This window comes from Kastovskya adunca, from assembly GCF_059505785.1.
This window is the reverse complement of record NZ_JCACLG010000015.1, coordinates 1-82,925: the sequence shown is the minus strand read 5'-3', so window position 1 is coordinate 82,925 and position 82,925 is coordinate 1. Positions and strand designations below refer to the sequence as shown.

Annotated in this window: 80 protein-coding genes, 1 tRNA gene and 2 pseudogenes; 38 read left to right on the top strand and 45 right to left on the bottom strand. The window is 48.0% G+C overall.

Annotation, left to right across the window (positions count from 1 at the left end; translation table 11 throughout):
* Positions 1-180 precede the first annotated feature (180 nt).
* Positions 181-513, bottom strand: coding sequence for an ArsR/SmtB family transcription factor (locus tag AC5JR3_RS04935; RefSeq protein ID WP_495843600.1), 333 nt, complete (start codon positions 511-513; stop codon positions 181-183).
* A gap of 261 nt (positions 514-774) precedes the next feature.
* Between AC5JR3_RS04935 and trxA the strand changes: the two genes are divergently transcribed.
* The 6 genes from trxA to AC5JR3_RS04905 all read left to right on the top strand — a co-directional run bounded on the left by trxA (position 775) and on the right by AC5JR3_RS04905 (position 4,257).
* Positions 775-1,140, top strand: coding sequence for a thioredoxin (gene trxA / locus AC5JR3_RS04930; protein WP_495843598.1), 366 nt, complete (start codon positions 775-777; stop codon positions 1,138-1,140).
* A 137-nt stretch (positions 1,141-1,277) separates the two neighbouring features.
* Entirely contained in the window at positions 1,278-2,387 is a 1,110-nt protein-coding gene (locus tag AC5JR3_RS04925; protein WP_495843597.1) for an alkene reductase, read from the top strand.
* A gap of 128 nt (positions 2,388-2,515) precedes the next feature.
* The gene (locus AC5JR3_RS04920; protein WP_495843595.1) at positions 2,516-2,779 is read left to right on the top strand and encodes a hypothetical protein; all 264 of its coding nucleotides are present in this window, start codon (positions 2,516-2,518) and stop codon (positions 2,777-2,779) included.
* A gap of 76 nt (positions 2,780-2,855) precedes the next feature.
* The gene (locus AC5JR3_RS04915) at positions 2,856-3,161 is read left to right on the top strand and encodes an isochorismate lyase (RefSeq protein ID WP_495843593.1); all 306 of its coding nucleotides are present in this window, start codon (positions 2,856-2,858) and stop codon (positions 3,159-3,161) included.
* Positions 3,162-3,167: 6 nt separating this feature from the next.
* Positions 3,168-3,335 carry a hypothetical protein gene (locus tag AC5JR3_RS04910; protein ID WP_495843591.1) on the top strand — a complete coding sequence of 56 codons (168 nt, stop codon included), beginning with the start codon at positions 3,168-3,170 and terminating at the stop codon, positions 3,333-3,335.
* Positions 3,313-4,257, top strand: coding sequence for an NAD(P)-dependent alcohol dehydrogenase (locus tag AC5JR3_RS04905; RefSeq protein ID WP_495843590.1), 945 nt, complete (start codon positions 3,313-3,315; stop codon positions 4,255-4,257). Before AC5JR3_RS04910 ends, AC5JR3_RS04905 begins: the two co-directional genes overlap by 23 nt.
* Before the next feature lie 31 nt (positions 4,258-4,288).
* On the opposite strand, the gene AC5JR3_RS04900 is transcribed toward AC5JR3_RS04905, so the two are convergent.
* Both AC5JR3_RS04900 and AC5JR3_RS04895 read right to left on the bottom strand, forming a co-directional pair.
* Positions 4,289-5,035, bottom strand: a complete 747-nt coding sequence (locus AC5JR3_RS04900; RefSeq protein ID WP_495843588.1) for a Mut7-C RNAse domain-containing protein — start codon at positions 5,033-5,035, stop codon at positions 4,289-4,291.
* 22 nt (positions 5,036-5,057) lie between these two features.
* Entirely contained in the window at positions 5,058-5,642 is a 585-nt protein-coding gene (locus AC5JR3_RS04895) for a CDP-alcohol phosphatidyltransferase family protein (protein ID WP_495843586.1), read from the bottom strand.
* Positions 5,643-5,976: 334 nt separating this feature from the next.
* Between AC5JR3_RS04895 and AC5JR3_RS04890 the strand changes: the two genes are divergently transcribed.
* Positions 5,977-7,425 carry a DUF3370 domain-containing protein gene (locus tag AC5JR3_RS04890; protein ID WP_495843584.1) on the top strand — a complete coding sequence of 483 codons (1,449 nt, stop codon included), beginning with the start codon at positions 5,977-5,979 and terminating at the stop codon, positions 7,423-7,425.
* 454 nt (positions 7,426-7,879) lie between these two features.
* A pseudogene (locus AC5JR3_RS04885) lies at positions 7,880-9,305 on the top strand (IS4 family transposase).
* A gap of 35 nt (positions 9,306-9,340) precedes the next feature.
* Here the strand turns inward: AC5JR3_RS04885 and AC5JR3_RS04880 are convergent.
* The 4 genes from AC5JR3_RS04880 to AC5JR3_RS04865 form a co-directional block, all read right to left on the bottom strand.
* Positions 9,341-9,961, bottom strand: a complete 621-nt coding sequence (locus tag AC5JR3_RS04880) for a hypothetical protein (RefSeq protein WP_495843582.1) — start codon at positions 9,959-9,961, stop codon at positions 9,341-9,343.
* Between the two features lie 42 nt (positions 9,962-10,003).
* Entirely contained in the window at positions 10,004-11,080 is a 1,077-nt protein-coding gene (locus tag AC5JR3_RS04875) for a DUF3616 domain-containing protein (protein ID WP_495843581.1), read from the bottom strand.
* A 295-nt stretch (positions 11,081-11,375) separates the two neighbouring features.
* On the bottom strand, positions 11,376-11,522 hold the full coding sequence (locus AC5JR3_RS04870; protein WP_495843579.1) for a hypothetical protein: 147 nt from the start codon (positions 11,520-11,522) through the stop codon (positions 11,376-11,378).
* A 5-nt stretch (positions 11,523-11,527) separates the two neighbouring features.
* Entirely contained in the window at positions 11,528-12,031 is a 504-nt protein-coding gene (locus tag AC5JR3_RS04865) for a 2TM domain-containing protein (protein ID WP_495843577.1), read from the bottom strand.
* Between the two features lie 265 nt (positions 12,032-12,296).
* Here AC5JR3_RS04865 and AC5JR3_RS04860 point away from each other — a divergent pair, with 265 nt between their 5' ends.
* Both AC5JR3_RS04860 and AC5JR3_RS04855 read left to right on the top strand, forming a co-directional pair.
* A complete protein-coding gene (locus AC5JR3_RS04860; RefSeq protein ID WP_495843575.1) occupies positions 12,297-13,421 on the top strand; it encodes a site-2 protease family protein in 1,125 nt (374 codons plus the stop codon).
* 252 nt (positions 13,422-13,673) lie between these two features.
* A complete protein-coding gene (locus AC5JR3_RS04855) occupies positions 13,674-14,141 on the top strand; it encodes a hypothetical protein (protein ID WP_495843573.1) in 468 nt (155 codons plus the stop codon).
* Between the two features lie 105 nt (positions 14,142-14,246).
* Here AC5JR3_RS04855 and AC5JR3_RS04850 read toward each other — a convergent pair whose 3' ends face one another.
* From AC5JR3_RS04850 to AC5JR3_RS04840, 3 genes are all read right to left on the bottom strand, one after another.
* Complete coding sequence (locus AC5JR3_RS04850; protein ID WP_495843571.1) at positions 14,247-14,960, bottom strand: hypothetical protein; 714 nt, start codon at positions 14,958-14,960, stop codon at positions 14,247-14,249.
* Complete coding sequence (locus AC5JR3_RS04845) at positions 14,960-15,592, bottom strand: ParA family protein (RefSeq protein ID WP_495843569.1); 633 nt, start codon at positions 15,590-15,592, stop codon at positions 14,960-14,962. Before AC5JR3_RS04845 ends, AC5JR3_RS04850 begins: the two co-directional genes overlap by 1 nt.
* Positions 15,593-15,882: 290 nt before the next feature.
* Complete coding sequence (locus AC5JR3_RS04840; RefSeq protein ID WP_495843567.1) at positions 15,883-16,266, bottom strand: winged helix-turn-helix transcriptional regulator; 384 nt, start codon at positions 16,264-16,266, stop codon at positions 15,883-15,885.
* 256 nt (positions 16,267-16,522) lie between these two features.
* Here AC5JR3_RS04840 and AC5JR3_RS04835 point away from each other — a divergent pair, with 256 nt between their 5' ends.
* Positions 16,523-17,221 carry a pirin family protein gene (locus tag AC5JR3_RS04835; protein WP_495843565.1) on the top strand — a complete coding sequence of 233 codons (699 nt, stop codon included), beginning with the start codon at positions 16,523-16,525 and terminating at the stop codon, positions 17,219-17,221.
* Positions 17,222-17,444: 223 nt separating this feature from the next.
* On the opposite strand, the gene AC5JR3_RS04830 is transcribed toward AC5JR3_RS04835, so the two are convergent.
* Positions 17,445-18,704 (bottom strand): MFS transporter, encoded by a 1,260-nt coding sequence (locus tag AC5JR3_RS04830; protein ID WP_495843563.1) that lies wholly within the window; start codon positions 18,702-18,704, stop codon positions 17,445-17,447.
* A gap of 205 nt (positions 18,705-18,909) precedes the next feature.
* Between AC5JR3_RS04830 and AC5JR3_RS04825 the strand changes: the two genes are divergently transcribed.
* Together AC5JR3_RS04825 and ruvA are read left to right on the top strand one after the other, a co-directional pair.
* Complete coding sequence (locus AC5JR3_RS04825) at positions 18,910-19,662, top strand: sucrose-phosphate phosphatase (protein ID WP_495843561.1); 753 nt, start codon at positions 18,910-18,912, stop codon at positions 19,660-19,662.
* 50 nt (positions 19,663-19,712) lie between these two features.
* Complete coding sequence (gene ruvA, locus AC5JR3_RS04820; protein WP_495843612.1) at positions 19,713-20,345, top strand: Holliday junction branch migration protein RuvA; 633 nt, start codon at positions 19,713-19,715, stop codon at positions 20,343-20,345.
* Here ruvA and AC5JR3_RS04815 read toward each other — a convergent pair.
* Positions 20,339-20,536: a hypothetical protein gene (locus tag AC5JR3_RS04815; protein WP_495843559.1), complete on the bottom strand. Its 198-nt coding sequence runs from the start codon at positions 20,534-20,536 to the stop codon at positions 20,339-20,341. The genes ruvA and AC5JR3_RS04815 overlap by 7 nt on opposite strands.
* Before the next feature lie 320 nt (positions 20,537-20,856).
* Between AC5JR3_RS04815 and AC5JR3_RS04810 the strand changes: the two genes are divergently transcribed.
* Positions 20,857-22,506, top strand: a complete 1,650-nt coding sequence (locus AC5JR3_RS04810; RefSeq protein ID WP_495843557.1) for an alpha-amylase family glycosyl hydrolase — start codon at positions 20,857-20,859, stop codon at positions 22,504-22,506.
* A 250-nt stretch (positions 22,507-22,756) separates the two neighbouring features.
* Here AC5JR3_RS04810 and AC5JR3_RS04805 read toward each other — a convergent pair.
* Positions 22,757-22,861: pseudogene (locus tag AC5JR3_RS04805) on the bottom strand (DM13 domain-containing protein); the annotation flags it as partial.
* 33 nt (positions 22,862-22,894) lie between these two features.
* Between AC5JR3_RS04805 and AC5JR3_RS04800 the strand changes: the two are divergent.
* Together AC5JR3_RS04800 and AC5JR3_RS04795 are read left to right on the top strand one after the other, a co-directional pair.
* Complete coding sequence (locus AC5JR3_RS04800) at positions 22,895-23,545, top strand: ABC transporter permease (RefSeq protein WP_495843555.1); 651 nt, start codon at positions 22,895-22,897, stop codon at positions 23,543-23,545.
* Between the two features lie 43 nt (positions 23,546-23,588).
* The gene (locus tag AC5JR3_RS04795; RefSeq protein WP_495843553.1) at positions 23,589-24,590 is read left to right on the top strand and encodes a Gfo/Idh/MocA family protein; all 1,002 of its coding nucleotides are present in this window, start codon (positions 23,589-23,591) and stop codon (positions 24,588-24,590) included.
* Positions 24,591-24,625: 35 nt separating this feature from the next.
* Here the strand turns inward: AC5JR3_RS04795 and AC5JR3_RS04790 are convergent, their stop codons facing one another.
* The 12 genes from AC5JR3_RS04790 to AC5JR3_RS04735 form a co-directional block, all read right to left on the bottom strand.
* The gene (locus AC5JR3_RS04790; protein WP_495843551.1) at positions 24,626-27,823 is read right to left on the bottom strand and encodes a type I restriction endonuclease subunit R; all 3,198 of its coding nucleotides are present in this window, start codon (positions 27,821-27,823) and stop codon (positions 24,626-24,628) included.
* 32 nt (positions 27,824-27,855) lie between these two features.
* Positions 27,856-28,467 carry a hypothetical protein gene (locus AC5JR3_RS04785; RefSeq protein ID WP_495843549.1) on the bottom strand — a complete coding sequence of 204 codons (612 nt, stop codon included), beginning with the start codon at positions 28,465-28,467 and terminating at the stop codon, positions 27,856-27,858.
* Between the two features lie 71 nt (positions 28,468-28,538).
* Positions 28,539-28,793 carry a UPF0175 family protein gene (locus tag AC5JR3_RS04780; RefSeq protein WP_495843547.1) on the bottom strand — a complete coding sequence of 85 codons (255 nt, stop codon included), beginning with the start codon at positions 28,791-28,793 and terminating at the stop codon, positions 28,539-28,541.
* Between the two features lie 25 nt (positions 28,794-28,818).
* Complete coding sequence (locus tag AC5JR3_RS04775) at positions 28,819-29,457, bottom strand: type I restriction endonuclease subunit R (RefSeq protein WP_495843545.1); 639 nt, start codon at positions 29,455-29,457, stop codon at positions 28,819-28,821.
* Positions 29,458-29,517: 60 nt separating this feature from the next.
* Positions 29,518-30,861: a restriction endonuclease subunit S gene (locus tag AC5JR3_RS04770; protein WP_495843543.1), complete on the bottom strand. Its 1,344-nt coding sequence runs from the start codon at positions 30,859-30,861 to the stop codon at positions 29,518-29,520.
* A gap of 66 nt (positions 30,862-30,927) precedes the next feature.
* Positions 30,928-31,245, bottom strand: a complete 318-nt coding sequence (locus tag AC5JR3_RS04765) for a nucleotidyltransferase family protein (protein WP_495843541.1) — start codon at positions 31,243-31,245, stop codon at positions 30,928-30,930.
* A 9-nt stretch (positions 31,246-31,254) separates the two neighbouring features.
* Positions 31,255-31,560, bottom strand: coding sequence for a type II toxin-antitoxin system RelE/ParE family toxin (locus tag AC5JR3_RS04760; protein WP_495843539.1), 306 nt, complete (start codon positions 31,558-31,560; stop codon positions 31,255-31,257).
* A complete protein-coding gene (locus AC5JR3_RS04755) occupies positions 31,557-31,823 on the bottom strand; it encodes a ribbon-helix-helix domain-containing protein (RefSeq protein ID WP_495843537.1) in 267 nt (88 codons plus the stop codon). Before AC5JR3_RS04755 ends, AC5JR3_RS04760 begins: the two co-directional genes overlap by 4 nt.
* Before the next feature lie 45 nt (positions 31,824-31,868).
* A complete protein-coding gene (locus AC5JR3_RS04750; RefSeq protein WP_495843536.1) occupies positions 31,869-32,003 on the bottom strand; it encodes a hypothetical protein in 135 nt (44 codons plus the stop codon).
* 22 nt (positions 32,004-32,025) lie between these two features.
* Positions 32,026-32,247, bottom strand: a complete 222-nt coding sequence (locus AC5JR3_RS04745; protein ID WP_495843610.1) for a DUF4926 domain-containing protein — start codon at positions 32,245-32,247, stop codon at positions 32,026-32,028.
* A gap of 21 nt (positions 32,248-32,268) precedes the next feature.
* Positions 32,269-32,610: a DUF6883 domain-containing protein gene (locus AC5JR3_RS04740; protein WP_495843534.1), complete on the bottom strand. Its 342-nt coding sequence runs from the start codon at positions 32,608-32,610 to the stop codon at positions 32,269-32,271.
* A 19-nt stretch (positions 32,611-32,629) separates the two neighbouring features.
* The gene (locus tag AC5JR3_RS04735) at positions 32,630-34,243 is read right to left on the bottom strand and encodes a type I restriction-modification system subunit M (protein WP_495843533.1); all 1,614 of its coding nucleotides are present in this window, start codon (positions 34,241-34,243) and stop codon (positions 32,630-32,632) included.
* A 208-nt stretch (positions 34,244-34,451) separates the two neighbouring features.
* Between AC5JR3_RS04735 and AC5JR3_RS04730 the strand changes: the two genes are divergently transcribed.
* Positions 34,452-35,084, top strand: a complete 633-nt coding sequence (locus AC5JR3_RS04730) for a Uma2 family endonuclease (RefSeq protein WP_495843530.1) — start codon at positions 34,452-34,454, stop codon at positions 35,082-35,084.
* 3 nt (positions 35,085-35,087) lie between these two features.
* Here AC5JR3_RS04730 and AC5JR3_RS04725 read toward each other — a convergent pair whose 3' ends face one another.
* Together AC5JR3_RS04725 and purE are read right to left on the bottom strand one after the other, a co-directional pair.
* Positions 35,088-36,044 (bottom strand): glycosyltransferase family 2 protein, encoded by a 957-nt coding sequence (locus AC5JR3_RS04725; protein ID WP_495843528.1) that lies wholly within the window; start codon positions 36,042-36,044, stop codon positions 35,088-35,090.
* 121 nt (positions 36,045-36,165) lie between these two features.
* Positions 36,166-36,696 carry a 5-(carboxyamino)imidazole ribonucleotide mutase gene (gene purE / locus AC5JR3_RS04720; protein WP_495843526.1) on the bottom strand — a complete coding sequence of 177 codons (531 nt, stop codon included), beginning with the start codon at positions 36,694-36,696 and terminating at the stop codon, positions 36,166-36,168.
* Between the two features lie 54 nt (positions 36,697-36,750).
* On the opposite strand from purE, the gene nagA reads away from it, so the two are divergent.
* Positions 36,751-37,995 carry an N-acetylglucosamine-6-phosphate deacetylase gene (gene nagA, locus AC5JR3_RS04715; RefSeq protein WP_495843525.1) on the top strand — a complete coding sequence of 415 codons (1,245 nt, stop codon included), beginning with the start codon at positions 36,751-36,753 and terminating at the stop codon, positions 37,993-37,995.
* Here the strand turns inward: nagA and AC5JR3_RS04710 are convergent.
* Positions 37,992-38,195 (bottom strand): RNA-binding S4 domain-containing protein, encoded by a 204-nt coding sequence (locus tag AC5JR3_RS04710; RefSeq protein WP_495843523.1) that lies wholly within the window; start codon positions 38,193-38,195, stop codon positions 37,992-37,994. The genes nagA and AC5JR3_RS04710 overlap by 4 nt on opposite strands.
* A gap of 162 nt (positions 38,196-38,357) precedes the next feature.
* On the opposite strand from AC5JR3_RS04710, the gene bchM reads away from it, so the two are divergent.
* The 3 genes from bchM to AC5JR3_RS04695 all read left to right on the top strand — a co-directional run bounded on the left by bchM (position 38,358) and on the right by AC5JR3_RS04695 (position 39,987).
* Positions 38,358-39,044: a magnesium protoporphyrin IX methyltransferase gene (bchM, locus tag AC5JR3_RS04705; RefSeq protein ID WP_495843521.1), complete on the top strand. Its 687-nt coding sequence runs from the start codon at positions 38,358-38,360 to the stop codon at positions 39,042-39,044.
* Positions 39,045-39,192: 148 nt separating this feature from the next.
* Positions 39,193-39,594 carry a hypothetical protein gene (locus AC5JR3_RS04700; RefSeq protein WP_495843519.1) on the top strand — a complete coding sequence of 134 codons (402 nt, stop codon included), beginning with the start codon at positions 39,193-39,195 and terminating at the stop codon, positions 39,592-39,594.
* Between the two features lie 15 nt (positions 39,595-39,609).
* A complete protein-coding gene (locus tag AC5JR3_RS04695; RefSeq protein WP_495843518.1) occupies positions 39,610-39,987 on the top strand; it encodes a DUF423 domain-containing protein in 378 nt (125 codons plus the stop codon).
* A 64-nt stretch (positions 39,988-40,051) separates the two neighbouring features.
* On the opposite strand, the gene AC5JR3_RS04690 is transcribed toward AC5JR3_RS04695, so the two are convergent.
* Positions 40,052-41,125 (bottom strand): hypothetical protein, encoded by a 1,074-nt coding sequence (locus tag AC5JR3_RS04690; protein ID WP_495843516.1) that lies wholly within the window; start codon positions 41,123-41,125, stop codon positions 40,052-40,054.
* A 299-nt stretch (positions 41,126-41,424) separates the two neighbouring features.
* Here AC5JR3_RS04690 and egtC point away from each other — a divergent pair, with 299 nt between their 5' ends.
* The 3 genes from egtC to egtD all read left to right on the top strand — a co-directional run bounded on the left by egtC (position 41,425) and on the right by egtD (position 44,615).
* Positions 41,425-42,216 carry an ergothioneine biosynthesis protein EgtC gene (gene egtC / locus AC5JR3_RS04685; protein WP_495843514.1) on the top strand — a complete coding sequence of 264 codons (792 nt, stop codon included), beginning with the start codon at positions 41,425-41,427 and terminating at the stop codon, positions 42,214-42,216.
* A complete protein-coding gene (gene egtB, locus AC5JR3_RS04680; protein ID WP_495843512.1) occupies positions 42,188-43,459 on the top strand; it encodes an ergothioneine biosynthesis protein EgtB in 1,272 nt (423 codons plus the stop codon). The genes egtC and egtB overlap by 29 nt, the downstream gene beginning before the upstream one ends.
* A 112-nt stretch (positions 43,460-43,571) precedes the next feature.
* On the top strand, positions 43,572-44,615 hold the full coding sequence (egtD, locus tag AC5JR3_RS04675) for an L-histidine N(alpha)-methyltransferase (protein ID WP_495843511.1): 1,044 nt from the start codon (positions 43,572-43,574) through the stop codon (positions 44,613-44,615).
* 188 nt (positions 44,616-44,803) lie between these two features.
* Here the strand turns inward: egtD and AC5JR3_RS04670 are convergent, their stop codons facing one another.
* The 4 genes from AC5JR3_RS04670 to glpX form a co-directional block, all read right to left on the bottom strand.
* The gene (locus AC5JR3_RS04670) at positions 44,804-50,719 is read right to left on the bottom strand and encodes a translocation/assembly module TamB domain-containing protein (RefSeq protein ID WP_495843509.1); all 5,916 of its coding nucleotides are present in this window, start codon (positions 50,717-50,719) and stop codon (positions 44,804-44,806) included.
* Between the two features lie 783 nt (positions 50,720-51,502).
* On the bottom strand, positions 51,503-54,661 hold the full coding sequence (locus AC5JR3_RS04665) for a UPF0182 family protein (protein ID WP_495843507.1): 3,159 nt from the start codon (positions 54,659-54,661) through the stop codon (positions 51,503-51,505).
* Between the two features lie 118 nt (positions 54,662-54,779).
* Entirely contained in the window at positions 54,780-56,066 is a 1,287-nt protein-coding gene (locus AC5JR3_RS04660; RefSeq protein WP_495843505.1) for a glutamyl-tRNA reductase, read from the bottom strand.
* 631 nt (positions 56,067-56,697) lie between these two features.
* Complete coding sequence (gene glpX, locus AC5JR3_RS04655; RefSeq protein WP_495843503.1) at positions 56,698-57,735, bottom strand: class II fructose-bisphosphatase; 1,038 nt, start codon at positions 57,733-57,735, stop codon at positions 56,698-56,700.
* A gap of 566 nt (positions 57,736-58,301) precedes the next feature.
* Here glpX and grxC point away from each other — a divergent pair.
* From grxC to AC5JR3_RS04635, 4 genes are all read left to right on the top strand, one after another.
* The gene (gene grxC / locus AC5JR3_RS04650; RefSeq protein WP_495843501.1) at positions 58,302-58,616 is read left to right on the top strand and encodes a glutaredoxin 3; all 315 of its coding nucleotides are present in this window, start codon (positions 58,302-58,304) and stop codon (positions 58,614-58,616) included.
* A gap of 173 nt (positions 58,617-58,789) precedes the next feature.
* Positions 58,790-59,296, top strand: coding sequence for a tRNA adenosine(34) deaminase TadA (gene tadA, locus AC5JR3_RS04645; RefSeq protein WP_495843499.1), 507 nt, complete (start codon positions 58,790-58,792; stop codon positions 59,294-59,296).
* Positions 59,297-59,410: 114 nt separating this feature from the next.
* The gene (locus AC5JR3_RS04640) at positions 59,411-60,211 is read left to right on the top strand and encodes a lysophospholipid acyltransferase family protein (protein ID WP_495843608.1); all 801 of its coding nucleotides are present in this window, start codon (positions 59,411-59,413) and stop codon (positions 60,209-60,211) included.
* 252 nt (positions 60,212-60,463) lie between these two features.
* Positions 60,464-60,934, top strand: a complete 471-nt coding sequence (locus AC5JR3_RS04635) for a GNAT family N-acetyltransferase (RefSeq protein ID WP_495843497.1) — start codon at positions 60,464-60,466, stop codon at positions 60,932-60,934.
* Here AC5JR3_RS04635 and AC5JR3_RS04630 read toward each other — a convergent pair.
* From AC5JR3_RS04630 to AC5JR3_RS04600, 7 genes are all read right to left on the bottom strand, one after another.
* Positions 60,882-61,832 (bottom strand): sensor histidine kinase, encoded by a 951-nt coding sequence (locus AC5JR3_RS04630; RefSeq protein ID WP_495843495.1) that lies wholly within the window; start codon positions 61,830-61,832, stop codon positions 60,882-60,884. The genes AC5JR3_RS04635 and AC5JR3_RS04630 overlap by 53 nt on opposite strands.
* Positions 61,833-61,948: 116 nt before the next feature.
* Positions 61,949-62,548: an L-threonylcarbamoyladenylate synthase gene (locus tag AC5JR3_RS04625; protein ID WP_495843493.1), complete on the bottom strand. Its 600-nt coding sequence runs from the start codon at positions 62,546-62,548 to the stop codon at positions 61,949-61,951.
* 38 nt (positions 62,549-62,586) lie between these two features.
* On the bottom strand, positions 62,587-63,738 hold the full coding sequence (locus tag AC5JR3_RS04620; RefSeq protein ID WP_495843491.1) for an RRXRR domain-containing protein: 1,152 nt from the start codon (positions 63,736-63,738) through the stop codon (positions 62,587-62,589).
* Between the two features lie 400 nt (positions 63,739-64,138).
* The gene (gene prmC / locus AC5JR3_RS04615; RefSeq protein WP_495843606.1) at positions 64,139-65,080 is read right to left on the bottom strand and encodes a peptide chain release factor N(5)-glutamine methyltransferase; all 942 of its coding nucleotides are present in this window, start codon (positions 65,078-65,080) and stop codon (positions 64,139-64,141) included.
* A 37-nt stretch (positions 65,081-65,117) separates the two neighbouring features.
* Positions 65,118-65,888, bottom strand: a complete 771-nt coding sequence (locus AC5JR3_RS04610) for a Tic22 family protein (protein WP_495843489.1) — start codon at positions 65,886-65,888, stop codon at positions 65,118-65,120.
* Positions 65,889-66,366: 478 nt separating this feature from the next.
* A tRNA-Pro gene (locus tag AC5JR3_RS04605) sits at positions 66,367-66,440 on the bottom strand.
* Positions 66,441-66,559: 119 nt separating this feature from the next.
* Positions 66,560-67,084, bottom strand: a complete 525-nt coding sequence (locus tag AC5JR3_RS04600; RefSeq protein ID WP_495843487.1) for a GNAT family N-acetyltransferase — start codon at positions 67,082-67,084, stop codon at positions 66,560-66,562.
* A 464-nt stretch (positions 67,085-67,548) separates the two neighbouring features.
* Here AC5JR3_RS04600 and AC5JR3_RS04595 point away from each other — a divergent pair, with 464 nt between their 5' ends.
* Both AC5JR3_RS04595 and AC5JR3_RS04590 read left to right on the top strand, forming a co-directional pair.
* Positions 67,549-68,274: a hypothetical protein gene (locus tag AC5JR3_RS04595; protein ID WP_495843485.1), complete on the top strand. Its 726-nt coding sequence runs from the start codon at positions 67,549-67,551 to the stop codon at positions 68,272-68,274.
* A 157-nt stretch (positions 68,275-68,431) separates the two neighbouring features.
* The gene (locus AC5JR3_RS04590) at positions 68,432-69,352 is read left to right on the top strand and encodes an alpha/beta fold hydrolase (RefSeq protein WP_495843483.1); all 921 of its coding nucleotides are present in this window, start codon (positions 68,432-68,434) and stop codon (positions 69,350-69,352) included.
* Positions 69,353-69,559: 207 nt separating this feature from the next.
* On the opposite strand, the gene cysH is transcribed toward AC5JR3_RS04590, so the two are convergent.
* Complete coding sequence (cysH, locus tag AC5JR3_RS04585; protein WP_495843481.1) at positions 69,560-70,291, bottom strand: phosphoadenosine phosphosulfate reductase; 732 nt, start codon at positions 70,289-70,291, stop codon at positions 69,560-69,562.
* A 92-nt stretch (positions 70,292-70,383) separates the two neighbouring features.
* On the opposite strand from cysH, the gene AC5JR3_RS04580 reads away from it, so the two are divergent.
* The 3 genes from AC5JR3_RS04580 (at position 70,384) to AC5JR3_RS04570 (ending at position 73,045) form a co-directional block, all read left to right on the top strand.
* Entirely contained in the window at positions 70,384-70,650 is a 267-nt protein-coding gene (locus AC5JR3_RS04580) for a glutaredoxin family protein (protein WP_495843479.1), read from the top strand.
* Positions 70,651-70,790: 140 nt separating this feature from the next.
* Positions 70,791-72,278, top strand: coding sequence for a UDP-N-acetylmuramoyl-L-alanyl-D-glutamate--2,6-diaminopimelate ligase (locus AC5JR3_RS04575; protein ID WP_495843477.1), 1,488 nt, complete (start codon positions 70,791-70,793; stop codon positions 72,276-72,278).
* Between the two features lie 119 nt (positions 72,279-72,397).
* Complete coding sequence (locus AC5JR3_RS04570) at positions 72,398-73,045, top strand: HAD-IB family phosphatase (protein WP_495843604.1); 648 nt, start codon at positions 72,398-72,400, stop codon at positions 73,043-73,045.
* A gap of 192 nt (positions 73,046-73,237) precedes the next feature.
* On the opposite strand, the gene AC5JR3_RS04565 is transcribed toward AC5JR3_RS04570, so the two are convergent.
* Positions 73,238-73,903: a class I SAM-dependent methyltransferase gene (locus tag AC5JR3_RS04565; RefSeq protein ID WP_495843475.1), complete on the bottom strand. Its 666-nt coding sequence runs from the start codon at positions 73,901-73,903 to the stop codon at positions 73,238-73,240.
* Positions 73,904-74,158: 255 nt separating this feature from the next.
* On the opposite strand from AC5JR3_RS04565, the gene AC5JR3_RS04560 reads away from it, so the two are divergent.
* Both AC5JR3_RS04560 and AC5JR3_RS04555 read left to right on the top strand, forming a co-directional pair.
* A complete protein-coding gene (locus tag AC5JR3_RS04560; RefSeq protein ID WP_495843473.1) occupies positions 74,159-74,590 on the top strand; it encodes a hypothetical protein in 432 nt (143 codons plus the stop codon).
* 209 nt (positions 74,591-74,799) lie between these two features.
* On the top strand, positions 74,800-75,570 hold the full coding sequence (locus tag AC5JR3_RS04555; protein WP_495843472.1) for a hypothetical protein: 771 nt from the start codon (positions 74,800-74,802) through the stop codon (positions 75,568-75,570).
* A gap of 167 nt (positions 75,571-75,737) precedes the next feature.
* Here the strand turns inward: AC5JR3_RS04555 and tftA are convergent, their stop codons facing one another.
* Entirely contained in the window at positions 75,738-77,090 is a 1,353-nt protein-coding gene (tftA, locus tag AC5JR3_RS04550; protein ID WP_495843470.1) for a hormogonium tapered terminus morphoprotein TftA, read from the bottom strand.
* Positions 77,091-77,515: 425 nt separating this feature from the next.
* Here tftA and dnaG point away from each other — a divergent pair, with 425 nt between their 5' ends.
* Complete coding sequence (gene dnaG / locus AC5JR3_RS04545) at positions 77,516-79,471, top strand: DNA primase (RefSeq protein ID WP_495843468.1); 1,956 nt, start codon at positions 77,516-77,518, stop codon at positions 79,469-79,471.
* Here dnaG and AC5JR3_RS04540 read toward each other — a convergent pair.
* A complete protein-coding gene (locus AC5JR3_RS04540) occupies positions 79,468-79,977 on the bottom strand; it encodes a pentapeptide repeat-containing protein (RefSeq protein ID WP_495843466.1) in 510 nt (169 codons plus the stop codon). The genes dnaG and AC5JR3_RS04540 overlap by 4 nt on opposite strands.
* A 156-nt stretch (positions 79,978-80,133) precedes the next feature.
* On the opposite strand from AC5JR3_RS04540, the gene AC5JR3_RS04535 reads away from it, so the two are divergent.
* Positions 80,134-80,673 carry a YraN family protein gene (locus tag AC5JR3_RS04535; protein WP_495843464.1) on the top strand — a complete coding sequence of 180 codons (540 nt, stop codon included), beginning with the start codon at positions 80,134-80,136 and terminating at the stop codon, positions 80,671-80,673.
* A gap of 240 nt (positions 80,674-80,913) precedes the next feature.
* On the opposite strand, the gene AC5JR3_RS04530 is transcribed toward AC5JR3_RS04535, so the two are convergent.
* The gene (locus tag AC5JR3_RS04530) at positions 80,914-81,303 is read right to left on the bottom strand and encodes a hypothetical protein (RefSeq protein ID WP_495843462.1); all 390 of its coding nucleotides are present in this window, start codon (positions 81,301-81,303) and stop codon (positions 80,914-80,916) included.
* 427 nt (positions 81,304-81,730) lie between these two features.
* On the opposite strand from AC5JR3_RS04530, the gene queA reads away from it, so the two are divergent.
* The gene (queA, locus tag AC5JR3_RS04525) at positions 81,731-82,819 is read left to right on the top strand and encodes a tRNA preQ1(34) S-adenosylmethionine ribosyltransferase-isomerase QueA (protein WP_495843602.1); all 1,089 of its coding nucleotides are present in this window, start codon (positions 81,731-81,733) and stop codon (positions 82,817-82,819) included.
* Positions 82,820-82,925 lie beyond the last annotated feature (106 nt).

Below are 82,925 nucleotides of genomic sequence, written 5' to 3'. Positions count from 1 at the left end.
TGAAGGGTGAAGTATGAAGGGTGAAGTATGAAGGGTGAAGTATGAAGTATGAAAGAGGTTTCTGGTTCTCCTTATCACCCCATCCCATCATCATCCCCTACTCCCCCACTCCCCTGCTCCCCTGCTCCCCTGCTCCCCTGCTCCCCTGCTCCCCCGCTCCCCTGCACCCCATCTCCCTCGCTAAGTGCGATCGCGTAAGTGAGTAAAACTGCTAAAACAAGCACTGATTAACTCCCAGTTCAGGGAATTGTACTTAGTTTGCCCTTCTTTGCGAGTTTGGATCAGTCCGGCTTCGGCTAGGGTTTTTGAGTGGTGACAAAATAGCGCCAGACTAATGTCGATTTGATGAGCAATCTCAGAACCGCTCAGTTCGTCTGTTGCTGCCAACAACTCTACAATCCGCAGGCGTGTCGGATCGGAAAGTGCTGCAAAGATTTTTGCCCGTCGTTCGCTGTCATTTTGTTCGATGGCAGGCAGGGCAAGGGGTTGAGTGTGAGTGTTTTTCTCAATCATGGTCAGATATAGAGCCGATTTTTGAGTCGTCAGTCGGGCGAGAGGGAGGCGCGATCGCCTCTGTGCTTAGTGCCTGCGCCCAAGGGTTTTTACTAAAGTAGTTAAATAATTACTTGACTTTTCTAGAGTCCCTAATTTATATTATTACTTAAGTGGTTGTTTAACTACTTTATAGCAACAAGAAACGGTAACAGGACGCAACAGACAAGTACTTGACTTAGCTTAGTCCACCCTTTGACTCAAGGAAAAAGGAGAATGGCAATGACAGGATCAGAGTATACAAAATCAATTGTGCTGAATGAGGAAAACTTTACGCGCGAAGTCCTCGAAACGACAACGCCAGTAATGGTGGATTTCTGGGCAGCTTGGTGTGGCCCCTGTCGGATGCTTGCGCCTATTGTAGAGGCGATCGCGGCGGATTTTGCCGAACGTGCCAAAGTCGGCAAGGTGAACATTGATGATGCCCCTAGTCTTGCCAGCAAGTATGGCATTCACGCTGTACCGACGCTGTTGTTTTTTCAAAATGGTGTTGTCGTCGATCAAATTGTTGGAGTACTTCCCCAGGAAGAAATCGCTGACAAGTTGAATGTCCTGCTTGAGCCTTCCGCCTCACAAACAGCAGCTTAAGCCTTCAGATTGAGCGATCGCGTTCTTCTCGTTTGACTGAAACAGAGACTCTTTTTGTGGGAGTCTGTCTTCGCCCCCAAGAAATTGGGGGCTTCCTAAAAAGCCCAATTAATAATTAATCAGGAGGTTTAACCTCAATGAGTAACAGTACTGTAAATCTACTCTCACCCTACAAGCTTGGCCCCTATGAACTCCCCAATCGGGTCGTAATGGCTCCTTTAACTCGTAACCGGGCGGGCGAGGGTAATGTCCCCCATCAACTAAATGTTACCTATTACGTCCAGCGAGCCTCTGCCGGACTGATTATCTCCGAAGCCACCCAAGTCTCGCCGCAAGGAATGGGCTATCCCTCAACACCAGGGATTCACTCGCCGGAACAAGTGGAAGGCTGGAAGCTAATCACTAAAGCCGTGCATGAGAAGGGCGGGCGGATTTTTCTGCAACTCTGGCATGTGGGGCGGATTTCCCATCCTTCCCTGCAACCCGATGGAGCGCTTCCTGTTGCTCCTAGCGCGATCGCTCCTGAGGGAGAAGCCGATACTTACGAAGGCTCGAAGCCCTTTGTCACGCCTCGGGCTTTGGAAACAGAAGAGATTCCTGGCATTGTCGAACAGTACCGCCAAGGAGCAGAAAATGCCCTAGCAGCCGGATTTGATGGTGTAGAGATTCATGCGGCTAACGGATACCTCCTCGATCAGTTTCTGCAAGATGGCACGAATAAGCGCACCGATGAGTATGGCGGCTCGATTGAAAACCGCGCTCGGCTAATTTTAGAAGTCACAGAAGCAGTAACCAGCATCTGGGGAAGCGATCGCGTCGGGATACGCCTGTCTCCTAGCGGTACGTTCAACGACATGCACGACTCCGACCGTGGTGCCACCTTTAGCTACGTTGTCAAAGCCCTCAATCCCTTTGATTTAGCCTATCTCCACCTGGTTGAACCAAGAGCGGATGACAACTTTACCCCCGGCGAATCCTCTAACGGTTTCCCCTCCAGCTTCTTCCGCCCCATCTATAACGGCACCATCATCTCCGCCGGGGGTTATGACCGAGAGCAGGGGAATCAGGTATTAGCAGCGGGAGAAGCTGATTTAGTTGCCTACGGTCGCCTCTTTATTGCCAACCCTGACCTCCCCCAACGCTTTGCGCTCAATGCTGAGTTAAATAAACCCGACCGCTCAACCTTCTATGGTGGCGATGAGAAGGGCTATACAGACTATCCTTTTCTGGATCAGCAAGCAAGTTGAAGAGGTGAGGGCGATCGCGTTTAGAGAGTCGAGGCTAATTGCTAATTTATCGCTAATTATTTTTAGCAATTAGCCAAAAAAGCTGGAATTCTGTTTCAACTCGATCGACACATTTAAAAACTGACAATATGCTGCCAACCTATATCGTTTTATTAGCTATTGGTCTAGGAATAATCTGGACAGGAATCAAAGTTTGCGATCAAGTTTATGCGATCGCGGTCGTCGTTAGTGGGGTAATCCTACTAATTTGGGGCTTGGCGATCGCTCCTTTGCCCATGCAACTGCTCATTGAGCTGTTGGCGATCGTCCTCTTGCGGTTCTTGCCGAAATTCCCTCTTAAATCCAGATTAATTGGCAATGAAGCCCGTACTCAATGTCTGAATGATTTGTAAGATGCCAGTGCCTCAGATCCCCGACTTCTTAGAGAAATTGGGGATCTCGCCTTCTTTTTTATCTTGAACTGAAAAAATGAAACTCCCAGAAGAATGCGCCAATATGCAAGACATTCGCGCAGAAATAGATCAACTCGATCGCCAAATTATTGCGGCACTTGGCAAACGATTTGCTTACGTCAAAGCGGCAGCAAAATTTAAGATCAGTCAAACAAGCGTCAAAGCTCCCGAACGAGTGAAAGCTATGTTGCAGCAGCGACGGCTCTGGGCAGAAGCTGAAGGATTAAATCCCGATGTGATTGAGCAAATGTATCAAAATTTAGTCAATTACTTCCTAGAAGAAGAATTGCAGCGTTGGCGATCGCCAAGTAATTCTGATTAAGCAAAGATGGCTCGAAAGTTTTTAAAATCTATACATAAAGGCAGTTTTTACCTGAAAAGTAAAACGGTTACCTCCCTCGACAGAAGGCGGGAATCAACAGGAATGCTGAATCTGGGAGTAGAGGGAATTAGTACGGATCAAGAAGTCAAACATGAAAGCGATCGCAATCAATAAATACGGTGGCACCGAAGTTCTACAATACACAGACATTCCTGAGCCTCAAATCAAACCTGACCAGCTACTTGTCAAAATTCACGCCAGCAGCGTTAACCCCGTAGACTGGAAAATCCGTTACGGACACCTGCAACTGCTCACTGGCTACAACTTCCCCTTAGTATTAGGCTTCGACGCGGCGGGAATCGTCACAGCCGTGGGAGACGCCGTCACCCGATTTCAAGTAGGAGATAGTGTCTACGCTTATCTCAAGTCCTTACCCGGAGGCGCTGACGCTGAGTATGCAGCCGTGTCAGAGAGCGCCGCTTGCGTCAAACCCGACAACATGAGCTACGAAGAAGCAGCTGGGGTACCGCTAGCTGCTATAACAGCCTTGCAAGGTTTGCGGGATCAGGGGCAGATTCTACCGGGACACAAAGTACTCGTTAATGGTGCTTCTGGGGGAGTCGGAACCTTCGCGGTACAAATTGCCAAAGCGATTGGTGCAGAGGTAACGGGGGTTTGCAGTCGCAAAAATACTGAATTAGTAGAGTCTTTGGGGACTGATCGTGTAATTGATTACACTACCCAAGACTTTACTAAAAATGCGGTGCAGTACGACATCATTTTTGATGCTGTGGGTAAGCAATCCTTCTCTCAGTGCAAAAAGGTTTTGCAACCGAATGGAGTGTACGTAACGACATTACCGTCTACCGAAAGCTTAGTGCAAAGTGCGATTACATTTGTTCTACCCGGTCAAAAGGCAAAGTTGATCGTTGCTCAATCTAATAGTCAGGATTTGGCTTATCTCAAGGATTTAATCACCGCCGACAAGGTTCGTACAGTCATAGACAGAACGTTTCCCCTATCAGAACTAGCCGAGGCTCACGCCTACAGTGAAGCCGGACACGCCGTTGGCAAAATTATCATCACCATGACTTAAGCTACCGAACGCGGCTACACACTACTCAGATTTAGGATTGCGCCCTTTCACCTCTGGAGTTCAGCACTTCCTGAACGAAATGCTGCATACCTGCGTAGTGAGAGCCTTTCCAGTAAATCTGTCTACATTCACAGCAGCGATGAAATTCATTAATCGCTTGCCGAGTTTTGGGAAGCAATTGGTCAGCGATCGCTTCTTTGGATACGGGTTCTAACAAGCCATTGCAACGGATGCAGCGATGAAAGGGCGAAACTTGATCGAATAAGTTGAAGCGTTGCAACACCTCTTTAACTTGCCCTTCCGGATTAGTTTCTCTGACGTAGTAGCCACGAGTTACGATGCTTCGCATCAAAAGACCTTTATCGCGAGTCAGGAGAATTCGGTTTTGAGCGGCGGAAATTTTGGCTAACTCTTCATCGTCGTAGTCGTTGCGGTACAGGGTATCAAAGCCCAACATTCTCAAGGCATTGGCAAGTTTGCCTAAGTGGACATCTAAAATAAAGCGATCGCCTAATTCTTTATTACTTGACTGACCCTGAATAGCCGCAGAAACGGGATAAACCTCAATTTCATCGCCATCGGTCACGATATAAGAAAAATCCACAGGTTCAGAATTGACCAAAATTAAGTCAACTTCTGGATGAGGAATCCCTAAGGCTTCAATCGTGTCCTTAATCGCAGCTCGTTCTTCAAAATAATGGGAAAACCGTTTGTTTTTTCTCTGGAGAGGCAAAAAGAAGTTGAGTTCTCCAGCGAAGTAAAAATCCGCTTTAGCCATAGCGAAAAACTAATGTAATTACTCAAACCACTGTATTCTGCATCTGCTGACCTATTCGCCGCGCATGTACAATGCTCAGTACATCGTGAGTCCATTGGGGCAGCAGCAGCGTCATCCCAATCTCTTCAATGGTGTGAACGCCGCCGACAATAATCGCACTCCACAGAGCAATTCCGGCGCGATCGCTACCAAACAGAGCAACTGTAGCGATAAATAATGTAATTCCCCAAAGTTTTGCCGTATAGGTGTGATAACTGGCAGGTTGTCCGTACTTCAGCAGATTAACTACCCACCAAATGAGTTGCAGAAACACGACCGTCAACAACGGCATCTTAAACGCCATTAAAACCTCAGGATGTACTAACCAGGTACTCACGGCAATGCAGAGATAAAGGCAACGATCCGCCCAACTGTCTGCTTGACGCAATCCTGCTGTACTCACTCCCAGGCGACGAGCAATGACTCCATCGAAAATATCACAGAGAAAGGCAGCCACAAAACCCAAAATAAACCAGGCGTCTGTTTTGCCATCAAGAGCATTCAACAGAAGCAAAAGACCCAGGAGAAAACGCAAGACAATTAAGGCAGAAGGAATAAATTGCAACATCTTTAGAAGATTGGCAGTTGATGTCCTTAATTTGCGTCCAACTTTTATGAATAGGGAAGAGTCGCCAACCACTTCTATAAAGTGTCTAATGTAGTAGAGCGATCGCTCTGGTCATTTTCTGGCTATAACTCCCCAAAAATTTGCTTTTTTCCTCAGTTTCTCTACACCTGTTGTGATTTTTTTCCAACACCAGACAAACCGTTACGGCTCCTCTTTTCAGGATTGGGACAGTTAAAAAACTGGCTATCTTTCATACATAGAGGAACGTCAGCAACAGAGATTGTATCTAATTAACCAGGGCGTAATTCTTCCTTCACCCACGCCCAAGTCTTCTATGCTTCCCCAACATAAAACGCCTATCGTTGTGCTGTCACTCCTGACAATTGGGTTAATCAGTAGCGGTTGCTGGGGGTTCAGCAAGCAGGCTAAAACACGTCTCCAGTCATCACAATCAACCTCCCTTGCACAAGCTTCTCCCGCACCAACGCCAATCCAAGAAGTAGTGCAACCCCAGGAAGTGCGGGCATTACCAGGACAGCTAGACAAGGTGCCGATGTTCAACAGCAATAGTCCGGAGTGGGTGAAGACAGAAGGAATTTTGCTGTCTACATTTTCTCCCACAGGGAAAGCGGTGGCAGAGGCTCATCTCAACTTCCCCTTCACCGGACGATTTGACTTATTTGTTCACCACCAAACTCACACACCTAAGGATTTGCAGACGTTTTATTTAGGGGTGATGCTGCACAATCCTGGAAGCAAACCTGTCACGGTAGAGGTGTTGCAAGCAGCAACGTATCTAGTAACAGAGTCTCCCTACATCACTTTGCCTAATTATTTAGAGAATCCTGATAATACCGTCTATGCAGGGCCAGGCGATCGCGTTGTTACTGATGTTCTCCAAGGTAAAGTCCAAGCAAACTTTCCCCAAAAGCTAGTTATTCCACCGGGACAGAGTCGGATGTTACTCAATCATCCGATGCCAGTACGGAATCTTCAAAAGCCAATTAACGGACGTTCTGGCTTGATGCACTTAAACAGTAATGGTGCGGTTCATGCAGCGAGTTTAATGATGTTTGCCAAGAAAAATGCTGATGGAAGCGATAAAGCTCCAACCCTTGCAGAATGGCAAGCTTTACTCAATACAGGAAATTTAGCCGGGCCGCGAGATAAAGCCCCTACGCCGCCGGAACAAGCCACAGGTCAACTTATATATGGTCGCGTGGCGGGTGTGGCAGAAGGTTCGCGCTGGCAAGCACGGCTAGTAGATCCGGCTGGGGGTAAAGACTTGACGATTCCTCAATCTGGAAGTGCGTTTTCCTATGGAATTAATACCCTCCGGGGTGGAACGTTGGGCACATCTCAGATTCAAACCGCACCGATGCTGGCGCGTTATCCCGATACCGCTTACGCTGCCCATGGGAACTACGCGGTGGAATATAATCTCAAGTTGCCGTTGTACAATCCCACATCAGAAACCCAGGCGGTGACATTCACCCTCGAAACGCCACTGAAAGAAGACAAGCTGAGTCAAGGCGGTTTGCGTTTTCGGATTCCTTCCTTGGATTACCGCTTCTTCCGAGGGACAGTGCGCTTACGCTACAGCAATGAGCAAGGACAACCCCTGACGCGCTACGTGCATGTGTGGCAACGCACCGGGCAAGTATTAGAGCCACTAGAGACATTGATAATGCCGCCAGGAAGTCGAAAAATGGTTGACGTTGATTTGATTTATCCACCAGATTCAACGCCGCCGCAGGTGTTGACAATACGGACAAAAAAGTAGTTCATACGTGAATGGCACTGAATGTAAGAAAATTCATCACAACCGCTCAATCCTTGTGGGGTTTGGGGGAAAGCCCCCAAGCGGTGTTTTTCTCAAGAACAACTCTTTTCTCTCAAGTCAGTGATATTCGTTCATACATTAGACCTCTTGCAAAAATGTACCAGACCCCTCCCCAACCCTCCCCTTACTAAGGGGAGGGGGCAAGATTTCAAGTCTCCCCCCTTAGTAAGCTATGCATTACTCACATCTTTCTTAACAATCCACAACGCTTATAGGCGCAAAGTTTCAGGGAATCAGTTAATGTTTTGTAACAGGTTGCTGGACAGTGACACACAGGTGTCTCAAGCAAGGGACACTTAAGCGGATGCCTGTGCAATTAACTGGCTGTAGAGGTAAAGTCTTTTGTAAACTCCGGTGGCAAGAGCGATCATTGGTGACAAAGGAGACACACAGGATGAACAATTGGGCAGTACAAGAACTGCAATATGCTGATTTGGGGGACGTGCGCCGCAACAAACGGCTGATACGTCTTGTCAGTGACTTAGCTGCCCAACCGAATGCCAGTGTGACGCAAGCGTCAGGGGACTGGGCGGCGACTCAAGCGGCTTATGACTTTTGGAGTTCTCCTCACGTCAAACCCGAAGCTATCCGCCTCGCCCACCAAAAAAGTACGATAGAACGAATCAAGCAACACAGCGTAGTTATTGCCATTCAAGACACTACAGAAGCGAACTTCACCCACCATGCCAGTAAGAAGGGTATGGGGTATCTGGACAATGCCAGTTCACGGGGTTTAAAAATCCACTCAGTATTGTGTAGCAGTACCAATGGTATACCCTTGGGGATATTGCATCAGCAGCTTTGGGCTAGAGACCCTGCCGAACTCGGCAAGAAACATCAACGACACAAAAAACCCATCCAAGATAAAGAGAGCCAGCGTTGGTTAACTGCCTTGGATGCCACCCAGAGTCTAATCCCAGAGGAAATTATGGTGGTCACAGTGGCTGACCGGGAAGCAGACATCTATGAGTTGTTTGTCCTGCCACGTCGCCCGAACTGTGAGTTTCTGATTCGCGCCAACCACAACCGATGTAGTCAAATCCACGACTCAAGACCAACAACGGCAACGCCTACAGCAAGCTATTGGGCAAATTCCTGCTTGGGGTCAACTCACTTTAGAACTTAGACGGCATCCAGAACGTGAGCCACGAGTCGCTACCCTGACGCTACGTGCTACTACCCTTGAGTTGCAACCACCAGCCACTCATCCACAGCGTCAACAGCTCCAACCTGTTACTGTACAGGTGATTTTGGCACAAGAAGAAAATCCCCCGCCCGGTATGGAGGCAGTCAGTTGGTTACTCCTGACTACCCTAGCTATTACTTGCTTTGAGGATGTCGTGCAATGTTTGCGCTGGTACTCTTATCGTTGGCTGATTGAGCGCTATCATTACGTCCTTAAGAGCGGTTGTCGCCTCGAACAACTGCAATTAGAAGCGGCTGACCGCATCCACCGTGCTTTAGCCACCTATACGATTGTGGCTTGGCGTTTGTTGTGGATTACTTATCTGGCGCGTTACCACCCGGATACTCCGGCTGATACGGTTCTGCAAACCCATGAATGGCAAGCACTTTACTGCACTATTCATCAAACTCCTTTGCCACCTGATGTGCCCCCCAATTTAAGGGCTTGTGTCCGGTGGATTGCCCAATTGGGCGGGTTTTTGGCACGTAAGCAGGATGGAGAACCAGGTGTGAAAACAATTTGGCAAGGTCTGCGACGACTACATGACATTACACAAACTTGGTTGCTACTTTCCCGCCTTACCACTACTTCTGTCAAGCCAGATTTTATTAAGAAAGATGTGAGTAATGCATAGCTTAGTAAGGGGGGATTAAGGGGGGTCTATTCGACTTATGCAAGAGGTCTATTACTCTTTAACCGCGCTTCAATGCTGAAGTTATAAAGAGAGTTGTAATCATCTTCAATATATCCGCCATTAAAAGGACGAGTTGCAATTAACGAAATGTTGTAACAGGCAGTCGCTTCCAACATATGGTCTGATAACGGCAGTGTTTCAGGAAAACTGTAATCTATATTAAGAAATTCAAAATCATACTTATGATGTTCAACTACTTGAGAAACATCCTGCCAAGACTGAACATCTAACTTGTTATCAAAGATCTCTGAACTTAAATAACACTCGCAACACTGCATAAGTTGAGCTGTAATGGCTTCAACTCGCTCTTTATCTTGCTCTAAAAGCTGCAAGTCTTCTTTTAATAGCACCCGATTGGGTATAAGTTGCCAAACTTCAAGAAAATTATCTAAGCCAATGGAAATTTTCGTCTTTTTGATGCCAGGTATATCTTTAAAGATTTGAATCGCACTGATTTCTGCTAAAGCATCTAAATACTCTGATTTGGTAACATTCTCCTCAATTATTGGTAACTCCTTATCAAGATTCTCAGCTAAATGATAATTAGGAGCCTGACGAATTTTCTCACTGATCAATAACTGGTTTGAAGTAGGCATCGGTTTTCTCTCACTGAACAAGGGTTAACTGCGCGGTGGGGGTTACTGAAGCCGGAAGACATCGGCGTAAATCGCATTCGACTCCACTTTTCTGCTCTCATCAGGGGAATCATAAACAACTAATAGAGAATCTGACTGTCCTAAACAGGCAAACAGTGCTAATCCTTCAGCGTGGTCTGTTCCTGGTATGAAAGGCAGATCAAACATCACTTCTAGCTCTCCCGATTCCTGACTAGATATAGTATCTTCAGAGCGATCTAAGGCATTTTTGAGACGGAAGACTTGCATTGAACCTTCCACATCCATTGTGGGGCCTGCCAGAATAATCAAATCGTCTTCCTTTAGGCATAGTTCCCGCACGCCTAAGCCATTTAGTTGAACAAAATGCTTTTTATAACACCTTCCTTCTTTACCAATTTCTTTGAGCGTTAGGATTCCTGGCTCTTTTTCTTCTACTTCTATTTCTAAAATAATTGCCCAGCCGCGAAAAACTGGGCCTCGGAATCCCAAAAATACTCTATCTCCTCGAACGGCTAATCCTTCAATGTCAAAGCCGTTTTCTTTACTCGGTAGGGGGAAGGTTAAAAATGGGCCTAAATGCTCGTCTTCTGCTAACGCATCGATGAGGATGTTACCTTGATCCGTTTTTTGTAAGCAGGCTGCTGTCAGTTGCTCATCTGGATTATCGGGATGAGAGCAGGTTTTAAATAATTCTTTTCCAAAAACAGGAATACGGGTTAGTAAATAACGATTAGGTTCAGTTTTAATTGTTGATAATCTGGCAATATCCTTTGCTGCTGTTTTGCCTTTTGCCTTTTTGCGCTTTGTACTATGGGAGCCTGTTAGCCAGAGATAATGATCGGCATAATCCATGCCCTCAATATCAATTTCATCATCTTGATTGAAGAGTTCGACAAAATCGCCAATTGCAAAGGGTTCGTGTTCTCCGTAAATGCATGGCTCAATCAGGGATAATCGCTCAACAGAGAGAAATTCATCAGAACCTAACCACAAACTCCCATCTGGTGTTAAAGCCACTGCCGAGAGTTCTCCTAGTAAGTCCTCTGCTTCACTGTTAAAGCGAAGAAGCACACGCGACAGCAAAAAAGGCTTAGACATAATTTTTATATTCCTAAAATATATTTAGCAGCATTATTTAAGCTACTGCCAGCTTATCTCACAGCCGTATTTTGCCCTCTATCGAAAAGAATAAATCTCAAAAACTATCTGAATTGAACGCTTATCGATGAGATTTTGGAGAGAAATAACGGGATGAATACAAATTTAGAACGCCGCCTTTGATTGTTGCAATGCTACATTTGAGGCGCAATTTTTCTGATTTGAGGTAAATTGTATGGCTGAGTTTGAAGTGGCTGACGAAAATAATCCGTTAAAAGATTTTTAACGGATAGAGCTAGATTAGTGGCGGATGTGGTGGGTAGCCATCCAACAACTCGATCGCCATGGATAGACGAAAGCCCAAGAGTGCGAATACTGTGCCGCACCAGACAGCAGGGCGATCGCCCTTCACCAATTCTGAGTTGGGAGAGATCGCAAACATTTAATTTAGAAGGAAGTCTTTAGCCAGTTATCTACGCGGTTAAAAAGTGAGCGAGCAACCTGGGAGAGCTGGTGCTGGCGATACCAGCGTTGGAAGTCCCGTTCGTAGGCTTCACTGTCTGGCTGATAGGTGTTCCAAGCATTAAGCCCCAGTCCTGTTCCCCAGAACAATAGGATATATAAAGACCAAGAAAGCTGACCCCCGGTGAGTAGATCCACACCGACTAAACAGCCATTGATGATTAAAAACTTACCCGCACGTTTCTTGAAGCGGCTACGTCGGTAGAGATTGAAATCGCCGCGCTTTTGATGCTCTGTTTGCTGTAGCAGCCAATCGCGCTCTGCCTCTAGGAGAGTTTGGTGGGAAATGCCGAGTTCATCAGCAATCTCCACTAGTTGAGTGCGGGAAAATTCACCACTGTTTGCCTGACGAGCGATCGCCAAGTTGAGAATTTGCTGAATATCTTCTTGGTGATAAGAGCGAGTTACTTTGCTTTCTGGAACTGACATGAGCGCTAGGGGGTATCAATAGGCAATCTGAGGCGCACCCACCATGCCTAAGCGCAAGCTTGCAAACGCAAACTGGGTGCTGATTCTATTATGCCGAAGGCTGAGGGAGATCAGATTAACGCCTTATTCCCATAACCGAACTACAACAGACGGATCTTACGACAGCCGATAGATGAGAAACTTATTTACATTTCGTTACGATAAAAGCATTGATACAGACGTAGTCGATAAAACGTCTTCATAATAAAGGTTTGAGGTCATCCCCATGGGCGGCAATATACGTGTCGGTAATTTATTCGGAATTCCCTTTTATATAAATCCCTCTTGGTTTTTTGTCTTAGGTTTAGTGACATTGAGCTACGGCGGTGCGCTAGGCGCTCAATTTCCCTCCCTGGGTGCAATTACTCCCTGGCTTTTGGGCTTAGTCGCTGCGTTGCTGTTGTTTGCTTCAGTATTAGCTCACGAACTAGGACATAGCTTCGTCGCTATCAAGCAAGGCATTGGAGTAAAATCTATTACTCTGTTTCTGTTTGGGGGTTTAGCGGCTTTAGAGAAAGAATCTGAAAGCCCTGGTGAAGCCTTTTGGGTAGCGATCGCCGGCCCCGCCGTCAGCGTCCTCCTATTTGGTCTATTCACCGCCGTTAACTTCGCCTTGCCGCTCTCAGGCCCTTTAGGGGCAGTACTAGGGCTGCTTGCCTCGGTTAACTTAATCCTGGCACTGTTTAACCTGATTCCTGGCTTACCCTTAGACGGTGGCAACATCCTCAAGGCGGCGGTTTGGAAAATCACTGGTAACCCCTACAAAGGTGTTGTTTTTGCCAGCCGAGCTGGTCAGTTCCTAGGCTGGTTAGCGATTATCTCTGGGCTGATTCCGCTATTCCTGTATGGCAGCTTCGGTAATTTCTGGAATATCCTGATTGGTTGGTTCTTGCTACAAAATGCTGGTCGTTCTGCCCAATCTGCAAACATTCAACAACTCCTGTCTGGTCTAAAAGCTGAAGATGCCGTCCTACCAGATAGCCCGGTTGTCTCTGCTGACATCTCCCTGAGAGAATTTGCCAACAACTACATCATCGGCAAAACCAAATGGGCAAGATTCTTGGTGACTGATGAAGAAGGGCAACTGATTGGTGCAATTCCCGTAGATGAATTGCGGAATATTCCCACCTCTCACTGGACAGAAGTTTCTGTAAAGGAACTCATGCAGCCAACGGAATTATCCACCACCGTTAAGTCTGATCAGTCACTGCTGGAAGTTGTGACACTCCTAGAACAGAAAAAACTCAACCAACTGCCTGTCATCCGTGACAATGGTGTCTTGGTTGGGTTGTTAGAAAAAACATCTGTGATGCAGCTTCTCCAAAAAAGAGCGCAAGCTAACCCTGCTTAATTAGTAATATTGCGGTTAGTACCTAACAAGAACTCCCTCAGACATTTAATTTATCTGTCTGAGGGAGTTTTTTATCAGGGTTTTTACTTAAGTAGAACGTAGTAAATAATTACAATTCCAAGTGTTAGGTATTGAAAGGGGTATTTTCTGGAACTGGCTTCAAACTCAGTGGAGTATAACTGAGCAGGAGACGCTTTTGTCTCTTCACCAGTTCAAAGAACATCTTGGTCGTTTTTAGAAAGCTCTGGAATTATGAATATTTTACCGATTGGTCTTCGTAGAGTTGCACTTTTAGGAACTTCTTTGTTGTTAACGGCGGCGGTTGGGGTAGAAGCGGCAACAAAGAGTCCTGCTGCGGTAGAGACAGGTAAGCGCGATACAGGAGAAGTTATCAGTCAGTCGTCACAACCGTTACTTGTTGCTCAGACTCGGAACTATTGCAGAAAAGGTGAGAGTTTATTTGTTTCTGCCGAAACGAGAGGCTTTTGGGTAAATATTTGTGGCGGGGATTATCCTGGTACCTATGTAGGCGTTAACAAGCGCAATGGTAATTCTATCCGCCTTCCTCTGGTTGACTACGATCAACAGGGTAACTACTTTGCGGCAGTCAACGGTAATGTCAACTACCTGCTGATTCGGGGAACGGCTAAAGGAGATTTCTTAACGGTGACTCAGGGGAGGCGAGAACTCTTCCGGCAACCGATCCTGAAGTGGGAGTAGTCAGGGTGAATCGATAGCGATCGCCTTTTAGAAATAAACACGAAAAAGCCCTGCTTAGGCAATACTTAGGCAGGGCTTGTTATTAACAATTTTTAGTCAAGAAAATTATAGCAACCAAGTATTTTTGGCAAAATCGTCCGGCTTCTCTCCCTCTTTTTCAATCGGTCGGAGGTGTCCTTGATACTTCGGCATGGTTGACTGCGGTACGAGAGCGCTATTGACCTGATTTTTGAATATATTTGTGCCTTTTCTCAAGCTATTAACTTCCTGAGGTGGACTTTCAGAAGCGCTATTCACCCGCGGTGCGAGGGCAGTTGTCTCTTTTCTGACGCTATTAACTTGCGGTGCGAGGGCAGTTGTCTCTTTTTTGACGCTATTAACTTGCTGAATCAGCTTTTCATTCACGTCTGCCAAGTTAACAGCCGCATTTTTCGCTTCCTTCAGTTCGGACTGGAGCGCGTTTAATTTTTGTAGGTCTTTTTTGAGATCCTGCACTAACTTTTGCTGTTGTTCTAATTCGGATTGCAATTGAGCAACTTGCTTTTGTAAAGTGGTTTCTCTTTCTTTAGCTGCTTGCAAAGCATCTTTTAATTCAGTGGAAGAGTCTTCTGGGTTTGGTGCTTCTCTAAGGGCGGCTCTTAGCTCCTTGATGGTTGCTTCTAAATCGGCTTTGGTGGGATTAGAGCGTTGAGAACGATTTGCTGGTGTATTCATTTGCGACTTATTTACGGCGTTAATTTCTCGAACTTTTTCACCTGTTTGCTCGGTAGGCTTTTCTACCTCTTCGCGCAGTAGGTCTGTGAGTTTTTTTCTTGCCATTAGCTTCCCCATTCGTGCTGTAATTCTTCTGCGACGCGGCGATAATCTGCCTGAGCTTCATGGGCGTTAGCGCCTCGCCATTGGTTGATCGGTATACCCTCAAGGGCGGCTCGTTCATGCGCTTTGTACGCGCGAACAAAGGCATCAAAGGCGGGCACTCCTAGTTCTTTGAGGGTGTTTTTTGCCTCTAAGGCTTCTCGGAGACTGCGAGAGTCTACCCGTGTTAGCAGGACGCGATGCGCTGTTCCGACGGGGATGATCGCGTCTCGCACGGTTTCAATGAGAACAGTCAAGTCCATTGGGGCCGGGGGTGTGGGCAAGACGAGATAGTCGGCGATCGCAATCACGGCTGCCAAGGCTTCAGAGCGCAGCGCTGGCGGCGTATCCACTACGGCGATATCGTAGCCTTCAACTTTCCGCAGATTGCTCAATAGGGTAGGGTCTGTCTCTTGAGATAGATCGAATCCCATGTCGCGATCGCCACGCTCAAACCACCACGTTGCAGAGCCTTGCGGATCGCTATCAACTAGGAGGACGCGCTTTTTTACCGCTAAGGCGGCGGCTAAATTGACTGATGTCGTTGTTTTACCAACGCCTCCTTTGCCGTTGATAACCGCGATTATACTTGGCACTATTAATCCCTCAAATTAAGGGAAGAAAACCTGACTAAAGAAGTCTCAAGGATAAAGGATAAGGGATGAAGGAGCGGGTTTTGGTAGCGCCTCTGCCCTTTCGGGCTTTTTCTTCCCCAAAGTATCGACATATTTTTGCGATTTAATGCGGAAAAGCGTTGAGATAAAACGAAACTGTTTAGCACTTTAGGTTCAGTTAATTTCCATGACTGGCTAGACACAGCCGTTGCCAGTAAGCGATCGCGCTTTGGTCAGAATGCCTGTCTTATGCCAGCAAAATTAAGTAATTGTTATCGATGCAGACTGCACCTAATTTTACTATTGTCTGTAAGGCTTTGAGTTAATGGTTCTTGATTTTGCTCGTTGAGATGGTTAATGCCCCATTTGTGCATCTCCTCAACGAGCGGTTTGAGACTTTCTCCTAAGGTGGTGAGGGAATACTCTACTTTCGGCGGTACCTGCAAGTACACCTCCCGATGGACTATGCCATCTGCTTCCATTTCCCGCAGTTGTTGGGTAAGCATTTTTTGGGTGATGCCGTTCAATGCTCGGTGTAACTCCCCAAACCGCTTCACCCCCTGAAATAGTTCTCTGAGAATCAAAACTTTCCAGCGCCCGCCAATAACTTTTAATGTACTTTCTACGGGGCAGGTTAATTTGCTTTTATTAATCATACCCTCTCTCCTTAGTGTCTTTTTAGTAAGTACCTTACTTTAAAGTGCATACTTTCCCAAAAGAGTTTACTAATCGTAAAATTAAATAGTAAAAATTAACCGATACCATTTCACTCAATACCGACTTAGAGAGAAGGTGCTATCTGTGCTAATGGCGAAGAGTGTTACTCGCTACTGGCATTGGTTGACATCTGGCTTTTTGAAAGTGAAAGGGTTTTAAAGTATTGCCCCAAAAAAGTAAGGAGTAGCAAGAATAATGATTACTCTACGCAAAGCAACAGACCGAGGTCATTTCAATCATGGTTGGCTCGACACAAACCACACCTTTTCATTCGGACAATACTATGACCGTGACCATATGGGATTTCGGGCGTTGCGGGTGATTAATGAAGACCACGTTGCTCCGGGTGCTGGGTTTGGTACCCACGGACATCGCGACATGGAAATCATTACCTATGTACTAGAAGGAGCGCTAGAACATAAAGACAGCCTGGGTACGGGTTCAGTCATGCAAGTCGGTGATGTCCAGCGCATGAGTGCCGGAACTGGTATTCTCCACAGTGAATTTAATCACTCCCAAACGGAACCCGTTCACTTATTGCAGATTTGGCTGTTGCCAGATCTGCAAGGAAATTCACCCAGCTACGAACAGCAAAACTTTGGGTTAAGCAAAGAGCCGGGGAATTTGCACTTAGTCGCCGCTAAAGATGGCAAAGATGGGGCGCTTACTGTCCATCAGGATGTGGAGTTGTATGCGGCAGTTTTGGGGAAAGGCGATCGCGTCTCCCATACCCTTCATCCCAATCGCCACGCCTGGATACAGGTTGCCCGTGGGGAAGTCGTCCTCAATGGTGTGACATTACAACAGGGTGATGGTGCGGCAATCAGCGAAGAAACGGATGTGGCGATTGAGGCGACATCTGATGCTGAAATGCTGCTGTTTGACTTGGCGTAGCCATCCTAGTTGAATTTAGGGTGGTGCTGTAGGGGGGGGGATAGCTTAGCTATAGGCGAATGGCAGTGACTTGAGTGGAATAATCGTTCTTGAGAAAAACCCAGCTTGGGGGGGCTTCCCCCCAAACCCCCCACTGGGGGATGAGTGCCTCCCCCAGACCCCCTGCACAAGGGTTGATCGGTGGGTTGTGAGGAGTTTTATTGCTTGAGTCAGTGCTATTGGGCTATACGTCCCTTTTAGTGCGGATGCGCTCCAGGTATTGCAAAATGCCTAGACCAATCGTCACACTTAGCGCCAAGGCTAGCCATAAACTATTGGCGATGCTACGAGATTGATCTAATGCCCAACCACCGAGGGTGGGGCCGATGAAGTAGCCGATCGCCCAACATTGAGAGTTAATGGAAAGATAGACTCCGCGTAAGGATGAGGGGGCTAAGTCTACGACCAGGGCAGAGGCAGATGGGGTGTAAGAGACGGTGGCGATCGCTAATACTCCTAATGCCACGATTGCCCAAACTAAGGGATTTGTTGCCGTCACCCCCGTTACCCAAATCAAAACAAAGCCACATCCCCACAACACCATGGAAAGCATCAAAGCATGGGGACGACTAAAGCGATTTAGCCACCGGGCAATAGGCAACTGCAATAAGGCGGCAAAGACAATATGCCAGGTAAACAATCCACTAATAATTCGGGGTGAAAATCCGCCTTGGGCAGTGCCGCCGGAGACAAAGTTGTTGAAATATAAGGGCATTGTGCTGTTCACTTGGGCAAGATAGGTGGTGAACAAGATATTGACTAGAACGTAGACCATCAAGTAGCGATCGCGCAGTGCTACTGCCCATCCCCTAGCGATGCGTTTGTGAGGCTGCTGATCAAAAGCATAGGTTTCACCAATCGCCGCATAAATAATCCCAAAGAACACCAAAAAAGAAATGCCATCAATGACAAACAGCAGGCGATAGTTTCCTGTTGTCGAAACGATTAGCCCTCCTAAGACAACCCCAAACCCTAAGCCGATATTATCTGCTAGACGTGTAATAGCAAATGCCTCATTGCGCTGTTCAATCGTCGTTAAATCGGCAACGGCGGCTTCGGTGGCGGGCCAATATAGACCAATTCCCAACCCCATCAGCAAGTTACCAACGATCAATGTGGGGAGGTTATAAGTCTGTGCCAACACCACATCCGCCACCGCCGACACCGCCGCCGAAAGTAACAACGTTCGCCTGCGTCCCCAAAACTTCGAGTCGGTAAACGACCCCCCCAAAAAGCGACCGACAACACCGGAGACAGAACCACTCCCTAGCCCAATTCCCACAGCCGTTGCCGACAAACCGACTTGATTGACAAAAAAGATTGGGGCATAAAACAACGTGAAGCCATTACCCACTTGGGAGAGTAGCCGACCCCCAGCAAGAATCCAAACTTGATAACTGAGTTGGGGAAGCCAGGAAAACAGCTTGGTCAACAGTGATTTCATCAAATTAGTCACAGAATGGCGTGATCAAAAAGTCAAAACGTCCTCTCAGGTTAAAGCCAAAAATGGCGTTAACCCATCAATCGCTGTGGAGAAAAGCGACAGGTTATACAGAGGTTGCAGGTAACCTTTCTACAGATTGCTGGCGGTAGGCACTCCTATAGGACAATAAAGCAGTAATTAGACTGCAAGCACTAAAGAGGTTACTGTGACAGCATTTTTATTCGTAACTGACTTAGACCACACCTTTGTAGGTGATGACAATGCCCTGGGTGAACTTCAGCAACGCCTGAGCCAGCAGCGCCAAGAACAGGGGGCAAAGATTGTGTATGCCACGGGGCGATCGCTGACTCTCTACCACGAACTCAAAGCCGAAAAGCACCTGATCGATCCTGATGCTCTAATTACCGCTGTGGGCACAGAAATTTATGAAGATGATAGTAAAGATGTCCCAGATTCAACTTGGTCAGAAAAACTTTCCCAAGGTTGGAATCGAGAACTTGCTGTCGCCACCGCTGCCCATTATTCCGATCTGGTTCCTCAAGAAGAGTCGGAACAGCGTCCTTTTAAAGCCAGCTACTATCTGAGCGAAGAAGCGGCGGTGGAAGTAGTACCTCGCCTAGAAGCCCAACTGCAAGAGCGCGGTCTTGACGTAAGGTTAATCTATAGCGGCGGGAAAGACCTAGACATTTTGCCCCGTTTGGGTAATAAAGGGCTTGCTGTAGAGTTCTTGCGGCAACAATGGGGCTTTGATGGGACGCGCACCGTTGTCTGTGGGGACTCTGGTAACGATATCGGTCTATTTAGCGTTGGGGAATCGCGAGGGATCATTGTCGGTAATGCCCGCCCGGAACTGCGCCAGTGGTACGACGCCAATGCCAGCGATCGCCACTACTTAGCACAAGCGCACTGTGCAGGTGGTATCCTGGAAGGCTTGCAACATTTCGGATTTCTTCAGTAGGGATTAGTCCTTGGTGATTACCAAAGACTAATAACCAAGGACTAACAGTGATGATTAGCTATCTCAAGGGAACTGTCGCCACGATTCAAAAAACTGCCGCCAATCGCGTCACGCTGGTTTTGGACGTGAAGCAGGTTGGCTATGAAGTGCAAATTCCCTGGCGTTTGGCGCAACATCTCCAGGCGGCGGGGGATGAGCCAGTGCAAGTGTTTACCCATCTGCAAATCCGGGAAGACCAACAGATTTTGTACGGCTTTGCTTCGGCGGCGGAACGGGATTTGTTTCGCCAGTTGGTGAGTGTGAGTGGGATTGGTGCCCAGTTAGCGATCGCTCTCATCGATACTTTGGGGCTTGCAGATTTGGTACAAGCCATTGTCACAGGTAATATCCGCGTCTTATCCAAAACCCCTGGAGTAGGGAAAAAAACCGCCGAACGCTTGGCTTTGGAGCTAAAAACTAAACTGGCAGAATGGCGCAACACCTCTGGGACAGCGACATCCACCGTTTCTACTGGGCCCGCACCAGAAATTCTAGAAGATGTGGAGCTGACTTTGTTCGCGATTGGCTATAGCAGTGAGGAAGTTTCTCAGGCGCTGGCGGTAGTCAGTCAGGACAACTTAGTGGCGAAAAGTACCAACCCAGAAGATTGGATTAAAAACGCGATCGCTTGGTTGAGTCAGTAATATCGCGCCTCTCGGTCATTGTGCCAGAAGGCAAGGGTTTTGCTGTCTGGTGACCAAACCAAGTGGTTATCGCCTACTTTGACGGGAGTTCTCACTATTGGGCGACGTTCTTGAGTTTCTATTGGGAATTCATCCTTTAGATTCTTACGTTGGGAGGATTTCCAAGTTTGGCTTGGAGTTTGATTTTCCAAAACTGATACAAGAACGTTATCTGTGTTTTATGCTTCTGAAAATTCCTGGATAACTACGAAATTTGAGGTTTTTGATTAATGGCGATCGCGATTAATCAATCCCTAGCCAAGAGCAAATTACTTTGAATATCAGCGCTATAACTAGCAAAACCTAGCATTGAGCCATAAAAGACTTCTCTTCCTCGTTCAGCCCTATTCCTCAAGCACCAGCCAGCTAAATACAACTTTATCTCTTCCGAACGATCTCATAACTCGGTTGAGGCGTGGACAATATTACTATCCACTTCCAGTTTCTAAATCCTTTTTAAAGCTTGGGTTTTATGACAAGTCCGATTGAATTTAATCTATTTGCTCCCTATAACGAAGGCGCTGCACTAATTGGATCTTTTTCAGATTGGGAAGAAATCCCGATGGAGAAGGGAGAAGATGGCTATTTTCGCACCTCTGTTGAACTGGAGGATGGAGTTCATCAGTACAAATTTCGCGTGCAGTCCAAATCCTGGTTTTTTGAGCCGGATCAGTGGGTAGATGTCAACGACCCCTACGCCACAGACATCGAAAACGCGACTCAAAACGGCATAGTCCGAATTAAAGACGGCAAACGCATTGTCGATACCTACGTTTGGCAACATGACGACAAGCCACTACCTGGCGATTGTGAGTTAGTCATTTACGAATTGCATGTTGGCGACTTCTCTGGTGGCGAAGATGACCCCAACCCACGCGGCAACTATAAACACGTTGTGGAGAAGTTAGACTATCTCTGCGACTTGGGTATCAATGCCATTGAACTGATGCCTGTGAAGGAGTATCCTGGCGACCACAGTTGGGGCTACAATCCGCGCTACTTCTTTGCAACTGAATCCAGTTATGGTTCAACCGCAGAGTTGAAGCATTTGATTGACGAATGCCATGGTAGAGGGATTCGTGTGATTATGGATGGGATTTACAACCACTCAGAATCTGAAAGTCCTCTAACCCAAATTGACCACGACTACTGGTATCACCACGAACCCCGCGACCCAGATAATAATTGGGGCCCAGAGTTTAACTACGAGCATTACGACGAAAATTTAGACATTAAGCCCGCGTGGAAGTTCATCGGTGATACCGTGAGGTTTTGGGTTGAGGAATATCACCTCGACGGCATTCGCTACGATGCAGCGCGGCAAATTGCCAACTACGACTTCATGCACTGGATTGTTGATGAAGCCAAGAAATCAGCCGGGTCAAAGCCGTTTTACTGCATCGCCGAACATATCCCAGAAACCACCAGCATCACTAATTTTGATGGCCCGATGGATGCTTGCTGGCATGATAGTTTTTATCACTGTCTAGTGGAACACCTCAGCGGCGATACCTTTGATTTGGAACGCCTCAAGGATGTCATTGACTGTAAGCGGCAAGGCTTTATGGGGGCGACCAATGTGATCAATTACCTCACCAATCACGACCACGATCGCTTAATGGTAGAGCTGGGCAATCGCGGGATCTTGGATGAAGAAGCCTTCAAGCGGTTCAAACTGGGAGTAGCTATCCTGATGACGGCTGTGGGTGTTCCCCTGGTTTGGATGGGGGAAGAGTTCGGCGAGTACAAGCCCAAAACGATCGAATCCGCCAAAATCGATTGGACATTACTGCAAAGTGACAATAATCGCGGCTTATTCGACTACTACAAAGGCTTGATTAATCTACGCGAAGACAACCCAGCTCTCTACACTGAGAACATTGAGTTTTTCCACGAAGACAACGAAGCCAACGTTTTCGCCTACACGCGCTGGACTGACGAAGGCTCCCGCGTTGTTGTTGTCGCTAACTTCTCCGACCAATTCCTGGGTGACTATACGATTGGCAACTTCCCTGCTGCTGGTTCTTGGCACGAGTGGACGGGCAACTACAACGTCGAAGTCGAAAACGAGATTAAGACTGACATCGGCGGCTACGAAGCAAAGGTCTTTGTTTGGGGATAGCTTTTATACACATAAGATTCATTAACTCACCTTGACCGAGCTAGGTAGCGATCGCGCTATTGAGTAGACCTCTTGCATAAGTCGAATAGACCCCCCTTAATCCCCCCTTAGTAAGGGGGGAGACTTGAAATCTTGCCCCCTCCCCTTAGTAAGGGGAGGGTTGGGGAGGGGTCTGGTACATTTTTGCAAGAGGTCTAGTGATCAGTTGAAAAGACCTGTAGAGACGGATCGCGCTCTGTCTCTACAACCCTCAAGTGCCAAGGGGTGCGTAGCCAAAGGTAGCATTGAACTGGCGGCACCAAACCACAACTGAGCGAAAGTCTTCGGGATTAACGTTCGCCGGGATAGCGTAGCGTTACAAGGCTTCTATGATTGAACGTCCCTTAGTATGAATATCTTTGCTCAAGCTCTAGACTACGCCGCTAGTAATCCCGATCGCCTGATGACCGCCTTGGGGCAGCATTTACGGCTGGTGGTGGTGCCCCTAACGATTGGTTTGGGGTTGGGGCTACCCTTAGGGTTACTCAGTTCGCGATCGCGTACCGCTTCTACGGTATTGATTAATACCTTCAACGGCTTACGAGTCATTCCCAGTTTGGCGATTTTGTTTGTTGCCATTCCCTACTTTGGGCTAACCTTCCAATCGGCGGCGATCGCCCTGACTCTACTCGTCATACCGCCAATTCTGATCAGTACCGACGTTGCTTTTCGCAGCATTAATCCAGCCATTCGCGAAGCCGCCAAAGGCATGGGAATGGCACCTCTACAGGTACTCCAACAAGTTGAAATTCCTTTAGCACTTCCTGTAATTGTCGCTGGGATTAAAACCGCAACCACTGAAGCGATCGCCAGCGCTACCCTGGCTGCGTTTATTGGTGCTGGTGGGCTAGGTAGCTTTATTGTTCTGGGCTTTTCCCTTTACGACAACGCCATTCTCCTAGTTGGGGCAATTCCCGTCGCTGTGTTAGCACTGATTGCGGAAGTAGGGTTGAGTACCTTAGAGCGGTCGTTGCAACCACCCATTTTTAGGAAGGGGTGAAATTGTAGTAAAAGAGTGTTGTAATTCTTTGATGCCGTCAGCGATGCCGATTAATAATTTGTCTGATTTATCTGTTGAGTTACCGCTGCGGCTAGGGATAGTGGGGACAGGGTTTGCAGCAAGGCTGAGGGCAGAAGCATTGCAAGCCGATGAGCGATCGCACTTACTTGCTGTCAATGGACACACCCCGGAAAAGACCAACGAATTTGCTCAAACCTACAACGCCTCCCCGATTGATCACTGGCAAAAACTTGTCCAGCATCCCGACTTAGATGCGGTCGTCATTTGTACAATTAACCGCGATCATAGTGCGATCGCCCGTGCTGCCCTCGAAGCTAATAAGCACGTTATCATCGAATATCCTCTCGCCCTCGATCCCCAAGAAGCCAAGTCCCTAATTGCCCTAGCACAAGCCAAAAGCAAACTCCTCCACGTTGAACATATTGAACTTTTAGGCGGACTCCATCAAGCCCTGCGGCAGTCTTTACCAGAGATTGGTAACGCCTTCTACGCCCGCTACGTCACCATTGCTCCCAAGCGTCCCGCCCCTCGCCGTTGGACGTATCACCGAGAACTATTTGGCTTTCCCTTTAGTGGGGCGCTCTCCCGCATCCATCGCCTCACCGACTTATTTGGCAGCGTCGCCACCGTTAGCTGTCAGTCGCGGTACTGGGGAACGGGAGACTACTTCACCGCCTGTCTTTGCACCGCCCAACTGCGCTTTCATAATGGGTTAATTGCGGAAGTGACTTATGGCAAAGGGGAAGTATTCTGGCAAAGTTTACGCAACTTTGAGGTGCATGGAGATAAAGGAACGCTGCTGTTTGAAGGCGATGAAGGAACACTGATTCGGGATGAAGAAACGACACCGATTGAGGTTGGCGGGCGTCGTGGGTTATTTGGGAAAGATACGGGGATGGTCTTGGATTATTTCAGTGAAGGTACGCCCCTCTACGTATCGCCGGAGGCAAGTTATTACGCCCTAAAAATTGCGGATGCGGCGCGTCAATCAGCCGCAACAGGCGAGACGATAAAATGCGATTAGGGGGAGTAAGATGGCTCATTCCCCTCAAGTTGCCTTCAAGCAGCAGGAGTGTAAATACTGCGTCCTGCCCCTGAGTAAGACTCATAGACGTGCTGATACACCTCTTCACACTTGCGCTGGTACACATCGGTTGAGTAACCTTCGGGTAGCTGGTCTAATATCTCCTCAATCGCAACCTTAACTGCTGCCTTCGATTGTTGCCGCCTACGCCAATCAAGTACTAATTTTTCTTGCTTGAGGGTTGACAAAAGTTCCTTTGCCACATTCTTAACTGCCAGCTTCTCCTTCTCGGTTAAGCTGATATCTGGTTTCGTCAGTAGGTCAACGATCGCCAGTTCTTCTTCTTCCAGATTCTCCGCGATCGCACGTTTATCCTCAACTTTCAGTTCCTGGGCAAACTCCACCAACTCGGTAAAGAAGGTTTCCACGTTGCGCGAACCAGCATTGTATTCATCAATCATCTGCTGAAACTTGTCCAGGTAATTCATCCGGCTTTTGTTGAGGCGTACCATCTGGGTTAGCTGGCTGGCGATCGCCCCTTTTAGCTTCTCAGCTTCCGTGTGCTTGTACCCTTTGTCAAACTGGGCTTTGAGGGCGTCAAAGTCAATCTGGCTGAGGTCAACGTAGAGACGTTCCGGTGGAACGTCTTTGGATTCGGGGATGACATACTTCAACGTACCGATGGACTCATCCAGAATTTCCTCAACGGCGGCTTTGACTTCGGAAATGTCCACCGGGGAAGCCAGGTTTCTGATTCGCTTGGTGATTTCACCCAAGGCATATAACGTGGGATTGAACTCACCCGCTGCTGGGTCTGGGAGAATCGCTTTGTAGAGTTTGGTGACGTTCTGAGTTAGTGCCAGATACCGCTGCTTGGAATCGTCGTTCACCAGGATGGCTTCGACGGCATCATTCCATAGCTTGGTACGGGCAAAGGCTTGGGTGGTGGTTTGGATTTGGTCGAAGTTGATGCCGCGATCGCTACAAAATTGTAGAGTATCTGCGATCGCCTTTCTCAATTCCTCCACCAAGGCTTCTTTGGATTGCACCGGGGTATCGCCTGCTTCCACGCCGCCACCGGAGGCGGAACCGTAAATCGCCAGTGCTTTTTGCAAGTCGCGGAACACGCCGATATAGTCTACAATCAGCCCGTTTACCTTTTCCCCAAATACCCGATTTGCCCTGGCGATGGTTTGCATCAAGGTATGGTTCCGCATCGGTTTGTCGAGGTAGATGGTGGAACAACTGGGGGCGTCAAAGCCTGTCATCCACATCGCGCAGACAAAGACAATACGCAGCGGGTTGCTGGCGTCTTTGAATTTTACGTCCAGTCCCGGTTTTCCTTTGACGAGGCGCTGGCGGTGGGGTTTAATCGTTAAGCCTTTTTTGTTAAACGCTTCTTCCTCATTCTGGGAGGAGGAAATGACTACCGCCATGTCGGTTTCTTCCAGGTACTGAATTTTCGCGGTTAGCTGTTCGCGTTCACTCTCGCTGGCGGTGGTGAGTTGGTTCTGTAACTGGGTTAACTGCTGCTGCCAATAGTGCTGCACCTTGTTGTACATTGTGACAGCGGTGAAGCGATCGATGGAGACAACCATTGCTTTGCCCTGGTATCCCCGTCCTAAAAAGTGAGTGACAATATCTTGAGCGATTTCGTCTAAGCGTTCCTCTCGCGTTATCAGGTGATATTCCCGCGAAAATTCCCGTTCCAGTTTATTCTCTTGTGCCTCATCTAAGTCGGCTGATTCGATGGCATCGGTAATCTCTTCGTTGAGTTCGCTGTTGGTGAGTTCCAGTTGGGGGATGCGGTTTTCGTAAAACAGGGGAACAGTGGCGTTGTCTTCTACCGATTGGCGGAAGTTGTAGATGCTGATATAGTCGCCAAATTCGCGCCGCGTGGCTTCTTCTCCCACAAGTAGGGGTGTGCCAGTGAAGCCAATAAACCCGGCTTTGGGTAATGCGGTTCGCATATTTCCAGCGAAGCTGTCGTATTGGGAACGGTGGGCTTCGTCGGCAATCACAATTACATCATCTCTATCGGAGAGTTTGGGGTAGCGATCGCCTTTTTTGGTGCGGAATTTCTGAATTAAGGTGAACACATAACGATGGTCTTCTGTCAATAGTTGTTTGAGGTGTTCGCCACTCTTTGCCCTGACTTCTTTTTCCGGTTCGGTGACGGCACCTGTTTTAGCAAAGTTTTTGTAGATTTGGTCGTCTAAATCTTCTCTGTCGGTGATAATTACGAACGTCCAGTTTCCCTCAACTGTGCGGTGAACTTTCTGGGAAAAGAACTGCATGGAGAAGCTTTTACCGCTGCCTTGGGTGTGCCAAAATACTCCGAGTTTGCCTTGATTTTCTCGGATGTTTTGCACGGCTTCTAGGCAACTATTGACGCCGAGATACTGGTGATTTTTGGCAACGAGTTTGATTAAGCCGCCTTGTTCTTCGCTAAATAGGGTGAAGTTTTCGACGATATCTAAGAGTTTGGTTTTTTCGCAGGTGCCGCGAATCATCGTGTCGAGGGAGATGATTCCTTCTTCACCCTCACTGTTGATTTTCTTCCAGTCTGAGAAGTATTCCCAGGTGGCGGTGAGACTACCGATTTTGCTAATGCTGCCGTTGGAAAGGATGACGATGCCGTTGTACCAAAACAGTTGGGGGATTTCTTCTCGGTAGTCGCAGAAGTTGTTTTGGTAGGCGAATTCGACTCGTTCTCTAGAGGCTTTGAGTTCGATGAAGATGAGGGGAATGCCGTTAACGAAACCGAGTAAGTCGGGGCGGCGGGTGTACATTTCCCCAACAATCGAGAGTTGGGAGGCGAGGAAGAAGTCGTTGTTGGTGGGGGTTTGCCAATCGATGACGGTGACGTTTTCGGTAATGTCTTCGCCATCGTCGTTGCGGTAGGTGACTTTTACTCTATCTTTGAGGCGATCGCAAATTTCCCGGTTGGCGCTGGCGAGGGTGAGGGCGCTTCTGTCGCGGGTGAGTTCCTCGATAGCGAGGGCGATCGCTTGTTCGGGAAGGTGAGGGTTGAGTTTTTCTAGGGCTGGGCGCAGTTTGGAGATTAGGACTACATCGCTTCTGGTTTCTCGCCCTAAGTAAAGACGTTCCACCGGAACGTCTCTACCATCGCCGTAGATTTCGTTGTAGCAGTTGGCGGTGGTGTAGCCCAGTTGTTCAAATAGGGCGATGGTGTAGAGTTCTAGGGCTTCTTCTGAATCGGGGTGGGGCATGGAGATAAAAGAGTTTGGGATAGAGGGGAGTGTCAATCTGTCATTGATTCGTTAATACCGTAGGCTAAGATTCCCAAAATTTTATTGACGTTGTTGAGAAAATACTCTCCTAAATCTATTTCAATAATTTGCTCTTCTAATTTTAAAAATTTCCACCTATCCCCAGTCGTGACAGTCCCATAAATTTTGTGAATTGGGTTGCCTTCTCGTTCGTTAAATAATCTTGCGGCTAACATTTCCGCTACGCATTGACCTAAGCCAGCATTTATATCTTCTTTTTTTGCCTCTACAATCGTGATAACGGGTGCGTTGATAAATAGCTGTTCTGGAGAACGGCTGATGAGAAAGTCACAGGTTCCGTTTAATCCTTGGCTTGCATCAACGGTAAAATCTACGCCGGAGAATAAACTAATAGGATGCGTCAACCGCTTTTTTAACTCAATTAACACAGGGGCGATAATCATTTCTGAGCGTGATTTTTCTGTGTTAATGGCAAGGGCTAAAGGTAAATTGTATTGCAGGGTTTCTTTTAAATAATCGCTGCTGTTGAATTCTGGAACTTCTGCAAAAATATTTACTTTTTCAGAAATCGTCAAACCAAAGGTTTTTATTACTTTTGCTAAAGTAAAGTCACTGTATGCCATATCATCTAACTTTTTTGGCTTGTTTGTTAAGGGCGATTAGGGGTGCAGTCTTGATGACAATTCTCTCGGTTTCAGGCATTTTCTAAATCGGATAATAACTCTTCTTCGGTTAGGTCAATCATGGCTACGCCGTAACGATGTAAGTTAAGGAGGAATGAGACTCTATCTGTACCGATTAATGCGGCTGCCATGCCTGAAGATAAGCGCTTCATTTCAAAAAGTTTGACTGCCATTGCCCATTTTGCCTCTTGTTCAAATTGTTCTCTGGTTTGTTGCAGGGCATCGGGAAAAGTTTCTGGGTAGTTGATTGTGAGTTGGTGTGACATAGTGTTTACTTTGAGATTAATCAGCTCAGTTTTGCAGCATGATTTGTCTGATTTGTTTAAGAACACGCATGATGTCATAAAGTTGATTGCGGTGGGGGAGAAGCAGGGAGAAAATATTGGATAAGTCGTATTCAGGGTTATCTTGAATCAAGAGTTTAATAAATTGGAATTCATCGCCATTGGTGATTAATCCATAGACGGGGCGTTGGCGGTTGGGGTTTCCCATCATGTAGGTGAAGGCTTGGGGTAAGGCGATGGAGAAGGCGATGGTTGATTTGGATTCGACGACTAATACCCAGAGTTGTTGTTGAATAATTAAGGTGTCGATGCGTCCTCTGAGTAATTCGTCTCTGTCTTCTAGGAGGAGTTCGACTTCGGGTTCTGTGGTGACGAAGAAGGGTTCGTCGTATAAACCAGCTAGGGTTAATAAGGGGGATATGACTAAGTGATTGATGGTTCCTTCTGCTAATGAACCACATTCTCTATGGCGCAAAAATCGGTTTTTAATTTGGTCTAATGTGGCTATTTCAGAGTCGGTGATTTCGGGTAAGTCTTGCGTAAACTCTGAGGAGAATTGCTCATTGTTTGTTGGAGTCAGATTAAATCTTTCTCGGAGGTCAAGTAAGCTGGTGATGGGTTTTGAGATAGGTTTTGTTTGTACCATAATTGCTCTATTTTGTAAGTTTCTGTTGTAATTTTCAGCTTGATTAGCAAACGGTGAAGTTTAAGCTGCTATTTCTCCGGTGTTGATGTCGATGTTTTCTACGTCGATTTCACCTGAGATGAGTTGCGGGAGGAGTAAGTCGCGGGTTTGGCGAAGGTTGACGTTCTTTGAGTAGAGTGATTGTTTCAAGTTCAAAACATCATTAATTATTTTGCCGAATTTATTAATCCAATCAGGACTAGGATAAAGAATTTTGATATTTCTTTGATTGGTGATACTTATAAATTTTCGTGTTGATTGCTCAGATTGCCCAGACAAAATATCTTGAAACCTGTCGGACGTGAAGGTGCAGTACAAGAAAGCTTGATTTAGTGAAGAAGAATTTTTAATCCTAAAATACGTTACTTGAGGTGTCAAAACTATAAAATTTTCCACTTGTGGGACTATAGCGACCCGCCCCATAGTGGCTTTATGCGTTAATAATACATCCCCTTTCTTAGCGAAACCAACTCGTAACGATTGAGCTTGTTCATTGGAAATCAATTGGCAATTTGCCAAGTTAAGAATATTATTAGCTAGGTCTTTTGCCATAATAAATGGAATACCAACAGGAACATAATTCGTTGATTTAGGATGTTTTTCTCCATGATTACCATCCTGGTTTTTTTCCAAAATTCCTCTCTTTATTAGTTCATCTATTGGCAATACCTCCCAGCCCTCTGGAATTAACCCAAATTCAGAAGTTGAATCAATCATCTTCACCTGTTCATGTCCAGGGAAGCGGAAGTTGACGAACCACTCACGATAGAGCGATCGCGCCATCTCTTCCAGTATCTCAATCCGCCTCGTGTTGTTCTCGATTAGGTCATCATAGGCTGAGATAATCGCAGCAAGTTTGCGCTGGGTGGGGAGGGGAGGAAGTTTAATCTCGACGCTTTCAACTTGACTTGGGCTAACATTTGCCTGACTTGCAGCCCCTAAAGCCATAAGAGCTATTTTTCTTCGTTTTTCCTCTGCATATATTGAATAAAACAAAAATAATTTGTTACAAATTTCAGGTTTTGTGACAATTATTTTTCCAGCCCGTTGATTTAAAAGGCAGTGACCTAATGATGATGAATGAAGTGCTACTCTCCCAACGACAGAGTTAGGCTGTGTGAGGTGTGAGCCTGTCAATGATATGAGAATATCTCCACCCTTAACATGATACTTGGTATCTAAAGAGAGAAAACTCGAATCAACATGGTCAACCTCTGAAAGGTCAACTGCCCCTACTCGAATATTTTTGATTTTTATAATAGGTATCCCTTCGGGCTGGAAATCTTTACTTTTAAAAGCAAAACCAGAGATAACTTTAGCTACATCACCTAAGCGGATATCCTTCCATTGAGTATACGATGCCATTAAATCGTCCCCTCCAACAGCCTCACCACATTCTCAGCAATCCGTTCTTCCAACTCCCGCGCCTCATCAATTGCTGTCATACGCCACCACCGCCTCAGCCATCACTCTGTCTCGAAAATAAATACTTAACTCCTCAGGAGTTCTTAAATCTATCTTTCTCCCCTCTAGCAGTTCTGAAAGTTCCATTTCCATTCTGACTATCTTAAATAAACCCGGAGTTTTTCCTGGCTCAAACTCCACTAAAAAATCAATATCGCTCTCCGGTGTAAAATCATCCCTTAACACCGAACCAAATAAAGACAGCTTGCGGATATGGTGACGCTGGCAAAATTGCTCTATTTCTTTCTTGGGAATTGCGACAGGTAATTGTTTAATTTCACTCATTCCTTTGCCTCATTCCTCATCCGACTCAGAAAACAACGATTCCAAATCCCGATATCCACTCACCACCCGCACAATTTCCACCCCATCCTCAATCACCCGATAAAGAATGATGTAACCCTCAAGAGGAACCCCCCGTAACGACGGCTCAACTTCAGCATAAGAACGCCCCATATTGGGAAACTTCACCAAGTTCTTGCATTTCTGCTCAAACCAATTCACAAACCGTTCGCCAGCCTCTAGACTCCGGCTCAAAAAATAATCAGAAATCTCATCTAAATCCTGACTCGCTGCTGGTGAAATAATGTAACGATTCATCCTTGATTTTCACCAGCTTTTTTCAGCTTCTCCCGCAGTCTGGCAATCACAACCTCCCCATCAATCCCTTCCCCTTTATCAAGCTGTGCCATACCCACCGCTACTTTTTCCCTGGTTTCTTCCACCCATTTTTCATACTGCTTATCTCGCTCTTCAAGTAGCCGCAACGCCTCAACAATTACCTCATAAGCCGTTGCATACTTTCCACTTTTGAGCTTTTCTTGAATCAACTGCTCCTCTTCTGGTTTGAACGTGATATTCATCCTCTTAAAAACTCCTAATTTGATTAACTTAATTGTACTAACGCATCAAAGATTCAAGATTTGTGCCACATTCTCAGCAATCCTCTCCTCTAATTCTCGCGCCTCAACATTAAGACTTTCTAACTCCTCATTCAACTCTTCCAGCCGTTTGGCAAAATCAAAATTTTCCGCCTTTGGCATTTGCTTTAAAAGCGCGATCGCCTCAAGCTTGAACTAACATTTCTTCTGTCAATTTGTAATAATGTAAAACAATCAGTTGATTAGCATTTAAAGTCTCTATTGCATAAGTACAACCATTCAAATCGCTAAACTCAATTTCAAAAACTCCCGGTTCGTACACTTCAACAATCGTTCCAACCTGACCTCGATATAATTCAAGCTCTGGTAAATCTTCTAGGAGTGCCACCACATCCAATAACTTAATTTGTGGGTTCATATTCCCTCCCTATTTCTTCTTACAGAACAAAAAAGTAACCAATCGCGGAAACTTTTCCTCATCACGAACAAGCCAAACACTGCGAACCCTTGCCTGTTTGTCCTCTCTAACCATCAAAAAATCTACTCTATATTTCTGCCCATATGGATTGCATTTATCGAGAACAGCATCAGTAATTTGGATAGCTTGTATCAATGCAGTTCTTAACTCATCAGCATCATCAATCCCAATCCCTAAAGCCGATTGAAAAACCCGCGCTTTGTGTTGACCATCTGAATGTCTCGGATTGAGACAGTAACCTGATAGTTTTTCCTCATCAATAATAGCTTGCTCAGGATTGGGGAGCCTCATATAGTAATAGGCTCATTCATCAAAGATTCAAAATTTGTGCCACATTCTCAGCAATCCTCTCCTCTAATTCTCGCGCTTCAACATTAAGAATTTCCAACTCCTCATTCAACTCTTCCAACCGTTCCGCAAAATCAAAATCCTCCGCTTCCTTCCGTTGGGCCACCCCCACATAACGCCCAGGATTGAGACTCCATCCCTGCGCCTCAATCTCAGCCAACGTCGCCACCTTGCACAATCCCGCCACATCCCGATAAGCCCCCTCCGGGAACGTCTCAGCCAGCATTTCGGAGTCAGCACCCGTCACTACCGCTTCCCCTCGGTACAGCCGCACAATATTCGAGATAAACTCAACCTGTTCTTCGCTAAAATCCCGATGGGCGCGGTCAATCTGACGATAAATATGCCGCGCATCAATAAATAACACCTTTTCCTTGCGAGGGAGACGTTCCACCGGAACGTCTCTACGACATTTCCCCCTGTCCAAAAACCACAGCGTACAGGGCAGCGTCACCGTGTAGAAGAAATTAGACCCGATCGCAATCATCACATCCACCGCCCCCTTTTCAATCAACTGGCGGCGAATCTCCAACTCAGAACCCCGCGCATCCGACGCCGAGTTTGCCATGACAAACCCCGCCCGTCCGTTCTGATTTAAAGCACTATAAAATAACTGAATCCAGAGGTAATTGGCATTGTCCACGGTCGGAACACCAAAGGGATAGTGAGCGCGATCGCTCTTTATCTTCTCCCTATCCACCCCATTGACATTAAATGGCGGATTCGCCATCACAAAGTCAAACGCCCCGATGCTGTCTTGAGCATCTTTGTCATAAGTGGCGCTGTTGTGAATATCTTGGTAATAAGTATTGCCCTCGCGAATGTTGCGTAACCCAGAAACCCCATGAACAGCCAAGTTCATCTGACAGAGTTTCACCGTTCCGTCTACCTTCTCCTGCCCGTAGACACTAATCACCTTATTCGGGTCTTGATTTAATTTATTGCGAATCCGCACCGCACTCTGCACGAACATCCCGCCAGCACCACAGGCAGGGTCTAAAATTCGCCCGTAATCAGGCTCTATCACCTCTACAATCAGCTTTACCAATGAAATTGGGGTAAAAAACTCCCCGCCTTTCTGCCCTTCCTTCTGAGCAAAATTTCCCAGGAAATACTGATAAATCTCCCCAAACGCATCCTCAGTAATCCCTTCTCTGGGTATCCGGTTGAGGATTTTCAGCAACTCCCGCAGAATCGGCTTTTCCAAACGGTTGTAATCTCTGGGCAAAGCACCGCCGAGTTCCTCATTCTCATCTGCGATCACTTTCATTGCCGCATTAATCGCCCCGCCAATATCCGCCGCTTCCGGCAGATTGAGCAAATAATCGAAACGGGCTTCATCCGGTAGAAACAACGCCCCCTTTGCCTGGTAATTCTCTTTACCGACTGTGCGTCGCCTGCTACTCCTGCCTGCCAACTCCTGCTCGACTAAAGCAAACTTATAATCAGCGTAGAGAAGAAAAATCAGCCCCAACACTGGCACCGAGTATTCAGAGGGTTTGAGCTTCGAGTTCGCTCTGAGTTCATCCGCTGCTTCCCAAAGGCGCTTTTCAATCTCGGTGTAATTGGCTGGCATCGTTAAATTACTCTATCGTTTCCCAAGGTTTCGCCGCCCTGTGGCTGGCTGAACTATTTTAATTTAGGCGATGACGCATTTTTCGCAACTCAAGAGTACGCTGACTCCAGCCTCCAGCCAAAGATAGGGCTTTCCTCTTCGGAGTAATTATTTGCTGTTGTTTGGTTACAAATATAAGAGTTACGCAGTACAGAGGAAGATCAGTTCCATGTTCGCAGTAGTCACCCCAGAAAAAATCCACTTACCTCCAGGCGCAGTCATGCGGCTACCTGGTAGTTGGCAAGACTATAAAGCACTAAGTCAACAGTTGGGCGATCGCTCAATTCCTCGGATCAAATATCGACCGGGAGAGATTTTGTTGATGTCACCCTTACCCGAACACGGACGTAAAGCAAATATACTTGCCGATGTTGTCAAAGTTTTGCTTGATTCTTTGGCGCAGGAATACGAAGCCTTCACGCCAGTGACGATGGAACTGCCAGAAGAAAGCGGCATCGAACCGGACTACTGCTTTTATATCGATAACTGGGAAGCCGTTGCAGGCAAAGATCGCATCAACTGGAGCGTTGAACCGCCACCCGATTTAGTTATTGAGATAGACGTAACCAGCTACACGGATGCGAATGACTACTTACCCTATCGAGTGCCGGAAGTTTGGTTATTTAAAAAGAACCAGCTTGCAATTCATGGCTTGCAGGATAATAGCTACGTTCGCACTAACAACAGCCGCTATTTCCCTAATATGAATGTCTCAGAGATTGTCCGAGAGTGTTTGCAAATTGCCTACGAGCGTAACACTAGCGCGGCAATTCGGGAGTTGCGTCGGAAGTTGGCGACGTGAGGATTAATCTCTATCAACTGAAGGCGACTGAGCAAATCCTCCAACTTCGGAAAGGAGGTACAAAGGTCTACCTTTAACTTCCTCGTAGATGCGCCCGATGTACTCTCCTAGAATGCCAATGCTGACTAGCTGAACAGCACCGAGAAAGAAAATTGCAATCAGAATGCTGGCAAAACCCGTGATGGGAGACGTAGGGGCAACAATCCGCCAGTACAGCACCAAAATTGCCATCAAAATCGCTACGGCGGCGGCGAGTAAGCCGATGAAGGTTGCCATGCGTAAGGGAACGATGGAGAAGGAAACTAGGGCATTAATCGCCAACGCCATCGACTTACTGAAGGTGTATTTCACCTCCCCAGCAAAGCGGGGGTCGCGTTCAAAGCGAATCGAAGTCTGTCGCCAGCCCACCCAGGAACGCAATCCGCGAATGTAGCGGTTCCGTTCTGGCATAGTGTTGAGGGCATCGACAACTTTGCGATCCATTAAGCAAAAATCCCCCGTATCTGTGGGAATTTCAATATCTGCCAGTCGTCGCAGGAGGCGATAAAACAAGTAAGCGGGGAGGCGTTTTAGCCAGCCTTCTTGGCGGCGGCGGGTGCGTTGGGCGTAGACGACTTGATAGCCTTCTTGCCACTTTTCAATCAGACTAGGGATTAACTCTGGGGGGTCTTGCAAATCGGCATCGAGAACAACGATCGCTTGACCCCGGACAAAGTTTAAACCCGCTGTAACTGCAATTTGATGACCAAAGTTACGGGCGAGGCTGATATAGCAAACGCGGGGGTCTTTTTCATTCAACTCGCGCAGCATCTGCAAAGAGCGATCGCGACTCCCATCATTCACCAAAATCAACTCTACCTCACCCAACTGCGCCATCACTGCACTGAGGCGGCGGTACAGTTCGGGAAGGCTATTTTCCTCGTTATAAATCGGAACAACTAGAGAATAGGTTGGGAACATGGTGAAGTAAAGGATGAAGTATGAAGTATGAAGTAAGAGGTTCTCCCCTAGCACCCCTGCACCCCTGCACCCCTGCACCCCTGCACCCCTGCACCCCCCTGCACCCCCGCTCCCCTGCACCTCATCCCCCCATCCCCTGCAAATATTGCTGATAGCCTATTTCATCTAGTTTCTCTTGCTTGTGCATTACGGAATTGGCTAGGTCTTGTCGATATTGCTGGACTTGCTTGAGGAGTTCTGGGTTGTGAGATGCCAGGATTTGTACGGCTAGTAACCCGGCATTCTTTGCATTGCCGATCGCTACGGTTGCCACAGGGATACCTCCAGGCATTTGCACGATGGAGTAGAGGGAGTCAACGCCCTGTAAGTGACGGCTGGCTACTGGGACGCCAATTACAGGTAAGGGGGTGAGGGCTGCTACCATACCGGGGAGATGGGCAGCACCTCCAGCACCGGCGATAATTACCTTAATCCCGCGTTCGTGGGCCGTTTGGGCGTATTTCACCATGCGCTCTGGGGTGCGGTGGGCAGAAACGATCGCCACTTCACAAGGGACGCCGAAGTCTTCGCAAACAGCGATCGCATCTTGCATTGTAGGCAAGTCAGAATCGCTGCCCATGATCACGCCAATCAAGGGGTTGTCATTGGTCATTAGTCGTCGATCGTTGAGTATTCTTAACAAAGGATAAAGCGATCGTAGCGACAAATGACTCCGAATCTGGATATTATCAAGGCGCGGCTACCAGGATACCGAGATTTGCAACATCTCCGGATTCGTGAGGGTGCGATCGCGGCAATAACCCCAATGAGTGAGTGGGTGCAACTGAACGATCCCCCCCAGCCTCCCTTCAAAGAGGGGGAGGAAGAATTTACTGGGGTAACCACAGAAAGTTTCTCCCCATCCCCCCAACTCCTAGACTTAGCGGGGGATTGGCTGTCACTGGGGGGAGTTGACCTGCAAATCAATGGCGGCTTAGGGTTAGCGTTTACTGACCTTGATGCAACCCATAGGGACAAATTGCCGGAAATTGGTCAATTTCTGTGGAATCAGGGGGTTGATGGCTATTTACCAACCTTGGTGACAACATCAGTAGAGAAGATTGGGCGATCGCTTCGTGTCTTTGCCGAATTCCTGAATCACAGAGGGAAGGAGGTAGAGCCAAAAGCAGTTGCTCAAATCCTTGGCGTCCACCTAGAAGGGCCATTTTTAAACCCCGACAAGCGAGGCGCACATCCGGCAGAGTTTTTGTTACCCCTGACGATTGAGAATGTCAAGCGGGTGTTAGGTGATTACGCCCACGTTGTCAAGGTGATGACTCTCGCGCCAGAGTTAGACACTACCGGGGAAGTGATTCCCTATTTGCGTTCCCTCGGCATTACCATCAGTCTCGGTCACTCCCTAGCCAGCGCTACCCAAGCGGAAGCCTCCTTTAGACTCGGTGCATCCATGGTGACTCATGCCTTCAATGCCATGCCAGGACTGCATCACCGAGAACCAGGATTGCTAGGTGCTGCCTTAGTTTATCCCGGCGTACAGTGTGGCTTAATTGCCGATGGGCAGCATGTCTCTCCGGCTATGATGCAATTGCTATTGCGGGCTAGTGGGTACGAAGAGGGAATTTTCCTCGTCAGCGATGCTTTAGCCCCCATCGGACTCCCAGATGGCGTTTATCCTTGGGACTCGCGCCAAATTGAGGTAAAACACGGCACTGCCCGCTTACCGGATGGTACGCTTTCGGGGACAACGCTGCCGCTATTGGTGGGGGTGCAGAATTTGGTGCGGTGGGGGATTTGTGAGGCGGAGAAGGCGATTTCCCTGGCTACCGATGCTCCACGACGAGCAATTGGGCTATCAGGGCTGAGTGTAGGACAACCCGCCCAACTGTTGCGCTGGCACTCAGAAGCATCGACAACAGAACTCACCTGGCAGCGATTATCCTCAAAAAGTTAGTTTAATTCAACCCTGTAGGTTCTGCCTTCGATGGTGACGCGATCGCCTGACACCAACTTGCGTCCCCGCCGCGTCTCAAGCGCATCATTTACCATCACCTCCTCTCCTTGAATCATCAGCTTAGCTTCGCCACCCGTCTGGGCAATCCCCATAAATTTTAGAAATTGGTCGAGTTTAATTGTCGGTGCGTCTGTCGTCATAAAACGTCCTCAATTCCCTCTCGATTTATGAAGAACAACAAATCTTGAAGTACTGATAATAACGTGCCGATAGTCATGACGAATCCTCATTGAGCGCTCAAAGCGATCGCCGGGCATTTGGTAAAGTATTAGACCATCCCCATCCACAATCAAAAACTCAATATGAACACCGTTGATGACAAAACTGTTGTCAGAGAGTATTTCAACTCCACCGGATTTGACCGCTGGCGCAGGATTTATGGCGACGGCGAAGTCAGCAAAGTACAGCTTGATATCCGCACTGGACATCAACAGACGGTTGATAACGTGCTGGCTTGGCTGCAAGATGACGGCAACATAGAACAATTAACCATTTGTGATGCGGGTTGTGGCGTTGGTAGCCTCAGCATTCCCTTAGCACAATCCGGGGCGAAAGTTTTTGCCAGCGATATCTCTGAGCAAATGGTAGGTGAAGCCAAGGAACGTGCTCAGGCAGTCTTGGGTGAGGCAAACAGCCCTATCTTCACTGTGCAGGATTTGGAAGCCCTCAGCGGCAAGTACCACACCGTTATTTGCCTAGATGTCTTGATTCACTATCCCCAAGACAAAGCCGCACAGATGATTGCTCACTTAGCCTCTTTGGCAGAGTCGCGCCTGATTCTCAGCTTTGCGCCGAAAACCTTGGGCTTGAGTCTACTCAAAAAAATCGGCAGTTTCTTCCCTGGTTCCAGTAAAGCAACTCGTGCCTACCTACACCGGGAAGCCGATGTCATCAACATCCTGGAAAGCCAAGGTTTCAAGATTCAGCGCAGTGGCATGACGAGTACTCGCTTTTACTTCTCTCGCCTTCTAGAAGCTACCCGTAACTGAGGTTAAAATCGCGGCAACACCAGGAATTTTCGCCCTCTTTGCCCAGGGAAAAAATCTCTAAAAGTTGCCGCCATCTTCTTCCTCAACCCTACTAACTCAATCCCTCTGACTCAGGACTCAGGACTCAGGACTCAGCACTCTTGCACCAATGAAGCGGCTCAAAAAACTATCTGCGGGTTTACTCCTCACTCTCGGACTCATGTTCCTGATGGTGCCTGTTTACGTGCTGACGAAGGAAGATGCAACCGAACAGGATCAGGCAGATGCAATGGGAGGGCTTGTTTTAGGTGTGCCTGTTGTTGCTTGGGGAGGATGGCTGATGCGGCAGTTGTCTCGGCAAGGAGAGAGAGAATCACGCGATCGCCTCCACTCTACTTTTTACCATTTGCTCAAAGAAGGCAAGGGAAACGTTACTGTCATCCGCTTGGCAATGGAAGCAGAAGTTTCCGCCGCCACTGCGGAGCAATACTTAAATGAAAAAGCCAGAGAATTTGACGCTGACTTTTTAGTCAGTGATGAAGGTAGCATTTGCTATCATTTTCTTCTTTAGGATTATTGGACGATCGTGACTCGATTTTTCCTTGCCTTAGCTTCTCTGTTTGCCGGATTATCCGTCGCCGCTGGTGCCTTCGCCTCCCATGCCTTGAAAGCAAAACTGAGCGTGCGATCGCTAGAAGTATTTGAAACCGGGGCAAAATATCAGATGTACCATGCCCTGGCTCTTCTATTTGTGGTGTTGCTATTAAGTCGGGCAGAAGCCGCTCAAGGTCTGTTGACAGCAGCAGGATTTGCTTTTGTAGTCGGAATTTTGATTTTTTCTGGTAGTTTGTATGCCCTAGCGTTGACAGGAAATAGGCAGTTAGGGGCAATTACACCGCTAGGAGGAGTTGCCTTTCTTGTTGGTTGGGGGTGTTTATTTCTAGCGGCTTTTAGTTATAAGTAGTGTCTAGCTTAACCACAACCATTTATTGAATTGGAGTAATTTTATGAGGCGTTCTACCGATGCCTCACCTCACTAGCTCCAATTCTTTCGTTTGATTGATTTCTTTATTTAGGGAAATAGGAGAAACAAAATCACAGAGTGCTAACGGGAGTAAAGGCACAGTCCAAACAAAATATTGTCGAAACAATACTGAGTTGAAATCAACAAACACAGACAGAGTCAACAAAGCACTCATGTAAATACCAATTTTGCCTCGAAGGGCGCTGAGATACACCAATCCCATGAGAAATAACATGGGTAACTTGGCTTTCAACCCTACAAACTCAGGAAATGCCTCTCCAATAAAATCATCTAATGAGGAAACATTAAAATGTCCGCCGGGATTTCGGGTGGCAGAAAAAAGAATTGATTTAAAGAATCCTTCGGCATTCCACAAGAGAAAGGGAATGGAGGTGATCAACGGAATACTGAGGATGATCAGTAAGGCGATCGCTACATTTTTGACCTTCTCCCTCTCAGTTGCTTGCCAAACCCAAATTAAGTAAAGAGGAATCAGAAATACTGCAATTTGTTTGAAGGCTAAGGACAAGCTAAACAATAACAAGGAGGTGTATCTGTACCGCTTAAACGTCATTAGAGAACTCAGGAGAAAAAAGACTGGAACAAAGTCTATGTGAGCAATCTGAGTGACGTGCAGTGTCCAGCGATTCAGCAGCCAAAACAACGCGGCAAATAATCCGACTGTGAATAAATTGTTTTTATTTAATCGACTAAATATTAAGCCTGCAATTCCAATGTTAAACATTAAAAACACCGGACGCCAAAAAGCAAGCCAGGTAGAATAGTCTCTAAATCCTAATAATTGAGTTAAAGCGGAAAGCCAGTAAAACAAAGGGAAGTAGGTTGCATATTTGTCATTTTCCCTCATATTCCCCAGCAAAATTCTTGCATAAGGATTTTCTCCAGCGAGCAGGCGTTTTCCTTCTAGCCAAACATAGTAAATATCTTCCTCAGCGGTATCGAATACCCAAAGTTGTGTGTGAACAACTATTCCGACTATAGTAATTAGAAATAGGCAAATCAGTGCCACAGCTTTCTTATTTTTCAACAGAAGCCATCCTTGATTGACTGTCTGCATATTATTACTCCCTTTTAAAACTGTTGTTTACTCGCCAGGAAACACACCCTATTGCCCATCAAATTGGACTACATTAGTCTTTACCATTGCTATCAGATTCGGACAACTACAGCAGGTAAGATGTCGATTTTTAAATCTTGATGTATTTTAGACTATCCAAACTGCTGTGACGAGCAAAGAAGTATTCGGTTGCAGGTAAGGAACCACCAAATACTTGCTGAAACTAAAGGCGATTCCAGAGCATAGTTTATCCTGGCAGATAGGGCATTTTTTGAGACTTCTAGGAGTAGTAACTTTTTATGTGCCGTTTACTAGGTTATTTGGGAGCGCCGATTCAGCTTGAGCATTTGTTGTACAAACCGGAACACTCGCTGATCGTACAAAGTTATCAGCCTAAAGAAATGACCTCTGGTGTTGTTAATGCCGACGGCTTAGGAGTCGGCTGGTATCACCCTGAGCGCGAGGTTAGCCCCTTCACCTACAAAAACACGGTGCCGATTTGGAATGATACAAACTTGCCGCAATTGAGCCGCTATGTTGAGTCGGGGTGCGTGCTGGGGTATGTTCGCAGTGCTACACCGGGTCAAGGGTTGGATTTGAGCAACTGTCAGCCCTTTACCGACGAGCGCCTGTTATTTATTCACAACGGTTTGATCGAAAACTTTCGGAAAACCTTATATCGACCGATACGCGATCGCCTCAAGGATACAATCTACCAGTCCGTCACTGGCACCACCGACTCGGAACATATTTTTGCCTTGCTGCTCAACCACTTACAAGCTTCTGGGGAGAGTGACCTCAAAGCCGCCTTGCACTACGCCCTAACGACAATAAGCGAGTTAGCACAAGCCGCAGACCTCTCCTTTTCTGCCAACTGCATTGTGAGTAACGGGCACAATCTTGTTGTCAGTCGCCATGCCGTTGGGACAAGTGCTCCTTCTTTATACTGGTTGAGGGATGACCCCATGTTCCCTAATGCTGTAATTATTGCTTCTGAGCCGCTATTTGCCAGTAACTGGCATAGTTGCCCGAATCATTCCATTCTCAGTGTGGGAGAAGACCTTGACATTCACATCGACCAAATTACCTAGAGGCACGATCTATCATGCCTTGCATCAATGTCGCATCGGCACTCTAGCTTTATTTGAAGGCATTAACGATACCGCTTACCGCCGCCAATCCCATCCAGAATTTAGTCCCGCAGGTTGGCACCTCGGTCACATTGCATTTATCGAAGCCTACTGGATTCTAGAGCGCTGTGCTGGCAAACCACCGATGTTTCCGGAGTACCATCAGTTGTTTGCTGCCGATGGCTTACCGAAAGCCGAGCGCGAAAATCTGCCGCCCTTGGCAAAGGTATGTCACTACCTCGATACCGTCAGAACTGAGGTCTTAACCTACCTAGAAACCGCCCCTCTAGATCAGCAAGAACGTCTGTGGCGCTGGCTGGTTCAGCACGAAAGCCAACACAGTGAAACCATCACCTTTGTACTGCAATTGCAGCGTTGGGATGCCTTGGGAATTGGCAGGAGATTTGGGACAGGGAAAACTCCCCCCTCCCTAGTTCCGACGCTGCAACCCGCAGCCGGGGTAATTGAAATTCCGGCGGGGGAATTTATTCGGGGAAATGATTCCCTAGATGCTTCGGACAACGAACGTTGTCGGCATCCCTTGCACCTAGACACCTACTACATCGACCGCTACCCCGTCACCTGTGGGCAGTATCGAGAATTTATTGCCGCCGATGGCTACCGCAACGCTTGCTGGTGGTCTCTAGAGGGGTGGCAATGGCTTCAGGAAAATCCCGTTGCCCAGCCCTTGTATTGGTCAGCGGACTCCGCCTGGGATAACCATCCCGTTTGTGGGGTAAGTTGGTACGAAGCTGACGCCTACGCTCGTTTTGCTGGCAAGCGCCTACCCACAGAAGCGGAGTGGGAAAAAGCGGCGACTTGGGACGTGGCGACCGAACAGCAACGCCTTTACCCGTGGGGAGAAGAGTTTCCCAGCACCAGCCGTTGCAATCACGACAACGCGGTCGGACAGACAACGGCGGTTGATGCTTACCCTACCGGACAAAGTGCCTACGGCTGTTATGACATGCTGGGTAATGTCTGGGAATGGACTGATAGCTGGTTTGATGGCTATTTAGGTTTTAAGAGTTATCCTTACCGGGGATATTCTCAAGCTTATTTTGATGGGAAGCATCGAGTGCTTAAGGGGAGCAGTTGGGCAACTCGCCCTTGGGCGATGCGAGGGAGTTTTCGCAACTGGTATCATCCGGGGGTTCGGCAGATTCTATCGGGTTTTCGATGTGCGAGCGATCGCCTGTTGTAAGTTATTCTTCTTGAATCGGTTGATGGAATTTGATACCGCAAATAGACGCAAATGTCAAGTGGCATAGTCCCGCTTGGCAGGAATTTTTTGGACAATCGTAGGAAAAAACAGGATGAAAGCTGATTTATCTCAGAGTGTACAAGGCAATCTCCAAACAAGCGATCGCTTACGGATCGAGCATTTACTGATTCAATCTACCCTTTCTCAGTCAGATAAAGGGCGCGATGCGATCGCCGGATTGACGTCAGCGACCAAGTCTCTACCGCCCAGATATTTCTACGATGACCGAGGTTCTGAGCTATTCGAGCAGATATGTGAATTGTCAGAATACTACCCCACCCGCACAGAAGCTGGGATTTTGCACCAGTACGCCGGGGAACTCGCTCAGATGACAGGGCCCTGCGAACTGGTAGAACTAGGAAGCGGTAGTTCCACCAAAACCCGGCTATTGCTTGATGCTTACAACGAACTAGGATATCCTCTGCGCTATCTTCCCATTGATGTCAGTGCAGGCATTTTAGAAAGCAGTGCGCGGCAGTTATTGGCAGATTACCCCTCCCTACAAGTTCACGGCTTGGTGAGTACCTACGAGCAAGCCTTGGCAAAGTTACAGCCTACCCAATTACCCAGTCGGATGATTTTCTTCCTAGGAAGCACCCTAGGGAACCTTAATCCACAAGCCTGCGATGTTTTCTTCTCACAAATTACGGCGGCGTTAGAGGAAGGGGAGTATTTCCTGCTAGGAATTGACCTCCAAAAGCCCAAGCACTTATTAAATGCTGCCTACAATGACAGTCAGGGAGTCACGGCTGAATTTAACCTCAACATGCTGAATCATCTTAATTGGCGATTTGAGGGCAACTTTGACCCCAGCTTGTTTGAACATTGGGCGTTTTATAACGAGCAATTGCATCAGATTGAGATGCATCTAAAAAGTCAGAAAAAGCATTCTGTTTATCTACGTAGCTTAGACCTAACTGTTAACTTTGAAGCCGACGAAACTATCCTCACAGAAATTTCTCGCAAATTTGACCTAGATACAATGCAGCAGTACCTCCAGACCCAAGGCTTAAAGCCGCTGAAAATTTGGACTGATCCTAATCAATGGTTTGGCTTAGTCCTCTCTCAGCGACAACCCCTAATATCAATTTCCTGAATGTCTACTACAGATACTATGTGATTCCCCCCTTAATAAGGGGGGTTAGGGGGGTCGATTTGTAGCGCTATTTTATGAAATTGGTATAACTGACTAAAAAAAGTTTCCTTGATCGATATTAAGACCCCGATTTTTTTGAGAAGTCGGGGAGCGTCTCTCCTAGGGATAGGTTAATCGCGATGCAATCCCTAAAACCGATTTTCGTACTCCACTAACGCTCGACTATCTCCTGACAAATCAGTGGAACCGCGCAAGAGAATTTCATCATTGATGCGGTAGCGCAAACCGTATTGGATGGGCTGCTGGTTTGTCAAGACTTTCAGCGCAGAGACAGAGAGGTTCTGACTGAGATCCACACTGGCTTCAGCACCTAATCCCAACGTGGAGCTGCGTCCTTTCTCATTCGTCGTTAAAGTCGGGAAGAGGCGAAATTCACTCAATCCCAAAGTATCACCGATGATGTTTTGCACGCCTCCCAGTAGGGCTGAACCTGCCAAGTTCGCTAAACCCAGAGTGGTGTCTCCTCGCCCTAAGGTATCGATAAAGCCTCCACCTAACAAGGCAACAATTTCTGTTTCACTGCGAGATGGGTCACTAGTGAGTTCGATATTGTCAGCGATGCGGCTGGCTTGACCTTCGACTCTGGCTTCAACGCGAACAGTTTGGACGCGACCCAAGGAGCTTGCCGGAACGTCAGCAATTTCACTCGTCAAGGGATCGGTAGGCATTCTTCGTTGCGTCGCCTCAGCAACTGATGCCACAAGTCTGACATCTAAAGTGGGGTCAAGTCCTTGGGCGGGGCTAAATTCAGCCCTGTTTTCATAGCCTCTTGCTAGACGGAATTGCGTGGTAAAGAGGTTGACCTGTCCGCGTTTGACGCTAATAATTCCGTCTGGACGAATATTATTCAACGTGCCATTGATGAGCAGACTGCCATCGACAAGGAAGTTTAAGATCGGTGCGCGGGTGATCTGAACATCTTCCCCAAGGGTTAGCATCAGGTCATCAAAGGCAATCGGGCTATCGTTTTGTGGAGCTTGCCCAACGGCGGTTCCAACTGGGATAGTATCCCCGCCACTAGTCGGCGCACCTCCTCCCTCTGCCAACTGTATCCGCCCATCAAACAACTCCACTTCACCGCCGACTACAGGCTCTAAGACAGAACCCGTAATCACGGCATCGCCGCGAACACCGCCACTATAAAGACCTTTGAGATTGAAGGCAAGTTCACCGATATTAACCCGCAAGGGGTTTTCTCGCGGTGCAGCCGCATTAGAAATGGGTAGCGTGCCGGATGCGGTGATTTCACCACCGCTAAATGATGATCGCAAGTTTTCCACCCGGATATTATCAAGGTCGAAAAGTATTGTTCCCGTGACATCGGTAAGGGGTTCAGCCAGTGCCTGTGCCTGGATAGTGGCATTTTCTACGGTGGCAATTCCCTCCGCCAAAAGTTCCGTTGGTCTTCCCGCTTCCTCGTCGTAGGTGCCGGAAATGGCAAGCTGAACATTACCCATTCCCTCTACCCAATCGACTTGACCCCGAGAAATGAGGTTGAGCAGCGCTAGTCCCTCGTCTTGGACATCAATGTTGAGGGCAAGTTGGTTGCTATCAGGTGAAACCGTGGCAAAAGGCAGGCGGTAAGGGATGCTGCCGTTGATTCTTAAGGGGTCAGCGTCAGCAACTAAAATTTCGCTGTTGAAGTTGAGGCGGGCGTCGTTGTAACTAAAGCTGCCTTCAGCATCCTGGACTTGAGTACCATCAAGCGTTGCCTGTTCTAAGGAAAGGACGCCTCTAGCACTGGGATTGTTAATGCTGCCGGAGACGGTGGCTGTGGCATTGAGTAGACCTGTAAAATCAATGTCGGCAGGGAAGTTGGTCACGTCCTGAACAAAGGCTTGTAGCTGTTCAATCGGGACGTTACGTACCTGTAGCTGACCGGACTGTTCTTCGCCGCCAATGGTGCCGGAGAAAGCAACGAAACGGAAACGGTCTTCGGGATCTTGGGGATTAGGAATGGTGGATTGGAAGCGTAGGGGGAGGAAGGTGAGGACGCCATCAGAGAAATTACCTTCAGCAATCACTTGCTCTGCTGTGTAAGGGCCCCACTTCCAGTCTTGTCCAGCGATATCAAAATTGGCAGTAATGCCTGTATCCAAAGACCCTCTAACGGCGACAGTGCCTGTAAACGTGCCTGTTGCTTCTTGGAGATCCGGTAAGGGAGAGGAGTCGTCTCGTACTTGACGCTGTTGTGCCAAAAGCGCCTCAATTTCTGAGAGTCGCCGCAACTGCGTTTGCAGGGGCCTTTCTGGCACACCCACGGAGGCAACTTGGAGATCCTCCGCCCTGCCGTAGGTGGGAGGAGTTCCTCCTCGCTGTAGGTCGTCGAGTTCAAAATATTGCAGGGCAGTCAGGACATCCTGGAGTTGTCCTTCTTCAACCCTCAGTTGAGCTACAAATTGCGGCCCTCTAGGAGTTTGAATAAGTTCACCACTGAGTAAGTATTGACCTTCGCCTTGGCGGAAGATGCCATCTTCTAGGGCGACAACACCATCTGAGTAGCGGAAACGACCGGAGAAGGAATCGCCTTGCAGTCCACCAAAGATTGGATCGGCGATCGCTACATTACCCGATGCCTCCCTAGTTCTAAGGTTAATCGCTAAATCCCCAGTCAGTTCCCCAGACAGAGGTTGGGCGGCGATGGGACTTGTGGGTGCCAAGGTTTTGAGGGTGGCAATGGGGAAGTTTTGGACATCTACGAGCAACTGTTCCCCAGAACGGGTGCCTTGGGCGATCGCGTCTTCGCGTTGAATGAAAAAGGCCGTTGGCTGGTAATCTGCTCCGAGTGCCAAATTAATTTGGTCTTGGTCACCACGAAGTTGCAAATTCACCCCGGTTCCAGGTACAGCACTCACCGTCCCTACAAGCGGCGATTCAAACTCTAGACCCCCAGCGGTAAAGTTTCGCAATGCCAAAGACCCATCAATATTTGGTGCGGCAACAGTTCCTTCAAGGCGACCGTCAAAATCGGCTCGTCCTGCCAACTGCACCGCATCCGGTACCGCCGCAGGCAATTGTTGCAGATCCAAGTCCTCGGCTCGCACGTTGAGATCAAACCCTTGAATTGCTTCTAACCCTGACCTTGCCGGATTTACATTCACAACACCGCTAGCATCAAACCCCTCGGCGGTTGCCTGAGCAATCTGCAACTGTTGACCTGTCCAGGTAATGTCGGCAGTGAGGGGACGGTCGATTAAGGCGAGTCCTTCACTAAAGCTCAACTGACCCCTGGCATTAATACTTGTGGGGGACAGGTTATCTAGGGAACCAGAAATATTCAGCCTACCCCCTAAGCGTCCCTCTAGCTCTGGGGAAAACTCGGCTAACTGCACTCCTGTAGGTTCTGCTATCGCGCTAAAGCGACCTTGGGCGAGTTGAATATTTTCTAGGGCAACTGTACCGCCAGCCACTTGTGCCGTTCCCGAACCTGTTCCTTGCAGCGTATTTAGGCTAAAGTCTTCGAGATTACCCGCGATCGCCAAATTTCCGGAAACGGGACCTTGAAGTTGTGGTGGGACGGGGGCAAGTTGACCGAGTTGGACGCTACTCGCATTAACTTGAGCGCGGAAGCGACCATCATCAAGTTGGATATTGTTAGCAACGACCGTGCCTCCGGCGACATTCAAGACTCCTGAACCGCTACCTTCTAGAGTGCTAGGGCTAAAGTCGTCGAGACTGCCAGCAATATTAAAGTTTCCGGTGAGGGGACTACTGCGTAACTGAGCGGGCGCATCTGGCGCGAGACGACCGACGGGGACGCTACTCGTACGAACTTGGGCGGTGAAGCGACCGTTGGCAAATTGGATATTGGGCGCATTAACGGTGCCGTTTCCAATCCCTAGACTGGCGGAACCACTACCAGCAAGGGTGTCAGTGCTGAAGTCTTCTAAATTACCCGCGATCTCAAAGTTGCCGGAGACGGGCCCACGTAATTGGGGCGGCACTTCCGCAAGTTGACCGAGTTGGACGCTACTGGCACGAACTTGGGCACGGAAGCGACCGTCGGCAAGTTGGACGCTTGGTATAGTGACAGTGCCGCCAGCGACATTGAGAGTGGCGGCTCCCCTGCCAGCAAGGGTTTCAGTGCTGAAGTTTTCTAAATTACCGGCGATCTCAAAGTTGCCAGAGACGGGCCCGCGTAATTGGGGCGGCACTTCCGCCAGTTGACCGAGTTGGACGCTACTGGCACGAACTTGGGCACGGAAGCGACCGTCGGCAAGTTGGAGGCTTGGTATAGTGACAGTGCCGCCAGCGATCGCCAAACGGGCTTCTCCACTACCGCTTAGGGTTTGACTCAAGTTTTCCAGATTCCCGGCGAGGATGAAGTCACCCGATACGGCTCCTTGGAAGCGGGGAGGAACTTGTTCTATACGGCTCAGTTGGACGCTACTGGCACGAACTTGGGCACGGAAGCGCTCTCCCACTACCTGTATGTTATCCGCCACGACCGTCCCTCCTGCCGCTTCGATAACGGCGGCACCGACGGCACGCAGGTTTTTGGCATCAGCCAAGGGAGCATTAATCTGGGCAGTACCGGAGACGGTACCAATGGGAACGGGTAGGTCAACGTTGTAGTTGCGCGCGATCGCCCCTCCCGGAACATTCACTGCCCGAACATCAAAGCGGGCGCTCCCTTTATCTCCCAGTTGGATTTGACCTTGCCCGGTAAGCTGACCCCCGACAACAGGCTGGGCTTGAAAGTTATTGAGAGTCAGTAGTGAGTCAACTAAGCGGAAGTTGGTGCTAATGGCGCGAAAGTTCACTCGATCGACTCGTGCCACCTTCGTTGTTGCCACCGAGCCGGAAACAATCGGTTTTTCGATCGGCCCGGTTACCAAGACCTTTGCCTGCACTTCTCCTGCCGCTTCTACAGGCATTTCTTTGATATTAAAGGTCTGTAAAACCTTCGGTAGGGCAACAGAAGTAGTAAGTGCCGAGAGGTTGTACCCTTCCTCGGTATCGACGACTCCATTGGCTACCAGAGGAACTTGACCCAGTCGAGTCTTGACGTTTTCTAAGCCAATTTCAGTGCCTTTAAAGCGCAGTTGTCCGTAGGTATTGAAGAATGGTTGCGGTAACTGTTCAATTCTTGCCGTGACGTTTTCCAGGGTAGCGTTACCAAGAAACAACGTGGGTTCGTCTTCACGCAGTCGCACTTCCAACTCCCCGTCCACTGTTCCGGCTTGGACACTGAGGGGCAAGGGCAACAGGCGGTCTAGAGCCGGGCCATTGAGGTTCTGTCCAGAAACCTGCAAATTGGTTCTGCCGTTCTCCGGGAGGTAAGTTCCGGCAAGTTTGAACTCACCACTGCTAGCGAGTTGACCGGCTAGATCGAACTCAAAGCGTTGGCTATCGTCAGCCTCCACAAAGCGGCGAGCCTTAGCCGTCGGTAGGAATGCCACGACGGGGGAATTCAGTTTTCCGTTAGGCTGACGCGAAACGAGCGCTAGCTCTGCATCTTTAGCTCGTATACTCTGCAATTCAGTGGAGATGAATCCTTCTTCATCTGAGGATTGAATGGCGGTGGAAATCCAACGTCCCTCTGGATCTTGCTCAATGTAGGCATTGGGTTCAACGAGGGTAATATCCAGTTCCAGCGTGCGATTGAACAGTAAGCGCAACGGATCGAATTTGACCTGAACTGCTTCCATCGTGACGCGATCGGGATCGGTGGGAGTCGCCGGAATTTTGGAAGCCCCAAAGTACAAGCTATTAAAGGAAAAGCTTTCTACCTTGCCAAGTTGTACCGGACGATTGAGGGTTTCAGACAGATTCTTTTCTACTAACGGTGCTAGGTCTCGCACGACAAACAGCCACGCCCACGCTAAACCTCCCCCAATTCCCACTAGGGAAAGCACACCCATTGCCAGTCCTACACGCCGCAATCGCCGTCGGCGTGATGAAGAACGAGGGGAGACCTTTTCGCGATCGCCTTCTAAATTCGTTTCCGGTTCATTACCCGGATTAGGAGGAGGGGAGACCTTTTCGCGATCGCCTTTTAAATTCGTTTCCGGTTCGTTACCAGGATTAGGAGGATTAGTCATTTTTATTTCTCCTGACACCATCAATAACAGGCATCAAGTGTTATGCGTGAGTAACTGATTGCCTCGACGACTCCTTACCGTACCATTTCCGATCGCCTGCGATCGCATTCCCTCACACCCGATCGCCTCCGTTTCACTGCCATGATTGCTGAGTGGCTACTATTGACATAGTCAAAACCATCTCATTTCCATGAGTCCTGAGCCGTCAGCGCGATTTGAGATAATGTAATTTAGCAAGTTCTTGTTGTCACTAGGTCACGGACAAAAAATTGTTGGCAGAACTACGTATGGCAACAACTGGAGAATGATAGTCAAAGAATACGTCAAGTCTCGAAACTTTAATGGCTAAAGAAGTTGCACAAATAGCCTTATTTGCAGGTATTCACAGTCAGAACCTGGATTTTTCCGTCTCTCAGCAAGTTTCCGATCAATTTATAAATATTGTAGAGAGCTGACACATCGCAGTTGTTAGCAAGTTTTACCAATTTCACAAGTTGAAACTCCCCAACTCCTAAGAAAACCAAGAATTGAGGAGTGTAGCGGAATGCGATCGCTTTCTTACAGACAGATTTGAAATCGGCAAGGGATAAACACATAGATGCATAAATGGCAAGTAAAAAATTATGCTCAAGAACTGCCTGAACAAAATTGATCTATTTAAACTGACGTCGGGAACTGTCAGTTGGTTGCCAATTAGCTCCCAATTCCCCTCATCTCTATGCATCTACCAAGGCAGCACTTCTCCATTGGCGTCCCAAAAAGTACCGAAGTTTGTGCAAAGAATTAAGGAGGAGTTAGATCGCCCTCCACTGGCCCAGCTGGGATTGCTTCTAATGGTCTGATAATAGCTGGGGGCGTTGCGTCTTCGGGTTGGAAAATCCCATTTAGTGCTGCTTCTAAGGTTTCTGCCATAATAATTCGGTTTTCATAAATGACAATAACCCGTATTAAAGTCGGCAGACTATTTTGTTCAGCCTCTAAGTATACGGGTTCGACATAGAGTAGGGATTGCTCAATCGGAATTACCAAAAGATTACCTTGAACTGCCCGCGAGCCTTGACGATTCCACAGAGAAATTTGCTGAGAGATGACGGGGTCTTGGTTAATCAACGCTTCAATTTGCTCAGGGCCGTAAATTAGCTCCTGCTTCGGAAACTGATACAGCAGCAAGTTACCATATTGAGCGCCATCGGAACGCGCCGCTAGCCAGCCAATCAAATTATTACGAGCAACGGGAGTATAGGGTTGGAGCAGAATGAACTCTTCTGATGCTTCTGTGGGCAGTCTCATGATCAGGTAATAGGGTTCTACTGCTTGGGATTCAACGCCGTATAGTTCCTGGGGAATCCGCCAGAGGTCTTCCTGGTTGTAGAACACTTGGGGATCGGTCATGTGATACGCCAACAAGCGTTCTGATTGGACGCTGTAAAAATCCCGTGGGTAACGGATATGACGCAGTAGCGGGTCTGGCATCGCGTCCAGGGGCTGAAATAAACCTGGGAAAATTTTGCTCCAGGTTTGAATAATCGGGTCAGTGAGATCGGCAACGTAGAATGTCACGTCCCCGTGATAGGCATCAATAACCGCTTTTACGGAGTTGCGGATATAGTTGAACTCGTGTTGACCAGGGTCGGAGTAGGGGTAGCGATCGCTAGTCGTGTAGGCGTCAACAATCCAGTAAAGATGGCTCTCCATCGCCCCAGGCTCGGTCTCATCCGGATCGACGCTGACAATGTAGGGGTCTTGGTCGTAATGCAAGAACGGCGCGATTGTGCGGATGCGCTGATTAATATTGCGCCGGAACAGTACCTTTGTCTGAGGCGTAAAATCCCGCGTAAAGAGCATCTGCCAATCTTTGAGATACTCGGCAAATAAAAGCCTCCGCCAAGGTGAACCAATACCTATACCACCAGCGCCGTAATAGACGGTATAGGCATTTTCATCGCCACTAGGGAAGTCCAATTCCCCAACTCGCGTTGATGTCATCACGTAGGTATTGGTGAGTTCTCCGTAGTAAATCCGGGGATTATAAATGGGAATAGCCTCCCGAATGAATTCACTGGATGTGAATAAATTCCCTTCAGCCGCATCCAACGCGGTGCCAATATCCTTAACGAAATAGGCTGGTAGTCCCGCATTGGCAACTATGTTCACGGGGCTGACGGTAAAGCCATAGCCGTGGGTGTAGATCAGGTGTTTATTTACCCAAGTTTGTGCCTGTTCAGGAACAGACTGATAATCTAGCTCCCTAGCGGCAATATGTACTTGTTGTTTTTCAATCGCTAACGGTTCTGAAGGCACAGTAAAGCTTTCGTCGGGAGTAACGGTTATCTGATCCGCTTCTGGTTCTGCTTGCCTTGCTTCTTGCCCTCCAGTGATGGGACTTACCCCGGTTGCGTCTGCTCTTAGGAGGTAGCGATCGATATCAGCATCAGGAAATCTATAATAGGGTCGGATTTGTTGGAGCTGACGATTGGTTTGCAGGATGGGGCGCGTATCCCACAGGCGGATATTGCGAATCGTTAGCTCGTTGTCTTCTAGGACGGAGGTAGTGAGTGCGCCTTGGGGATTAAAGGTTTCAACCTCAATATCATCTAGGTCAAAGGCTGCCCTGGTCAGGGAAATACTGCGTTCGATGTACAGTCGTTCTCGTGCTAGTTCGTTGGGTTGGACGCCGAAGCGTTGCACAACGGCGGGGGCGATGTTAGTGGCAACCACGCTGACTATCAGGTACAGTCCCAATGCCATCAGCTTGGCTCGACCACTGAGCCTCAGACGATGGAACCAGAAAACAGTTTGAAAGAGCAGGAAGAGGGCGATCGCGGCGGCTAAAATGCTCAGAGCTGTGTTGATGGGTAATTGCGCTCTAACATCGGTGTAACTGGCTCCGTAGGTGACGCCACGGGTGGAATAGAGCAGTTCGTAACGCGAAAGCCAATAACGGACAGCGACCATCGCCGCCATACCAGCCCCTAGCCCGTACAAGTGACGCATTTGCCCTTGAGAAAAGCCGGGAAATTTCCCTTGAGAAAAACTATCTCCTGCTAATAAATAAATCAGGAGTACCGCCACTAAGCTGAAGAGAAATAGCCCTCCTAGCCAAAAGTCCAACAACTGCCACACCGGAATGCTAAAGACATAGAAGCTGATATCGTGACCGAAGAGTGGCTCACTGGCATTGAAGGGAGTGGGGTAGAAATACTGCAAAATCCGACCCCACTGAACAGACAAAACCAGCGCAAAGAATAAGGAAAATACAGCAGCAATCGCCGTTAACCAGAACTGGGGATTAACAATCAGGGCGATCGTAATTACAACCAGCACTCCTAAGGGCCAAATCTGATTGATCCATGACGAGAGAATCAGCGTTTGCAGGGATGTCCAACCGAAGGGAGTGGGTAGTGGCGGCGTAACATTGACGAGGCTCATGTCACGATGCCAAAGGGAAATGGCAATCTGGCTGTAGTGCAGCACCATGAACCCTACCAGCAAGCTGAGTAAGAACACTACAGGAAGCAGCGATCGCAATCTCAAGGGGCCAGAAGCTTCAACATGGTCTTCCTGGAGAGATTTCCGCGTCCCGACTCGAATCGGGCGGGGAATTGTCTGAGGTTCTGCCCGGAGTCCGGAATTTGTCCTGTCAAGGTGCTGGCGGTGGACGGGTTGGGCTTCGGGAAAGGCTCTAGATAATAAACTGGTGTCGGAATACTTCAGCCGATTGGCAAGAAACAAGTTACCGAGCAAAAAGCCAGCAGAGATGATGCTCGCCACAGCCCACAGACCAAACTGGGTTCGCAAGCGGACTAAGAACGCAAATAAGTAACCCAGCTCGTTGAACCATAAGACTTCTGCTATCAGGTGAGACAGCAAATCCCAGCCCAGTAACACCCCTAGTAATAGGGCGATCGCGCGAAAAAGGGAGTTCCTGAAGTATCTGGTCATTTTCGTTTTTCGTCGTTAATTCTTAGTCACTAACTAGTCGTTGTAATTTAGTAGAACGGCTAGTTAGTGGCTAACAACGGACGAGTTGAGGATGTTATTTGGGATCAGGCGATCGCCATTAACTAAATTGCTCTTCAGTATCTAAATTAAAGAGTACTTGTAACGATTGCATGGCGTTGCGTCGAGTTTCGATGTCTTGTTGTGCCCTCAGTTGCACCATTGGATCGTGAAGAATTTTATTAACAATGCCTCGTGTGAGGGCTTCAATGATCTCTTGATGCTTTTCAGCAAATTCTGTGCCGAGGCGGGATAAAGCTTTTTCTAGCTCTTGGGCGCGGATCGCTTCGACTTTATCGCGGAGACAGCTAATGGTTGAAACCGTTTCTAGCGATCGCCACCACATATCAAAGGTGTCTACTTCTTCTTCTAGCAGCACTTCGGCTTCCATTGCCATCTGACGACGGCTTTCCTGGTTTTGGGCAACTACGGCTTTCAAGTCATCAACGTTGAAGGCTTGGACGTTCTCTAACTGATTGACATCAGCATCGATGTTGCGAGGGACGGAGATGTCAAACAGCATTAAAGAGCGATGCGGTTCTAGAATCAATTCTAGTTTTGAAGCGTTGAGCAGCACTTCTGTAGAGGCAGTGCTAGTAAAGACGATATCTGATGTGGCGATCGCATTCATCATCTCTGAGAGGTCGTGCAGTTGCAATTCTGCATCAGGAAACTGACTGGCTAACTCCATAGCCCCTTTTAAGGAGCGGTTTAATATCGTGATGGTTGTTGCGCCTTTCGCCAGCAGATGCTGCACCAACAGCCGTGACATTTTCCCCGCACCAACAATCGCAATTCGGCAGGCGGCTAAGTTCTGCACTTTCATCTGCGCCAATTCCACCGCCGCAGAACTAATGGAAACCGCTCCCGTACCGATGCTGGTTTCTGTACGGACGCGCTTGCCAGCACTCAGAGCTTGTTTAAATAAACGATTGAGGACGCTACCGACCCCTTTATGTTGCTGACAAAGTTTGTGGCAGTGCTTTACCTGCGCCAAAATTTGTCCTTCTCCCAACACCAAACTATCTAAACCCGATGCGACCCGCATCAGGTGCATTACCGCATCTTGGTGTAACAAAATGAACAAATGTTTCCGCAACTGGTCGAGGGGCAGTTGACCAAAATCTGCAAGAAACTGAGTAACTTCCCGCACGCCTTGTTCTGTTTCTTCGGCAACGATGTAAATTTCTAGGCGATTACATGTGCTCAGAACGGCGATTTCTTCGATGTGAGGATAGTTACACAGTTGAGCGATCGCTCCTTCTAATTTGGCTTCTTGAATACTTAATTTTTCTCGAACTTCAACGGGGGCTGTCTTATGGCTCAGACCTACGACTGCGATATTCATGTTCTCTCCCAAGGTTTGTCCTAATCTTTGCGGCTAAGATGTCAAGATATTTGGAATGTAAAAATTTGGGGCAGTTTATCCAGCGTAAATTTTAAAGAATTGAACTTAACAAACTACCCAATAAATATTTGAAAACAAGTTCAATTCTCTCTTTTTGTAGGGGTGTAGGAAATAAATCCTGATAACCAGGCTTGATGTTAGTACTTGCGATTTGGCGATCGCGTTTTCTGCTTTTGAGCGGCAAGTCGGGCGATCGCTGGCTCCTCCCTCATCATCTACACCGTTGAGCGGCAAAGCAGAGTAATTTTTGACTCAATCTTTAGCCTAACAACTTACCTAGCCTTCGGGAGTCCTAAATTTTGTTTTTTTTGTTACACCCATGTTGCTGGAATGCCCACACAACGAACGATCTTGAGTCCTGAGTTCTGAGTTAAGCTCCGGTCTTACCAGAGAAAATCCTGACTCAGAGTGGGAAGGTACGTTATCGTCGCCCGATCAACTTCCTGGGGAAGTACTCGCTTTGCCCCTCAGAACTCTAAATCTATAGAGCTTCAAACTCCCTTTTTGAACGGGGAGTAGAAGCTGACCCCATAATTATTGCCAGTCAGCAATTTTCCTTTTCGGGATGGCTCTACCTCAGTTGGATGTACTGCGGCTGGTCAAACATGTGAATCGTATCGACAAACCGAGCTGTCTTAGACTGGCTAGAAATGACCAAACTCTGAGTCCGCGCGCCCTTGTGGAAGAAGCGCACGCCTTCCATCAAGACTCCAGGGGTAATACCACAAGCGGCAAACAGTACGGTTTCTCCAGAGGCTAGCTCGTCAACATCGTAGACTTTGTCCGGGTCGTTGATATTCATCGATTTCAGCCGCTCGAGGTTGCTTTCTCGGCTTTCACCGATTAGACCTGTCTTCACAACGGCGGGGTCGTAGATTAGCTGTCCTTGGAAGTGTCCACCCAAGCAGCGCATCGCCGCAGCGGAAATCACTCCTTCAGGTGCCGCTCCGATGCCCATCAAAGCATGGATGTTAGTTCCAGCAAAGGCGCAAGAAATAGCCGCAGAAACGTCCCCATCGCTAATTAGGCGAACTCTGGCTCCTGCTTCGCGGATTTCTTTGATCAGGTCATCGTGGCGCTCGCGTTTCATCACTACAACCACCAGTTCTTCGATCGAGCGGTCTAAGCACTCGGCGAGAATCTTTAAGTTTTCGGTTGCTGATTTGTTGATATCAACTTTCCCCTTAGCAGCAGGGGGTGCTGCTAGCTTTTTCATGTAAAAGTCAGGGGCGGCGAACAACCCTCCTTTTTCAGCGATCGCTAGTACCGCCATTGAGCCATTTTGTCCGTAGGCAACTAAGTTAGTGCCTTCGCAGGGGTCAACAGCGATGTCAATCTCAATCAGCTCGTCTGGGTTGCAGTAGCTTTTGGCATCTTCTTGAGTACAGATCCCGACTTCTTCCCCGATGTAGAGCATGGGGGCGTCGTCCCGCTCCCCTTCCCCAATCACGATGCGACCGCGCATGTAGATCTTGTTCATCCGCTCCCGCATGGCTTCTACAGCCACCTGGTCAGCGGTATTTTTTTCGCCTTTGCCCATCCATTTCGCACTGGCGATCGCGGCTTGCTCCACGACCTCAATAATCTCTAAACCCAGTGTATTTTCCACAGAACATTTCCTCTCAACTGCTTTATTTGGCGTGGTTTTGTCTGCCGACCCCAGTGTAAAAGTCTATCAGACCTAGGGTTGCACCCGAAATCTAGTCAAGCACAGGATTGTGTAAAGTTTTGATGCAATTAGTCACGTCAGTCCTCGAAAATCGTAGATACAATCACACTAACTGCCCTGATTTAAACTGCAAAAGTTAGCGGATTTGGAATTTTTCTAGCAATAGAATTAATGAGAAATGTATTAAGATAATTAATTACATGAAGCGATTTTATTAACGGTAATGCCAAAAAAGTTAACGGATTAATTTTAAATTTTAATATTTTTTATTATTTCCAGAACTGTTCATTTACTTGATTTAAGTGGGTAAGCGTAGCAATTTCAACAAATCTCTTCCCTAAAATTCCGCCCTTCCCCAGTTAAGGAAAAGCGAAAAATCTTTCTCCTCTGCTCCTCAAGGGACAAGGGCGATCAGTAATTAGCCAAGAAACAATATCGAAGAAGCGATCGCCAATAACTCAATCTCGATCTAGGCTAGAGATATAGGCAGAATTTATTAATATTCCATGCTGGACTTTCTCAATCCTGTTTTAGGTCGCCATCCAGAACGAAATAAAGCTAACGTCGAAATTTACACCTGGCAGACTTGCCCGTTCTGCATCCGGGCAAAGTTGTTGTTGTGGTGGAAAGGAGTGAACTACACCGAGTACAAAATTGACGGCAATGAAGAAGCCAGAGCAAAGATGGCTGAACGTGCCAACGGACGCCGGAGTGTGCCGCAAATTTTTGTTAATGACACACATCTTGGTGGCTGTGATGACCTCTATCGGTTAGACGGAGGAGGTCAGTTAGACCCAATGCTGGCTCAACCTGCGGGATAAATAGGGTGATGGGAGGATGAGGATCACCCAGAGCAGGGGAGATGAGGTGATGTTAGCGATTCGGGGCGTAGCTCGGTGATGAGGGCACAAAATGATGGGGAATTAAGTGAAACCATAACCTCCAACCTCTTACCTTTCATCCTTCATACTTCACCCTTCACACTTCACCCTTCATGCCACCTCCTCCCCCAGCAATTAATCACCCTCCCTACCTCATCCATCGGCAATGGATGAGCAAGGCTCTTACCCTTGCCCAGGCAGCAGGAGAGGCGGGAGAAGTGCCTGTGGGGGCGGTAGTGGTTGATGGTACAGGTAACCTGGTAGCAGCGGCGGAAAATCGTAAAGAGCGCGACCTAGACCCCACAGCCCACGCAGAAATTCTCGCTCTCCGGGCAGCAGGACAAGCCTTGCAAACCTGGCATCTCAACGACTGCACCCTCTATGTAACTTTAGAACCTTGTCCCATGTGTTCTGGGGCAATAATTCAAGCCCGGCTCGGTTTATTGGTTTATGGAGTGGACGATCCCAAAACTGGCACAATTCGGACAGTTGCTAATATTCCTGATAGTGCGGCTTCAAATCATCGCCTAAAAGTCATCAGTGGGATTTGTGAAGCTGCCTGTCGCCAGCAGTTACAAGCCTGGTTTAGCCAGCGTCGCCAGCACCGTCCCTCCGGCTAAAACATCCCTCTCATGACACCAGCAAAAGTGTCCCCACGGTGGGAGACACTAACCCCTGACAAACTTAAGGTAAGAGTGGAATTAAGGAATAGTTAAAGCACTTTTACCCCAATGATGCAGCTTGACTCCCGCGAAGACACCGCAGCTATGACAAAATCGGCAGAAACGACTCCAGAGTCATCAAAAGAGACAAAAACAGTCCCCGTGACCTCTAGTGTGGCTCACTGGTTGACTCCTATTCTTTATCCTTTCGGTCGTCATATCGTTCTACCGCTTTACTTCCGTCAGCTACGCGTGACCGGGCAAGAGCATATTCCCGCGACGGGTTCGGTGATTTTGGCTCCTACCCATCGCTCTCGCTGGGATGGGCTAATGATTCCCTATGCCGCAGGTAAACCCATAACTGGAAGGGATTTACGGTTTATGGTTAGTGCGGATGAAGTCAAGGGGATACAAGGTTGGTTCGTCCGCAAGATGGGAGGATTTCCGGTTAATACTAAACACCCAGGAATTGGCAGCATCCGTCACGCTGTGGAACTCCTACGGAACGGCGAAGCCCTAGTAATATTTCCTGAAGGCAATATTTTCCACGACAATCAGGTTCATCCCCTCAAGCCAGGAATGGCTCGCATCGCCCTCCAAGCTCAGGCAGGTAACCCTGATCCATCGCTGAAGATTGTGCCGATTAGCATTCGTTATAGTGACCCCTTCCCTCACTGGGGCTGTGATGTCAGCGTTTGCATTGGAGAGCCATTAAACGTCGGGGATTACTCCACCAAGTCAAGTAAACAAAGTGCCAAACAGTTAACCGAAGACCTGGAAGCGGCAATCAAAGATTTGGATGAAGAAAACGCTATGCTGATGCCCTGCCAGCAGCAAAGATCAGAAGGGCATAGTGCTGATGTAATTCGTTAATCGTTCAATTGCTGATGGCGCTCTGGCTCGTCCCTGTTAAGTTCATGCTTCACCCTTGTCTCCTAATGTTAGGAAACACTTACAAAAAAACGAGTTTTGAGTCTCTACCTTTGTTGAATATCGTTACAATTGGCAATTGTAAAGAATCATTGTAGTCATCCAAACTTGGGCAAGCCAAACCCTAAAACTTTTCCTATAAGAAGCTTTTTCTTGGCTTGCATAACATAGAAGCAACAAGGAAATTTGGGAAGCATGGATTGTCGTCATATTCAATTTAGTGACTATAAATCTCAGATTGATCTCAATCAACTCCAAGTGCTATTTCAACTTGGAGCCTTTTGGGCGAAAGATAGAACAGTAGAAGATTTGGGAATAGCGATCGCTAATAGCGAACCCGTGATCAGCGTCTGGAATAAAGAACAGCTGATCGGTTTTGCCAGAGCGACTTCCGATGGAATTTACCGCGCCACGATTTGGGATGTTGTTATCCATCCAGATTTTCGAGGTGCGGGTTTGGGGCAAAAACTAGTGGAAATTGTCTTGAGCCATCCCCGCATGAACCGAGTTGAGCGGGTTTACTTGACGACAACCCACCAACAAAGCTTTTACGAACGCATTGGTTTTGAGAGCAATACCAGCACGACGATGGTGCTATACAACAAACCTGTAGTTAGCCATCTGCCAACCCCTGCTCTACAGTCTCATCACGACTTAGGGGGATAGTGCATTGTATCCGGGTTAAATTTTCGCTCTTGTTTGCCTCAGCAGTGTCTTCCGAGGCGGGTACGATTTCCAAGCGTCCCTGCATCACTTCCACAAGAGCACGAGCGATTAAGAGCGTAAAACCCGGTGAGGATTCTGGGAAACTCCCAGGTGGATATAACTGCAGCTCAGAAGCAGAGGCGAGTAAATCTACAGGATCGCTCCAAACATGGCTAGGGCAGGACGAGTCAACCCATATTTGCACAGACTCAGAAGTTGGGGAAGCTGCCGCCGAAACGTGAATACTACCACTCTCCATTTGAGAAATCGCGGTATCTACTAGAGCGACTAATACCTGTCTGAGACGTCGCGCATCACTCAGGACATACAAATCTGGGTCAGGCGCAATGACGTGTAGCTGAAAGTTGCGATTCGCCGCTTGCATGTAGGTAAGTTGATGCACCTCCTCAAACACTTCTGCCAGTTGTAGAGGGCGAGTTTCTAGCTGGGCTGTGCCATGTTCAGTTTTTGCCACACCAATGATTTCGTCTAAAAGCTTGACCATTTTCAGCGCTGAGGCGTTGGCTTGGGCAACAAATTCCCGCTCTTCCTCAGGGTTGTCACAAAGATCGGACAAAATCAGTTGATGCATCCCAATCAAACTGCTCAGAGGCGATCGCAATTCATGGGACGTTCGGGCAAGAAATCCCGATTTGAACTGGCTCATTTCCCTTGCCATTTGGTAAGCCAGTTGAGTTTGCTTTAATTCTTCTTGCAAGGACAAATCATCTTGTGGATGCGTCTGTTGCGGTGCAGACACAGATGAAGCTGGGGGTTTTTCTGGGGAACGGACAACCCGGCTTCCTACCACCCCGATCCCTATTCCCAATAGTAGATATACCCAATCAATTCCATCCATGTGTTCGCACCATTGTGGATTTTGGATTTTAAAAACTCAGCTAGTCGTATAGTTCTAGCGATTAAAGGCTAGCAAGTCTCAACCCAAACAGTATTACATCCGAACTGATCCTGAATCTATCCCACTCCAATAAAATTGATACTTCCCTCGCGCAAAATTTCCCAACCACTACCCATCCACTTGACAACTGTCGAAGGGACGCCCATTGATGCTGGCTGCTCCGCTTCTACACCTTCTGGTTGCAGCGCTAAGACCTCAGGAAAGGTGGCTGAGATTTCTCTCAGGCTTTGCAAGGGTGGCTCTCCAGAACGGTTAGCACTAGTCGTTGCCATTGCTCCTGTCTGAGACAAAATCATCTGGGCAAGGCGATGATTTGGCACCCGCAGTCCAATCGTTGTCGGCTCGGTGGGATTCATGGCGGGGGGAACTTTATCGGAAGCTGGTAAAACCAATGTTAAGGCTCCTGGCCAATAGCGTTCAGCTACTTGTTGCCAAATCTCCAATTCCTGGGGGCTAGCACTAGCAAACGACCACAACTCCCTAGGAGAGGCTCCCATCAAGATTAAGGGCTTATCCAGGCTCCGCTGTTTCGCCGCAAAAATTAACGATGCTTGCTCCGGTTGTACTGCCAAAGCGGGTACAGTATCCGTGGGAAAGCTCACTACACGACCAGCGATCGCCCCTGCCACTAGGGCATCCATTGACACTAATGTCATCTTTCTTCTGGCAGGAGACTCCCGTTACAATCTTTGATTTAGCGGGAGAGGAATGCCAGTCCTCTGTGTAGGTTTACAATTAAGTGACTTGAGTAACGAATCAATCGGGTGTTTTTGTCAGTTACGCCCTGCTTGAGTCGCTTTTTAACAGGGAAGAATTGATACAAGTCGTTGGCGCTGATATACCCTTTAAGGGTGGTCACTGATTTGTACTGAGCCTTGTCGAAGTAGCCAAGCCGAAGTGTTGAGCGCTTGGTTTTGTACTCCACATAATCTCCATTCTTAAAAGAGTGCGTCCCATCAAACCCGCCGTAGGTGTCACGAACTCCACCTTTTTGAACGGTTAAGTCGTGCATTTTACGAGGTCTTGAAGGAAGGCGTTCTACGATACCAAAGGGGAAAGGTGTCACTTGGATTAACCCCTTCCACTCTCTACCTGTTTGCATCCCTGTTGTACTAACTGCATACCGGATGAAGTGTCTAGCTGCTTGCGCTATGGCATCCGATACGTGTGCGGCAGGTGTTTGCTCTGCCTTATTTTTGGACTTAGGCAGCTTGAGCCACTCCCTTGTCGCTTCAGTTTCCCACCCTTTAACTAAGATCACTAGGAAGTGATTCTCTAGTTCTTTGATGAGAAATGTTTGACCTTGGGCGGCAATAGTAAAGCCAGGTCTATTTGACTTGTTGAGCCGCTCCACGTAGGCGTGAGTGATTGGGTATAGTCGTCGCAGTTCATCTACAACCCTTAGTTCTAGCTGTTTGTTGGCTCGAATACTAGGAGGTAGCTTAGATTGCCGACGATTATTAAATCGCTTCTGTCTGTGGTTGCGACGTTTGAAGGGAAGACTTCGTTTGATTCGTCGCCCCCGTCGTGTTCTCCGAAGTACAGCTCGTTCTGTTAGTCGTTTTTGGACTTGCTTTTTGGGCAGATTAAGATTCAACCCAATTAAGGTTTCTTGTTTAGACTGAATAGCCACCCCGGTAAAGCACGAGCCTGGGTCGATACCCAAACTAATGTCTTGAGTGTTTCTTCCTGATGGTTCTTCAACAAGTTGAACACAAAATATCCGCAAGTCGTTCTGTACTATTTTGGCTTTGCCGTCTCTAATCCAGCGCCTTGCTCTTGATGATGAGGTGGGCATCGCCGGAGTCCCATCAGGATTAAGAACTGGTACACGTTTGTTGAACATTGGAGATAATCCAGATAACTCTGTGTTTGTTGGTGGTCGTTGACTTGCGTTGTCCTGAGCTTTGCCGAAGGCTTCCGCCGTGAGCGTCAGCGTTCGACTGAGCGCTCACGCCGAAGTCCGAACGGGTCGAAGTAGCCTAGTCGAAACGTTGTCCAGCTACACCTCGCCCATTCTTTGTCGCGATTCCTAACAACTGGTTAGGTCAAACAGGTAATCCTTGCTGGTGTGGCACAAGGAGGTGTGTAACGCCAAAGAACTCGAACACTGAGCGTTTAAGCCGAAGTGCGGTGGGCTATTCAGCGTTTCGGCAAGCTCAACGACCGCTTGCTTTACGCTTGGAGTCCAGTGTTTCTCCTCAAGCTCCCGTTAGAATCTTTGATTTAACGGGAGAAGCTGACCCTTACACTCGATACGCTAGGGCGAAGCGCTCAATTCCTGCTAAGTCAGAAAAGCTTTGAATCTGGCGGTAGCTGCCTTGCTGATGTAGTAACTGAGCAACTGTCTCTGCTTGCCCCTCCATCATCTCAATCAGCCAAATGCCGCCAGAACGAAGATAGTCCGGTGCTGTGGCAATTAACTGCCGAATGCAGTCTAAACCATCCGCACCGCCATTGAGGGCAAGGAATGGCTCATGCTCTTGCACTTCCGGTTGGAGTTGGGGAATTAGAGAAGCGGGGATATAGGGCGGGTTGGACACCATGCCACTGAACTGACCTTTCAAGGCGGCTAGAGGCTCCCACCAAGAGCCTTGGTAAAAGCGAATACGGTCAGCTAAACCATTCTCCTGGGCATTCTGTTGGGCGATCGCGACCGCCTCAGCACTACAGTCCACCCCATGAACGGTAGCCGCCCCAAAGGCATCTGCTAGTCCTAGGGCGATCGCGCCACTTCCCGTCCCTAAATCTGCCCAATGTCCAGCCGCCAAGGAAATAGCGGGGCGTTCTTTGGCAGCAGCGACTGCCAAATCGATTAGGTACTCAGTTTCTGGACGGGGAATCAGGACAGCGGGAGAAACCTTTAGGGAAAAATGACGCCAAGGCGTTGTCCCTGTCAGGTACTGTACGGGTAAGCGCTCCTTGAGGCGGCGCTGCCACAGTTGAGTCAGCACAGTTAACGGAAATCGCAGGTTGATATGCGATCGCCCTTTAAATGACTCCAAACGCAGTGCCAGCGCCTCAAGGTCAGATACTTCTTGCAGCAGCCAGTCCACTTCCGCTGTAGGAATCCCCGCAGCACTAGCAGACTGTTTGGCATCCTGACGCCATTGCCAGAGTTCCCAGCCAGATACCGCCAGTGTCTGCGAAGCTGTGTGGGCGAAATATGTCTTGTCTGCTTCCGAAATATCCAAGCTACTTATCCCCAATCAGCTTTTTTATCCCTTATCGCCGCTGATTTTGAGGCGCATTTGCAGGGGCAGCTTGCATCGTCCGCAAAAATTCCTGAGACTCCCGCGATGGCACCAACACGATCCGGCTCAGTTGCTGGTCATTGCGTTCTTGCAGCGTGGCGATCACGCCTTCTAAAGGCACAGCCTGAATCTCGACAGTAGAGGCAAGATTTGGCTGTTGCTGCTTAAAGCGCTCCACCATTGTCTGGAGTTGCTCTTTATCAAAAAAGAAGGGAATGACTGGCTCGTTGCCCTGTTGGAGCGTTAGATAACCCTTGTCCTGCCCTCCTCTGGCAACAAATAGAGGCACCCCTTGAAATTGCTGCTGACCTCCAGCCGTGAGTGATTGGGCAGCTTGCACCTGCTGCTGTACAGGGATAAATGCAAAGTCCAAACCATCAGGCTTGTTATTGTTTTCTCGATCTAGTTGGTAAATCTCTCCCAGAGATACAGGTACAACTTGTACCGTTCTTCCCAATTCTGGATTGTCCCGCTTTAGTCGCTCTACAAACGATTGAGCATCCCGTTGGCTGATGAAGACACCAGCAACATTCGCTGTCTGATTGTTTTGCCCATTGGGAACCGAGGCAACTAGAGGTGCCCCTTGGGGATCGGTGACAGTGAACACGGGAACAGATTGTAGCTTTTCTTTGACTTGTGCGTCGGGTAACGCGATCGCCGGCAAGTTACCTGCAAACAAGGAGCCGATGAGAGTACTCCCTACTAATCCTAGCGTTGCGCTCCAGCGAACCAATGATTTCATCGACATTACCACCTTAATAGTTTTATCTTGGACAACCTGTCGCAACTAAAATCATGCTCCGACAAGGCAAGGGCATATTGAGTTAACGGCTAATCGAAGCAAAGATTTATCCACAAAGACTGATTGCTGCTGTTCAATGTCTACATTCTTTGATAACAGGACTTTGCTCTGACGACTAGCAGTGTTTTTCCCAGACTTTGTTCGATTTTGAATAGTTCCACTAGTTCCAGAGCATTGTTCAGCATCACTGCTCAAAAATCAAGGTACTGACCCTGACACATTACATTTATGAAAATCTCGCAACTGATCCAACCTTCATCAGTGTCTACACCCTAGCCCTAAACTGATTAGCACCGTCCTTTGTTGTTATAGAACTGTCCTGCGGATTTTTGCAAGGTTTAGTTACTAGAAAACAACAAACCACTAATCTTAACGATTAATGCTAATACCTTTGAGCGGTAATGAAGAAATTTTTCAATCGGGATGACAGGATTTGAACCTGCGACATCCTGCTCCCAAAGCAGGCGCGCTACCAAGCTGCGCTACATCCCGGAATTTGACTTTAGCTAACAGACTTTTAGATGGGTCGTACCAAAACTAAAATTCCGTTGGCTATGTCATTATAGCTGATCTTGGCACTTCTAACGACAAGATCAGTAAACTTTCAAGAGCTAGTCTGGGTACCAGAACATACCCTTAATACCTTCTGGATCTGGCATAAAACCCATACTCCGGTAGAAATTCACCACCTGAGGATCGGCAAAAAGCGTTATGTTGCTGATGTCCTCGCTACGGAGTTTTTTAATCGTATACTTCATCAGTGCCTTCCCCAGCCCTTTGCCTTGGAATTCTGGGTGAACAACCACATCCCAAATGGTCGCATTGAAAGCGTGGTCGGAGGTGGCTCGCGCAAAACCAATCAGTCGCTTGGTATTTCCCCGTTGTTGCCACATCGAAGTCACCAAGAAGCTATGCTCAATTGCTTTTTTGACCTTGCGTAGCGGACGCCGTGCCCAACCCACTGCATCACATAGTTCCTCTAGTTCATAGAGGTCAATGTCTCGGTCTGTACTAAAGAAAATACGCGGCTCATTGCCGGAGCGATCGCCTGTACCATTAACGGAACCGTCTAGTGGTGTTACAGGGGACGCTGCTGCTGCGTCAGAACTGCTAAACAAGCTTTTCCAAAAACCCATGCAGGTGTGATAATGGTATTTCTAGACTAGGTCTCTCCAAAAGTCAGCGTATACCTGGCTTGAGGAGCTGAGAGTGGCTACTAAAAGTTTATACTGAACCCTAGAGGTGCAAACGCCCCTACCCTCTAAAAACCTCATCAGGAAAAAGATAATTAACCTTTCAGGGGGCTTCTAGGTAGATATATACTCTCATTATATTCAGAGTGGCAGAAAGACAGGATGCGGAGACTACTCCTAAAGCCTTAAATTCAGCCAAAACCTTGCGAAATAGATAATAACACAACCTACGTCGTTCTATTGCCCAACCGCCGCACTAGCAAAGGGCTAAAGAAGTGACCGTATTTAGCTAGACTGGGGCTATTGAAACTATTCACCAGCATCGAAGGTTCTTCCATTGAAGGACAATTAAGCTCCCTTTCAACTGAAAGGGCTTTTAACCTGGCAAGCGAGTCTTTTCCTTACTTATGGCTGCAGGTTTAAAATCATCAACACTAGAACTCCTCAAACGCTTCAACCGAGCGTTTCCTCAGTTCTATGAGCAGTTTGTCAGTAGCGAGATCCAACTGCAAAATCTCCGCCTCGCCTACCGACTTTACAAAAGCAAGCGGGCAGTCATCGAGATTAAACCAGAAGGCAGTAAAAGCGCCTTACATTTTGCCTATCGCAATCAATCTTTCCTTTTAAGTGACATATTTGGCGTACTGGCAGCTTATGGACTGACAATTCATAGCCTCAGTCTCTACGGTCAGATTAGCCCCCCCATGCTGGTCTTTATCAAGCTGGTGGTGTCTCGCGGAAGCAAAGCCCTCACCGATAAAACGGCAGAAAATGTCTGTCGTGCCGTGCGAGAAGCCCTAGCAGGGCGCTTTGAAGTCGAAGAAATGCTGGCAGTAGAATTTAATCTTGATGCGGGTTTAGAGCAGGTAGAAACAGAATTTTATGTAGACCCAGTTTTTCATCTTCCCGCATTGTTAATTGAGGCAGACAACCAGCCAGGGCTGTTTTATAAGGTGATGTACGCCATTTGGCAGGAAGATTTACTAGTCGTCAACGCCAACTTGCTAGTGTGGCGGGGGCGAACGCGCTTAATCCTCTACCTGCTAGGCCCCAATGAAAGCTTGATCCCGGAGTATTTGGGTCAAAAGATCGCTGAGAGTGTGCGGCAGCGTTTACTAGGACGGCGGTTTTAGCAATTGGGGACTGGAAAATAAAATAGGGAGGGTTTAGCCAAATTATTGCTGATAAATAGGAACCCGTGACTATTTTCAACAGACAACTAACTAAATATGGACAATTGACAATGAGCACAAAGCACTAACAGCCCAAAGCTCAGGATAGGATGAAACTATGGCTACCATCAATATCCTGGGGGCGAGTCATGTCTATGAATTGACGCCTCCGATTGCATCATCTACCCCTGTCCTAGTTTTTATTCACGGCTGGCTTCTCAGTCGTAGTTATTGGCAACCCTTGGTAGAGAGATTAGCACCAGACTATCAGTGCTTAATCTATGACCTCCGGGGCTTTGGGGATTCTCAGCCCCAGTTGGACAATGATCGGGAACCCCCATCTCTTGACCTAGAGGTGCAAGAGACGAGTGCTGTTGACTCAGGAATTGGCAACTATACCCCAGCCGCTTATGCGCGGGATTTGGGAATTTTGTTGCAACAACTTAATATCACCAATGCCTGGTTAGTCGGTCATTCACTGGGAGGGACAATCGCCTTGTTTGGGGCATCCCAGTTACCTGAGTATGTGCAGGGAGTAATTTGTCTCAATGCTGGAGGGGGGATTTATCTCAAAGAAGAGTTTGAGCGCTTTCGGACGGCAGGTCAAGAAATTGTCAAGCGACGCCCGCGTTGGCTGCTTTATCTTCCGTTGATTGATTTAATATTTACACGGACGCAGGTAGCCCGCCCAATTGCCCGTCGTTGGGGTAGGAAACGGGTGATAGATTTTGTAGCCGCCTGTTCAGATGCGGCTTTAGGAACGTTACTAGATTCCACAACGGAAGCTGAGGTGCATCGACTGCCTCAGATTGTGTCAAAACTGGAGCAGCCCGTTTATTTTATTGCTGGCGTGAAAGATCAGGTGATGGAACCCAAGTATGTACACCACCTTGCCAGCTTCCATAAACTCTTTGGGGCTTGTGGCGACAATGTGGTGGAAATCCCTGACTGCGGGCATTTGGCAATGTTGGAACAGCCAGATGTCGTTGAGGCAGAAATACGCAGGATTCTCAAGCAAGAAGGAGCTAATTTAAGTTAGGGTGGGCATTGCTGACGATAACGCTTGAAATTTAGATAAAAAGCTGTTTCTGAACAATTCTCACCTTACAAGCAAGTTAGGTTTATTGAGGCGCACCTAAGTTATACCATTTCGCTTTTGAGAAGCTACAGTTAGATCCCCCCTAACCCCCCTTAAAAAGGGGGGAGCAAGAAAAGTATCTGTAGCAAGCATTTAGAGAATCAGGATTTAGATGTGGATACCGCACTCGGTTTTGCCGCTCCCACGCCAGCGTCCAGCACGTTCGTCTTCGCCTTCAGCAACGGCAGTTGTGATCGGTTCGTCGCCGATGCTGGCGTAGCCTTGGTCGTGTAGAGGGTTGTAGATGACGCCGTGTTGATTGACATATTCCCAACTTGCTTGGCGAGTCCAGTTAGCAAGAGGATTGATTTTGAGGCGTCCTTGCTTGTCTTGCTCAAAGACGGGCATATTGGCACGGGTGACGGCTTGATCGCGACGACGCCCGGTAATCCAAGCAACAGTATTTAATTCATCTAAGCCCCGTTGTAGAGGTTCGATTTTGGTGAGGTGGTGGAATTTTTCAATATCTTCGTCCCAAAGAGCGTCGCCGTATTCGGCAGCGAAGGCTTCGCGGGTATCAATGTTGGGGATTTTATAGGTTTTGAGGTCTAAGTTGTAGGTTTCTTTGGTTTTAGCTACTAGTTCTAGAGTTTGTGGGAAGTGGTACAGTGTGTCGAGAAACATCACTGGTACGGGAGTTGCTGGCTTCAGGTCGCGGTAGAAAATATCGGTGATGATTTGGTCATCGACATTGAACGCGCTTGTTTGTACTAGTCCGGTGGGGATATTTTCGACACACCACGCGAGGATTTCTCTAGGTTGGGCGTTTTCAAATTGTTGATTGAGTGCCTCCAAGTCAAACTGGGCTGTTTGAACTGAGGCTTGTGTGCGATCGCTCATAAACGTTTTTCAGTGAATAATTACTAAGTGTTTCTGAATTTAGATTCTATCGGTAAACGCACATAACCCGACCAGAAAAGGGGATTTTAATCATGCAATTAATTCTATACAGCAAGCCTGGTTGTCATCTCTGTGAAGGTTTGCAGGAAAAGCTTGAGCAAATTCAAAGCCTGGATTTAGAGGTGCGCGATATCACTACTCGTGAGGACTGGTTCGCTGCCTATCAGTATGAGGTGCCTGTACTGTGTAAAGAGATGGCTGGAACGGAAAAACTGATTCCTCGTCCTTCACCTCGTGCCACCGTGCCCCAATTGGAGCAATTGTTACAGAAGTATTTGCCCGCAGATGAGCCAAAATAGGCGCAAGGGAGGTGGGGGATGAGGTGATGAGGGGATGGGGTAATAAGGGGAAGAGGAGAACCAATAACTGTCATGCTTCATCCTTACACCCCGACTCACCGATAGAAACACTAATGACTAACTTGTGAGGAGTGTTGGAGATGAAGCTGCGTGAGTTATTAGCACAGGTTCCAGAACTTTCACCAATGCCTAACCATCCGGCTGGGGATGCAGAAGTGAAGGGACTGAGTACCAATTCCCATGCTTGTCAACCGGGAGATGTGTTTATTGGGATGCCGGGAACGCGAGTGGATGGGGGAGAATTTTGGAAGAGTGCGATCGCTAGTGGTGCGATCGCGGCACTGATTTCTCCTCAGGCAATTGAAAAAGCTGGAAGCGATGAGCGAGTTATTTCAGTAAAAGATATTGCGAGTGCCTGCGCCCAGGTAGCGGCGGCGTTCTACGGTCATCCGGGGCAACAAATGCAACTGATTGGGGTGACAGGGACAAATGGGAAGACCACGACAACTCATTTGATCGAATTTTTGCTGACCCAATCTCAGTTACCAACCGCCTTACTCGGCACGCTGTACGTGCGCTGGGGCGGTTTTACACAAACGGCAGTTCACACCACCCCGTTTGCGGTGGAGTTGCAGCAGCAGTTGTCGCAAGCACTGGCGGCGGGTTCTCAGTATGCCGTGATGGAAACTAGTTCCCACGCATTGGCACAGGGTCGCGTCCGGGAATGTCCCTTTGAGGTGGCGGTGTTTACCAACCTGACTCAAGACCACTTGGACTACCACCGGGACATGGAAGATTACTTTCAGGCTAAAGCGCTCTTGTTTAGTGAAGAGTATTTACAAGGGCGGGCGGTTGTTAATGTGGATGACTCCTACGGACGCACCTTGATTGGGCAACTAGATCCCGATCGCGTCTGGAAGTATAGCGTGCAAAACCAATCGGCTGACTTGTGGACTAGCGGTCTTACTTATGAGCCGAGTGGCGTTAGCGGACGGGTGCATACACCGAAAGGAGAGGCAGATTTTCGCTTACCCTTGGTCGGTCAGTACAATTTAGAAAATTTCTTGGCAGCCGTAGGAGCCGTACTCCATCTAGGTGTGGATTTAGAGAAGATTGTGCAGGTGTTGCCTCAGTTTGACGGCGTTCCTGGACGGATGGAACGGGTGCAAATTAGCCCAGAACAGGATGTGAGCGTAATTGTTGATTATGCCCACACGCCGGATAGTTTGGAGAATTTACTAAAAGCGGCGCGACCGTTTATTCAGGGCAAGATGATTTGCGTGTTTGGGTGCGGGGGCGATCGCGATCGCACAAAGCGTCCGAAGATGGGTAAGATTGCTGCTGACTTAGCGGATGTTGCTGTCGTGACTTCAGATAATCCCCGGACAGAGGAGCCAGAGCAGATTTTGCAGGATATCTTGGTGGGAATACCCGCAACAGTGGAACCGATGGTAATTGGCGATCGCGCTACAGCCATTCGCACCGCTATTCTGCAAGCTGAGCCTGGAGATGGTATTTTAATCGCCGGGAAAGGTCACGAAGATTACCAAATTTTAGGGACGGAGAAAATCCACTTTGATGACCGGGAACAAGCTAGAGATGCCCTACAAGCGCGGTTAGGGTCTTAGATCCCTTCTCTTTGTCTTACAAGGGTGGTGTGGGGGCGTGTAGCTATACGTCCCTACTGATTTAGGATTGCTAGATCAGACTTTATTCAGACTTAGATGTATCGATGGCGGAGCAAATTATGAAGCGGGTTGTCTTCTGCGACTTTGACGGCACTATAACAGCAGAAGAAACATTTGTGGGGATGCTAAAAACCTTTGCCCCAGAGTTATCTGCTCAACTAATGCCAGAAATGTACGCCATGCGGCTAACGCTGCGAGCAGGAGTTAGGCAGCTATTAGAGTCTATTTCGTCAACGAATTATCCCGAAATCCTGGAGTATGCCCGACCAAAGCCAATCCGCCCTGGATTTGCCGAATTATTAGATTTTCTTGACCACGAAAATGTCCCCCTTGTGGTTGTTTCCGGTGGCTTGCGGGGGATGGTGGAGACGGTGTTGGGTTCCTTCGTTGAGCGGGTGGCGGCGATCTATGCGGTGGATGTGGATAGCAGTGGCGATTTGCTGCGGGTGCATTCTGAATTTGAGGAAGACACAGAACTGGTTGCCAAAGTGCGGGTAATGGCACAATACCCCGCCGATGAGCAAATCGCCGTTGGTGACTCGGTGACAGATTTAAATATGGCTCTAGCTGCCCCAGTTGTCTTTGCTCGCGATCGCCTTGCCCAATACCTTGAGGAACGCCACAAGCCATACATTCCCTGGAATGACTTTTTTGATGTACGCGATCGCCTCTCCCAACATTGGGCTTTGAAAGACACCGAGAGTTAGGGCGAGGGAGATGGGGTGCAGGGGTGCAGGGGTGCAGGGGTGCGGAGGAGCAGGGGAGCGGAGGAGCAGAGGAGAGAAAAATTGACGACGATTAGCCATTACTCCAATCGCCTATTTCATACTTCATACTTCACCCTTCATACTTCATCCTTTCTCCCCTACTCAGGACTCAGGACTCACCGACTCAGGACTCTATTTACCTTTCAGAGCGAGGGTGAGTCCATCGGCAATTGGAACCATGCTTAGAGTAATGCGCTCGTCTTCGTGTAGCTTCTCGTTTAAAGCTCGAAGGGCTTTGGTGCTGCCGTTTTGGATATTGGGATCGGCGACTCGTCCACTCCAGAGAACATTGTCAATGGCAATCAGTCCACCGGGGCGAATTAGTTGCAGCGATCGCTCATAATACCCGTCATAATTTCCCTTATCAGCATCAATAAAGGCAAAGTCAAAGCTTTCTGCTTGCCCGTTGGCTAAAAGTTGGTCTAAGGTTTCTAGGGCAGGAGCGATGCGTAAATCAATTTTGTCAGCCACACCTGCGGCTTCCCAGTAGCGGCGGGCAAGAGTGGTGTACTCCTGGCTGATATCACAGGCAACAATCTGACCATTGGGAGGCAGGGCGAGGGCAACACAAAGGGAACTGTATCCGGTAAAGACACCAATTTCCAACGTCTTGGTTGCTCCCATGAGCTGTACTAACAGTGCCATAAACTGCCCTTGTTCAGGAGCAATCTGCATTACCGCCATTTCATGCTCAGCCGTTTCTTCTCGCAATTGCCGCAAAATTTCTGGCTCTCTCAAGGATGTAGAGAGAAAGTAATCATAAAGTCGGTCGTCAAGGTTGAGAGTTTTATTTGACATTGGCAATTTAAAAGTTGGGCTTACCTAATGTTTATAGTATCGAGGTGTTGATTCAAGAAGTCAGGCTCTGTGCTTTCTTTGTGCGATCGCCTTTCTTTAAGTGATGGTGGGGATGAAGGAAATTGTCTTTCCTAGGGAATATCAAACTGCCTTACTGTGGTTGGGTGAGATGAGCTGGAGAGACTGGGGGAGGTTTTCCAGGAGCCAGAATCGGTACTCTAGGAAATGGGTTTTTGTGAAAAAGTAGGGTTATAAATGAACGCTCAATGGTGCCAGCGAGTTTTGATCGTGATTTTGATTGGGCTGCTGACAGCCTGTGGTACAAGCACGCCACCTCTGGGACTAGCACCGAGTAAGCAACTGGTACAAAAAGCGATCGCTCTCCAGCTTAGTCAAACCCAACAACGCCTAACCCAGCAACTACAAGCTTCTCCCCCGAAATTTGAAGTCCCACAAGTCAAGCTCAAGCAACTAGAAGCGATCTTTGTTGAAGACTTACCCACTTATCACGTTCGCGGTACTTATAACCTCAAATTCAATCTGCCTGCTCAGCAAGTGACTCAGGAAAACAATACTTTTGATATCTACTTGCAACGCCAGAAAGAAGGCAAAACTTGGCGTTTGTTGCGCCCGGAAGTGACGGGTAAAAATACGGCGCAAGTCTGGCGAAGCTACTTAATCCGCTAAATCATTAGTAGTAATTATTTAGAGAATTGCTATGACAGTAGAAAGATTGTCATAGCGTAGTGAAACTCCTACTCTCCTATCTTTCCCGGTGCTAGACAAAAGGGAAAAGGGGCTTTTGTGAAATTGACGAAACTAGCACAAGGCTTTGAGTTAAAGCAGTGACTCTTATGCAGGATCGAAACTATCTTTCGACGTGCGAGACAGGGTAAATGTTTCTTAACTACATTGGTTTAAGTGCTGGATTCGGAATTTTAACATTGCTAGTTTTTGGGTTGCTGCAATGGTTAAATGTCTCAGCGGGACAGTTTATTGATTGGGCGATCGCGGCGGCTAGTTTTTCCTGGTTACTGGTAATTGTGACGATACCGTGGAATATTCACTTTGAAGCGAGGGAAGTCTTAGCTGAGGCGTCGGTATCTGATGAAAAGGGAATTGCCCTTGATACCCAGCAACTAGACTACGTTAAAACGGTGTCGCGTCGCTCGTTGTTAATTGCGATCGCGCTGCACTTACTTTCAGCGATCGCGCTTTACAGCCTCGCCGCCACCGGAATTAGTGTTGTGGGTTACGTCAGTTCAGGCGCAGCCTTACTCCTAACCGTCCTGCGCCCCATAGTCCGCGCCTATCAATACCTCGCCGCCCGACTGGCGATGATTCGGCAAGAATTTAACTATCCCCGCGAAGACGTGGTAGAACTCCGTTACCGCTTCAGCGCACTAGAAGAAAAAATTAAGCATATCGAAGAACAAATGAACCCAGAAGAACCCTACTCCTGGGTTGCTACTTACAACCGCCAGAGCAAAGAAACGCAAACGGAACTACGACGCCTTGTAGCTTCATTAGAAACATTACAGGCTAAAAACGAAGCCGATCATCAACGCCTCGCCCGCGAAGCTCAAAGCGCGATCGCCCAACTCACTGTAGATAGCCAATTCCTCGACCACGTCCGCGAAATCATCCGCTTCGTGAAAACGGCTTAACCAGCCCTCTAAACAAAGTGTGACCAAATTAGGGCTTGCAGCAAGCTTAGTATCTTGAATCGGGCAAATGTCTCCGTCGAGGTGTCTTTAGAAAATTTGTAAGTTGGAGAATTTGAGAATGACATCATTCTTGGAGTAGTGAGGATAAATACAATTAATTGCCTCGACTACAACAAATTCGCAGACTCATACAAACGCCTGACTGTTGCCATAATCTTCGCACCATACTGTAAATCTGCTGACCAACGTCCACTGAGCTGCGGAACTAAAGGTGCAATCCCACGGGCGACAAATCGAAAGCGAGGATCGACGATCTCCAGCACTAACGGCTCCACACTCGCGTAGGCTTTCAAATGCTGAACCTGCGCTCGGACGCCGATACGGGCACTTGGGAAGGAAGCCGTTTCAGCTCCGCCACCGACTGTTCCTAAACCCGCAAAGTTGTTTTGACTCGGTTTGAGCACGCCACCAAAACGCAAAAAGCTAGTTTCTACGCACATTTGACAAAAGGCAATGTCGTAGTTAACTCCCTCAATTGCTGCCTCTTCTCGGTAGAGTCTAGCGATGTCTGGAAACTGGGAGAGGGCATCTTCATTATTGGACTTAAGGAACATCATCAATTGCACTTCTGAGGTATTCCCTTGCCCCATAATCCGGTCTATCTGACCGGGACAGATTTGCAGAATTGAGCGCAAAATAACGGTACGTGTGGCATTATCCCAGCCGACAGAGACGTTGTAATCCCGCAAGTCAACCGCTTTGACATAGACTACACCCCGGTAGAGCACGCGACGAATATCAGGGACAGTGGTCAAATCGATTCCCAGGCGATCTACTAAGTCAATGGGGACGTAGGCATTGCTGTTGATCAGAACGCCTTGTTCTTGGTAGGTTCGATTGTTAATGTTGATATTAATGCCAGGATAAGTTGGCTCCGGGACTGTAGGACTTGTGCCGGAGACAGCCCGACTCCAAGCTGCTAGCCCGTCAGCAATACCTAGAGCCATGTCGCGCCTTCTATTAATAATCAAAGCCCGGTCATCGGGGTTAGTGAGAAAGCCTACTTCCATCAACAGTGAGGCAACGGAAACCTGACGGAGAAAGGCTAAACTCCCAACGGCTGTGTTCGTGTCTGGTTTCGCTCCCCGGCTAGGTAGTTGAGGGAGGCGGCGTAAAAGTGCTAGAAGCAACAGTTCTGCATGGTTCTTGCGCTCGGTGTTGTTGGTGATGTAAAAGACACTGGCTCCTCGGACGCTGGGGTTAGAGAAGGCGTCGGCGTGAATTTCTAGTGCCACATCACCCGGACGAGCACGGGCATTAATCCATTGGATACTCGCTCTTAAGCTCAAATCATCCGGAACCGAGAAAACTTCAAAACCACGCGATCGCAACTCTGCCACAATCTGATCGCGCAGCAAAATCATCTGAGTTGCTTCTGTTGTCCCTCCCGATATCGCTCCAGGATCGCGAATACTTCCCTCAAAACCACCATGACCCGCAGAAATAAAGATTCGTCCCATCTGGCGCTATGTCCCAACACGGCTTCAGCACTCAATCATATATAACATTGGTTGTCTCCCGGCAAGAGGGCACAAAGCCTTGATAAAACTAAATTTTTTATATATAAGCCTAATTTTGTCCTAAATTGAAGCGATATTTGTTCAGTTATGAAACTTGATGTTTTTCTGAATTCCAATATGAGATGTAGTCTTTTTTAAGGTTTATTTTAAATAAATTACTTAAGTTAATACCAGTAATAAACAGCTTTTTTGTAGTTTCATGGTTACATAAATTATAGAAAATGGTTTTGACAAATCCTGTAGAGATATCCTATACAACGTCTCTACAGAATCTAAAGTTTCAACATTAAGGCTCTAACATTAATAATTGTGAGTATCAAGGTAATTTAAAATAAGTTATATCCTGAGTTTCCCTATCGACTGAAGTGCAAATTCCCCGCCTACATCCAGAAACGATTGACGAAGTTAAGCAGCGTGCTGACATTGTGGATGTGATTTCAGAACGCGTTGTTTTACGCAAGCGAGGGAAAGACTATACAGGCTTGTGTCCCTTCCATGAAGAAAAGACACCCAGCTTCAGCGTTAGCCCCAGCAAGCAGATGTACTACTGCTTTGGCTGCCAAGCCGGAGGAAATAGCATCACGTTCCTGATGGAATTGGGCAAGCGCTCGTTCAGTGATGTGGTGCTGGACTTGGCGGGACGCTATCAGGTGCCCGTGAAAACCCTAGAACCGGAACAACGGCAGGAACTCCAACGCCAGCTATCGCTGCGAGAACAGCTTTATGAGATTTTGGCACTCACGGCTGAGTTTTATAAGCACGCGCTGCGGCAACCGCAAGCTGGGCAAGCAAGAGAGTATCTCAAAGACAAGCGGCAGTTGAGGGAAGAAACAATTCAACAGTTTCACCTGGGTTATGCCCCCGCAGGTTGGGAAACCCTCTATCGTTACCTAGTGGAACAAAAAGGCAAACCCTTACAACAGGTAGAGCAAGCGGGCTTAATTGTGCCGAGGAAAAAAGGTGATGGGTATTACGACAGGTTTCGCGATCGCCTAATTATTCCCATCCACGACACCCAAGGGAGAACGATTGGGTTTGGGGGGAGAAGTTTGGGGGACGAGCAACCCAAGTACCTCAACTCTCCAGAAACTCCACTGTTTGATAAAGGCAAAACCTTGTTTGCCCTAGATAAAGCCCGCGACGCGATTGGCAAGCAAGACCAAGCCGTCGTCGTGGAAGGATACTTTGATGCGATCGCCCTCCATGCGGCAGGAATAACCAACGTTGTTGCCTCCCTAGGAACCGCCCTCTCCGACCACCACGTCCGACAACTGCTACGCTACACCGACTCCAAGCAGATTGTCCTCAACTTTGACGCGGACGCCGCTGGAACCAACGCCGCCGAACGGGCGATCGCAGAAATTACCCCCTTAGTCTATAGCGGGCAAGTGCAACTGCGGGTTCTCAACTTACCAGAGGGTAAGGATGCCGACGAATTCCTCAAAGCCAATCCCGATGGCGCAGAAAAATATCAGGAACTCTTAAAAAGTGCTCCTTTGTGGCTCGATTGGCAGATCAGCCAACTCCTGAGCAATCAAGACCTCAAACAAGCCGATCGCTTTGGGCAAGTTGCCCAAGAAATGGTGAAGCTACTCCGCCAAATCATTGATGACAACCAGCGCACCCATTACATCCGTCACTGTGGAGAACTGCTCAGTCAAGGAGACTCGCGCCTCGTCTCCCTCAACATTGAAAACTTACTGGCTCAAGTGGGCAAACCCCTGAGCAACAAACCCAAAAAATCTCACACTTCTCCTCAAAAGCCGTTCTCAAACCTTGCCCTACCTATCGGTTCAGAAGACCGCCTTTTAGAAGAAGCCGAAGCGCTGTTGCTCCGCATTTACCTGCACCAGCCAGAATATCGACAGGCGATCGTTGATGCCTTAGAAGTACCAGACCTGATTTTTAGCCTTTCCCATCACCGCTTTTTATGGCAGCAAATTCTCGAACTCCAACAAGACCTTGAGGCATCCACGCCAGCCCTTGACCCCCTAATTTCCCTACTGCAAGAAAAGAGCCTACAGTTTCCTACAGAAATGGCTCAGGTGGCACATCTGTTTCATCTAGATGAGAAACAGGAAGAAGATATTAGTCGTACTCCCTTAGTGATTCGCGCCGCTATTGCCTGTTTAGAGCAGGTGGCGTGCGCTCATCGGCGGCGTTACTGCCTAGAACAATGGCAAAAACTCGACCCTTCAAAGGATCTCAAACGCAAGCAAGACTACTGGGAACAGTTCTCCGAGGCAGATCGGCAGATTAAGGAGTTAGAGAAAGTTCGTAATGCGGCTTTCTCGGAGATTGTTGAGATGACAGCTCTTTAAGGACAAAACAGCGTATCGCGGGTATCGCGTCCCGTTACCGGATTGGTGCCACTCGCCACGTCACAAAGCTGCTCTTGGATATCTCGACGTAACAAAACATCAGTAAAATCTGCCCCTTCGATATTGGCTCCCTGAAACTTGGCATTGCTGGCAAACGCGCCTTCAAGGATAGCGTTTTTTAAATTCGCGTTAGTTAAACGCGCCGCATCCAAGGTCGCGTAACTGAGGTTTGCTCCTTCGAGATTGGCAGATTCAAGATTGGTAGCAAAGAATCTGACTTCCCGTAAATCAGTGTTGCTCAAGTTACTGTTCCGCATGTTTGCTTTGGTAAACTGCGAATCCGTCAGCACTTGACCAGAGAAGTCAGCCCCGACTAAATTTTCTCGGTTGTAATCGATTGCTAGAGCTGGTGTAGCGATCGCCCCAAAAATCAATACACTAGCAACCACTAAGAGAACTAAACTAGACACAATTGTGGGGAAACTTAGAGATTGCCAACGTTTCATAGAATTTTTTGTCACAAACAACTGTACTGCTCTGTAACCACAACCTTGAGTAACCTTCAGATCAGGTGTGGCATTTTTCCGTAATTTTACCAGCAAGTCATCTCAGCGCATTAAAAGCCCTGGCACCAAACCCACCCTAGCCACTTGATAAACTTAATGCCCGATTTGGGAGAATTAGGAGAACAACTCGTCGCGCAATGGTTACAGGAAAATGGCTGGCTGATTGTGCAGCATCGTTGGCGTTGTCGCTGGGGAGAGATTGATTTGATTGCCCAATACGCGCCGATTCGTAGCGTCGGCGTCTCGTCTGACGGGGAGGGAACAGGTAAGCCCATTGCCAGCAACAATTCCTCATGCCCAATTTTGGTGTTTGTCGAAGTCAAGACACGCACTTCAGGCAACTGGGATGCCGATGGATTACTTGCCATTACACCGCAAAAACAAACAAAAATGCGGAAAACTGCCCAAATGTTTCTTGCCGAGCATCCCCAGCTAACAGATTTTCCTTGCCGCTTTGATGTGGCGCTAGTGAGTAGCACCAGGCAAAACAGACAACAACTACACCGCCAGGAGCAGGAAGCATTAGAGGTAGGGATTTTCCCTAGACAATTTCCCTCTGTCACTTTTGGGCAACCCGTGTCTGTAGCCGGGTACCAACTCACCCTACACGACTACATCCAGTCGGCTTTTGATTAAACAACAGGTTTTAACTTGAGCCGTCGGACGGCGTAAATAATTAAAGGTTTGTAGTCAGGGCTAAATTCCTAACTCCAAACAATTTTAATAGCTTTACATAACTTTACACAATTTGATTTATTCTCGCCTACTTCTTTAAAAAAAAATTAATCATTAGTCCGTCGTCTCTTGACTTTGGTCTAATGATTAATGGAAACAAAAACGGCTAAATAAATTTATGTAGCTTAGGGCTACCTTGACTTAAGCTAAGGTTTCTGGGCAGTATCCCAAACCCATTGTGAATTGCTGGCGAAACGCTTCAATATCGCTATGATCCGGATTACCATGAGAGACGACAGCGACTTGATAACGGCGCATAACCTCGATAGGCGACTGTCCTGTTTCTAGGCTCCAAAGCGCCATCTGTAGGCGGATTTCGGGATCGTAGGGGATGCCAATTTCATGCATAAATGCCCGGAAGTCTCCATGTTGGTGAGGACTTAGGGGTCGGTTCATTTTTACTTTCACAACCCAACCATCAATTTGATGAATCACCGTCATGAAACGGACGGGAAGTTGGGGCGTTCTGTGTAAGTACTCGACCACCCGTAGAGTCAGACTGGCATTTGCCAAGAAAAAAAGGTAATCCATAAGTGTTCTTGGACTTTATCCGAGGAGTTCTATACATTTATTCTCCCAAGAGTTACTGGATGGGGGTAGGGGCAACTCCCCCGATATAAGATGGGGGACTTTACCCAATTTTCCAAAACTTTTTTTACTAGGCTTTTCAGTAGTTTGACAGGTAGCGATCGCCAAACCCGGATCAGGATGAAGAATGATTGATGACGGGAATTGGCGATTAGTGAGAATGTGATTAGATTAGCGAGTCCTAAAAGTCCAAACAGTGAGCAGAAAGGATGCACCTCTCCCGCTATAACAGATCAGGTTTAGCGCGGTTTAAGAGCAAAACAATAACATGACTAAAATCGACGATAAGAGCAATCCCCCCCACCTCGACACGGAAAACTTGATTCAGGCAGTAGATCCCCCTAGTAGCGTGACAGACTCTTTGTTCCCGATGGATAGCCATGAATTCCCCGATCAACTGCTATCGAGTTACGACTACGAGCTACCAAGTGCTTTAATTGCTCAGACTCCCCTGAGTAAGCGAGATGGTTCTCGCTTGCTGGTGGTGGATTCACCCACGCATCACCACTGTATTTTTCGTGACTTACCCCAACTGCTGCAACCTGGAGACTTGTTAGTCCTCAATAACACCCGTGTCATCCCAGCGCGACTGTATGGACATAAAACCACAGGAGCACCTGTGGAAGTGTTGCTTTTAGAGGAGAAAGCGCCTAACTGCTGGCTAGCGCTGGTAAAACCAGGCAGACGGATCAAACTAGGGGCAACGATCATCTTTACCCCAAACGAACAAAGCGACACCTCCATCGCCAGTCTCACAGCAACTGTTGTAGAACGAGATGAAGCAACCCGTGGGCGTTTGTTGCAGTTTAACGTCCCTGAGGGGGAATCTCTAGAGCATTTATTGAACTACTACGGTCAGGTGCCACTGCCCCCCTACATTACCGATTCTGAGGCATCACCAGAGCAGTATCAGACCGTGTATGCCCAACACTCCGGCGCGATCGCGGCTCCCACCGCCGGGTTACATTTTACAGACGAACTACTAGAACAATTACAAGCCCAAGGTATCCAGCAGGCATCCGTAACCCTGCACGTCGGCGTGGGAACATTCCGCCCCGTAGAAGCGGAGGACATTACCGCTCATCAAATGCACGGCGAATGGCTGGAAGTCCCCCCCGCCACTGTTGACCAGATTCGCGAGACAAAAGCCAGAAAGGGGCGAGTAATTGCCGTTGGTACCACAGTAGTACGGGCATTGGAAGGTGCGGCGGCGGATGGCGAATTGCAACCCTTCCAAGGCAAGACGGAGTTGTTCATTTATCCAGGTTATCAATGGCGAGTGGTGGAGGGTTTGATTACCAATTTCCACTTACCGCGCTCTAGTTTGCTGATGCTCGTCAGTGCTCTGATCGGGCGTCAGCGTTTATTAGATTTGTACCAGGAGGCGATACAAGAGCAATATCGCTTCTATTCCTTCGGTGACGCGATGTTGATTTTGCCAGAGGTAAGGACTAATTAGTCCTGAGTCCTGAGTCCTGAGTCCTGAGTCGGGTAGAAAGGGTGAAGGATGAAGTATGAAGGATGAAGTATGAAGGGTGAAGTATGAAGGGTGAAGTATGAAGGGT

What these genes read in the sequence shown, in the direction of transcription:
- ruvA (WP_495843612.1), top strand. Translation starts at nt 19,713, where the DNA reads ATGATTAGCTATCTCAAGGGAACTGTCGCCACGATTCAAAAAACTGCC.
- AC5JR3_RS04630 (WP_495843495.1), bottom strand. Translation starts at nt 61,832, where the DNA reads ATGGATGGAATTGATTGGGTATATCTACTATTGGGAATAGGGATCGGG.
- AC5JR3_RS04795 (WP_495843553.1), top strand. Translation starts at nt 23,589, where the DNA reads ATGCCGATTAATAATTTGTCTGATTTATCTGTTGAGTTACCGCTGCGG.
- AC5JR3_RS04725 (WP_495843528.1), bottom strand. Translation starts at nt 36,044, where the DNA reads ATGTTCCCAACCTATTCTCTAGTTGTTCCGATTTATAACGAGGAAAAT.
- AC5JR3_RS04770 (WP_495843543.1), bottom strand. Translation starts at nt 30,861, where the DNA reads ATGGCATCGTATACTCAATGGAAGGATATCCGCTTAGGTGATGTAGCT.
- AC5JR3_RS04555 (WP_495843472.1), top strand. Translation starts at nt 74,800, where the DNA reads ATGTTTCTTAACTACATTGGTTTAAGTGCTGGATTCGGAATTTTAACA.
- AC5JR3_RS04640 (WP_495843608.1), top strand. Translation starts at nt 59,411, where the DNA reads ATGCAGCTTGACTCCCGCGAAGACACCGCAGCTATGACAAAATCGGCA.
- AC5JR3_RS04760 (WP_495843539.1), bottom strand. Translation starts at nt 31,560, where the DNA reads ATGAATCGTTACATTATTTCACCAGCAGCGAGTCAGGATTTAGATGAG.
- AC5JR3_RS04665 (WP_495843507.1), bottom strand. Translation starts at nt 54,661, where the DNA reads ATGACCAGATACTTCAGGAACTCCCTTTTTCGCGCGATCGCCCTATTA.
- AC5JR3_RS04635 (WP_495843497.1), top strand. Translation starts at nt 60,464, where the DNA reads ATGGATTGTCGTCATATTCAATTTAGTGACTATAAATCTCAGATTGAT.
- AC5JR3_RS04535 (WP_495843464.1), top strand. Translation starts at nt 80,134, where the DNA reads ATGCCCGATTTGGGAGAATTAGGAGAACAACTCGTCGCGCAATGGTTA.
- AC5JR3_RS04670 (WP_495843509.1), bottom strand. Translation starts at nt 50,719, where the DNA reads ATGACTAATCCTCCTAATCCTGGTAACGAACCGGAAACGAATTTAAAA.
- AC5JR3_RS04850 (WP_495843571.1), bottom strand. Translation starts at nt 14,960, where the DNA reads ATGGCAAGAAAAAAACTCACAGACCTACTGCGCGAAGAGGTAGAAAAG.
- trxA (WP_495843598.1), top strand. Translation starts at nt 775, where the DNA reads ATGACAGGATCAGAGTATACAAAATCAATTGTGCTGAATGAGGAAAAC.
- AC5JR3_RS04690 (WP_495843516.1), bottom strand. Translation starts at nt 41,125, where the DNA reads ATGCAGACAGTCAATCAAGGATGGCTTCTGTTGAAAAATAAGAAAGCT.
- AC5JR3_RS04840 (WP_495843567.1), bottom strand. Translation starts at nt 16,266, where the DNA reads ATGATTAATAAAAGCAAATTAACCTGCCCCGTAGAAAGTACATTAAAA.
- AC5JR3_RS04900 (WP_495843588.1), bottom strand. Translation starts at nt 5,035, where the DNA reads ATGGCTAAAGCGGATTTTTACTTCGCTGGAGAACTCAACTTCTTTTTG.
- AC5JR3_RS04565 (WP_495843475.1), bottom strand. Translation starts at nt 73,903, where the DNA reads ATGTCAAATAAAACTCTCAACCTTGACGACCGACTTTATGATTACTTT.
- nagA (WP_495843525.1), top strand. Translation starts at nt 36,751, where the DNA reads ATGACTCCGAATCTGGATATTATCAAGGCGCGGCTACCAGGATACCGA.
- AC5JR3_RS04910 (WP_495843591.1), top strand. Translation starts at nt 3,168, where the DNA reads ATGGCTCGAAAGTTTTTAAAATCTATACATAAAGGCAGTTTTTACCTG.
- AC5JR3_RS04880 (WP_495843582.1), bottom strand. Translation starts at nt 9,961, where the DNA reads ATGCCTACTTCAAACCAGTTATTGATCAGTGAGAAAATTCGTCAGGCT.
- AC5JR3_RS04865 (WP_495843577.1), bottom strand. Translation starts at nt 12,031, where the DNA reads ATGTCAGTTCCAGAAAGCAAAGTAACTCGCTCTTATCACCAAGAAGAT.
- AC5JR3_RS04590 (WP_495843483.1), top strand. Translation starts at nt 68,432, where the DNA reads ATGGCTACCATCAATATCCTGGGGGCGAGTCATGTCTATGAATTGACG.
- AC5JR3_RS04780 (WP_495843547.1), bottom strand. Translation starts at nt 28,793, where the DNA reads ATGTCACACCAACTCACAATCAACTACCCAGAAACTTTTCCCGATGCC.
- cysH (WP_495843481.1), bottom strand. Translation starts at nt 70,291, where the DNA reads ATGAGCGATCGCACACAAGCCTCAGTTCAAACAGCCCAGTTTGACTTG.
- AC5JR3_RS04620 (WP_495843491.1), bottom strand. Translation starts at nt 63,738, where the DNA reads ATGTTCAACAAACGTGTACCAGTTCTTAATCCTGATGGGACTCCGGCG.
- AC5JR3_RS04895 (WP_495843586.1), bottom strand. Translation starts at nt 5,642, where the DNA reads ATGTTGCAATTTATTCCTTCTGCCTTAATTGTCTTGCGTTTTCTCCTG.
- AC5JR3_RS04625 (WP_495843493.1), bottom strand. Translation starts at nt 62,548, where the DNA reads ATGACATTAGTGTCAATGGATGCCCTAGTGGCAGGGGCGATCGCTGGT.
- AC5JR3_RS04810 (WP_495843557.1), top strand. Translation starts at nt 20,857, where the DNA reads ATGACAAGTCCGATTGAATTTAATCTATTTGCTCCCTATAACGAAGGC.
- AC5JR3_RS04740 (WP_495843534.1), bottom strand. Translation starts at nt 32,610, where the DNA reads ATGAGGCTCCCCAATCCTGAGCAAGCTATTATTGATGAGGAAAAACTA.
- AC5JR3_RS04710 (WP_495843523.1), bottom strand. Translation starts at nt 38,195, where the DNA reads ATGACGACAGACGCACCGACAATTAAACTCGACCAATTTCTAAAATTT.
- AC5JR3_RS04920 (WP_495843595.1), top strand. Translation starts at nt 2,516, where the DNA reads ATGCTGCCAACCTATATCGTTTTATTAGCTATTGGTCTAGGAATAATC.
- AC5JR3_RS04800 (WP_495843555.1), top strand. Translation starts at nt 22,895, where the DNA reads ATGAATATCTTTGCTCAAGCTCTAGACTACGCCGCTAGTAATCCCGAT.
- AC5JR3_RS04830 (WP_495843563.1), bottom strand. Translation starts at nt 18,704, where the DNA reads ATGAAATCACTGTTGACCAAGCTGTTTTCCTGGCTTCCCCAACTCAGT.
- AC5JR3_RS04700 (WP_495843519.1), top strand. Translation starts at nt 39,193, where the DNA reads ATGAAGCGGCTCAAAAAACTATCTGCGGGTTTACTCCTCACTCTCGGA.
- AC5JR3_RS04790 (WP_495843551.1), bottom strand. Translation starts at nt 27,823, where the DNA reads ATGCCCCACCCCGATTCAGAAGAAGCCCTAGAACTCTACACCATCGCC.
- AC5JR3_RS04540 (WP_495843466.1), bottom strand. Translation starts at nt 79,977, where the DNA reads ATGAAACGTTGGCAATCTCTAAGTTTCCCCACAATTGTGTCTAGTTTA.
- AC5JR3_RS04730 (WP_495843530.1), top strand. Translation starts at nt 34,452, where the DNA reads ATGTTCGCAGTAGTCACCCCAGAAAAAATCCACTTACCTCCAGGCGCA.
- AC5JR3_RS04610 (WP_495843489.1), bottom strand. Translation starts at nt 65,888, where the DNA reads ATGAAATCATTGGTTCGCTGGAGCGCAACGCTAGGATTAGTAGGGAGT.
- AC5JR3_RS04660 (WP_495843505.1), bottom strand. Translation starts at nt 56,066, where the DNA reads ATGAATATCGCAGTCGTAGGTCTGAGCCATAAGACAGCCCCCGTTGAA.
- tadA (WP_495843499.1), top strand. Translation starts at nt 58,790, where the DNA reads ATGCCACCTCCTCCCCCAGCAATTAATCACCCTCCCTACCTCATCCAT.
- purE (WP_495843526.1), bottom strand. Translation starts at nt 36,696, where the DNA reads ATGACCAATGACAACCCCTTGATTGGCGTGATCATGGGCAGCGATTCT.
- tftA (WP_495843470.1), bottom strand. Translation starts at nt 77,090, where the DNA reads ATGGGACGAATCTTTATTTCTGCGGGTCATGGTGGTTTTGAGGGAAGT.
- AC5JR3_RS04870 (WP_495843579.1), bottom strand. Translation starts at nt 11,522, where the DNA reads ATGTTTGCGATCTCTCCCAACTCAGAATTGGTGAAGGGCGATCGCCCT.
- AC5JR3_RS04785 (WP_495843549.1), bottom strand. Translation starts at nt 28,467, where the DNA reads ATGGCATACAGTGACTTTACTTTAGCAAAAGTAATAAAAACCTTTGGT.
- AC5JR3_RS04835 (WP_495843565.1), top strand. Translation starts at nt 16,523, where the DNA reads ATGATTACTCTACGCAAAGCAACAGACCGAGGTCATTTCAATCATGGT.
- AC5JR3_RS04755 (WP_495843537.1), bottom strand. Translation starts at nt 31,823, where the DNA reads ATGAATATCACGTTCAAACCAGAAGAGGAGCAGTTGATTCAAGAAAAG.
- AC5JR3_RS04750 (WP_495843536.1), bottom strand. Translation starts at nt 32,003, where the DNA reads ATGCCAAAGGCGGAAAATTTTGATTTTGCCAAACGGCTGGAAGAGTTG.
- grxC (WP_495843501.1), top strand. Translation starts at nt 58,302, where the DNA reads ATGCTGGACTTTCTCAATCCTGTTTTAGGTCGCCATCCAGAACGAAAT.
- bchM (WP_495843521.1), top strand. Translation starts at nt 38,358, where the DNA reads ATGAACACCGTTGATGACAAAACTGTTGTCAGAGAGTATTTCAACTCC.
- AC5JR3_RS04600 (WP_495843487.1), bottom strand. Translation starts at nt 67,084, where the DNA reads ATGGGTTTTTGGAAAAGCTTGTTTAGCAGTTCTGACGCAGCAGCAGCG.
- AC5JR3_RS04925 (WP_495843597.1), top strand. Translation starts at nt 1,278, where the DNA reads ATGAGTAACAGTACTGTAAATCTACTCTCACCCTACAAGCTTGGCCCC.
- egtD (WP_495843511.1), top strand. Translation starts at nt 43,572, where the DNA reads ATGAAAGCTGATTTATCTCAGAGTGTACAAGGCAATCTCCAAACAAGC.
- AC5JR3_RS04765 (WP_495843541.1), bottom strand. Translation starts at nt 31,245, where the DNA reads ATGAGTGAAATTAAACAATTACCTGTCGCAATTCCCAAGAAAGAAATA.
- AC5JR3_RS04735 (WP_495843533.1), bottom strand. Translation starts at nt 34,243, where the DNA reads ATGCCAGCCAATTACACCGAGATTGAAAAGCGCCTTTGGGAAGCAGCG.
- queA (WP_495843602.1), top strand. Translation starts at nt 81,731, where the DNA reads ATGGATAGCCATGAATTCCCCGATCAACTGCTATCGAGTTACGACTAC.
- AC5JR3_RS04595 (WP_495843485.1), top strand. Translation starts at nt 67,549, where the DNA reads ATGGCTGCAGGTTTAAAATCATCAACACTAGAACTCCTCAAACGCTTC.
- AC5JR3_RS04560 (WP_495843473.1), top strand. Translation starts at nt 74,159, where the DNA reads ATGAACGCTCAATGGTGCCAGCGAGTTTTGATCGTGATTTTGATTGGG.
- AC5JR3_RS04775 (WP_495843545.1), bottom strand. Translation starts at nt 29,457, where the DNA reads ATGGTACAAACAAAACCTATCTCAAAACCCATCACCAGCTTACTTGAC.
- AC5JR3_RS04905 (WP_495843590.1), top strand. Translation starts at nt 3,313, where the DNA reads ATGAAAGCGATCGCAATCAATAAATACGGTGGCACCGAAGTTCTACAA.
- AC5JR3_RS04875 (WP_495843581.1), bottom strand. Translation starts at nt 11,080, where the DNA reads ATGTCTAAGCCTTTTTTGCTGTCGCGTGTGCTTCTTCGCTTTAACAGT.
- egtC (WP_495843514.1), top strand. Translation starts at nt 41,425, where the DNA reads ATGTGCCGTTTACTAGGTTATTTGGGAGCGCCGATTCAGCTTGAGCAT.
- AC5JR3_RS04890 (WP_495843584.1), top strand. Translation starts at nt 5,977, where the DNA reads ATGCTTCCCCAACATAAAACGCCTATCGTTGTGCTGTCACTCCTGACA.
- AC5JR3_RS04580 (WP_495843479.1), top strand. Translation starts at nt 70,384, where the DNA reads ATGCAATTAATTCTATACAGCAAGCCTGGTTGTCATCTCTGTGAAGGT.
- AC5JR3_RS04570 (WP_495843604.1), top strand. Translation starts at nt 72,398, where the DNA reads ATGAAGCGGGTTGTCTTCTGCGACTTTGACGGCACTATAACAGCAGAA.
- AC5JR3_RS04575 (WP_495843477.1), top strand. Translation starts at nt 70,791, where the DNA reads ATGAAGCTGCGTGAGTTATTAGCACAGGTTCCAGAACTTTCACCAATG.
- AC5JR3_RS04530 (WP_495843462.1), bottom strand. Translation starts at nt 81,303, where the DNA reads ATGGATTACCTTTTTTTCTTGGCAAATGCCAGTCTGACTCTACGGGTG.
- AC5JR3_RS04860 (WP_495843575.1), top strand. Translation starts at nt 12,297, where the DNA reads ATGGGCGGCAATATACGTGTCGGTAATTTATTCGGAATTCCCTTTTAT.
- AC5JR3_RS04855 (WP_495843573.1), top strand. Translation starts at nt 13,674, where the DNA reads ATGAATATTTTACCGATTGGTCTTCGTAGAGTTGCACTTTTAGGAACT.
- AC5JR3_RS04915 (WP_495843593.1), top strand. Translation starts at nt 2,856, where the DNA reads ATGAAACTCCCAGAAGAATGCGCCAATATGCAAGACATTCGCGCAGAA.
- AC5JR3_RS04935 (WP_495843600.1), bottom strand. Translation starts at nt 513, where the DNA reads ATGATTGAGAAAAACACTCACACTCAACCCCTTGCCCTGCCTGCCATC.